This window comes from Paenibacillus sp. J31R98, assembly GCF_056269245.1.
Window position 1 is genome coordinate 979,230 of sequence record NZ_JBWDNO010000002.1, and the last position, 115,343, is coordinate 1,094,572.

Here is a 115,343-nt window from a genome sequence, read left to right on the forward strand (position 1 = left end):
GTGAAATGGCTGCAGCAGCGTCATGGCTCGATCCGCGAGCTGCAAGAGCGCTGGAATATGACGCCTGACGAGCTGCCTTCCTTCGAAGCGGTGAAGCTTCCGGAAGCGGACGAGATCAGCTTCGGAACGACGCAGATTTCGGTGAAGCGCGGTGCTCCTTGGCTCGATTACACCCTGTTCACGATGGACATGCATAACCTATGGGCTTCGCAGCTCGTTGCGACCATTCGCTCCATCCAGCCGAAGCAGCTTGTTACGGTCGGACAAGACGAAGGACTTGGCGCACAACGTCCATCGCCGTTCTTCTATGCCGAAGAGGTCGACTATACAACGGTTCACTCGTGGTGGCTGATGGACGATCTTGTATGGGACGGCGTCTTCGCCAAAGCGCCGGATAAGCCGAACCTGATCCAGGAAACAGGCATTATGCACGTTGAAACGCCGGACGGCCGCTCCAAACGCAGCGAGGAAGAGCTGCGCAACATTCTCGAGCGCAAGTACGCTTATGCGTTCTCGACTGGCGGCGCTGGTGCAGTGCAATGGATCTGGAACATCAACTTCTATATGAATAATATCAATGAATCGCATATCGGCGCGCTTCGCGCAGACGGCACAGAGAAGCCGGAAGCGAACGTATCGTATGATTTTGGCTCCTTCATGGGCCAAATCCGCGACCTGTTCGTAGGACGCAAGCTGGAAGATGTCGCAGTTATCTTCCCTTACTCCAACGACTTCTCGAACCGCAAGCTCGCTTATGCGGCAACGACTCGCGCGATTCGGACACTCTCGTACACCATGAACGTCCATGCCTTCGGCCTTGGCGAGTATCAGCTTGAGGCACTGGCTGAGACGAAGCCGAAGCTTATCATCGTGCCAAGCGCGCATAACTTCAGCAGCGAAGCTCTGGAGCAGCTCACTTCGCATGTGAAGACACATGGCGGAACGCTCCTGTTCACCGGACCGCTGGGTCTCGACGAGTACTGGCGTCCAGTTAGCGGACGTATAGCAGAACTTGGCGAGCATAGCGTGAGCAACCTGCTTCGCGAAGAGCTGCTTGAGCTGGACGGCAAGCTGCTTCCAGTATCGTTCGGCGGCCCACGCATCGCCGACAGCAACAAAGGCATTCTTGCCGCTTCGGGTAACGGCGCTGCGAAACTGACTGAAGTCGCGCTTGGCGCTGGGCGCTTGCTCTGGAGCCCTCTGCCGCTCGAGCTGAACGAGCGACTCACGCCGCTGCAAGCCGTTTATGAACATGCGCTGCAGCAAGCTGGTGTTGAATCCGAGCTGGATTGGCTGCTCGGAGGCGAGCTGCCTGGCGTATACGGTCGCAAGCTTGCTTTTGAATCCGGCGCGCTGTATATCTTCGTCTCCGAATTCGGCTGCGACACTGCAATTGAAGTCCGTGATCCGAAGACGGGCAAACAATACGCGTTCACGCTTCCGCAGGAGCGCACAGTAATGTTCGCTGCTGACGCGAATGGCGAGCTGCTCGCAGTCTACCGTCCACAGGAAGTTGCAATTGAAGTGAAATAATAATGAAGAGGCAAGCATCCGGCACAAGTTGTGCTGATTGCTTGCCTCTTTTTTTTCACGCTTGCTGCAAGTTGCTCAACTCAACTCTACTAAGCGTCGATCCAAGTCGTTTTGCTAGCTGCATCAGACCGCTTGCCTTGCGTCGGTGTCATATCCGGCACGCCAAGGTAGATGAAGCCTAGCATCTTGTCTTGCGGACGAAGGCCGAATGCCTCGTTCATGTACGGATGATAGCAAGGTTCGCCTGTACGCCATACAGCGCCGAGGCCGAGTGCGTGCGTTGTGAGCAGCATGTTTTGAATAGCCGCGTGAACCGCGCCGAATTCTTCAATCTCAATAATATCGTGGCGGTCCGATGGAACTGCAGCTACCGCGATGACGACCGGCGAACGGAGCGCTTTCTTCCGCGCGCCTTCCGCTTTCTCCGCGTGCTCAGGGGCACCTGGATCTTCCACGCCTGCAAGTGCAATACGAGCGAGCGCGTCTCCGAGCTTGATGCGTCCGTCGCCGCTTAGTACGAAGAAACGCCATGGCTCGGTCAGCCGGTGGTTCGGCGCCCATACCGCTGACTCGATAATTTGCTCGATGGTTTCTTTTGCAATCGGCTCCTGCGTTACTTTGCCAATACTTCTTCTTGTGCGAATCGCTTCTTGAATATTCATAATCGTCCTCCAATTGAGAAATGTTATCATAGAATTATAGTAACATATCTTGACCAAAAAAATGATCCGCAATTGGCACAATGAATATTCGTCTAATAAAATCTCGCAAAAAAATCCCGCAGAACCGATTGATTCTAATTCGGCCCTACGGGATTGTCTCTTCCTATGCCAGCCCTGCAGCTGTGTATACTTTATCATAACCGGCTTTGGAGCGCGCAAGCAGCTCTTCCGGTGTACCGACTGGCGGTTCAGACGATAGAATCTCTTGCGTCACCGAGCCTTTGTAGCCGATTCGGTTGAGTGCAGCCAAGAAGCCTGCAAGATCAATTACACCTTCGCCCGGATAGATTCTTCCATTATCAAGCGCCGCTTCGAAAGGCACATCCGGCGCGTCATTAATGTGGACATGTACGACTTGCTCCGGCTTCAGCGCGTCAATGTCTGCGAGTGTATGACCGTTCGTGTACCAGTGGTACGAATCGAACAGTAATCCAACGTTTGGCTCGCCAATCGCAGCGATCCAATCCAGCGTCTCGTCCATGGACCAGAGGAACGGATTCGCCCACAACGTGCGCAGGTGATGCGGTCCAACGAATTCGAGGCCAAGGCGGATGCCATATGCGCCGAGAATTTGCGCGCAAGTACGCAATCTGCGGGTCGCAATGACAGCAAAATGCGCCGCTTTATAATCCGTCGCAGGCAGTACATAGGTGCAGCAGATCGTGCAGCCGAGCGCTGCAGCTGCTGCCGCATCGTCAGCGAGCTTCGCGAGCCCTTCGCGGAACTTCTCTTCCGTATTGCGCCATTCTACAGACAGGCCAATTGCGCCAACGCTTACGCCATTCTTGTTCAGCAGCTCACGCGCGCCTTCCACGCCATTGCGCTCAATTAAACCGCGCGCATCGATATCAACCGTTTGAAATCCGTATTGCTGCGCAAGCGCGATCATCTGCTCGTCGCTACCGATATTCCCTAGCCCTGCACGACTTAGTCCTCTTAACATCTCTTTCGTCGCCTCCAGTAACTAATAATATAGCCGGGTGGCTGGCACCCGAGCTGAATTCCGCTATCCACTTCGCTTGCCACTACTGCATACAAATCTATGATAAAGTAGTAGATAGAAAAATGCCCCACTCATATTTCGATAAACGTCTCATATCTTCGGAGGCCATGAACGAACATGACCTATTTTCCAGATTATTTGAAAACGTATCCAAACATGGATTCCGCTTTTCCTCTGCATATTGGCATTCATAAGCTTGAACGCGGCTTTCGGGCGCATCGTCACGATTTTCTCGAATTCTCGTATGTCATCGAGGGCGAGGGCTGGGAAAGCATCAATAATGTGAAGCATGTGATGCGACCAGGCACATTCACATTCGTGCAGCCATACCAGGTGCATGAGCTGTTCACCGAACCCGGCAGCAAGCTTGTGCTGTACAACTGCATGTTCAGCATGGATTTGCTCATGGAGCATGGAGCCGGTGACAGCCTTGCCGAGCTAATCGAGCCTAGCCATCTGGATGCGGCGTTCACGCAATTCGGCGGCGCTGCGCAGAAACATATCGATGGTCTTATTCGAGAAATGCTGCAAGAATACCAGGGCAGCGAACCGTGGCGATTAACGATGCTCGCCGCTCGATTGAAGGAACTTCTCGTGCGCTTCGACCGCGAGCGGCGCAAGCACGCGACACCGGAGCTGAATGAAACCGGAGCGACTTTGCCTGCAAAAAGAGGCGCTTCCGTCTGGCCGATCATCCGCTATATTCACCGCAGCTATCAGGATAATCTCACCTTATCGGACCTGTCGCAGCGCTTCGGCATGAGCGTCTCGCGAATTAGCGAAGTGATCAAAGAAACGACGGGCCAGACGTTCGTCCATTTCGTTCACGATTTGCGCCTTCGGCATGCGAGCAGCCTGCTCGTCTCCACCGACAACAGCGTCGTCGATGTCGCGCTCGAGGTCGGGTTCGGCTCGTATAAGACGTTTGCGCGGATCTTCCGCGAACGCAAAGGGATGGTGCCGCTCGCTTATCGCAAAGCGAAACGGGCTGGGACAGGCACGGCCAAATAAGCGGCCGCTCAGCGTGGACGCCTGTTAGCTTCTGGAGAAGCGCGGGAACATCCTATCGATTCGGCGCCTATTGGCCTCGAGGGAACATCCTATCGACCACTCGCCTGTTTGCTGCGAGGGAATATCCGATGATTGGTATTATCGTCGGCATACTCCGCCGGCTGTAATGGACTCCAGAGTCGCTATTCGGCCCAATTCGCTCGATTGTGCAGACCTAACGGTTCTCAGCGACGTTATTCCGAGGTCATATGCCACTTTTTGGCGTGGAATCGGTCAATAGAGTCGCTAGAGTCCGTTACATTCTAAGAGAGGCTAGATTCCGCTCAATAAGGTTACTACGTTCCGTTAGCGAAGGCGCATACTCCGACATACCACTTCGTGCTCCCCCAGTAATGGATAAATCTACTCATTTCGCTGAAATTATGCCCTGCCTGCATTCAGCTCCACTAATACAAGAAGCCAAACGCCGCGTTAAACGCGGCACTTGGCTTCTTCAAACATTCCAATTCAATTCCTATACCCGGTGCAGGCTCTTGCCTTTCGCCTCTTTCACTTCCCGCCACATCCGGCGCCATGTCTCGCAATCCGTGAGAACACTCTCCGGCTGCAAACGGCTACGCACGATGAATGAAGGATGAATATCGCGTCCCGATGCCGCGCCTGTCTTATGATAACGGAGATCGACCGACCATCTTACGATGTCCGATCGGTTCGATATGCCGCGGTGCGGCGTATACTTGTTCATAATGACGAGGCTGCCCTTCGGGCATTCGGCAAGAACAGGCGTCACCTGCGGCAGCTTCTCAGGCACAATCATCGTGCCGCCTTCGGAGCGATGATTGATATATCCCTGCTTGAACACATGCGGCATCACTTCCATACAGCCAGTCTCCGCAGTCGCATCGACAAGCGGCAGCCAGAATGTAATGATCTCCGACGCTTCCGAGTCAGGCGAAGTGACGGCGCAGTCCTGATGCCAAGGGACATTTTGAAAATAATCCGGTTCCTCCGAGTCCGCACGCTTAGGCGGCAGCTTTGCCCGAATATGCTGGATCGGGTTGCAGCTCAGCTCGGTGCCGAGGAGGCATTCGACGACATCGAGCAGATTCGTATTCGCAAGGAAGCGGAACATCGCTTCGCCGAGATAACCGTTAATGTCAAAGCCTCTGCCAATCTCCCTGCACTGGGCATGCAGCAGCATATACCGCCGCTCGAACGGTTCATCCTCGTAGAGGTCGGGCAGCTTCCCTTCTGCATGGAGCGCATGCGCACGCGTATCTATTTCCGCTGACAATTCATCGATGACTGGCTGAAGATCCTCGTTCGTGAATACATCCGGTACGATAAGATAACCTTCTGTCTGATAGCTGATGATTTGCTCGATGGATAATCGCATGCTCACGCACCCGCCTTTTCTCCGGCAAATGATTAAATTTTCGCTACTTGCACGCGTCCCGAGAAGAACGTCGCGCCTTTCCCCATATCTGCGACACGGTCCGGCGTCAGCGCATTGACGAGCGCCTTGCCATCCTTGCCGTCCGCCCATAGTCCCTGCATAACGACGACGCCCGATAACACATCATCGCCAACTGCCGCTGTCAGCTCGCAGTCTCCACGATCGTTCCATACTTTGATCGCATCGCCATCTTCAATGCTCAGGTGGACTGCGTCATCACGATTCATGTGCAGCTTCGGCGTCTTCTCCAGCTTCACATGCTTCTCATTGTTCGAGAACGTCGAGTTGAGGAAATTATGGTTCGCGGTCGGAATGAACAGAAACGGGTACGGACCGTCATCGACAAGCGGCGTATAAGTCGGCATCGGCGGGTAGCCTTTGCGTTCCATCTGAGCCGAGTACAGCTCAATCTTGCCGCTCGGCGTACGCAGCTTGCCTGGGAACAACGGCTTCACGTCTGCTTTGATCGAGCCGTGCTCCTTCAGCCCTTCAAGCGTAATCGCCGCGATATTGCGATTGTTCGGATTGTTCAGCGCTTGCTCGATCATCGCTTCATCCGAGTCGCGAAGCGCTTCTTCCTTGTAGCCCATCCCTGCAGCAAGCAGTCGGAATACATCGTTGTTCGACTTGCTCTCGCCGTACGCCGCAGCGACTGGCTGCTGCAAGTGAACATAATGATGCCAATAAGACAGGTACAGATCCATATTCTCAAAAGCAGACGTCGCCGGCAGCACAATGTCCGCGTATGTCGCCGTTTCCGTCAGGAACAGGTCATGCACAACGGTAAACAGATCTTCGCGTGCGAGTCCCTCTCTTACTCTAGTTGCATTCGGCGCTACGACAGCCGGATTCGCGTTATAGACATAGAGTGAGGAAAGCTTCTGCCCCTCTGGCTCCGTCAGCGCGATACCAAGCAGATTCATATTAATCTCTTGCGCTCCGCTCTGCTCACGAAGATTAGGGCGTTCCAATGCCGGCTTATTAATCGTGAGATAGCCGCCGTTGCCTTTAATGGCGCCGCCTCCGCGCTTCAACCACTGGCCGGTGAGTGCCGGCAAGCAAGCAATCGCGCGCGTCGTCATGCCGCCATTGTCATGATGCTGCGGACCGTTGCCGATGCGGATGAACGCAGATTCCGCTTCACCGTACATACGCGCAAGCTTATAGATATCGTCTGCAGGCACGCCTGTAATCGACGATACAAGCTCCGGCGTGTACGATTTCACATGCTCTCGCAGCTGCTCATGGCCGGTCGTGAACGCTGCCATGAATGCCTCGTCCGTGTAGCCTTCCGCGAACAAAATATGCATAACGCCAAGCGCCAGCGCTGCATCCGTGCCAGGCAGTATCGGAATAAACCAATCCGCCCATCTTGCGGTCCGGTTGCGATGCACGTCGATGACGACGACCTTCGCCCCTTGCTTGCGCGCCTTCTCGGAGATTGTCACTTGATGCATATTGGTGCTGACGGCGTTAATGCCCCACATGATGTGAAGCTTCGCATGTACCGTCTCCTCCGGGTCCGTCCCGAAGCTGCCGCCCATCGTGTAACCGTAACCTTCCGTACCTGCTGATTCACAGATGGAATAGATCAGCTTGCTTGCGCCCATACGGTTAAACATGCGCCGGCCCATGCCTTCTGTGCCGATTCGGCCCATGTTGCCGTAGAAGCTATATGGAAGAATCGCTTCCGGTCCTTCCGATTCAATCAACTGCTTCCACTTCTCGGTTATCGTGCTAATCGCTTCGTCCCAAGTGATGCGCTCGAACTGACTGCTTCCCTTAGGTCCTACCCGCTTCAGCGGATATTGCAAGCGGTCTTTATCATATATACGCTCTGTCATATTGCGAACTTTATTGCAAATTGCCCCTTGTGTAACCGGGTGATCCGGGTCACCTTCAATTCGGACGATGCGCCCGTTCTCCTTGTGAACAAGCAGTCCGCACTGATCCGGACAATCGAGTGAACAAACCGATGGAAAAACACCATTCTGCTCTGCAGCATAAGTCATGTTGAGTACGCTCCTTCCAAAAACAAAACCTTCCTCACCTATTATACAAGGGCGCACTCCATTACGCGATGTTTACCGAACCGGGCAGTAATCGTCAACAGGGTAACGGAACCAATTGTCCATTCCGGTCCATATTGTATCCGTAACTGAGTCCGGTAATCTTATAAGAAGCAGGTTGTTTGTTCACATCAATGCCTGCAGACTGAGTTGAAGCCACTGAAAAGTGAACTTCGAAGAATTGGCGAATGTATACTGCCATTGTGTTTCGGACTCACCAAATTCAGTTACTTGTACTTCCTTCATGGTTGCATGCGCCAACATTTCTTTGAGTGCCTTTTCTATGACAGGCTTGTTGGAGATCTGAACCATTTTATACAACTCTATGTATTCGACGCTTGCACCAGTCATTTCAGCAATGGTCCGTACAGGAACATAAGTTGTTCCATCTACAATACGTGCATCGCCTTTAACAAGCTCACCCTCCACATAGACCTTCTTATTGATGTATGCTACATCAGACATCAATGCCTTGCCGACAGCCCGTAGCGGCAGATACGTCGAATGGTTGAAACTTTTTGCTTCCGTTTGAATCTGCTGACCGTCTACATAAATCGTGATATTGGACGCTGCGTCCGTCACATTCGCGAATCCTGTAATGGTAACCGCACCCGCAATAGCTATAGCAATAATCTTTTTCATCATCATCTTTCCCCCTCGACCCCTACATCCATTTTTTCCTTTTGAAATAAACAACCATAACTGCAATGATAAAGATCATCAGAATCCATACATAACCATATCCGAAATACCAAGTAAGCTCAGGGATGACTTTAAAATTCATTCCATAGACACCGACAATAAAGGTTAAAGGCAAGAATAGTGTGCTAATGATCGTAAGGGTCTTCATGATCTCATTCATGCGATCAGCTTTCATATCGATCTGCATCTCCAACAAGCCGGTCAGGGAGTCACGAAACATATCGATGGAATCAATGACTCGTGAAATGTGATCGAAAATATCAGCAAAATAAACGTCTGCGTCCGGTCTGGAATACGGGAAGTTCTGATGACTAATTGTGCCAAGGAGAGTTCTCTCTTCCACGAAAGTTTTCCGAAGATAGTGCGTCACACGTTTCATTTTAAAAATATCTGCGAAGATTTTGGCATACGGATCCTCGTGAAGCGCTTCTTCCCACGAATCAACCTTATCCTCCATATGATCGATAAATTGAACGTACTCTTCTACACAGCTGTGCATGATATGGTACAGGATTTGAGCAGGATAAGTCATTCTGCCTTCGACGTTGATAAAGTCTTCATATAAGGCATCTAGTACAGGGATGTCATCTTTGAAAATGGAAACAACGTAGTTCTTCCCCACCACTAGGGCGATTTCCAGAGGTTCATAATTGCTATTGATAGTAAAGAAAGAAATAAAAATGTTGTTCTTGTACTTATCCATTTTGGGACGTTGGTTTAAATGAATACAATCCTCTACTAAGAGATGATGGCTTTCGAGTAAATCAGCAAGAACATGGTTTGTTTCCTCCGGGCTCGGATTGCGAAGTCGGATCCATGCAATCTCATGATCCTCTGGCTTTCTTACCTTCTCAGTACTCGTTTGAAGAGTTAATGTGTTATAAATCAACACCGTTGATCAATCCTCTCAGCCTTCGCTCTCTTGCCGGTTTCCACTTCGATTCATCCTTAAATGTTCTTATAACTCTCATAGAGATAATAGAAGTATGGGTATGATCAATGGGTCTAAAAGTTAGATTACTAAAATCCTTTAACTCAACTGTTAATCCTTTTTCACTATTAAAAGCTTTGATAAAGTCTCCAATTGTTGGCCGTTCCCCGCTATTGGTAAAGAGCTCAAGCTCCTGATTCGCTTTTCCATAACGGTCTACAATTTCAATCGTTGAGATATATTTATCCATCATTAATAACCTCCCTAGTCCCCTTCGATGCTCGGACATAAAAATACCCTCTAAGCTCACATTAGGTTACCTTGTTAGAGGTCTAATTGAAGTTTAGAGGGGGGAAGGGGTGTCGTAAGAAAAGAATACAATATGTTATTTAAAATGAACTTATTTGCACATTTGTTTTGCGTTAAAATCATTAATCTAGAACTAACAACTAAACTTGCACCGTCGCAGGATCGGATCGTGATAAATTTAGAGGGCTCTCATCCGAAGATATCCACTACAACCGAGTGTTCATCGGATTGATGGTATTTTTGACTTACAACTACCGCAGGGTACTTCAGCTTCATGTACGCAATAACACCCTGGAGCAGCCCCCTCGGTATGATGAGTCTTTCTTGTTCCTCATAGCGTCCGGACAATACTACCCTTTGGATGCCAGGAAAACGTACAAGAAGTTCGTCTAATAAAGATTGCTTCACTGAATTATTCAAGTCTAATCCTCCTCTTACTAATCCACCAACAAACATAAGCACTATGACTATGGAGAGATTGATTGCCAGCCTAGTCAAGCTGACATCTGCTATTTCCAAAGATGTCCATCCTCCTCTTGTATGCAAAACTTTACTATATACAGTTGAAAATCGTCGTTATATGAGTGTTTTTTTGGTGTTAAAATTCGCAATTTAAAATTAACGGATAAAGACTAAAAAAGCCCCTACCGTCGCAGCCGACGATTAGGGGCTTTCACTCTATTAATGCTTCGGCTTCGCAACCGGATAGCCGATCAGCTCTTTGCGCAGCAGCTGCTGCGCTTTCACGGAGAGCTCTTCATACGTCTCCTGAGGAATTTGAATCGTGCCTGCGCGAGGTCCGTTCGCCGAGTAGATCAGCGCGATATTCGGGCGATGTTTGTCCGAATGGTTCGGCGTGCCGCGGTGCCATACTCTGTCATCCCGAATGAGGATGGAGCCTGCCGGCATTAACATCTTGATATAATGCATATGCTCCGCGAGCTTCGGCTTGCTGAACGCATTCGGCGCATACCAGCTGTCCGGATGCAGATGCGTCCCGCCTGGCCACACTTCCATTGGACCATTATTCTCCGTTACATCGACGAGCGGATAGTTGACAACGAGGTTCACAATCGGCAAATTCGCATCATGGCGGTCGCCGTAACGCGAGGAAGTGTCCGCATGAACCGGCTGCTTATTCTTGCCGCCCGGCATGGAAGTATTCGTCGCAAAATACGTCAAATGGCACTCCTTACCGAGAATTTGATCCACGATCTCCGTAACGAGGGGATTGGCAATGACTGCCTCATCGCAGAACGGCTTGATGAATGGCAGATAGAGCCGCACATGGTTCGTGCCGTCGTTAAAGCCGTTGCCCGGATTCAGAATCTCTTCGCGATGCTCCTCGAAGTACGGGTCGAGAATGGATACATAACTGTCAAACAGCTCCTCTACCTTCGCTCTTGGCAGCACTTCCTCAAACAACACATACCCGTTCACTTTGATCAGCTGCACAGCCAGCTCCAGCGTCTCCGGCGATAACCGCCCGCTTGCCAATTCTTCCGCGCTAAGTCTCATCTTCGTTCATCCTCCAATATCGGTTTGATAGCGTTGATATCACTTAAACGTTTAGGCTATATTTACATTCCACTGTGAGCGGGATCTGGCTGCTATTTATCTTAATTTCTTGGTGCTCTCCCGAATGATCAACTCATTGTCCAGCACCACGTTATGATCGACTTCCTTGCCTTCAAGCATCTCGATAAGCAGCTTCGCCGCCGCCCAGCCCATTTCGAATTTGTTCTGATGAACGGTCGTCAGCTTCGGCACGCAATAGGAGGACAGAATAATGTCGTCATAGCCGACAACGGATACGGAATCGGGCACCTTCCTCCCCCGCTTCTCCAGCGCTCGCATTGCGCCAAGCGCCATCAGATCACTGGAACAGAACACCGCCGTAACCCCCGGATGCTCGTCCAGGATCCTCAGCATCACCTGCTCGCCTCCATCTTCGGAGAACTCGCCGTCCCATATTTTGGACTCGTCGTACGCAATTCCGTTGTCCGCAAGCGCTTTCTTAAAACCGTTCAAACGTTGCTCGCTCACATGCGCCGCCGGGTATCCATTAATCATGGCAATGTTCGTATGGCCCCCGTCGATTAAATGCTGAACAGCTTTGCGAACCCCTTCAATATTATCGGTTGTGACGTTGCCCAGATGCTCGTTCGAGAACGGAATATCAATGAGTACGCAAGGAAATTTCGACTTCTGGATGACTTCCTCCAGATACGGATCATCCACTCTAAGCCCGAAGATGATCGCCCCGTCGACGTTGCGCTCCTTGCACAAATTGTAATACGACTTGATCCGCTGTTTGGACGGACTCGTGCTGAAGAGAAGAATATCGTAATTCAGCTCGTTCGCCCGTTCATTGATGCCTATCAAGATGTCAAATGCGAGTGTGTCTTTCCCGCCTGTATATTTTAACTCGGAGAAAATAACGCCGATCGTGTTCGTCTTGCTCGACACGAGGCTTCGTGCTGCCGCATTCGGCCAATAATCGAGCTCGCCCGCAATCATCTGGATCTTCTGCTTCGTTGCCTTGCTTACATCGTCATAGCCGTTCAGCGCTCTGGACACTGTTGTGGTCGATACTCCGGCAATCTTCGCAATATCTTTAATCGTCGCCATACGATTCACCTGCCAAAGTATGTATTGATCTTCCTCTCTCTAGATTAGCCTTTTACGCCGCCGCTGACTACACTTTGTTGGACTTGCTCTTGCGCTAACATATACAGAATAATGCTCGGCAGTGTGACAAGCGTCAATGCCGCGAACAGCTGCGTGTAGTTATAGGAGAATTGCTCCGTGAAGAACTGCAGCGCCACCGGAAGCGTCCGGTTCTCCGCGGAGGATGTCAGCATGAAGCCGTAGAAGAATTCATTCCAGTTGCCAAGGAACATCAAGATGCCCGCCGTCGACAACCCCGCCTTCGCGAGCGGCAAATTGATATAGAAGAACACTTGCCAGAAGCTCGCCGATTCCATATAGGCAGCTTCGTCCAGCTCCCTCGGAATGGATAGAAACGATGCTCGCAGAATGAATAGCGATACCGCAAGGCCTGCCGAGATGTAGACGACAATAAGCGCAAGTCTCGTATCGTACAGACCCGTCAAGTTAATGAACGAGAAGATCGGCTGCGCGGTCGCATGTCCGGGGATGAGGAGCGTCACCGAGAACAGAACGAACAGTAATCTTTTGCCGACAAAATCGAACTTCGCGAACGAGTATGCAGCAAGTGCATAGAACAACAGCGCTACTAGCGTCGACGTTAAGGAGATCAGCACCGAGTTGAACGTATTGCTTAAGAAATTGTTCATCTTGAGCACCGAATAATAGGCATGGAAGTTAATCTCTTCCGGGAGTGCGAACGGCTTGTTTAATATCGCTTTGTTCGACTTGAAGGAGGAAACGACAATCCAGAGAAGAGGCACAAGCGAGATGCAAACCGTGAATAGAAGCACCAAGTAACTGAAAATCTGGGCTATGCCGCGTTTTAAATAATCAGCCCTCATCAGCAGAGTCACCACCCCTCAGTTGTATACGCCTTTGTTCATTCGGAACACTTTCGTCGTAATGGCAAGAACGCCGATGCCGAGTATGATCATGATCGTCGCGACCGCATTGGCATAACCGAATTGATAGTTGATAATGCCGTCATAGAGCATGACCGAGATATTGTAAGTCGAGTTGCCCGGTCCGCCCTTCGTCGTCAGGAAGATCGCTTCGAACATCGTAATCCGCGCGATGATCGATAGAATGACGGAAGTGCCGAGCGAGCCGCGTATGAGCGGAAGGTTGATGCGCCAGTGGATCTGCCCTTCTGTCGCGCCGTCGATCTTCGCCGCTTCATGCAATTCCTTCGGAATCGCCATCAGATCGGACAGGACAAGCAGTGTCACGATGACCGCATAGAACACCCATGTTAAGCTGATCGCCGAGAACGCATACTGCGTATCGAAGAACCAGTTCGTATGGAAGTTCGAGAAGCCGAGCTTCCGGATGAAGTTATTCAACAGCCCCATCTGATCGTTGAAGATAAATCGGTAAATAATCGCCCAAGCCGATACGGCGATGACGTTCGGAATCATAAACACGCCGCGCACAAACCGCCAGCCGACCGGACGCTTGAAGATAATAAACGCCACGAGCGCGCCGAAGGGTACGTGGATGAAAGTAGCAATCATCGACCACTTGAACAGGTTGATCAAGGATACCGTAAGCGAGTTGTCATCCGTGAAGATCATCTTGTAGTTGTCGAACCCGACAAGCTTCGGCGCATTAAATCCGTTCCACTCTGTAAAGCCAGTCGTAAACACCGTTATAATCGGGACAAAGTAGAAGGTCAGAAATACGAGCAATGTCGGAACAATAAACAGGTACACCCATAGTTTATTGTATTTGTACATGACTGAACTCCTTTCCAGACAAGAAGCGCATTAGCGGCTGCTATGCGCTTCTTGCAGATTATTCTGTGCGACCCGGCAGTTATTTCTTATTTCTTATTTCTTATTTCTTATTTCTTATTTCTTATTTCTTGAACTTCTCCGCTGTATCCGTCATCGCTTTACAGAACTGCTCCGGCGTCATATCGTTCGTTGCCAGAAGCGGCAGGTTCTTAGCAAACAGGTCGGCTACCGATTGCGGCACGATGTCATAGACCAAACGGTTCAGCGTCTTCATCTTGGCGCCGACTTCATCGTTAAGCTGTCTCATGATTGGATTCAGCTTCGCCTTGGATTCCTCTGGCATCGGCATCTTCGGTGCGAAGCCGCCTTCTGCGACGAGGAATGCATTCAATTCTTCCGGCGAATAGATGAACTTGAAGTATTCGATCAAGCCGTCGATCTCCTCTTGCGGAGTACCTGTCGGGATCGAGTACCAGTAGCCGTCTGCGGAGCCAAGCGCAACGCCGCCCGGATAGATGGTTGCTCCGACTTTGTCTGCGAAGCCTTCTCCTACTTTATCAATGTTGCTGAAATCGCCGACCATCCACGGGCCGTTCGCAATTGCAGCCGTGTTCTCACTGAAGAATTCATTCGCGGCAATCGAGTACGTCGCGCCAAGAGCGGACTTCGTCGTGTAATCTTGCAGCAGCTTCTGAATCTTCGTGAACGTATTGATCCAGAGCGGCGAATTGAAGTTCGTTACGATATCGCCCTTCGTTAGAATCTGCTGGCCTTCCGGATCGGATGCGATCATTGCGGAAGCAAGCAGCATCGTTGTCCAGCCGTTCTCGCCTGTCATCAAGGAAAGCGGTGTCACGCCGGCAGCTTTCAACTTATCCAAGTCGCTGAAGAAGCCGTCCCATGTATCTGAGAAGCCGCTGAGACCTGCCTTCTGCATCAATTCTTTGTTATAGTACATGCCGATCGGACGCTCGAAAGCGAGCGGAAGCGATACGATCTTGCCATTCTTGTCCGTGTTATATTTAACAGAATCATCAATGAGCACGTCTTTGATTTCTGGGCTGTTGTCGATGTAAGGCTTGAGGTCAACGAAATCACCGTTGTTGATCATGATGTCGGCAAGCTCCTTGTCGACTTCAATGAGTGGAGGAAGTTTCTTCTGCTGGTAGAGAAGCTTGATCTTCTTCGAGTATTCGTCCTGGACGATTTCCTCGATTTCAATCTTGTACTTGCCAGCGAATTTCTTGTTGAAGCGTTCAATCTGAGGAAGGTAGAAGATTGCGCCTACGTTATTGCCTGTTTTGTAGCTTGGGAACTTGATGACGACTTCTTTGCCGCTGGCTGCGTTGCTCGAGCCGCTGTTCGATGAATCCGAGCTGCTGTCATTCGCTGCAGTGCTGTTGTCGCCGCTGTTGCTTGAATTTACACTGCCGCTGCTATTGTTGCCATTGTTGCTGCCGCATGCCGCGAGCGAGAGAACCAGAAGAAGAGCTAAAGTTAAGAAACTCATTTTTTTCACCGTATAAACCTCCCCAATTTGTTAGCCTGCCTCTTCAAGCGTAACCTGAAGTGTGACTGAAACCATGGTAGCGGTTAGCATTTTACCCCTTTTCCCGAAACGTTTAAGTTCGATTGCGACTTCAGTATAGGTTCATCTGGAAGCGATTACAAGGCGTTTTTTGTCAATGATAGAAACTGATTCTTGAGGCCTAACAGCCGACAAAAAGACGCTCCCACAGCGAGGAACGTCTCTTTTTGTTACAATATCACACAAGCTTACACTACTTAAATCATACCGTTCGGAGCCGCAGCAGATAAAAATACTGCACGATGGGATGCTTTGACTTTATCTTCTCTTCCATGTTCAAAACCCGCTTCTTGCCAACGCGTCTGTCAACCAATGCAAGGATATTTAATAGAATATCCCGGCTCTCCATGCTTTCCTCTATAGACTGGGATAGAAATTTAGTTGCTACAACAGTAAAGTTTGATTTGCTTAATGCCGACTGTGCTAACATAAGCTCTTTTGCACATTCTGATAGTTTTCTACCTCTTACCATCACTTTCAGACGATCCTCCGGAACTAACCCCTTGGTTTCCTGTCTGAGCGCTTCGAGCTCTTCATTATAGATAGGAATTTGGATATTGGGATCATTCTTGATTTCCTGCTCCGCTTGATACCATCTGATGAACGTCGTTGCATCATTCATGTTGAATACTTTCTTGTTATCGACGGCCATATAACACTGTCCCGCTTTATCGGGTACATAACGGTAGCTGGTTGCAAGATATTGCACCTTCCCGATTAGCGCAGGACAGAGAAAACTCTCCAGTTGTTGCTTCAATTTGCTCCAGGACATGACTTCCTCCTAAGTTCAATGCGATTCATACCTATTATGGCAGATAGACTGATATTCTGTTATCCATCATACATGAATCGACACATGAAAAAAACCAAACGGCATTCACCGTTTGGTTTACAGACACAATTATTCGCCCCCCTCGCTTTCGCATCTTATCCTGATTATTTCGCGTCGAGGTATGATCAACGTGAAATCAACCGGTTGTTCGCCACTATTATCCACGCCCGTTATTTCAACAAAATCTGCTCCGATTCTAACTAAAGGACCATCGAAATTCCCTTGGTTTCTTGTCTTGATAAAAGCATGAAAAATTGGCTCTCTTGCAGGCAATAAGTCAGGAAAATCATATCGCCCAATATCAGTAAAATTGTGTCTGATCAGCTTTCCATTTTCGGCTTCTACGACAAGAGACGATTCATTCACTTTCCTGATCGGACCATTTTGATTAATAAGCTCTCTCCCGCGATTATCAAACAAAAATACGATAAAACCGTTTAGAAGTTGTGTAAGCCGCTGTTGAAGCGTTATTTTCCTTGTAGCAGGACAAGCAATAATTTTCAATAATACCTCTCCTCTTGCAAAATTCGCTTTTCATTCTGTTTCTTTACATTCCATAAAACCCTCATTCACAATGTTCCGAGGAATTCTAGCCACGTACGCCCGTAAACACAGTTTCATCGAATTGTTGCAAGCTCAACTTTTTTATTTTACCTGTCCTAATGACGGTTATTAACGTATTATCAGCCGGTAACATTTCTTTGTACGTCAACTCCTTCAATTCCGAATGATGCGGTTGTTCGAGTCCGTCTAAGACTTATTGTCAAAACGTTCGATGAATCATCCCTTCAAGATTATTACTCGTCCTTCGGAAAAGACAATTCCCCTCTGTACATGCGCAGCGTGCCTTGAAAGGCACGTTTCATTCGCACTAGCTGTTCCTTCGGAAATTCGTCCGGTTTCCTGATCGCTTCATGCAGCGGCACGATGCGGCACATTGCGGGCTTCCCGTTCTTATTGATACTTACCCAGGTTGGGACACCCTCGATGCCGTTAAGCCGGACCTGGCCGCTCATATTTTTACGCAGCTTAAGTCTAACTATGATACCGGTCAGAGCTTCATCCTTGCCATGCAACCGAGTGGATATAAAGTTGCCAAGTGAGTAGATGGCGAATCGTTTTCTCGTCCGCCCTGAGACGTCCTTCACGGTTTGCGTCACTGCCGGCTGAAGGACATGCGGATGCGAGCCCAGCACCACATCCGCGCCGTTCCGGAATAGGAAGCTGACCCACTGCTTCTGGTGGCTGGCCGGGTTGTGCTCGTACTCTAATCCGCAATGCATGCACACGATAATAAAATCCGCGGCTGCACGCAGCCGTTTCATATCCGTCTTGATTCTTGCATGCACAAGCTTATTAACACCTGCTGGCTGGCCTTTCGGTACGGGCGTGCCATTCGTATCTCGCGTATACGATAAGATGCCAATACGGACGCCTTCGACATTCCGCACACAGAGCGCCTGCGATTCCTTCGCAGTCCGGTACGTTCCGACGTGGTAGAGACCGTTCTTGTCGAGCACATCCAGAGTCCGTTTGAGTCCGCGAACGCCGTAATCCGCGCAATGGTTGTTGGCTGTCGCAACCACATCGAAACCGGCCGCAGACAGAGCCGGCGCAAAAGCATCCGGGCTTTTGAATATCGGATTGCGGTTGTTTGGATTTCGTCTTGTCTTTTTGAAGCCAGCATCCGAGCCGCCGGCGAAGGTAGTTTCCAGATTGCCGATCGTCAAATGCGCATCCTGCAAATAACGGGCAACCGGTTCAAACATCTGATCGAACGCGTAGGTTGTCCCACTTTGAACTTCCGTGCCATTCTGCTGCCCGCTATTCCTTTTACGCAGCAATCGGATGAGTAATGGCTTCATTAGCAAATCGCCGACCGCCGCAATTACAATTTCCTTCGGCATTCCATCTTCCTCCGATTGATTGGGCTTTAATCCGATATGGTACTATATGTCAGCCGAGCGGAATTGGTTTGCGGATGCTTTTTTATTACGAATATACCGCTCGATGTCTATCGTTTGAAACCCCCGGTTGGAAAGGTCTTTGACGAACACACTATTTTTGACCATGTCTGCGACAGAGTGGCTGTCAGAAGAGACAAGTGTTGGGATCCCCTGCTCCGCTGCTATTCGAATGATCGGTTCGTCGACAGAATTGTACCGAACGTTTATCTCAAGGATTTTACCCGACACTCCGATAAGATCAACGAGTTCTTTAATCGGGAGCTGACGGCTCTCAATGCCGAATCCTTTCAGTTCAGATAGGGGATGGGCTATGATGTCTACCAGCGGGTTATCCAGCATTCGGCAGAAGGAGTCGAACCAATGTTCCACAATCTCGTTTCTGGAAATGTGGGCATCGTTGGTTTTGGAGTAAAATCCTTGGGGTTTGGGTATGCGGTGAAATGAACCGAGGACAAGATCAACGAGCGAGAGGAATGACGCGTTTGCGTCGATATCCCCGTCCAAGGATAACACTTTGGCTTCGATGCCTGAATAGACTTGTATTAAACCGCGGAATTTGGTCTTTAGCTGTTCTAGATGTGATGCATAATCCGGGACCCAAGCGCTTGTCGTCCAAACATGGTCAGTGATCGCAACTCCCTCGTATCCCAGTTCGATAGCAGTTTGAATCATTTCTTCAGCGGTATTTTTGCCATCTGAATAGTTAGAGTGTGTATGAAGATCCATCAGCATGATAGAAAACCTCCTTCCAATGCCGAACCATCCGGGTTCCCCATATCACTTTCGACGCCAAATGCATTGGCAGCACTCCTAAAGCCTGCTTAACCCCCAGAACCGGCAGATTGATCCCCGCCGCCGTACAATGAACAATCGTGCCCTGCATTCTAGGGTTGATCTCCACGATTTTAGGCTTACGAGACCGGTCTCTTCTAATTTGAATTCCAATATTACCATGTAATCCCAAGCGACCAATAACCTCGGCAGCATAGTCGATAATATCTTGATCTTTACGAATGAGACTTTGGGTCGAAATCCCACCTATTGTCGCTTCTCGAAGACGAGGGACAGCAATCATGACTCTCCCATTTTCCGCTAATATATCCACGCTGTACTCCTCATAGGGCAAATATTCCATTACAAGCACTTCCGGAAATTCTTTTCTGCCTTGAATAACGCTTAGGAGCTCGGAATGACTGGTATAAACAGACGTTGGCTTATGCCGAAACAGCAGCTCAAAGCGGTCAATTCGATCATCCAGGATGTGGAATCCTCGGCTTCCGTCAGAGATCGTTGGCTTAAAACAGACCGGTTGTTCTGGATACCCCAACGCCGTTAGAGCCATTTCAAACTGCTCGGCAGATGAGGTTACTTGAAACGAGGGAACGGCGATTCCCATCTTTTGCAGTTCGGTGTATAGCACTCCTTTATTAATCACGTTTTGTAATGCAGGGACAGAAGACAGGTTCATGTGCGTACCCCGTTGACTTAATACATCCCGATGCTCCGAAAGCTTGATTAATTCGTCCGTGACAAGTGAGAAGAGCACATCAATCCTTTCATTCCTGCAGACTTGATCGATAAAGGGAATGAATTGTTCGTCCGATGCCTTCGGTCCTATATAATGCAAGTCAGTCATGTGGAATCCGGCCGAATACGGATTGCAATCAACGCCGATAATGTGGAACTTATAGTCCTCGCTATTTCTCAGCGATTGAATTACGCCTGGGGCCGCGGGAGATCCGGCACCGGTTAAGAGAATACGGACGATTGGTTTCATCTATCTCTCACACACCTATTCTTTTTTAACATCAATATAGTCGCTACCCGAATAAGTTGTTTCGGACAGGCACCTAGAAATGCCGCAAAATAGGCTGCAACATAGGAATCGGTCAACCCCTTAGCCATAGACTGTATTTCGAAAGAAAATAAATCATCAAAGAGGTGCCGGCATGTCCAAACTCAGGAAAAATCAAAAGTCTGCTGCGGGTATTACCGTAATCACGAGCACCAATAAACCGCATTTTTTGACACATATGTTTTGGAATTATCGCAGACAAGTTTGGCCGAATAAAGAATGGATCATTGTATTGAATATGGATAATGTCAATATTAAACGATATCAAGCCATGGCATCCAAATTCAAAAATATTCGCGTGTTTCAGCAGCCCAGTCGCCGGTCGTTAGGACAATGCTTAAACTTTGCTTCCGCACGAGCCAAGCATTCCTATATCACCAGGATGGACGATGATGAGTATTATGCGCCTTATTACCTGACCGGCATCATGCGTTCTTTTCGAAAATCAAAGGCGGCTCTCGTTGGCAAACGCGCTTATTTCATCCATTTAAGCGGTAGCAAAATGCTGCTGCAGAGGTTTTATGCGGAGAATCGTTTTGTTACCATTCTGGCCGGCGGAACAATCTCCTATAAGAAAAGCGTATGGAGAAAAGTGAAATTCGCCAACCTCTCGCTCGGAGAAGATGTGAGGTTTTGCCGGGCTTGCCGGCGTAAAGGCTTTAAACTTTACGCAGGGGACAAATATAATTTCTGCGCATTAAGGAGGAAGCAGCACAACTCACACACCTGGAAAGTGAGCGACCGGGAATTTATTAATCATCGGTACACTCGCATTGTTCGAAAGAACTGCACGGCCTACAAAAAATTCGTGGTACGTGATTGAACTCCATCAATTGCCTTCGAGTACGCTCGAAGGCTTTTTGGCGTCCATAATCTGCGGATCTCCGGGTCAACCGACTAATTTGATAAGGAATAGGGCGCAGCATAGGAAACTTCTATTTTTTTTTCATAGAGTATGACAGATCGATATAAATCTAGAAGGAGGTGTCATAATAATGGGCACTTTTCTCTACTCCGGCCAACGCGTGCTTGTTTTAGCCCCTCACGCTGATGATGAAACGCTAGGCTGTGCCGGCGTCATACAGAAATATATAAGTCAAGGCAGTTCGGTTCGAACCGTTATAGCCTCCATAACTTTAAATGACTCCAATCGCTACAGCAAGGAAGAAAGTGGATACGGCATCTATAGTGGAAGGAAGAGATTATCAGAATTCAAAGAAGCGATGCGTCTGCTCGGAGTGGTAGACTATCATATTCTTTACCCGGATAATTCCGGTAAACAGCTTTACGACAGCAAACTCGACCTTATCCCCCGAGCAGAGTTAGTTGCACATATCGAACGCCATATAGAGGAATTTCGTCCAACTATATTATATATCCCCTCCATTACCAAACATCAGGACCACGAGGCTCTTCATCAAGCGGCAATAGCGGCGGTTCGACCGTATTTCTGGAACGGAGCCGTCTTGGTTTATGAGACAGACGGAGAACTTACATTTCAGCCGAATCTCTATATATCGCTTACGAAAGAGGAAATGAACCTCAAAATGAGAGCATTGGAGGCTTACAAAACTCAGATTGGATCCATGCGTCACCCCGTTCATCCTGAAAGTCTCTTTCATAAAGCAAAATTTCGCGGTAATCAGACTTACGTGGAATTTGCAGAAGCATTTGAAATCATCCGTATGCACGGTTAAGCTCCACATCGCATTCTATGAGGATAAGAAATAAAGTCGTGCGATCTTAGGAAGGAGTTCATAATGAATATGCAAACCACCCGCCTAAGCGGGGTCTCGGTCATTACATGCACCAATCGTCCGCTTTTCTTCAATAAACTAATCTATAATTTCAGAAGGCAACGCTACAATGCAAAGGAGCTTATCATCGTTTTAAACAAAGGCAGCATGAACCTGACAGAATATCGTCGGAGAGCCTCTCGATTCCCAAATATCAAGGTCTTTAAAAGGCCTGAATACTTTTCTTTGGGCAGTTGTTTGAACTACGGAATCAATAGAGCCAAATATCCAGTCATCGCCAAGTTTGACGATGATGATTACTATTCACCTAATTATTTATTGGAACAGGTAAGAGCTCTGCGTCGAACTGGAGCCGGCATAGTCGGGAAAGGAGCTCATTTGAAGTTTTTCGAAGGAAGGCGCCTCCTTGTCATTACGACACCTTCTAAAAAAAATAAATTCGTGCAATATGTGGCCGGGGGCACCTTATTGTTCAGGAGGCAATTACACAAACGTATTCGTTTTGCTAAACTGACGCTCGGAGAAGATGTTAATTTTATGCGAAGATGCCGAGCTAAAGGATATAAACTGTTCGCCACTTCGCCTTACAATTTCGTAGGCATTAGAAGAAAAAATAAACAGAGCCATACCTGGAAAGAGAGCGACAAGAATGTGTTGAAAGGAAGTTTATTTGTTGCAAGAACAATTTATTACCGCAAATGGGCGGATCGGCCGGTGAAATAACCAGTCCCTCAAAATAAATATAATCCCAAAATCAAAGAAAGGACGGTAGACATATATGTCTACCGTCACCATATCTTATACCACTGCATTTTTCATAACGCTTATTCAGACATGTTTTTTCTTGAAACGGGAGAACTTTCTCTTGGGACGGAGTAATCGATTCTTGGAACGGCGTAATTTATTCTTGCGCATTCGACGGCGTACTCTGCGCATTCGACGTACTTTCTTCAGGCGGCGCCTATTTGTAGTCCTATTGGCTTCATTTCCCTGAGTATCTGCCCGGTTCAATCGCTCATTTAGCCAAAGCAGTTCACGGTATCCTTCGGCATCAGTAATAAATATCGGCTCTAATGAAGGTGCCCACTTTTCTAAGATCCATCTGATCGTCCATTCGAACATGAGACCGATTTCTTCTTTGTGATTGGTCAAGGTAGTGTTACGACGATGGTTATAGAGATGCTTATCAATCCATCGACATGAATATTTCTCGAAAAGCAAGCATAAGACCCGTTTGTCCAATAAGTATCTCCCGTTAAATGGATCATCCGTTGGCCAACCGCCTATATCCATTAAAGCTGAGGTCCGATAAAAGCGTGGCCAGACCGAGCCTTTTGCAAAAAGGAACTCGATCTTATTCTTAAAATGAGACCCTTTAACCTGAGCTACCGCGTGACTATTCTCAACGAATATTTGGAGATTTCCTCCAATAACGGCTACGTCATCGGTGACTAATTCAGCTTCTCGAAGAAGTACTTCCAGTGCTTTCGCCTCAAGCCAATCATCAGATTCAAGTTGAAGAAAGTAGGGCGTATCCACCATAGAGAGTGCCAAATTCAGGCATTTGGACTTTCCTATATTTTGATCGTTTCTAATAAGCGTAATCCGTTGGTCCGAGAGTAAATGACCCAGGCGTTTCCAGCTGTTGTCAGTAGAAGCATCATCGACTATGATTAATTTCCATTTAGCCGATGTTTGTTTGAACACGCTAGTCACTGCTTGGGTCAAATACTGGGCTGAATTATAGGAAGGAATAACGACTGTTACCATTGGAGTGGAAGTGCTCGGAGACTGCTCGGCGGAGACAAGGTCTTCAAGGTCCTCTTTTCTGAAAGGATCGGAAGACATCGGTATTTTAAGAATGCGATCATAGAAATCATTATATCTTCCTGGGCTGCCTTCCACAGAAAATCCATTCATAATGTTCCTTCTTGCTTTCTGTCCCATATGCTGTCTTGTTTCGCCGTCGCCTATCAGCCTCATCACTTGAAGAGCCATCTCGTATTCTTCCGTATCCGATCGAGGGATCAATATTCCGGTTTCTTGGTTATGGATCAGTTCGTTCCAGCCGCGAACGTCGAAAGCGATAACAGGAACGGAAGAGGACATAGCCTCCAATCCGACAAGAGGGAGCCCTTCGCTGGAGGAAGTGGATACAAGCACATCCGTTATCTGATAGATTCGATCCATAACGTCCCTGTTCCCCAAGTAATGAAACCGGTTCTTGTAGCAGCTTTTGTCGATATGCCGTAAAACGTCTTCTTGCAACTTCCCGGCACCTACGAGCAAGAAATGGACTTGCCCTAACGAATCGAGCTCTCCGATCCTTTCTGCAACCGATAAAAACTTAATCGGATCTTTATCCTCCGCCATTCGCCCAATATAGCTGACGATTTTGCAGTCCGGCGGCAAGGCGAAATGTTTTTTTATTTGCATGACTTCTTCCAATGATACGGGGGTGAACAGGAGTGTTTCTACTTTATTGGAGATTACCGTTATTTTAGAGGATGCTACAGCGAACTCGTTCATCAAGGAGTCCTTGAGAGATGGCTTGATCACGACGTGATGGTCAATCTTATGATCATATTTAGCCGCTTTTCGGACATGATCCCAAGGAAGTTCAGGAACATATGAATGAAGCAGCGTTACTGTAATGACATGCGGAAAATCTTTTTTTAGGACAGACAGCATGTCATAACCGAATTCGCTGTTGCATATATGGACGATATCGATCTCCCGGATCTTTAGAATATGTTTAAAAATGGCTTCCATTTGCATATTATCCGAACAATAATTTGGCAGCATCAGTATGTCGTCTATATAATTTGCAAAACGTTCATACCAAGGATTCGGGCTATAAAGAGTCGTCACTAGGGTGACATCAAATCTTTCTTTCGAGAGCCCCGTAATGATATCGAGCACAACCTTATCGGCGCCCCCGATTTCGAGCCAAGGCAGGACGAACAAGATGTTCGTCTTATTCTTAGGTCTTGGCAAGAATTCATAATCATTATTATTACTGCTCCAAGGCATGACGGTTGGGACTACGGAGTCCGTCCAAGCTTTCTTTATTTCATCTATCTGTTCGTCACCGAAAAGCTTTGGGTGGTTGGAACGAATCGTTTCGATAAGGTGTTCCCGCATTTCATTGTGCTGGGTCAAGGTTGATACCTTGTGTTTACGATAGTAAAACAGCGGCTCGGGAATTTGATAACCTAACCAGCCCTTCTCCGCGATGGAAAGCCAGAAATCCCAGTCTTCATAGCCTTTTATTTTCTCATTGTAGCCTCCCGCCGCTTCCCAGGCCTCCTTGCGAAACAGTGAGGTTCCAATGATTATGTTATCTTGAAGCAGGTTGTAAAGATTGTAAAGCGGCGGGCTATAAACCCAGTCCTGGTTCCCGAAATGCTTGAGCCAAGATGTTACAAACCCAACTTCGGGACGTGTCTCGAGAATCCAATATTCCTTCTCCAGTAAGGTAGGATGAATACGATCATCTGCGTCCAGCGGTAAAATATACTCACCCTTAGATTCCCTAATTCCGAAGTTTCGGGCGGCAGGGAGACCACGATCCTCCATATGGATGACCCTTGTTTTCGGGTATGAAAGTGAATGAAGAAGTTGAAGGGTTTCCGGCTCCGTAGAACCATAATCCACGATAATGATTTCAAAATCCTGAAAGGTTGACGACATGCATGAATCCAAGGCATCCTTAATAAAATGACCATAATTTTTGCACGGAATGATGATCGATATCCGGGACATTTATCTCCCTCACTTCCTTAAAGATGTTTTCGAATCCAAGCTGTTCGACCTCATTTCACCAGTTTACTAGCTGTTTCACCATAATACGCGGAATATTCGGTTACTGACTGGTTATTCGTTTAGTAATTCCGGAGTTTTTAACTGTTTTAGTCAGCAAAGATATCTCCCGTAAATTGAGATCTATTAATAAACTTTTAGGTCTTCTCGAGGACGCGCGCAAAAAATAAACCGACTGAAATGGCTTCAGCCGGTTTTCATCATCAAAGAATGATCTGAATGGTAAAACCATCCCTTTTAGCAGGGAATACATTCAATTCTAGAACTTTCTCTAGTTTTAATTGTCTGTCATCCCTTTGGCAGGGCATTGGTGCCCGGCAGAAACCCGGATCCCTTAAAAACATGCAGTATTCGTTTTACCAACATCGTTTTACGTATCATTCCTTTTCGCCCAGCGCCTTGGATTAGAATGTCAGGATCGCCGATAAGAACCAACTCTTTACGGGCTCTCGTAAGCGCCGTGTACAATGAATTCTTATACCACATCGATTGCCGATGCGGGATTTCAAGGCCAATGTCAGTAAGCGGAATTATGACCCCCTCATACTGACTGCCTTGCGTCTTAGCCGTTGTAATGGCATAGGCAAGCTCCATTTCGCTCATTAACTCCGGCAACGTGTAGAGAACTTCCTTATCCGGCTCGAAATAAATGCAGCTGCTTTGGGATGGATGGAACGATCGAATTACGCCTACTTCACCATTGTCGGCTCTTGATGTATTGGTCATTTGAATGACAGGATCTCCTATCCCCATTCCGTCCGCCATGTTAACCGGGTTGATTCGCTGCTTCATAAATATGTTCAATCGGTCTGTACCAAGACTGTACTGCTCCCTGTACATGGTGATGACCGGGTATTGTTTGGCTTTATCCTGATAAAACCGAAGAATGCTTTCTTTCGTTTCCGCCACGGATTCAGTAGGAATCATCTGAATGCCTGCTGCTTGCAACTGCGAATAGTCGACCTCTCCAAGAAGAACGGCTCGTGCCAGCGAAAGGATCGCGCTGTCGTTCCTATAATTACATTTTAACGTGACTGTCGGGAATCCAAGGGAAATCATGTCCAGGAACGGACGCCCCGGACCTATCGGTTCCAACTGATTCGGGTCGCCGACAAATACCAGCCTGGTCCCCCGCTCCACCGACCATAATAAATCGCGCCATAGATACTCGTTGACCATGCTGGCTTCATCAATAATCAATACGTCCGCGTTCAGCGGATTTCTCTTGTAGTGATACCAAATGCGGCTTGTTTTCTCTCTGCCTTTACCCAGCAGCGAATGAATGGTTTGAGCCGGATAGCCGGTCATCCCCTCCAACTGCCTCGCCGCTTTCCCTGTAGGAGCGGCCAGTTTGACTTGAATACTAGGCAGCAGTGTTTGTAAGACCTTAATCAGATAGGCGATCCAGCTGCTTTTCCCCGTGCCCGCTTCTCCGCGGACCAGAAGAACCGGTTGCTCGAAGAATTGTTCGATCCCCCGCTGTTGATCCTCATCCAGATCAGGAAGCCGACCAGCTCCAATTAAGTTCTGAATCGTGCTGCTCAAGTTTCCCGGTTTCGTTACTGGGCATGATATTAGGTCAGCTAAACGCTGCGCAATTTGGATTTCGGCGAAATATAAGTGCCGGTCAAAGAATAGATTCCCTCTGCAGATAAGCTCATGATCCCGCTCCTGAGCAAACCGCTCGATTTCGAGGCGTATTTTATCCTTAGGCAGCGATTTCCCTAATATGGCATAGACCCTATTCTCGAATTCGGCAGCGCTAATGTAGCTGTTTCCCCCGTTTAAATATTGGATATACACATATTGAACAGCAGCGCCAATCCGATATGGGCTGTTCGCTTCAATTCCTTTTTCCAGCGCAAGCGTATCGGCGACCTGGAAAGGGACGGAAGGGACGCGGTTCAACAAATACGGCTGCTCTTCGATTAAGTCGATGGCAGTAATGCCTAATAGTTCACATATCTCATGAAGCATTTTACGTGAAAGATCGAACCTTTGCAGATAATTAAGCAGATTTGGAACGGTATACTGCTCGATCAGGCTATTTCTCACAAGATCGCTTACCAATTTGTCGCCTGTGGTCAATCGTTCCAGCAGCTCCGGTTGTTCCATCAATGTGTGAATCTGGTTATCGAGATAGGGATGCATGCGTTGAAAGGCTGCGGGATGGCTTGAGGAGAAATGCTCCGGAAGCAGCTTGGAGATTGGCTCGAGGAGGCGGTAGCGATGGATGATGAATGTATGCTCGGTTGTGAACTGACCTTCTATGCTAAGGTTTCGGAAACGAGTCGGAAGCGCCCTTGCACGGATGCGCAGCGGAGAACCTTGTTCAGGCTGAAACCAGCCTGCTTTCTCCTGCCCACTCGACCTGATCTTCGTCAGCCGACCTGAAAAGATAGGGTTATCCTTCATTCTGCGCTCCGTTCATTCCATATATTTCGCAAGCTTTTCTTGTTCTTGAAGGACATAGATCTTATTGGATCTGCATGCGGCTCTCCCTGCTCATTATTGCTGCTACCAACAACGCTTAGCCAGGAGCTTGGGCGCGGCAAGTAACAAACTTCCTTAGATGCGGGATTATAGCCGGGAGGAACCGGCGACGTAACTGCATAGTACCACTGCTGTAATTTATCCTCGTAATATCGGATGGGAATGGCCCTCATCGGTTCATCTTGATAAATCCAGCTCTTATCCTCCGTGATTTCAACAACCTGAATGTTCGCAACCTTCCCGTAGCCTTGCGAGCGCTTCGGTCCTAACGCAGGAATGAAGGCTGCAAGTTCCTGAATCGCGCCAAGTGCTCCCCGGCAGTAAAACGTGACTTCAACCGGGCAAGCAAGCGTATATACATGCTGGTGATACGCCTTGAAATAGCCACCGCTTAAATCAAGGTCATGGGGAAGATCGCCTGAATAACGTTTCGTGTAGAATTGCACATTTCTCCCTGCTGAACGAGTAAACCCGACGCTGGCCATATACAATGAAGATTCTTGATGACGTTCGATCGGCAGATCTGGGGTCTGAAATCTCTCTTCACTCTGTCCCAGCCAGAGGCCCTCCCTTAAGCTTAACGCCTTCATTAAGAGGGCATCAAAGCCAATCGGGTACTCGGGAACGATCATTTCCGAGCATAACGTGAATGTGATCTGGAGGTTCTTACAGCCGATCATAGAACTCTCCTCCCCCCGGATAATGGTCGCGAGTTCTGATCCAGATTCACGCGTCCCATCCCGAAAGAGCATTTCCAGCCGACACCGGAGTAGTGCGAGAAGAGAAGCAGCCGGTTAAGAATTCCCCTCAAGTTGCCGATTTCGTGCACATTTTGAATGACCGCTCTGCCGGAAAAGGTATTCAGAATGATTTGTTTGCGAATCGGATATAACACCGAATGTATGTCATAGGAGGAAATGAACAGACCGGATGCAAGGCGTTTTCTATACTCCGCGGTGGAATCGATCGATTGGGGCGCGACTTCATTCCATTTGTTTACGAGGCTGTTCACGATCTTATCCGGAAGAGGCAATATCACCGTATGGCGCCCGCTGTTGAAAGCCGTATATTGAAAGTTCATCTCTATGCTCTCGGCAATAGGCAGGCTGTTAAAGACATCATAGCTGACGATTCCCGCCTTCGGATGATCGTCCTGGTGCATGACGGTCTCTTCCACCAAATAATAGTGGTGTCCGAGCCTCACTTCCTTTCCCTTCTCAACATGGCGTAAAAATGTCAACATGATCCTCTCATCGAAAAATACAACATGAAGCAGCAACAAGCCATTGCGATCTTGCTCTATCTCTTTAATCGAGAAAGGAGATTTCTGTGCTTCATGATAGTATTGGCCGATCGGAGTATCGCGGATTTCGCTATACACCCATCCATGAATGTAATTCGGATAGACGTGCCGAACCTGGCAACCCTGCCTGTTTCTCAACAGCAAGACCGTATTCGCGATCAAGACAACACATCCTTAGCTGCCGTATAAGCATCTGTATCATCTTAAGGATATGTATTCCGTTTCCAGTTCTTGAACGCCAACACGGTTGCAATACAGCGCATTTCATGTTCGGTGCCCCCGCGTACACCGCAAGTCCACGACCGCAAGTCCACTATCGATTGTCTAAACCGGAAATCAGCCCCAGCCGCTGTGCTTCCGCGATGGCCTCTCCTCGGGAGCTGACATTCAACTTCTCGAATATGCGGGTCAAATGATATTCGATGGTTCGCTGGCTCATGAAGAAAATCTCGGCCAACTCCTTATTGCTTTTTCCACTGCAGACTTCATTCAGGATGCTTTGTTCTTTGGAGCTGATCGATACTCGATCAAGCGACTTCTCTCCTCTGGCATGCAGAACCTGGATGTCGGTCCTTCTAAGCTGCTTGAGAAGTTGAATCGGGACTATCGCTTCCCCGTTCACTGCGCACCGGAGAGATTGGATCATTTGTTCACGCGTTGACAGTTTGCTGATGAAACCGGAAACTCCGTTTTCTACCAACAGATTGAAATGGGGTTCAATATCATAACCGGTATAGATGATAATCCTTACATCCAGATTTAGTTCGCTAATACCGCGAGCTACCTCAAGACCGTTCATGCCAGGCATAATCAAATCAAGAAGTAAGATGTCATAGGTTTCCCTCTGCAGCTTCTCCAGTACTTCCGCACCTGTAGATACGGCAGTAATCGACATATCGCTTTCCCTCTCAAGCATATGAATGGTTCCTTCACGAACCGACGGATGGTCATCTGCAAGCAATATGCTGATCATGAGGCACTCCTTTCATTGATCATTGGCTGATGTTCATTCCCCTATCGAAAGTATCCTTGGAAGCCTGATCCTGACAATCGTCTCTTGGCTTCCGCTGAATTGGATTCTACCTTCAAGACTGTTCACGCGTTCTTTAATGCCGGTAAGTCCGATACGATGGTTCAACTCGCCTTGCTCGGTGGCATTGCCAATGCCTACTCCGTCATCCCTATAAAATAGGGATACTTCATGAGGCATAATAGAAATGTAAACCTTAACTTTGGTGGCGTTGGCATGTTTCCCCGCGTTTCCGAGCAACTCTTGCAATATCCGGTACATCGCAATCGTGTATTCATAGTCCAATTCCGTATCAAATTCATCGTAATCGAAGTCAATTGTAAAATTTTCGCGCAGCTGAATCGTATGGAACAACTGCTTTAACGATTCAACGAGCCCAATCTCCTTTAGTAGAGATGGCCTAAGCTCATTGCAGGTTGAACGAGTTTCATGAATGACATCCAGCAGCCCTTCCCTGATGGCGGTCAACTCCTTCCGCAGGACATCGGACATTTCAAAGTCAGTCGTTGTTTCCCCGATTCTTCTATACCAATACAGTTGATTCTGCAAGACCGAATCATGCAGATCCAGCGCAAACCGGCTTCTTTCATTTTCCTGCAAATTAAAAATGAATCGCATCAGCCAAGGCGGCGTATTCTTCTCCGGCTGTTTCTTTATCGTATCCTTGAACTCATCGGTAAGCCCTTGAATGAGGTATAGATTCTCAAACACGATACTGACGTATCGAGATAAAGTTTGAAGCCATATCATTTCGTCAATGTTCAGCGAGGTGCCATTGGGTTTGTCGCCGATCCATACGACATACCTGTTCTCCCTGCTCTCGCCGGCTGATAGGATGGCACCATTACTTAATACTTTGATCACTCCTGCAGGCAGAGGTTTCTTAAACATGACATCCATTAATAATTCGGTCGGATACTCCTCGTAGCCCATAATGAACCGAATGGAAAATGCCTGCGAGTCGACCTCCAATAATGAAACAGCATGAATGCCCAGCACCTGTTTGATCTCCCGAATGAATCGTTCTTCCAAATCAGTAACCTTCATTACTTTGGATATGTGGGAAGCAAATTGGTCCAATCGATATTGAAAGTCATTTGCCTTCGAGAAGAGCCTAGATCCGAAGCGGAATTCCAACATTTCCTTGAGATACAGCAATAACAAGACAATTATGGGAAAGAAGATCAGCGTCTCTATTTCAAGATCCGGCGAATGACTTAGAACGGAATCCAGGAACCAATGAATAAACGACAGAATAAGAGCTAGTCCGGCATTATAACGAAATCGCCCAATATAGAAGTCAATATCAAGCAGCCGTTTGGCCGTGATTAAATAAATGAACGTTGCAGGGAGCAAGACAAGGAATATCACGGTTTGACCCGCCGATACCCATCCAGTGCCGACAATTAATTTAGGGATCGCATATAAAGCGATAAATGGACCAAACGATAAAAATACGCCGATGAGCATAATTTTTATCTCTGTCTTAAATAGCAGCGATCGATCTCTAAGCCCGGCAATCAATAGAATCAGTAGGCATATCACGCATTCCATAATAAACCAGCCTAGCAGGGAAATCGTCACGATCTCATAGGAAGAACCCACACGCATTAATGTGACAACCGCTTCGAAGACGATAAGCAGTCCATTAACCAAGGTGAGTGATTGCAGAATCAAGGGATGAACGATTCGCATTTTGCCGATCGATTGGATGTAGCTGTTCAAAAAAACCAGTAGAAAGTATGGCGTGAACAAGAAAGATGCGCCGCTGAATAATTCAGGCAAAATATGTCCTTGAGCGGACGCTCCTCCGCATACGCAACACAATCCTACAGAAATAAGAAAGAAAAAAAGTCCGTAAAAGTAAGCATTATCGGTTTTTTTATATACAACAAACGCTGCAACGAAAATGATAATAAGGAAAATAATCCCAGGATAGAGTATAAATAATTTGAACTGATCTTCCGTCAGACCTCTTGGGATCTCGAAAGACAATTCAGTCCCGTTGTGTTCAATCGTTATGCTGTGCACCTGCTCGAGAATACCAAAGGTTTGGACAGTAGTAGCAAGCTCTGGTGTATTCTCATCGACCAGAATGACAGAATCGCCTTCTCGAATGTCTTGCGTATGAGCCCATCCATCCGTATCGATACTGGCTATTTGCCATCCACCGTCATCCATTTCTTGAAGCTTGATGCCGATATAGGGCTTTTGAATGGTCAAGATAAATACGAATGCCACAAAAAAAAGAATCGGTATGACCAAATATTTCATATGAAAACGGACAACCACGGGTATCCCTCTTTTCGGTTCTAGTTCTCCCCGCTGCTCCAATTCGACTGCAGAAACGCGAGTATCTTCGTTTTGTTTTGTTCGATATAGCTGATGTAGGGATCTGCTGAAGAACGGTTGGCCTCCAGTGAATAATGGAATTCGACTTTACCGTGGCCTTGCGCTACTTTACCGCCGACCCTGCCGTACCGGTTCAGCTCCTCCAATAGATGATAGAACAAGGCCGTCTCCACGCTGCTTGCCCCCATTAAAGTGAACGCATGCATGAATGTCATGTTCGGTACGATATATTCGGTTTTATAGATCATTTGATTCCGTTCCGTCTTCGGATCATCGGAATGGTCTTGCCTTGTATAGAATAGCCAGTCGGTAATTTCGGCGGCGCGAATGCCTGGTTTTGGTTGCCCATATAGCTCAGCCACTTCGTCCACGATTGGTACTAAGAAGTCGGTAATCAACTTACCGCTAATCAGCTGCCGCTTGAATGAACAACCCATCAAGGAAGCAAGCGGGATATGCTCGCGGAGATCCTCTATGAATGGCCTATGCGCTTCCTGATTTTCTTCCTGCTTTGCTTTCTGCCGCACTTTCGCCGCACCTGCCTCGAGTGATCCTCCGGAGAATAGCAGATAGCGCAACTTCCGCCCGATCCTGTCCGGATCAAGTTCCAGCATCTCCAAGTAGGATTGTGCGCCTAACCGGCGCATAATGCCGCGGATACTGTTGCCGCTGATCACGGGTATATGTACGGCCTTGCCTTCATACCACACTTTCATTTTCCTGTGGAAACGCTCATTCCCTTGAGAAGCCACGCCTTCATCTGGCATGTCAGCTCCATGAACAATCGGTTGAAGTGATTTTACCGTGCCTTGAATCGTTACAATGGCTGACACGAAGTTCCCCCCCTATCCCTCCAAACTCGCTTGGCTTGAATTCGTTAATTGCAGGACAAGCGATAATAATGGCGATGGTCGAAGTGACGAAAGGATGGATTCGTTGTTTGGAAGATAACCTCGTGCATAGGTGCCTCTTTCAATCTGAACGGCGGAAATGCCTGCTTGCATGAGCAGCCTTACCGACTCATATACGTTTCGGTGCAAATCCGGTATTAGCAGGACGGATTGTTCGCCGAATTGCACGTAGAACTGTGACCGGTCGTAATTCAGCTTTGCGCGAAGCATAATGTGTTTCCGGTAGTCGGATGGAATACTGATTGCAAAAGGTGTGGAAGGGGGCGAATAAAAAAGCGACCGGACGAGCGATTCTCTGTCGCGCGGATCTGCCATTGTCAAGAATTGCACCGCTTGCGCTTCGGCAACGACAGCTTTCCGCCGGAAATCATCCGTTCGCAGAACGGTTATGCATGGCAGACAGAACGATTCGCTTGTTCGGACTTGATGCAGATGCCAATCGGTATAACGTGACAGCTCCAACTGCTTCATCGGCACCATGAAATCAAAACAGTATCCGCAATAAGCGCACACTTCTCCTTCATGAGGAGATGTCAGACGCAGCCGCCGCTCCAAGTCCGTGTTTCTGAAGATGTCAAATACAAGGCGGGATAAGCTAGTTGGAGTGTCCTTAGCCATATGAGAATCCCTCCCGTATAGAATACTCGGAATAAAAACTGAACATGACATGAATTCGCCGTCCTCAATTCAATCTTGAGAACGTTCCGTTTAGAGAATAAAACGACCGGCGACCGAATATAGACCGGTGCCGGCCGAAAGCAGCCTTACATTTCCAAGAGTTTTGTTAATTCGATTTGCGTGGAGAGCCACTCCTCCCCTTCAATTCTGCCGTTGATTAACGTCTCCATGCCCTGGCCGAGATCAAACGCGACTTTCCCTAGCTCTCGCGCTATATAAGGCGCTAGGATGACTGCATTAATACCGGCAGCCAGCAAACACAAGTCAAATTCGCATGCATTTATCTCCTGCTTTACCCGAGGGAGATCCTCATACCGCTCGATCTTTATTGTACCTGTAATTTGGAAATTGAGCATGGCTTTGAGCTGAATGTCCAGCGCTTCTTTAACCTCGTCCGCATAGCTGCAGACGATGATGATTCTTCTGTTAGCCAACATGGCATGAAATTTCTGTTGCTGAGAAATCATAATGACCCGTCTTGTGTAGGCCTCAAATACGAAACTCGGGGCTATACCATAGACATCAAATACATGTCTGGTCAATTCCCCTGACCTTGATACCCGAATATTGATTCCGACGATATCCGTATTTCTCACCGCTTCTAACGCTGCATCCCGAGCTTCTATGTTTGGAAACGTAATCCCGCGATGCCCGTGCCCTCTTCTTGTTACGTTTGGATGATTCGCAACATGTGCTTCCGGATGGTTCATAAATTGTTCCTCCGAATAAACCGCATATTGAGCCAGGACATGCGTTTCGGTAACCCCCACGGATATGACAGAGAGAGGCAATCGAAGGTCAAGCGAGTTCAGGATTCGATCCATGACTTGCCCGGTATTCAGTTCTTGATAAGCCAATGATGTGCCCCCTCACCATGCATATCCTCTAGGATTGTGTGATTGCCAGCGCCAAGCGTCTAGACACATCGCCTCCAAATCCTTCTCAGCCTTCCAACCGAGTTCTTGCTTGGCCTTTCGCGGGTCTGCATAACTGACGGCCACGTCGCCAGGCCGGCGGTCCACCAGCTGATAGGGCACATTGCAGCCTGCAATCTTCTCAAACGTATGCACGAGATCAAGCACGCTATATCCTATACCCGTCCCCAGATTATATGCTGCTATTCCTTCCGTTTGCAGCGAACGTTCTAACGCTTTCAAATGACCCCTTGCAAGATCAACCACATGGATATAATCCCTCACACCCGTACCGTCCGCAGTCGGATAATCGCTGCCGTACACGAGCAGCGTTTGAAGCTTGCCCACCGCAACCTGTGTAAGAAACGGCATGATATTATTAGGCACGCCTTTGGGATCCTCGCCTATACGCCCGCTCGGATGAGCTCCTACCGGATTAAAGTAACGGAGCAAGGAGATGCTCCACGATGGGTCGGCAAAGGTTATATCCCTTAATATGTCCTCAATCATCTGCTTGGTCCGCCCGTAAGGGTTGGTAGCCTTGAGAGACTCTTCCTCTTTGACCGGTACATGAACCGGATACCCGTATACGGTCGCCGAAGAACTGAATACTAATTTCTTTACATTGTACGTCTGCATGATATCCGTAAGAATCAGCGTACCGGTAATATTGTTATGGTAATAGCTCAGAGGATTCCTCATTGATTCTTCCACGGACTTAAATCCGGCAAAATGGATCACGGCTTCAATCGCATGCTCAGCGAACACGCTGCCTAGCCTGTTACGGTCCAGTAGATCGACATTGTAAAACCGCAGCGGTTTTCCTGTGATTTCCATCACGCGGTTTAGAGACTCCGGATTACTGTTGGATAAGTTGTCAACCACAATGACATCGTGGCCTGCATGCAGAAGCTCCACGCAAGTGTGGCTCCCGATAAAGCCTGCTCCCCCGGTCAGAAGGATCGACATGATTTCCCCCCCTCTTTCTCTTTCAACTTCCTGAAGATTTGGGGTGAAGATCGACGATTTTGATCCAACCGCTTTCCTTCACGAACACGGGCTCAAATTCGTCACCCCAGCGCTTCAGGGTATCGCGAATATTCCATTCGGTAATCTCGCGGTAAATATCGACTAAATTCGTTTGATTGTGGTGATGCCGGCGGTGGATGTAAAGCGGTACGTCAATCCAATGGAAATGACTAACCTCGATCAATCGCATCAACACCCGTTTATCTTCCATATACCTGCCTTCATACGGGTCATCCGTTGGCCAGCCGCCAATCGCTCTTAACATCGAAGTCTTGTAAAATCGGGGCCATTGCGACATATTGGATAGCAGAAAGTCGTACTTTTCGCGGAAAGATCGATTCTTCGTTACGATATTAAAAAATAAGCCGCCGCTCGGATTAATCGAGATGGAGTTGATGTTTCCGCTGATCAATCCGACATGCTCAGGCTGGTTATGGGCTTCGGCGAGCAAAACCTCAAGCGTGTACGGAAAGAACCAGTCGTCCGCATCCAGCTGGATGACATATGGCGTTGTGACGGCTGCCAAACCGACATTCATCGTCTTCGATTGACCGATGTTCCGTTCGTTGCACATGTACGTAACGCGGGGATCCCCGAGGTAAGGCTTAGCCAGAACAATGCTTTCATCCGTTGATGCATCATCGACCACAATAAGCTTCCAATGCTCGTAGGTCTGTCTAAATACGGTTAAGATCGCTTCCTTCAAGAAACTTCCCGCATTATACGTAGGAATGATTACCGTCACTTCCGACTCCATCCGCATCACCTCAAGTCCTTGACTAAAGCTTCAAAGTCAAATCCGTCTTGGCCGTCGACAAGCAAATCCAACGCATGGCCGAAATCAATCGCTACCCTGCCGGTATCGCTCGCCAAACGCGGAGCCAGAAGCGTCGCTGGAATGCCTGCCGCGATAAGCGCGATCTGCCACTCCTTGTTGCCTTGCAGCTGCTCATACGCCGTCTCCAACTGTTCGTAGCCTTCCAGGTTCACGGTATCGACAACTCTCACGCCATTGCTTTGAAATACCGGTGCAGCCTCCGCGGCTCTACGCCCAACCAGAATGACACGGTACTGCTGCATCCACTGCCAGAAATAAGGGAGTCTTGTCATATGATGCGTAACCCAGGCCGAGCAAATGGTATAGAAGCCCAGTCCAAGATCCAGAAACGTCCTCTTCGAATATTCCGCACCCGAGGCGTTCTCGCTGGTTGGGAGAATGCCAGCTGTGGTCGCGGAAGTAAAGGCCTTAATCAGCTCCGAGCGAATGTTCTGGCCGGCAAGGCCGTTATACCTGCGATAATAGGTCATGCCATTATAGAAATCGGGAAAAATCCGCAGCTCGGCAATTTCGGCATGACCGAAACGGGCCAGCGAATACGGTTTGCCGTCCTTTACCGCATCATCGATGCAGCCTACTACTTCTTCCGTCGTAAGAAGATAACGTTCGTAGCTGAAATCATTCGAGAAATATCGATTATCCCTGTACTCCATGGCCATCTTCCTTTCATTCAATGACTTCGATCGGAATGCGCGGGAACCCGTTTTGAATATAGGGCAGCAAGTAGTGGCATTGACGCGATCCGAGTAGAAAAATGCGGTCTATCTCACGGGTAACGATTAGTTTGGAGATTAACCTCTCCATGATGTCAAGTTTCAGTTCGATCTTGGGAACGTACAGCGACAGATGAAAAATATCGCTGGTCAACCAGCTAAACTCATCCATATCCGAGTCCCTTAAAAATTCGGTAGCAACCATGGTGACCGAGTAGTAGTCGGCATGCAGCCCATCTATGAAATTCAAGCAGCGGGCGGACATGCGGTCTCTTCGTGTTTGAGGCATGAGCAGCAACCACTTCGGCAGTCTTGTGGTCATCGGCTTGGTCGAATAATGATGCCAGGGGCTTTCCTTCAAGATGCGCGGACTCATTTCCAGCAGCGGCGAGAGCTCCCACTTCCGCTTCAACGCCTCCATATAATCCTCTTGATACAGCACCGGATGACGAGCCTTGATTTGCTCGACCAGCTGTTCATGGTGATCGATCGCTTCATGGACCATGGATCTTCCATGCCTTCGATACAAGAAGAGCCGTTCGAAAATTTGGTAACCGAGCCAACCCTTTTCGCCGAGCGAAATCCAGAAATCCCAGTCCTCGTAACCCATGACCACAAACCCGGACTTATAGCCGCCCGCTTGCATGCAGGCTTCCTTGCGAAACAATGACGTTCCGCACGTGATATTTCGGGACAGCTGGGTATAGAAGTTGTATTGGGGAGCGTCATGGACCCAATTCTCCGTACCGAAAGCTTTCACCCACGGGGATACAAAGCCGATCTTCGGGAAGAGCTCCATAATCCAAAATGCCTTCTCCAAGAACGTCGGGTGAATCAAATCGTCTGAATCAAGCGGCAAAATATAAGCGCTTCTCGCTGCTATAATTCCGCTATTTCTAGCCGCAGCCACTCCTTGATTGCTCTGCTTGATGACACGCGTCTTCGGCTTCTTTAAAGCGGTTAAAATGGCAATCGTCGCCGGATCGGTCGAACCGTCATCGACCACGATGATTTCAACGTCTTGGAACGTCGAATTCAGGACGGAATCAATCGTATCTCCCAAAAATTGTCCGTAGTTATAGCATGGAATGACGACGCTAATGAGCGGAACATCAGGCATGGCAGCATTTCTACCTCCCTTTGGACGGCCGGCTTATGATGGTTTATTTGCTCTCATTCCCCTGGCACCAGCGAATCGTACGCCCCAGCCCCTCTTCCAAGGAGACGAACGACGAGAATCCCAAGATAGAGCCTGAACGTGTTAAATCCGGGATCCGGGCCGGCGTGTCTTCATAGCCCCTTCCATAAGCTTCATCATAGGACATGAATTGAAGCATGGAATCCGAGTCCGTCATTTTAACGATCATGCGTGCTAATCGGAGCACCGTGGTCGGTCGATTCGAACCAATGTTGAAAGCGAGTCCGTCCGCCTGCCGGCTAAGAGCATTTATGGTGCCTCTCACCATATCGTCCACATAGGTAAAGCAGCGGGATTGCGAACCGTCTCCATAGACGAGCAGCGGCTCTCCTCTAAGCGCGGCATGAATGAACCTAGGGATAACCATTCCGTACTGCGAATTCGTTTGCCTTGGGCCATAAGCGTTAAAGTATCGAAGTACGGTGACGGGCAATCCCTTATCGGCGTAAGCAAAGCATAAATGCTCGTCAATGGATTTGGCTGTCGCATAGCACCACCGATGGATGGACGGCGTTCCATACACCCGATCCGAGGTTTCCGAGAACGGGAGACTCGTATTCTTGCCGTATATTTCCGACGTTGAAGCAAAGATGACCTTGATCCCTCTTCGAAAGGCTAACTCCAAGACATGCCTCGTTCCGTCTATATTTCCTTCAATGACCTTCTGGGGGTCTTCTACCGTATTCTTCACGCCAAGAATTGCCGCCAAATGGAACACGGCTTCCACTTGATCCATGCACTGCTTGATCACATGGTGATCCAGAACGGACCCCTGGATGAAAGTATGGTTCTCATGCGAAAGTACTTCCTGCAGAAACGCCTCGTTGCCTGCTGACAGATCATCAAGCGTAATAACCTTGTGTCCTTGCAGCAGCAAAGCCTGCACCAGATGGGATCCTATGAACCCCGCACCTCCGGTTACAAGAATATTCATGGCTGAAAATCCCCTCCCGATTCCGCTCTCAGAGTAAGACGATTCTCGATTTGTCTCTCACGCCTTCCGTCGCATTACGAGTATCTACGATTAACTTGGCGTGCTTGGCGAGCTCATCGTATCGAATGGAAGAATGATCCGTTAGAATCAACAAACAGTCCTTCCGCTTCACATTTCGAGTCGTAAGCGGAGTCCGTGCAAAAGTTGTGCCATCTACATGGAGTTCGGCGATATAAGGATCGTAGTAGCTCATATTTGCCCCCTGCTTCATCAGCAGCTCAAACACTTTCAATGCCATGGATTCGCGCAGGTCGTTGACATCTTTCTTGTACGTTACGCCAACTACCATAATGCTGCACTGGTCCAGTGTAAGCGGGTAAAGACTCTTCGCCGTCCGATCTACGATATAACCGGGCATTTCTTCATTCACTTGATGGCTTAACTCGATGAAAGGCAGAGGGATGTTAAATTGCTTTGCCTTCCAAAGTAAATACATGGGATCGACGGGGATGCAGTGTCCTCCTACCCCTGGGCCAGGGTAATACGGCATATAGCCATAAGGCTTGGTACGCGCTGCTCGAATAACCTCCCATATGCTGATATCCATGGCCTCGCATAACTTAACTAAATCGTTCATAAACGAGATATTCACGAAACGCTGACAGTTTTCTACCAGCTTCGTCATCTCCGCCGTTCTTGCATTAGAAACCGTGACCACTTCATCAAAGACTTTTCCGTAAATCCGCGCCGCGTACTGGGTGCAGGCAACAGTTACACCTCCAACCACTTTGGGAATTGACTGTAATGCTGATCGCTTCTGACCAGGATCGATTCGTTCAGGCGAATAGGCCAGAAACACATCGAATCCGACCCGAAACCCTCGCTGTTCAATGAACGGTTTCAGCTCCTCCTCCGTCGTGCCTGGATAGGTGGAGCTTTCCAGGACCAATAAATGTCCCTGACGCAAATGGGGTACCGCCTGTCTCATGGCTTGAAACACATAGGACAAGTCGGGCATCGCCGCTTCATTGGTCGGAGTCGGCACGCACAGAATGATACAGTCAGCTTCAGCAATGGCTTCGTATGAAACGCCTACATGAAAACGTCCGCCGCCAAACATTTCTTTGAGTTCCTTGCGGGTTAGATCGGATAAGTAGGGCTGCATCATCTGAAGCTGCTTGATTTTACTCTGATCGGTATCAACGCCTATGACGGTATGGCCTTTCTCCAAGAAAAGCCGGGCCAGCGGCAGCCCAACATATCCGAGCCCGATGATGGCGATCTTACAGCGTTCATTAGGCTGCATGATAAGTCCCTCCTAGCTAGAATACTCCTGCCATCATCGTACGCAGCTTGAACTAGCAAAGCGCTAGATAACTGCCTCTCTTTATGAAAATAGGAAATTGTCCCAGGTCTAATATTTTTGAAACCGGGTTTTTGTCCCTTTCGGAAAGCCAAGATGACACATACACATGTAAGGACTTGAGACCAGAAAGGCAGGTTACCTATGCGCATTCTGCTTGCCACCTATTGGGGGCTTCCTTCAGTTGGCGGATTGGAGAAATATGTGATGCAGCTGAAGAGGGGATTGGAAGCACGGGGTCATGTTGTGGATATTTTCTGCAGAATGCCAGATGACTCCGGTTTTCATCTGCTGAACAAGGGCTGGGGGTTGGCTAAAAGCAGCATTCGGCCCATGATTTCAGCCAAAGCGGATACTTACTTCGCGAACCATCTCCCCGGGCTTGATCATGAAGTCAAATCTATGGAAATCGATAAATATTGCTACGAGGCTGCCGCAGCATATTTCAGCCCGGAAATCTATGATGTTATTCATTCGCAGGACGTGATTTCCGCAAGGGCATTCTCTCGGGTCCGCAGCGCCCATACAGCACTCGTTTCTACGATACACGGGTGCCTCTCGACTGAAAGTCTTGCTAGACATCAAGCGGACGGCGTTGCGCATGATGCTTTTCGCAGAACCCCGCTTTGGTATTACTACGGTCTTATCGAGCACATCGGTATTATGCAAAACCATGAAACCATTATGCCGACAGAGTGGCTTAAAGGAATCATGAGCCGGGATTTTCAAGTCCCGGACGATCGGATGACAACGGTCCCAAACGGAATGGACATTGAGGAGTTCTTGGATAAAATGAACAAACCCTCCTCGATGCCCGACGCCGGAGGGAAGAAAATCATTTTATGCACGGCACGCTTCGACCCAGTCAAAGGGCATTTTCATTTGCTTCGGGCGTTATTCCGCTTAAAGCAGGTCAGAAGCGACTGGGTGTGCTGGTTGGCGGGAAATGGGCAATTGGAAGGAAGGATGAGAGAGCAGGCTGCAGTCTACGGACTTCAGAACGAGGTCGTATTCCTTGGAAATCGCGAGGATATTCCGGCTTTGTTAAACAAGTCGGATATTTTCGTGCTTCCGAGTTTGCAGGATAATCACCCTTACGCCATTATGGAAGCACATGTTGCCGGGAAGCCGGTGGTCGTATCCAATGCCGGCGGCATTCCGGAAATGGTGGCGCATGAGAAGACCGGCCTGATCTTTCCCGCAGGGAACGATCAGGATCTTTACGGCAATCTTCTTGCCGTTCTCAGCGAAGACGATCTTAGGCTCCGGCTCGGGGAACAGTCCAGAGCGTTTGGCCTGCAGCACTGGTCTCTTCCGGCGATGACCGAGAGAATCTTGGCGATCTACGAAAGAGCACTCCAAAAGAGATGGAGGTAACCTCATGGCCGTGCGAAAAAAAATTAAACTCGGGATATCGAATAGAAGAGTACCCCGAGGACGAAGACATAAGAGCAAGAGCAGGAAACAGCGGCGTCCCGTGCGTCTTGGAAAGAAGAAGCTGAGGAGGAAACGCCGCTATGTCCACCTCGTCTCCGCTAACAGATATAACCGTTTCTTTCTCCCGCCACACCGAACGATCCGTCTCAAAGTGGAACGCCGGATTTGGGATCGTATCGCTGCCGGACTCCCCCCATCCTACCTGGCGCCTGATATTGATTTCGTGCAGCATATGAAGCAGTTTTCTCCCAGTCTCTAATTCTCCTTGACCGGTCTCGAATGCGACTTCAGCGTGCCATTCGAAGCCGGTCCGTTCTATGGCCAAGCTTGTCCATCTTGCATCATCATCCGCCTGGCGCCCCCTATTAAATAGGGGGTGCTAGATTAGGCGGATTTTCGCAGCCTTCTGCGCGCCTTGAATCTTCGTGCCGGTTTTCCTATGTGAATGTGTTTTCTTTTACGATTCTTTCTACCCTTTTTCTTCCTTTGTCCTTTCCTTATTACTCGGCCCATAGGGGGATAGGATAGATGGTCGTGCCGGATTACCAAACCAACGGGGTATGCGAAGAGACTTTGCTCCGGCACGACAAATACATCGGACAAACGGAATCCGAAATGTCTGAAAGCTTCCGGCGAAGCAAATGGGCGTTTCGTACCCAGCTCCAGCAGGTACGCAGACGGGGTTAGATAGCCACGATATAACCGGCCTGGCTTCAAAGGTCGTATATTGGCGGCAGCTCTTTGCATATCGGCCCTTGCCGACAACAGACTCAGCATGCTCATAAAAGAGGTCAATCTGGCCCGATAGGCCACCATTCCGAAACACCGCGTCACAAGGTCGACATCCACAGCTGCGGGCTGCATAAGAAGCCCTTCCTTTACTTTGGCGGCCAGCCCGCCGATATCTCCCTTATCAACAAGCATACTCTCCTGGCCTGCCGCCGTTAAAACTTCTTCCAACCCTCCCGAACGATAGGCAACCGTCTTCTTCCCGAGTAACAAAGCCTCAAGCGCGATCATGCCGAAGCCTTCATCGATTAAGCTCGGAACGACAACCGCATCCATCAAGGGATACATGCTCTCGATGTCGGTCTGAAAGCCGAGCAACCGGAATCGGTCTCGGTATTCCGACTGTTCTACCATAGACCGGCAGTACCGTTCATAGTCGGCATCGCTGGCAGGACTTGCGATACATAAGAAACAGAGATCCTGCTGCTCCGCGCAAAGCTTCAAGGCCATGAGCAGGAAATGCTCCAGTCCTTTCTCCCTCTGCACGCCTGCCGAAATATAACCGATCAGATGCTTGTGCTCGGGTAATCGGAATCTCTTCTTTAACTCCTCATTTGCTTGCGGCAACGAGCTTGACTCACAAACAGGGGAGGACGGAGGCAGAAGTACGAGCTTCTCTTCCGGCACGATTTCTCGGAACAGGGCGAGTGAATGATTGGAGACACCTACGATAAGGTCAGAATAACGGTTGATCAACTGTGCGGATTGCAGAGCTGCCGCATGCTCATGAATTTTCTCCATGATCATCCAAACGACAGGTATGCCTAGTGACTTGGCCGCCATGGCGGGCAGCGCGTTCACGCAGCTGTTCACAATGACGAAGTCGGGTCTGTGGAGCTGCAGCAATTGAATGAGCATCGCATGCTTTCCTTCGGCTAAGATCGACGCTTCCGCCTGCTCAAGCTCACCATCGGGACGATAGATGGACCATAACAAAGAGAATGGTTCAATTACGGTTCGGATCCCGTTTGCCTCGGCTTCCCGCATCAAGATGCCGTCCTCGGGCACGACCATGGTACATTCCGCGTGAGGAGACATTTCCTTAGCCAGCAAGGACAAGTATTTCTCCGCGCCGGTAATGAATCGCTCGCCGCAGATGTGCGAGAATAGCATAACCTTCAAGCGAGTTGATCCGGCTTCTTGTCCTTGAGGAGCAGGGACCTGGTAACGTTTCTTTTTTGCGAATTTCTTTCTGCGTTTACGCCTCCCGCTCTTATTCGCAGCTGCCGTTTTTCCGCTCATGAGATCCCCTCCCGGTGCCGGCTAGCCGCAAGCGCCATCTCGTAAACCGCATCCATCCTGGACATCATGTCATCCAGCGACCATCGTTCGTTTCCAGCTTGCATTGCCTGAGAAGAGAGATGATGGCGCAGCTGTTCATCGCTTAAGAGCGCACGCAAATATTGGTACAGCTGCTCGTCATTGCCTACCGGAAATACCAACCCTGTTTCTCCGTGAGCAACCATTTCAGGCATGCCTCCTGCATCGGACACGATGACTGCTTTTCCAGCCGCTTGCGCTTCCATAACCGCGTACGGATGATTATCCTGCAAGCTCGGAAGGACAAAGATATCAGATTGCTTGAGCAGAGCCGGCACATCTCTGCGCGTCCCCAGAAACGCGACATCACCCTCGATTCCATGCAGCTTTACGAGCTCGCGCAGATTGAATTCCAGCCCGCCGCTGCCCACTAGCCAGCATATCCAGTCGTCTCTCTCCCGTCTTAATTTGGCAAGCGCCCGTATGAGATACTTGTGACCATTGATTACATCAAAGCGTGCCGGACAGATGATGACCTTCTTCCCTGAAGATGATGGCATATCGCTTCCGCCATGAAGCTGGTCCGTGTATTCTCTAATATCAATACCGTTCGGGACGACCGCTAACTTATCAATGGGAATGGCAAATTCTTGTGCCAGCATCTGTTTCATCCAATGCGTCGGCAAAGTCGCGGCATCTGCGCTGTTCAATCCAAGCTGCTCGCGAAGTACGGCATAGTGCCACAGCAGCTCCTTGCGTGCCGGATTCTCGAGGTCCCCCTGTCTGAGCAAAGAAAGAAACCATTCGCCAGCTAGATGCTCGTGAATCGTGGTAACCAGCGCGGTTAGCGGCTTCTTAATTCGAAACAATGCCCGTGCAGAGATGACATCCTGCGCATGAATGAGGTCATAAGAATCCACGCCCAAATATGCCGCGCCCAGCTCATAGCAATACTGCTCCACCTCGGCATCCTGAATAACCGGATCCAAGCCGGATAGACTCTCCTTGAAATACGATTTTACGTTCGAATCTACTAAGGAATAGATCGATTTTCTCCGCAAATGCCGACGTTTGTTCAGGATCGAATACCCGCTTCCATCAGGATACCGGCACAAAATATCCACCTGGTGGCCGCGCTGTTCAAGTCCCAGCTTCAACTGCCGAATATAGAGATCCACTCCCCCAACATGAGGCAGACCCCAGAAGGTGGCCAAGAGTATTCTCATCGCTATCTTGTCTTCCTTTCCGGTACGGATTCTCTATAAGCCCATCTGTTTGCAAAGGTGCTCAAGGTCAGGGATGGAAACGAATATGTTGTCAAGACCCGCCCAATACCACGGAATCCCCTCATAGCTAGGAGGTTTGGAGCCGATTCCCATATAGGCAATATGGTGCAGCCCTCCGTAATCGCATATTCGTTTAATATCATGGACAATAAAATTTGGAGAAAAGAACTCAAGCACCTTGGTTTGCGAGCTGCAGAAGGTCAGATTCGTGAGCGCGCTTCCGGTAGGAGATATCACGTATGCGGCCTCCGAGAACAGCTTGATCTGTTCTTTCACTGGCAAGTGCTCCGGATAGACGGTCTCAAACCCATACGATTGCAAGACCCGGATGACTTCTTCTTCATTCGTTAAGGTCCTTCCGAGGGAATGCCCGCGGCTTATATACAATCTTCTTGAAGGCCTTGGCTCTTCAGAGAGAAATTCGCTTCTTAAGAAATGATAGACCCATCTCTGTCCGAAGCCGATTGATGGCGCGATCAGCCGCTCAGCCTCGATATGAGATTGCTTATTGCTATAGATCAAACGATCAGCTGAAATGCCCAGCATCCCCAGCGTTTCATACTGAAAGGGTTGCAATTCTTGACTCACGATGTATCTATCTACAGGTATCCTGCTGCAAGAGAGCAAATAGATACGAGGCAGGACATCATACATCCAATGATAGTAGTTGGAGGAGCCGATTTTTGTAAGGACAGCAATATTTCCGGGCATATATTCGACCGGCGGCAACGTCTGAGTGAGATAAATCGGATGTTTGTGGGGATCATTGCTCCAATCATAGGAGACTTCCCAAATCAACACATTATTAGGAGAAATCACGGTTCCGCTGTCACCGTACACCCTGCCATGGGGAATCGTAGCTACGAAGGTTGGGAACTGGGCATTAATGGCGACCTCGCAATATACATCCGATAATGCATAACCCGAGCTGACCGCCCAATCTTTCATCCAATAATAATAATCCGTTGGCCTGTTCATCAAACGGTAATACCCCCTCTTAGATTGGGACAGATCCCGTCCGTTCCATCATGCCGCTATTAGAAACCTGGTAAGTTCCATACCGCTCCGTCGTAATTAACTGTCCGATGTACTCCGCTAAGTCAAACGTATACGCAGGGAAGCCGACTTGATCGTCAACCGTCCTAATCGTCTCCTGACTCTCGGCCAGCGAGCGCACAATGAAATGCCGGGAACAAACCGCCTTCACGAACTGCTCCCCCAGCAGGTTCGATTTGCCATAGATATAGAGATTGGTCCGATCCATTTCGCGATCCAGCGCTCCTTTGGCATCGTCAAACTTATACTCCGTACTGACATGCACCAGCTTTGCACCGGCCGACTCCGCAGCAATTGCCAAATGGCTGACACCGAGCGCATTGAATCTGTAAGCCTCCTCAGCAGCATCCTCGGCCTGATCCACATTGGAGTAGGTCATCGCATTGATTACAACGTCGGGTTTCACATCGCCAACCATCTTCTGTACTGCCCGCAGGTCGCAGATGTCGAGTTCCTGCCAGCTATAAGCCGTACACGCAAACGTTGGCCCGAGAACACGGAGCAGATCCCGCCCGAGATGCCCGCCGGCGCCTGTAATAAAGATGTTCATGTGTCCCCTTCCTCCTTCAATCGGAAGTTGTTCATGGCCTGACTATTTTCTCTCAACGAGGGACAATCTCAGACAATACCATGCTGCTATGATATGCATCCTCATCGGATGACTAGTGGACGATTACCGTCATCGTTCAAAATTGGCTATTGCCCGTACCGAAAACGGAAACACCATTTCCGCATGGACTGAGTAAAGTAAATCATCTGTTTTCAGTGCTGGTAGAGGGAGGAGCATTGTCATGCTTAAAGTCAGCTGTATCTTAACCAGCTATAACCGTCCCGTCATGATAAGGGATGCCATTATGAGCGTCATGAATCAATCCTACCCGTATTGGGAGCTGCTGATCGTGGATGACCATTCGAACCGAGAAACGCAAGAAGTGCTCCACGCTTTCGCAAGCGCGGATGCCAGAATTCAAATCATCCAATCAGGCGTTAGCGAACAAGACAGGCGAAAGACGACACTCTATGCGACCTGCATTAATATTGCCATCCCGCGCATAACAGGCGATTTGGTTACGTACCTGACGGATGACGATATTTATTACCCTGAACGATTCAAGAAGATGGTTGAACGGTTTGAAGTAAATGAGCACATTCATATTGTCTATGGCATGCAATGCTTTGCCGTCATGACAGATGATGGTCAGATCCATAAGAGCGGAATAAGACCTCTGGTAGGCATAACAAGAGAGCCCGTCGAAAAAATAGATCATAATTCAATCATGCACAGAACATCATGCTTTGAGCTTGTGCCTCGTTGGAATGACGACCCTTCGATTTGGGCTTGGGCCGATGCCTTGTTTTTTCAGCAACTGGCTGTTCACTGGGACTTTCATCCCGTAGATTATATATCTGACGAACATCGGTATCATGTCAATTCCGTTCAAGCTAAACACAACCGGCAAGAAAAAGTGTATCTCGGCATAACGGAATTCTCGAAAAATAATTCGATCAAAAGGAATCGCTTTGATGAGCTTATAGATTTGCAGTTTCGTAAAAGGCAGTAAATCCCCATGCCTCTCCATTCTTTGGGAGAGGCTTTAATTCGTTCAAGGTAGTCATCAGAGCTTAGCCCATTCTCTAGTAAATGGGTTTACAACGATAACATCTGATAGATTCGCTACATAGAATATAAAATCCTGATAGAGAGGGGTTGATTGATATGGCAGATTCAAGAGGCAGCAATGGTTCACAAGGCACCAACGGTTCGCGTGGCTCCAATGGTTCCCGTGGCTCCAACGGTTCGCGCGGCTCCAATGGTTCCCGTGGCTCCAATGGTTCGCAAGGCACCAATGGTTCGCGTGGCTCCAATGGTTCGCGCGGCTCCAATGGTTCCCGTGGCTCCAATGGTTCGCGCGGCTCCAATGGTTCGCAAGGCACCAATGGTTCCCGCGGCTCCAACGGTTCGCGTGGTACCAACGGTTCGCGTGGCAACTAATTCTGGTCACCGCTTCATCGAGCACAAGAAAAAGCTGCCGGTTTAACCGGCAGCTTTTTCTCACATCGCTTATTAGCAGATCATCAACATGACTAAACGACAGGTATCCAAGTACCCGTCAAACCTCCACCTATCGAGACGACAGCACCCGATTCAAGCTCGCTGTCAACGCCCTCGCAAGTAAATCTCCATTTGGTGCACTCTGGATAAATCGCCGTCAAATCAACCTCGAAAGAGCGACTCTCCGATCCCAAATTCGTCAGTTTGAAAGCATCTTCTTCGTATTGGTAGCTTAATTGGTAACCGCTTTGTTCAAGAACAACATTGCCATAATTCATTATCCGAGGCGATACTTGCAGATCCGCTTCGAACGTCTGGCGAATGCCTAAGTATTCATGGATTAGGACCCAGGAAAATACGCACGGATACTCGTAATAATGCGCTGCTCCGTGCCAATCTTTATCGTCGATATAATAGACATAATTCATGTCATATCGCTCGCCCATGATGTAGCCTTCTTTGGCAGCTTGCTCCGCCACGCGCATTAACTGGCCTAACAATACCTTCCGATTGTTCTTCCATGTCCAGTACGCAGCATCCCAGCACCAATAACGGCCCGCTGCACACAAATCATATGGACCTCCGTCGCCAATCTCGGCTTCCGTATACTGGTCGATATGAGCGGCAAGGAACGTAGGGAAACGCTGGAATTGATCGATATGCTCTTCGACAAGCGCCGTGATGTGCTCTTCTTGTTCCTTCGAGGCATATCCGAAGAGGACAGGCAGGATATTGGCAAGCAAATGAATATGGTCATGCGCGATGCCGCTCCGGTCGACCCAATCCACGAAACGCTGATTCGTCTCATCCCAATACCCCATCGGGAGAGGCTTAGCCAGACTGCTTCCAAGAAGAGCCGCCATATTGGTGTAGTACTCGTCTTTCTCAGCATGTCCTAAGCGGCGCTCAAGCTCAGCCAGCAATTTAAGTGAATGCGCGGCCAGCGCTGTAGCGAACGTTTCCCGTCCATCCTTGATGACTTGATCCTCGTAATAGACATCGGACCAAAGCCTGCCGTGCCGATCCACTTGATCGATGATGCAAGAAGCGGCGCCTTCCAGTCCGTCAATATGAAGACGCAGCCAATCGAAATCTTTCGTCGCCGCGCAGTAGAGCCACGCCGATTCTAACACTTCTACATTGCCAGTAATCAGGAACATGATCGCATTTGTCGAGCCGTCGAGACTGCTTCGACGAACATGGTACTCCCTGTCCCCATTCGGTTGAATGGCGCAAGGATTACGCCACAAGCCTTCAGGATCTTCTTTCATCAGTTTCATCTGCAGTTCCATCATTCGGCGGACGACGTCATAATCGAGGTCATTTCCCCAACTTAGACGCCCTTTAATTTGGAATTCGTGATCCACGTCAGGATATGTACCGCTGTACTTGGAATGCAGCGTGCTAAGAACATATCCATCTGATATCGGATATTCCTTCGCACGAGTGCGTTCGATAATCGATGGAAGCATCGTTCCCCAGTAAAGAGAAGCGAAGGTATGTGCGAGCTTCTCTCCATGTTCGAACTCTAAACGAAAACGCTTGCCAAAGCTATCTGCTTGGGGCCGGCTTTCGTATGCAATTAACTCGCAAGATTCAGCATATATGAAGACGCTAATGCTCTCATTGACGACTGTTAGACGGATCTCTCCATCTGCTTTTATTAACCAGGAGCTGTCTGAGGAGTCAGGATCAATTGGAAGTATCCATGCAAAATCTCTGCCCGCAATAGACTGATTCTCTGAGTCCATCGGCAGCACGAACCATTCTTTATTTCGATCGAGTGCGAATGAAGGCCCTTGCTTTACCTCCAATTCGATCGGGCTTTTATCACGAGCTTCAAGTCGCCACGACCCCTCGTTTATTCTCGTGCTAATTGCTTGCACGCGTTGTATAATACCACTTTCTAAAGTCATCTCCGCCACGTTGTGACACCTTCCTTTATCCGGAATTTCTGGTTTCTCATTTCAAAAAGGATCTCTGTAATCGTCGTGTTCGTGTTGTCCTCCCTCAATGAAACCGATTTAATGCAACAGTCTACAAGCCTAATATTTACGTGTCAATAGTCATCATACCGGTGATTCAAATATGTCGAAAAAAGATAGTCGACGTCGAAATTGAGCAGTAGAACGGATTTCCGTCGTAATGGTATATTCGACAAGCAAGTTATTTCACTACTCTGGGGGAACAAAAATGAAGAAGCAAAAATCACTCGTAGTTGGTTTGTCGGTCTTGTCATCACTATCCCTAATACTTGCAGCATGCGGAGCGACAAGTAACGGCGATGAAGAATCTGCTAAAACAAACAATACGACTGCAGCCGCTACTAATAACGCAACGAATGCAGCAAGTTCGGCAACCGGTAAATATGATCCAGCCATTACGGTGCATGCCGTAAGACCGGTTGAATCTAACGTAACATTCGACAGTGGCGATTCCATTAGTAAAAACATATGGACCGATGAATTCACGAATTCGCTCGGAATCAATATGGTTTATGATTGGACGACCGTCAAGAACGACGATTATGTCAATAAACTCAATGTGTCCATCGCCTCTGGCGAGAAGCTGGCCGACATCTATCAAGTAAACGCTTCACAGCTTCAACTTCTTGCAGACGGAGGTCAACTTGCGGATCTGACCGATGCGTTCAACAAATATGCTAGTCCGCTGACCAAGAAGCTCATGAACGGAGACGGCGGCAAAGGCATTAACTCTGCAACCTTTGACGGCAAGCTTCTCGCAATTCCGCAAATCGGGGGCACGATCACCAGCAACGACGTCCTCTGGATCCGGACAGATTGGCTGAAGAACGTTGGTCTATCCGAGCCGAAAACAATCGATGATCTCGTGAAAATTGCCGATGCATTCACGAACCAAGACCCGGATAAGGACGGTAAAAAAGATACGGTCGGGCTTGGCATCACGCAAGGTCCTGGGCTGACCAATGGCGGAGTAGCTGATCTTGGCGGCTGGTTTGCTGGATTCAAAGCTTATCCGGACCGGTGGATCAAGGACCAATCGGGCCAAGCTGTATTTGGAAGTGTGCAGCCTGAAGTCAAGCAAGCTCTCGGCAAGCTGCAAGAGATGTACAAGAGCGGTCTGATTGACAAGGAGTGGGCAGTCAAGGATTCTGACAAATTCGGTGAAGACGTGCTTACGAACAAAGTCGGTATGTGGTTCGGCGCGAACTGGAACTCCATGTATCCAATTGACATTACGAAGAATAAAGATCTGCTTCAAGTCAAGCCGTTCTCAATCGCATCTGTTGATGGACAGCAGCCTGTCGTGCAGGTCGTAGATCCATCGGTCAATAATTATTTCGTCGTCAACAAAGATTTCGAACATCCAGAAGCCATCGTCAAATTGCTAAACGATTTCCAAGAGAAACTGTGGGGCGAGACTTCCGACTTTGAGAAGTACGGCACGAATGCAAGTCAATCCGTATCGTATTTCAAATACCCGCTCGTGCAGTCCTGGCCAACAACAAAAGACATTCCAGATAACCTTGATGCAGTTCGCGGCGCGCTCTCTTCTTCCGATACTTCCAAATTAAACTCGGAACAAAACGGTATCTATGCCTCGATTAAAGCATTCAATGACGGCGATATCGCGAAAGGTTATGCGACAGCGCGCCAATATGACGCTTTCGATGTCATTAAGCGAGATAATCTGAGCAACCAACAATTCTCCGTATTCTATGGTGCTCCGACACCAACGATGGTAGAGAAGAAACAAGCTCTGGACAAGATGGAGCAAGAAGTGTTCACCAAGATTATCATGGGTGCTGCGCCTGTTACCGAATTCGATAACTTCGTAGCCGATTGGAAGAAACTTGGCGGGGATCAAATCACTCAAGAAGTGAATGATTGGATTTCGGCTCACCATTAATACGAACGGGACTTTTGGGGCCAGCGCTTGCTGGCTCCCCTTCTTATACAGATCCAAGATTAGGAGTCGAAATCTGATGCGAGTCTTAAACAGTTTTAAACGAGATTACATGCTTCATCTCATGCTGCTTCCTGCACTACTGTTAGTTTTGGTCTACAGCTATTATCCCATGTTCGGCGTTATCATTGCTTTTGAGAAGTTTTCGGCATTTAAAGGATTTCTCCATTCCCCATGGGTCGGTTTCGATAATTTTCGTTATATCTTTGATACGCCAGACTTCCCTATCGCTCTGCGGAATACAGTCGTTATCGCGATTCTAAAAATCGTTGGAAACTTAATCGTTCCAATCGTCATAGCTCTATTATTGAACGAAGTACGTCAGGTCTTCATTAAACGCGGCGTACAAATCCTCGTGTATTTACCCCACTTTCTCTCTTGGGTCATTCTCGCAGGAATTTTAAAGGATATCCTCTCGCCCTCTGGCGGGATCGTGAACGAATTGATTACTTGGATGGGATTTAAACCAATCTTCTTTCTAGGGGATAACCACTGGTTTCGTTTCACTCTCATCACTAGCGACATCTGGAAGGAATTCGGATTCAATACCATTGTATATTCGGCCGCACTTACAAGTATTAATCCGTCGTTATATGAAGCTGCTACCGTGGACGGTGCTTCCCGCCTGAAACAAACCTGGTATATTACGCTTCCCGGCATCGTGCCCGTTATCATCTTGCTCGCGACCATCAGCCTCGGGAATGTGCTGAACGCAGGCTTCGATCAAGTATTCAACCTATACAGCCCTGTTACTTATTCGACAGGCGATATCTTGGATACCTTGCTTTATCGAATCGGGGTTGTCAGTGCTCAATATAGCGTCTCGACAGCTATTGGATTGTTTAAATCCGCCATTTCTTTTGTTCTTATTTGCGTCTCGTACGGATTAGCCTATCGGCTGGCCAATTATCGGATCTTCTAGAGAGGAACTAGCCGAACAATGATAAAACAATCGTTATCCCGACAAATTTTTATGGTGTGCAATTTCGTCTTTTTAATCGCACTTTCCCTATTGTGCGTGCTACCCATTCTGAACGTGCTCGCAGTCTCTTTCAGCTCTGCAGGTGCGGCAGCAGCAGGCGAAGTTAAATTCTGGCCGGTTGACTTCAATATCAAAGCCTATGAAGTGGTCATGAAGGAAGGCAAGTTTTTCAACGCTTTGGGCATATCCACCGAGCGCCTTATTCTAGGCACGGTCATCAATATGATCCTGTGTGTCATTACGGCCTATCCATTATCGAAGGAGAGCAGTCGGTTCCCGCTTCGAACTACCTACGCTTGGGTGTTTGTCTTTACGATCTTGTTTAGCGGCGGATTGATTCCATGGTACTTGGCAGTCAAACAAACGCATCTGCTAGATACCATCTGGGCGCTGCTTCTCCCTGGCGCTGTGAATGTATTTAACATCATTCTGATGTTGAATTTCTTCCGGGGCTTGCCCAAAGAGTTAGAGGAGTCCTCTTTAATGGATGGAGCCGGCCATCTGACAACGCTCTTCCGTATTTACATTCCGATTTCCTTGCCCTCATTAGCGACGGTCACCTTGTTTACGATGGTTGGGCACTGGAACTCCTGGTTCGATGGGCTCATGTTAATGAAAAATCCGGATCACTATCCGCTCGCCACCTACCTGCAGGCGAATGAGATTGATCTGAATACGCTAAGGCAGCTTAATCTCACGGATCCTTCTGCTGCGCAGATGGTATCCAACCGTACCGGACGCGCTGCGCAGATCTTTATGACGGCGCTCCCCATCCTGCTGGTTTATCCCTTCTTACAGAAATACTTTGTCACGGGACTGGTCTTGGGCAGTGTAAAGGAATAACTTGGCTAGCAGATTTTCACATGTGTCAATTGTCTATCAAACAACTATAATAGTTTCGGATGCACCAATGCATGCGATGAGTCCGATCAAGGGCAGAAGGATGGATTTTCCATGACTTCTGTCTTTTTCCCTTTATTTGCATGCATGACTGGCGCTATTACTGACACTACATGTGACTCATCTTAGAAGGAGCGCTTAACTTGCTGACATCGCTGAAGAGGCTTATCTATCGTCTGAATATGTTTTCTAAACTTCTCCTTTCCTTTATGATTGTCATTATTCCAATTGCAGTCCTCAGTCTGAAAATGAATCAGTCAGGCGAAAATATCGTCCACAACGAGCTTGTTCAGTCTAATGCTGCCAATGTGCATTTCTATCTCTCTTCTCTCGAAACCGAGATGAACCGAATCATTCGTGTCGAAAGAGAGTTCACGAGCAGAGATGACGATTTCAGAAAATTCGCTGTCATTCCAGAATCATTGGATGATTACGAACGTGCACAGACCATACTCAGAATTGAAAATAAACTATCGATTCTAAAAAGCTCAAGCCCCTATATAGAAACCGTTAAAATATACTTTCCCAAATTGGGACACAGCTTGCTATCTGGTAGCTTCGGAGAGCCGATACCTGCCGATGAACTAGAGGCGATTTCCAGTAATATGAAGCGCTCTGGCTCGCCATTTGTCTACTGGCACAATCGTTTGTTCCTTGGGATGGTGTATCCAGCTACCGGACCGACGATGTCATTCGCGATTGAAGTCGAACTCTCTCTTCCATTGCTAAGAGAAGCACTCGCCCAAATGTCCCAGCAAGCGTCCTCCAGCACCATATTAATTAATGATCGCGAAGGTTGGACAGTCAGTGACAAAAAGTTGAACCCGCTGATCGCCAATCAACTGCAATTAATCTCGAAAACTTCGATGGTTGGAAAGAACGTCGACCAGAGACAAGTCTCACTGAACAAGGAACAATACTTAATGTATTATGAGCATTCCGCTAATCTTGGGCTTACGCTCGTTCATTTTGTACCTGAGCAGCAGGCGATGGGTGTGCTGAAGCAGTACCGAACCTGGTATTGGACGCTCATCTTGTTCTGCATCATCGTCGTGATTATCTTTTCTTATTGGATGTACCTCTTGATTCAGAAACCGATGAAAGGTCTCATCAAAGGGTTGCGACAAGTAGGAAAAGGAAATCTCTCCATTCGTTTGGAACATCCCTATCAAGATGAATTCCAAGACATATACAACCAATTCAATACAATGGCTGACCGCATTCAAACTTTAATAGATGAAGTGCTCGAACAGACCAAGCGCTCTCAGCATGCTGAACTGAAACAGCTACAATCGCAAATCAACCCACACTTCTTGTACAACAGCATGTTCATTCTGCAGACGATGATTAGACAAGAAAATTTGAGCCATGCAGAACAATTGATCAAACACATAGGGAATTATTTCCGTTCGATTACACGCAACGGTGAGGACGAAATTACGCTTGAGAATGAAATTCTTCATGTTCAAGCTTATGTGAACATACAATCTGTCCGGTTTCCCACTATGGAAATCAATTGGGGCGACTTCCCTTCTGCTGTATTGCATATGAAAGTGCCCCGTTTAATCCTGCAGCCCATTGTCGAAAATGCGTTTGTACATGGGATCGAACATATTGAAGGACCTGGCAGATTGAGCATTGAAGCCACGCAAGGCGATGGTTTCTTGGCTATCCGTATCGAAGATAATGGCGACAAAATAGACGATTCAATGATTCAGAAGTTAACCGAACGATTGTTATCGGATGCGAAGTCAAAGGAAACGACAGGCGTTATTAACGTTCATCGGAGGTTGCAGCTAAAATACGGGAACTCGTACGGGCTCGGGCTTAGCCGCGGGAAGTTCGGTGGGATGCAAGTAACGATTACTCTTCCTTTCATCGAGGAAACTGGAATGATAGAAACTCTCCCTGACAAAAGCAATTAAGCAAATGGAGGACTTGCATGTACACTTTACTAATCGTCGATAACGAGACTCTTATCGTTGATGGACTGGTTGCCCACTTCACTGATCTTCAGGAAAGTTTGAATGTAGATGTCTATGGAGCTTATTCTGGGAAAGAAGCCATTCAGCTTCTGGAGAAAACCAAAATCGATATCGTGCTGTCAGATATACAAATGCCGGGCATGAGTGGATTAGAGTTACAGGAGGTAACGACACGTCGTTGGCCAAGGTGTAAGTTCATCTTTCTTTCCGGTCATGACGATTTCTCCTATGTGCAGCAAGCCGTTCGTGGCGGTGCCAGCAATTATATTCTCAAAACAGAAGGTTACGATGTTATCACTCAAGCCGTGTATCGCGTAGCGGAAGAACTTAGAGAAACTGTTCAACACGATCGGCTCTTAACAAATGCGAAGAATCAGTTGCAGCAATCGTTGCAAGTCATGCAAAAAGAAGCGATGGAAGAGCTGCTGCTCGGAGAACCACTCGCGTTAACGAACCTACAGAGCAACTTCGAACAATTGGACATTAAACTGAGTTCCTATGCCCCTCTCCTCCTCGTTGTTGGCCGGATTGATGAATGGAGGGGAATTACAGCTCCTTCTGAGCGAGCATTGATTAAATTTGCGATACAAAATATTGCAGAAGAGTTCCTGTCGCCGTTCCTGCATGTCCATTCATTCGCGTACGAGCCCTCACGATTGATTTGGTTGCTGCAAGTCAAGGAGGATGCCAATTTGAACGAAGTGGACTGCCGAGCGCATGCACTGCGATTCGTTCATCAGACACTTGGTGATATCCAACTGACCTGTAAAGAACTATTGAAAGTGACGCTGTCTTTTGCCGCAGCTGGTTCGTTCGTAAACTGGGAGAGCCTATCGGAGCAGTTCGAATCTTTGAAATCGGCCTTCCAATTTGGATTAGGCATACAAAAAGAAACCATCTTCCTGGATAACCCTAACTCGGACATAACGCCTGATGAACCCGTACAGAAACAGATCATGTTGACGGTAAACAACCACATTCGCAAACTACAGAAACTGCTGGAGAATGGTGAAGGCGAAGACTTTATTCTGCATTTGACGGAGCTATTGAATGAAGCGGATGAAATACTCCCTGTTCAAGAGGCAATCCGACTCGAAATCGCGTTATCCCTTTCAGGTATGCTAATGTCGGCTATTAACAGCTGGGGGCTGCAGAAGGAGATTAGTCAGACGATCGATCTTAGGAAGCTGATCCAATTGGACGTTCACGCCTGGAAAGCTTGCTCGGCATTCTATGGTCAACTTGCTAAAGCGATATTTGAAAGTAAATCAAACCAGAAGAATAATCAGGAACAAAACATCGTTTCGCAGATCCAATCTTACATCGATGAGCATCTGACCAATAATCTCTCGCTAACCAAGATCGGTGAAGCTTTCGGCCATAATCCGTATTATCTATCACGTTTATATAAGCAGATTACCACAGTCGGATTAGCTGAATATATCTCTGAAGTCCGGCTAATGAGAGCTAAACAACTGCTCAAAGAAAGTGATCGCAAGGTGAACGATATTGCCAAAGATATCGGCTTCATCTCGGAAGCCTACTTCTACCGATTTTTTAAGAAATCGATTGGTATTACCCCACAGGAATATCGCGACTCGTAAGGAGATTGTGGAACGTTCATTGCGCCACAACAAAGGCTGCCATTAGGCAGCCTTTTGGCTGTCGAGAAAGTCTCGACAGTCTGAGAGTGTTGAATCTGTTCTCTCAGACACAGATTATCGGTTAGTTTGTTCATCTTCGGCGCTGAGAGCACGTATGTGTTCTCTCAGTTTCTTTATTCCGAGGTTTGCGAAGCGGATCGCCCGCTGGTGCTAAGTGATCATACTCGATCTCACCGCATCTTTTTTTAACCTACTGCTCGCGCTCGCTCCTCCGCTGAGAGAGGCATTTCCCTCTCTCAGCACCTGTTTTCGCTATTTTCGCTCTCCGAGAGCGGGTATTTCCTCTCTCGGCACAAAAAATCAGAGCGCGGAGCGGTTTTCTCCTGCTGAGAAAGGCTTTTTCCTCTCTCAGCACCTGTTTTCGCTATTTTCGCTCTTCGAGAGCGGGTATTTCCTCTCTCGGCGCTGAAAATCAGAGCGCGGAGACTACGCTTTCATCAGATCATCGCAGAATGCCGCTACGTCACTGCCTGTAACTTCAAGCACTTCTTTCCCTGAGGCTGCGCCTTCTTGGAATAGATCAACAATTCCCGAGAGCAAATCTATCCCGGAGGCTTGCTCAACAATGCTTACCTTAAAAAGGTATTTCTGAACCTCTTTATAAACGATCTGATAATCCTTCGGGAGCGCTTTGACGCGCGCCACGTGCGCTCGCCATTCTTTTTTGCCTTCGATGATATCTCGTATGCTCATGGTTAGCCTCCTATTTGCCTAGTTTTTTGGCGATATTATGGTTGAGCTGCTCCCGCCACTTATCTCGATAGGACTTAGCTCCTTTTTCGCCGGCCAGCGCAGAACAGAAGCCTTGGATATCATCTCCCAGAGCTTCTTTGACACTCTGACCATCCGCCGCCGTTTCTTCGAGCAGGCCAAGCACATCGTCAAGAATGGGCATGAGGTTGCGACCGCTGAAATTCGAGTGCGGCCAAAGATGAGCGTAAATTTGTCCCCATGCGGCTTGATAATCAGCCGGCAGCTTCTTGATTCGTGATTCAAATTTCTTAAAATCTTTCCTCATGTCATTTCCAGTCATTTTGTCCCACAAGTTCATCGTTTCCTCTCCTTTAACTCGCTCATCTTTGATGATACGAACTCCCATTTCTCCCAGAACCTCTGCAGCTCTTCGCGCCCTGCGTCATTTATTGAGAAAAATTTTCGCGGCGGTCCGATATCGGATGGCTTCTTGGTAATCTCCACCAGTTTATTTCGTTCAAGCCGGATTAGAATCGTATACACCGTTCCCTCCACAACATCCGTGAAGCCGAGGTCATTCAGACGCCGGGTAATTTCGTATCCGTAGGTTTCTTTGCGGCTTATAATTTCAAGGACACTGCCTTCAAGCACGCCTTTGAGCATTTCCGTTAAATTTTCCAATATAATCACCCCATGCTATTCTGTATGACAGGTATGCAGTACTACTTATTACCACTATAAAGTATCACTCAGTAGCGTAGATGTCAATAAACGCATTGAAGCCGCCGAACAGGTCCTCCTATAGACTAAAGATAAAAAAGAGCAGATTCGCTGTTTAGCAACCTGCTCTTAAAGTTTACGCTTATTGCTCCATAGGTCACGTACAATCGGATTTCGCCGGCTGCTCGATTTTTGCTTGATGTGGGATTAATAGGCATAAGCCGCCTCTGAAGGTTGACCGAGTGGTCATGCTAAACGTTTCTTTTCAGAAGCTTCGTCCTCGCTGTTATTCGCCGCTACCGATTACCCCGTACTCCACACTTCTTCCGTTTACTTCAATCAAGCACCCGGCTTCGCTAATCGCATCGACGACGCAGCCATCTTGCAGCCGAAGACCGAGCAATACGCCATTCGTAACCGTGATCGCATTGCCTCTGAAGGTGAAGCTGCAATTGATCTGCGCATCCCATCTGCCTGTAAGCGTCAAGACGGAAGTATCTCTATCATTGAATACTTTGCTGATCACATTGTCAGGCAAATCCAGCTCGTGGGCAGCCTCCAAACTAGCGAGCAGCTGGTCTGAATGGGCAGTAAGCGGCATTTCAAAAGCGTAATAGTCGACATTACCTTTGCTGACACCAAGCGTATCGCCTTCATGCACAAGCCGTACTTCACCGTCCAGCACGTGAAGCGGATACGCGTTCATTTCGATTTTGGATTTCGCGAACCACAAATCCCACTCGACGTATTCGTACTCGCCGTTATAGACGGCACCCGAGCAAGCATCCCCAGCACTTGCGCCGGTCAACAGTTCGAATTCCGCTCGTATATCGCGTCCATCTGTCGTACACTGCGCCGGAGGTCCGATGAAGATCAGTCTTTTTCCGGTCGCCGCATAGGCAGTGATGGATTGCCATGCGGACTCCGGCAGCATGGTCGGCCACAGCACAATCAATGCTTCGTAACGGTCCAACTCCGACTCGTTAGTCGGAATGACGTCGATCTCCAGGTGCTGCTGCATCATTTTATCGAGAAGGGCTTTCATGCTTAATCGATGATAGTGCATATACTCGTTGTTGAAGAACGCGACAGACTCCCACACATACATCATTGCGAGCTTCGGCTTGTTTACAGCCCTGCCTATGAACTGCTGGATGGTTTTCTGCCGCGTTAGGCATTGCCTCGTATCTTCCCATGTCACATGATCGGGATAGCCCGGCCCGAAAGGTCCCACATACCCATAGGCGTGACCGACCCACCTGACGTTGCGTACGGCCAACAGCCGCTGGTAATAGTCCAACTTCTCCTTTGTCGTGTTTCGATCCCAGCACATGTTGTAGGCATTTCCGCTTTCGGAATATTTGGCAAGCGATTCGGCGAGCATCGTTAATGACACCATCGTGCGCTCCGCATCGAACTGCGCGTCCACGAAGCCGCCGCTTAAATTGTCCGTTAGCCTGAAGTAGTCAATGTTACCCGCCCATAAATCACCCGAGTTGCCTTCTCCCCACCATGTGCTGTGAAAGCCGCCGAACAATTCTGACCCGGTTCCATTCCTCTCGATATATCGGTCTTTCACATACTTTTGCAGGTTATAAGTAAGATCGATCGTAAGCTGGTAGTAGTCGTATCTCGCTTTGCCCGCGCTAGCCGCTGTAGTTTCATTCTTCATCAAGTAAAGATTATCGGCAAAGTCATAGCCATATTTATCCCGAAACATCTGCAAGAAATGTCCGCCGACGAAATAAACGTCCTCGCTCGACCTGCTGCCCGCACCGAATTCGTCTATCGCGTATCCGTCCAGAGGCAAGCCCTCATATTGCTCCAAGAAAGAGTCGACTGAGCGATGCATGCCATCGAACGCAAAATCCATATAATCGGTTTCATACTGCACATAAACGAGAATTTCGCCTTCCACCTCGCAGGTGCCTGACAGCGTTGTTTCAATGTTCATGTCGATAGCAAATGTGATGCGGTCCGTGATGTCGATGGCTTGCGCTATGCGAGCGCCATCCCTCACGATATGGAAGGCTTTCGCGATTCCGCGGACTCTCGGCGAGGTACTTACAAATCCAACATTATGCACTTGTTTGACCGCGATCGAGTACCGGTTATTCGCCACGGTGGCCGCATGCTCAACCGCCCAAGCTTGGCGTGCTTCCGGATAATCCTTCACAATATTGGGCCCGAGCATCGGCATGATCATCAGAAACTTTATGCCGAGCCTCCGTGCTTCCTCCGAGACGATCTTCATCGCTTCTTTCCCCTGCGGATCGTATTCATCGTATATATTATTGCGAAACTCGATGCATACCGTATCGAAGCCTTTCGCGTGAATATCGGACACCGCTTCACGAAGGCGAGCGTGATCGATAGTGATGCTTGTGTCGAGCAACAGCATAATCGGTGCTGAGAACATGTTTCTTGCTCCTTCCTTATTGAATAATGAGCAGCGCATCCTGTCCGAATGGGGACTCTGCCGCGAATCGTTCCCCGCTGATCGTACCTGCTTCAAGCCGTGACCCATCTGCTGGATTCCACCAAAACGCGGTCATAACTGCTTCACTTCGAGCACTGACATTCAATTCAATCTCGCCCTTCTCCGGTAAGTAGACGAGCATAAGACTGCCATCCGGCGTTTGGGCGACGGACACCATGCAGGATAAGCTGCTGCTGAGCAGCTGCTCCGGTGCCGGCTCAAGGTTATACCAAGGAAGCTCCATCAGCAGCTGCTTCATGCGCACCGCGTCGTAAGCTCCCGGCAGTTCAAGCGCATTCCGCCAGGAGAAGCGCGACGGCTCTGCATGAAGAGGCGCTTCTCCTGCTCGTGCCCAGTTCCAAATCCAATAAGCACCGTACGTTACGCCTGTCAGCGAGCCGTCCAGCACGCTCCGCCAGCAAGCGCGTCTCACACCGTACCGATCAAACCGCCGTTCTCTGCCGCTCTCGGGATGATGCTCGTAACAAGGCTCCGCGTTAAGCACCGGCTTAGGCGGCTTCTTATCCCACTCTTCACGAATTATCGCCAAGCTTCTCTCCTGATTGATGCTGTGGCCGCTCTGAACCATATTGAAATCGAGCCAATTCGCCTCATGGTAGGTATCGCCGGACTTGTGAACCGGATGCGTCGTCATCAGTCGGCCGTACCGATCTGCTGCTTTCATGGCCATGGCGACCTCGTGATAGAACGCCTTGACGCCTTCGCCCCTGAATTCGTCATCGCCGCTTATGACCCAAACGACGTTCGACTCTTCCAGCTTCTCCACCAAATACGTGCCGTATCGGACCGCTTGCTGCGCGGTCATTCCCGGATGGACGGGGATGACATCAAGGCGGGAATTCGGCACATGCTCGAACCAAAGCACAATCAGGGCGACAATCATGCCCTTGCCGTTGGCGTAAGCAATCATCTGCTTGAGATGGTCAAAATAATCTTCATGAATGACATCATAATTCCATTCGAATATACGTCCGTCCGCACTTCTCGTATCTTTGAGCTCGAAGGGTAGCCGTCCCTCCAGAAAAATCGGCTGAAATGCATCGTGCTGTGGCAATGCGTTCAATTGAATCGCATTGAAGCCCTGTGCAGCTCTCGTATCCACATACTCCGCCCATTCCGACCAGGTAGCGCGACCTGAACACGCCCAAGCCGTATCCCCGAGCCAGAAGACCGGTTCACCTTCTCCGTTTACGAAGCTTCTCTTATTGGGACTAATGGTCAAACCCGGTTTCATTGAATCGCAATCTCCTCTCCGCATCCCGCGCTCAAGACCAACTCCACCGTCGCCCTCCCATTGGCAGCATCATACTGAACGTCAACGCTTCGCCCGCCGATGGTTACGACGGGATGATGCTTCGCGATCAGCTTCAGCCTGCTCGTGCCCGAGCCTTGCACCGTAGCCCGAATGACTCCATCCGAATAGCGGTACGACGACAGCTCAATGCCGAAGCCTTTCTCGATGACGACCGGATACGGATTCTCCATCGTCCGCCAAACGGTTACGGCAACGGATGGATTGTCGCCTGCCACGTCAACCGGCAGCTTATTCGTCGCTTCCAGCCGTCTTCCGTTTACTTCTATCGCGTGAACATAAGGACCGGAGCCCTTCATCTCGATATTGAATAGGCGATTCAGGGCATGCAACCCCTCCAGGCTCATCTCTTCCCCGGCATAAGGATGGAACGTCAAGCCGCCCGCTTCCATCGAGACGCCGACTACGCCGTGGATTGCAGCCTGATACCAGCCGCGCATCGAATAGGCATGCCAGCTTCCCTGCTCCGTATTCCAGCGGTCCAAGTCCGGTTCAGCCGTATCGATGTAGCAGGAAATCCCCTCCGGACAGGTAAGCTTCCCGGTCCAATAGCTAATCCATCCGATCCACTGCTCAATAAGGTCGGCACGATTGCCGCCGTTGATTAGCTGCATATAATACTCGCCCGTGACCGGCCACCAGCAATGAAGTTGGTTCGCATCCTGATCGAACGCATCCGACCAGACCGGAATCTCCCGCAAGCCGGCACGACAGACGATGTTGTTCTCGAAGAATTGCAGCGCTTCCGCTTGAACCGGCTCCATCAGATCACTGAGATAATGGCTTTCCCATTTGATCGAGTTAGAGTTGTACGAATTCCGCTTCTGCAGCGTCTTGGAGTCAATGGAGCTGACAACGAACTGCTTCTCCTGATCGAAGAACAAGGGCAAGAAGTTTCTCTCGATGCTGGCGAAGACCTTTCCCGCTCTCTCCTTCATCTCCAGATCGCCCACGAGCTCCGCCAAGTATTCCATCGAGCGCGCAGCACAGTAGAAGATCGTATTGTTCAAGCTGCTAATGTCGCTCGTTCCGGTCTCGTGCATGAAGGCCGGGAAATCCGGGAATAGCGAAGCCCCTTCGCAGAAGCCTGTACCTTGCACCTCGCGCGTCAGGATCAAGTTAAAGATTCTCTTCGCAAAAGGGTACCTCTCCAGCACTTCCTGCTTGTTCCCCGTCGAAGCAAGATACTGCTGAAGCAGCGAAATATACATGCTCTGCGCAGGCAGCGCGCTGACGCTATTAAGCGACATGTCGTGCCGATAGCTGTGCGCGATCCCGAATTCCGCGTCCGCGGTTTCCTCGTAGAAACGCAGCATGTCACCGATGAACGCCTGATCCCCCCAATACAGGGAAGCGTAATTGCTCGTTATACCATCCCAGCCCCACACCCAGTACTGTTTGTTCTTCGCTTTAATGGCGCCCGGAACATCCGTTACTTTGCAGGATTCATGATACATCGGAATAAGGCTCATGAAATCATTAAGCGCCGGATACGGGCTGCGCAAGACCGGCACGGTCTTCCGGATGCGCTCGTATCTCGCAAACTGTTTGGCGACGGCATCATCTATGCTGTCCGACAAGGTTTCCAGCTTCGCATCCAGAACCGCCTCATCCGGATGGAAAGATATGATGAAGCTGTACGTCCGGTTCGGCTCCAGCCTCTCGCTGCTGCTCAAGATAAACTTGGCGTTAAGCGGTCTTCTAACATAGGTCATTGCAAAATTCGCAGCAATCCCGATATGGAGCGGAACAGGCTCTTCGCTCTCCTTCTTGCTTACGTCCGGGTTGTTGATGTTAATGTCGCCCTCTTGGTGCGCAGACGCAGATGGTTCCAGGTCTCGCGTCTCCATGAAGGAGCCTCGAAGCTGGCTACGCTTCTCATCAAAGCCCCATTCTGCCCACTTGCGGTCCATACCGCCGGCGCTGAAGCGGAAATCCTGTGCATCCGCCGGAATCAAGCCGAAATCCTTGTAGAACTCCAGCTTATAATGGAACGATGCTGGCAGCTCGGCAGGCGTAATCAGCTGAAGCACGATTGATTCATCAACAGCAAGTAACCTGTGCCGAAGCGTCACTCCGTTCACGATACACGCCGAGTCTATGCCGAACGGCCACAGCTGCGAGTTTGTATAGTCCAGTTTCAACGTTATGCCGTCCTGCTCGGCGAAGTGGCGAAATCCGTCCCACAGCCGCTGCAGAAATACGGTATTGCAGCCCCGCACCGCAAGCGGATTATGGTAATTAACCTGGGTAATCGCACTCTCGTTGATTTCAAAATTCAGCCTGCTGTCAGAAAACCATCTTGGCACTTCCGGAACGCCCTTGCCGCATTCTACTACGCCTCTGTTCACCTGGTACGTCATCATGAATTCCTCTCCCTCGCACGCGTTCTAAACAAACACAATACCCCATTCACTTGCTTTTCTTCATTCTATTGGAAGCGCTACCTTCGGTAATAGTGAATATTCGGAAGATTTATGCCACTATGTGAAGAAAAAATGCAGCCAACCGATTGGATCGGCTGGCTGCATCTCGCGCGGCTTCCTATGTTGTAATAAGCACTCGGTCAGCTACGACCCAAGTGTAGGATGAGCTGGCATTCTTCGTTCCGGTTACGCGGATCTTGATGGTATGGCTTCCGCTCGACAATGTAGGGCTTGTGTAGATGAGCGTATTCTTCAACATGCTTGCGTTGTACAGATCGATCATCGTTTCGGCACCGCCATCGATGGAGATTGCCGCAATGCCGGACGACGTATATTTCTGGCCGTACACTTCGATCTTCGTTCCCGTGAAGTCGACCTGATAGTAATCATTCGTCGTGCCGGAGTAGTGCTCATCGTCCAGATAAGCCCCTGTGCTCGCGCCGGAACCCCAGCCACCTACAAACTCGAACTGGTTCTGTCCGGTCCCGGTTACGGAATCGTTAACCGTCGTCGTAATGGTATACGCGGAGCTGGCAACTGCAGAATCGGTCATCCCGGATTTGATGGCGATCGCCTTCAACGTCAATGACGAGGATACCGAAACCGGACCGGTATACAGCGTCGATGATGCGGTCGGCGTGCTGCCGTTCGTCGTATAACGGATGTCCGCGCCGGAAGTCGTAGTCGAGATCGTCACTGATTGCGTGGCGTTGTACGTACCTGCCGCCGGACTGAACGTTGGCGTTGCAACTGCAGCCGTTCCAGCCGTTACGACGATCCGATCCGCAACGAGCCAATAGCTTGATGAGCTGGCATTCTTCGTTCCCGTTACGCGCAGCTTCACTGTATGCGTCCCGCTCGTTAACGTCGGACTCGTGTAAATCAGCGTATTGAGATTCAGCGTCGGATTGTAGAGGTCAATCATCGTCTCGGCTCCACCGTCGATGGAAACGGCAGCGATACCCGATGACGAATATTTCTGAGCGTATACCTCTACTTTCGTGCCTGTGAAATCAAATTGATAGTAGTCATTCGTGTTCGCCGAATAATGCTCGTCATTCTGATAGGCTCCCGTACTCGCACCGGAACCCCATGAACCGACGTATTCGAACTGATTTTGCCCAGTGCCTGTGACCGTATCGTTAACCGTTGTCGTACCCGACAAGTTAATCGTATAGGCTGCAGTCGCTACAGCGGAGTTCGTCATTCCTGATTTAAGAGCGATTGCCTTCAGCGTCACGGACGATGATACGTTAATTGCCCCGGTGTAGAGCGTCGACGATACCGTCGGCGTGCTGCCGTCGGTGGTGTATCGGATATCTGCCCCGGATGTACTTGTCGATAACGTTACCGACTGCGCGGAAGTATAAGTGCCTGCTGACGGGCTGAAGGTCGGCGTTGCCGCGACGGCAACCGGCGCTACATAACCCGGAACCCAATCCGTGCCGCCATACTCATATGCGCCAATATCCGGTGCGGTCCCAACATAACCGTCGGTCACGCCTGTGATAACAGCGCCCGCATCCTTAGCCGGCGACGTTGATGAAATCCGGTATTGCAAGCCACCCGTGCCGCTGCCGACAAACAGCGGGTTCGTCGTTTGGAAGAGCGACGTCGTGGATGGATTGTAGTTGATGACGTCATCGCGGAAAATATTATTTTTCATATTATCCAGCGCAGTGTTCTGGTAGGTGACATAAGAGGCATAGCCCGATGTCGCAAAGGTGTTGTTGAATATCTTCTGGATATCCACAGACGAAGTATGCTCCACATAATAGTCGGCGACGACGTTATTCCAGAGCACATTGTGATCGGATTGCGACAAGCCGGAGCCTTGGTCGAAATAGATGCCGACTTGGATGCCTTCGCCCGTCGACAACGCGGATGAATCATGGATCCAGTTGTGATGGATGCGTAAGCCGTCCGTCACGAAGCCTCTGGAAGAGTAGATCGCGCCCATATCCATGTTCAGCATGCCAAAGTTGTACATATCGTTATAGCCGATATTGATATTCTTGCTGTTCATGAGATCAATGCTAGAGCGCCCGGTGCGATAGATCGTATTGTTCGTGATCGTCTGGCCATCTGTGCCGTCGATCGGCATGACCGCGCTTGCATATGTGCCTTCATAGTCGATATCGTGAATCAGGTTGTTGTTCGCTGTAGCGCTACCGCCGAGCGCGACGCCGACGCTTGAGCTGAACGACACTTCGCTGTTCTGGATGATGCTGTTCGCGCCTTCCAGACGAATGCCCGTACCCACGCCTGTCACGACTTGGCCTGTATGCGTATAGGTGAGGTCCGAATCCGTGATTGTTACGCCGTGGTTGATGTACTTGGCGTTCAAGCCGTCGAGCGTAATGTTCGTGCTGCTCGAATTCGAGGTAATGGATGCTGCGAAGATATTCATATTCCGAATCGTAATGTAGGATTTGCCGCTGAGATCAAAGGCATAATTCCGTTTCTTCACTTCGACGTTCGTCGGGCTGCCTCCGCCCGGTGCCCAAAGGTACAGCGTCGTGCCGTCATAGAAGAACTCTTTTGCCGTGTCGAGCGCGCCAAGCTTGCCGGTCAAATAGTAATACTTGCGCAGTCGGTCATCGGCGCCGATAATGCCGCCCGACAACGTAAGCTGCGTGCCTGTCTGCGCGGTAACCGAACGCGTCTGAGAGATGAACCAGCCGTTCACCCACATCGTCGCGCCGACCCAGCCGCCGCTGATGCTCGGAATGCCGGAGTCGCCCACCGTCTGCGAGCCGGATGTCGACCAGGTACCGAGTGTTCCGTCGCGGAAGTCGCTGCGGCTGAATAAATTGGTTGAATCCGCCACATTCGGCCAACGAGCCTCAATCATCATTTGACCGTTCACGAACACCTGGTTCGCAAGCAGCGTCGTATTGTTGGTCATATTGGCGTTGTAGCCGTTAGTCATGGAGATCGTTTTCTTGTAGATATTACCGCTATGCACCGTCCAGCCGCCGTCGGCGGTGTCCGCACCGCTCACCGTTACGGTTGCGCCGTTATCCGACTCGTAAATAATGGGATTGCCGGAGCTGCCGGAGTTCGTTGGCGTAATCGTTTCGCGGTACGTGCCCGTACGGATCTTGACCGTATCGCCCGCCGTAGCAACAGTTGATGCCTTCTGAATAGTTGCAAACGGCTGCGAGGACGAGCCCGGATTGCTGTCAGACGCCCCGGAGCCGCCGACATAATAGGTTGCTCCTGCGGCTGCCGCGCGGTCAATCGGAGCGATAAACGGAATGCCAAGTGTGGCTGTCATTGCGAGAAGAACCATTTTGCGAAGAAAGCCGCTGCTTTTCAAGGAAATGTTCATATCACAATCCTCCTAATATCGTTAGGTTCGCTGGACTTACCTCTTCTCCGTAAATCAATCACTGTATTGCATTGTCGTCTCTAGTTCATTATCCGCCTCCTTGTACGGGGAGAAATAATAGAACGGGAGGGCATAAGCCCTGATTAAGTGACCTTTGCCCTCCCGGTGATACACCTTGAATCCTAAATAGTTATTCGTTCTGTACGTAAATCGAAGGCTCCGACAACGGGGTGCCATCTTCGCTTGTCACGTACACTTTAACGGTATAATGCTGCCCATTCTCGTTGAAAGTAGCGGAAATCCGCTGCTCCGTTGTGATATCGTTCGTTACCGTTTTGATTGTTTTCTTGCCATTCTTCTTCGTTAGTTCAAATACGACCACTTCATTGCCAGGATGCTGTCCAAGCGGCTTGACGGTCACGGCTGCCGTGAACCCCTTCTTCCCAGTCAAGCTTCCATCGCTCAGAGCAAAGAATGGGAAAGTTGGCTCCGGCTCCACAACCTCATCGCCTTCAACACTGATGTAGTCGATGTTAATTCGTCCCGTATCGCCCTCATCCTTCTTGATGGCAATCGTATTCTCGCCAGCGACCAGAGACAGCTTCACGATTCGGTTGCCCCACGTATCCCAGCTTCCGGTTCCGGAGAAATAGACTTGCTTGATTTTCTTCCCGTTCACGTAAACTGACATCGTTCTCTCGTCATCGCCGTCACCGTAACGGATCGCGACATCCTTATTACCCGCGGAATCAGCATTCACCGTAAAGGTTAACGATGGAGATCCGTCCCCGATACCGTCAACGAAGCCGTCGCCGGAGTAGCCGATATGATCCGTATTCGGTTTCGCGCCGCCTTCCAGTACGGCGGACTCCGCTTCATACTTCACACCGTTCGCGTGCGGGTGGTCCGCGTCGAACGGAATGCTGATATTGTCGATATTGACGGCGCCCGTATCGCCTGCATCCCTTACATAGGAGATCGTGTTATCGCCAGCCTCCAGCACCAATTGCTCGGTTCTGTAGCCCCAGCCATCCCAGCCGCCGGTACCGATCAATTTGGTTTGCGTCACCTTCTCGCCATTCAGATAAACGCTGAGCGAACGGACATCGGAATCGCCATTGGAATAACGAAGCGTAACCGCCTTCGTTACTGTAGCGAGCGTATGAACCGTGAAGGTTGCCGCAGCTCCCTGACCGTTGAAGCTATCCACGAATCCAGTTCCGGTAAAGTCTACGTGGTTGGTTGCTACGGCAGCCCCTCCTTCAAGCGTTGCATTCTCGGCTTCATAGATATTGCCTGGATCATGCAGCGTCTCTGCGACCGGATCCGGATCAGTCGGTTCGCCCGGCTCTTCCGGTTCGCCGGAAGCTGGGATCGTCGATGGTGTCGGTTCGTCAATCGCCCCGCTCGTCGTAACGACGATGCGGTCGGCCGTCGTGAAAGTACCGCCGGATGCCTCATTCTTCTGATCGGTCACGCGAACCTTCACCGCATGGCTGCCATCCGGCAATCCTGGGCTCGTGTACAGCAGCGTATTCGCGGATTGAGTCGCGCTGTACAGGTCAACCAATGTCTCTGGACCGTTGTCAATGGATACCGCGATAATGCCGAACGAGCTGTTCTTCTCGCCGTATACCTTCACCTGCGTACCCGTAAACTTCACTTGATAGCTGTCATTCGCGACATTGCTATAATGATCGGTAGAATGATAGGCTGTTCCATTCGTCGTGCCCGATCCCCAGCTGCCCGTAAATTCATATTGAAGTGCATCCGTTCCGACTGTTGCGTCATCCACCGTCACGGTTTCGGCCGGCGGCAGCTCGGTTGCCGTAATGACAACGCGATCGGCTGTAGTGAAAGTTCCGCCTGAGCTGCTGTTCTTCAGCGCCGTAATTCTGACCTTCAGCGTATGCCCGCCAAGCGGCAGCGCATGGCTTGTGTACAGCAATGTATTCGGCGTCTTCTCCGCGCTGTAGAGATCGACCAACACTTCCGGTCCGCCGTCAATGGACACGGCTACGATACCGAAGCTGCTATTCTTCTCGCCATACAGCTGGATTTGCGTTCCCGTAAAACGAACCTGATAATAGTCGTCAGCCTTGTTATTGAAGTGATCCGTCTGCATATAGGCTTGCTCGGAAGGACTTCTGTTCCAGCCGCCGACAAACTCGTATGCATTCTCGTCAATGCCCGTGTCGTCATCATCGACAGTCAACGTGTCCGGCAGCGTATTGCCCAGCTTGACGATGACCTTATCCGCTGTCGTATAGTTATGGCCCGAAGCAACGTTCTTATCGCCTGTAATCCTTACCTTCACGACATGGCTGCCCTGCGCCAGTTCAGGACTGGAATAGAGGAGCGTATCCGGAACTTTCGTCTCGCTGTACAAGTCGACGAGCGCTTCTTCGCCACCATCGATGGATACAGCTACGATGCCGAACGAAGCGTTCTTCTCGCCGTATACGTCAATCCCCGTACCGTTAAACTTGACTTCGTAATAATCGCCCGCTTTATCGTTGAAGTGATCGGTATGCATATAAGCCGTTTCGCTAGGGCTCTTGTTCCATGAACCTGCGAAATTGTACTGCAGCTCACCAGTGCCTGTTACATCATCATCTACGACTGCAAGACCGTTCGTCACGACTACACGATCGGCGGTTGTAAAGTAGCCATCCGCTAGTTGATTCTTCGTGCCGGTCAATCTCACCTTCACGGTATGACTGCCGCTCGGCAGCACGAGACTGGAGTAAAGCAGCGTATTCGCCATTCGCTCTGGCTTGTATAAATCCACTAAGGTTTCAGGACCGCCATCCACCGATACGGCGATGATACCGAACGATTTATTTCGTTCCCCGTACACCTTCACTTGCGTACCTGTAAATTTCACTTCATAGTAGTCGCCTGCGGTACCGCTGAAATGGTCGGTTTCCATGTATGCCTGCTCGTTAGGACTCGCATTCCATGCTCCGAAATAATGATACTGAAGCTCATTCGTACCCACCTCGCTATCATCTACCGTTACCGTTCCCAGCGAAGATGACGATGATGGAGCTGTCGGAGTAGGTTCAAGTGGCTGCTCGGTGGCGTAATACGACGGCACGTAACCATCTGCCGTATAGCCCGGCACCCATTCTTCGCCGCCCAGCTCATACGCCCCAATGTCCGGAGAATCGCCAACGAATCCATCGGTTACGCCTTCAATAACCGCGCCTGCGTCAACACCCGGAGAGTTAGCCTGCAGTCGATATTTCAACCCGCCATGGCCATCATTCACGAATTTCGGATCCGTCTTTTGTTTGATCGCGTTCGTTGCGTTATCCACGCTTAGAATCGCATCGCGGTGAATGTTGTTCTGGTTGACGTCGATCGCCGGATTCGTATACGTCAGATAGGATGCCGTATTCATTGATCCGAACGTATTGTTGTACGTCGTGAATACTTTGACCGGCTTGCCGTCGCCGGATTCATGCTGATTGTAATAGTCGATCATGTTGTTCCAGATTACGTTATGGTCGACCTGAGCAGGACCCGACCCTTGGTCGAGGTAAACGCCGACTTGAATGCCTTCGCCGTCCGATGGCGCTTTATTGTCATGAATCCAGTTATGGTGGATGCGCGTTCCCGTCAGATCAGACGATCTGGACGAGTAAACCGCGCCTAGGTCGATATTGGACAAGCCGTATTCGTATAGATCGTTATAGCCGATCTCGACATTCTTGTTATTGTACATGTCGATGCTGGAGCGGCCGGTTCGGTAAATCGTATTGTGCGTGATCGTCTGATTGTTCGTGAAAGGCTTCGGCACAATGCCACTCGCGTATGTGCCGTCGTAGGCAATGTCGTGCACCAGATTGTTCGTGGCGCTGTTGCCTTCGCCGAGCACGATCCCCGAGCCGGAGCTGTATTCGATAACGCTGTTCTGAATATGGCTGTTCGGTCCAATCAGCCTGATACCGGTTTCGTCCGAATGGGAGTATGTCAAATCCGGTCCTGGAAGTGTGACGCTATGATTGATATATTTGGCCTTCAGTCCATCAATCGTGATGTTCGAGCTGTTCACGTTGGTAATAAGGGAAGCCGCTTCTACGTGGATGTTGTTGATGGTGATATTGGATTTATCGCCTAGATCGAATGCATAGTTGCGCTTCTTCACTTCCACGTTCGTCGGGCTGTTGCCGTTCGGCGCCCATAGATAGAGCTTCGTCCCGTCGTAAAACCATTCTTTCGCACTGTCGAGCGCGCCAAGCTTGCCCGTCAGATAGTAATGCTCGCGGAACGCTTCAGCCGTATTCTTGGATAGCGTCAGCTGCGTGCCGCTTTGCGCCGTAATTTGCGCGGTCGACGGAATAAACCAGCCTGTCATCCACATTTGACCGCCGACCCAGCCGCCTTCAATAGCAGGAATACCGGCATCGTTCACGGTCATACCTGCTCCAGCCGAAGCCCAAGTACCACTCGCGGCGCTTCTCCAATCCGCACGATTCATCAGGTCATCCGAATTCGATACGTTCGGCCAGCGCGCTTCGATCATCATTTTGCCGTCGACGAACACTTGATTTGCCATCAGCGTATCGTTATTGGTCATATGGTCGTTATAGCCGGTTACCGGCAGCGAGATCGTCTTCTGATAGATGCTGCCTTGATACACCGACCAGCCGCCGTCCGCACTGTCTGCGCCGCTGATCGTAACAACGGCATCGCCATCCGGCTGGTAAACGATCGGACTGCCTTCTGTACCGGAATTAGCAGGGGTAACGGTTTCCCGGTAGATACCGCTTCGGATCAGTACGGTGCCGCCGGCTTCAGCGACGCTAGCCGCTTTCTGGATCGTAGCGAACGGCTCGGCCGACGTTCCCGGATTATCGTCCGAGGCGTTGTCTCCGCCGACGTAATAGTCGCCGGACTCTGCTGCATCTGCATGCTGTATAGGCGCCACATAAGGGATGATAATCGTCATTGCTAGCAGCGTCGAGCTTACGGCTCGCAGCAGCTTCTTGCGATTGATCTGCAATGCGGACATGAACAAACCTCCTAAATATTGTAATCGCTTTCAAGCATTCACTCACAAAAAAGGCATAATAATTCCCCGGCCCCACATGATGAACGTTACATTCATATGGAACCAGGGAAGGTCTATCTCAGAAGCTATTCATTAGGGAAGCATGCCTTCATTGCCTTTGAGGAAGTAATCATTGATGTCTTTCAGCGTTTGATCGTTGGCGCCGTTCTTCGTTGCGATATCGCTGAATGTTTTCCACAGATCCTCGAATTGCGCATCGTCCTTCGCTGCCAATGTTTTTGTCAGCGCTTTCTCGAATGCGTCTCTGCCTTTCCAGAACTTATCCGCGCTCGCAACAGGACTGAAGAAATTCCAAATCGCAGGGTCAACATTAACCGTTGTCGTAATTGTCGCGGTTGAATTGTTAGGCAGGTTGCCTGGGTTGAAGAAGTTCAGACCATCTACAGGAGCTATCACTTTATCGTATGCGTAGCTTGGTGTCACCGTGGAACCGCCCCACATGTAAGTCGGATAATGCGGGAATTGTTTGGACGAGGAACCAAGTCTGTTGTTAAGCAGGTTATACTTGTTGTTCGCACCGTTGTCTTTGTTGTACACCATCGCTTCTTCCAGCGCTTTGTCCTTGAATACGCGCTTGCCGTCTTTCTCGTCGAACAAGCCTGCGCTTCTTGGACCCCAAGTGTACATTTTCTCGCCGACCTCGGATACCATGTAATCGAGGTAGCGAACGATTTGCGGCAAATCCTCTTCCTTCACTTTATCTTTGAAGATCATGATCGCTTGGTTGTTCCCGCTTGGGCTGTTTGGCGAAATGAATTGGTCGGTATTGACCGGCGAATCCATGAACAGCTTTCTGTAACGGAACGTCTTGCCAGCAGCTTTCAATACGCTCTCATCCGGAGTATCCCACAGATAAGCAACCGCATATTGTCCATTGTTGATCTTCTCCGAATGCGTAGCTTGATTCTCAAGCAACGATTTAGGATCCATGACTTTGTCGCGAACAAGCTTGTTAAACTCCAGAAGCGTTTGCTTGAACCAATCCTGCTGGAACATGAACTCGATTTGTTTGGTCTTCTTGTCATAGTACGTGAAGTAGTTGTTGTTGGCAGGCACGCGGTTCAGGTACGTTTGCAGCATCGTCAGCGTGCTCCAGTTATCACCGCCGCCGAAAGCGTAAGACGTTTCGACAGGCTTGCCGTTCTCTTTGATGTTGTCCTTCTTGATCAGCGCTTGCATGTCATAGAGGAACTTATAGAAGTCTTCTTTTGTTTTGACAGGTACATCATAGAGCTCTTCCTTCGTAAACTTGCCGCCGTTCTTCACATACAGCGCATCAATCTCATCCTGTGTTTTAGCCGATGGGTACAGCTTCTTCAGCAAGTCGTCGCGCACCCAGATTGAGCCCATTCCATCCGGAGCTTGCTGGGAGTTTGGCGTTTCGAACGATGAATCAAGCACTTTCAAGGTTTTGTCCGGATCGCCAAGCTCCAGCGGGAAGCCGTAAATCTTGCCGTCCAAATTCTTGACCGTAATGTTATCCAAGACTTTAGGCAGCTTGTCAAAAGGAGTTCTCTTCGCCAGATTCGGCGCGTACTGCTTGATGACGTCGGTTAAATCATAGACTTTGCCTGCTTTGATGAGGTCGGACAACGTGCTCATGTCGGAGCTCATTACGATGTCCGGCCAATCGTTAGCCGCATTCAGCATGCCCATCTTCACATTCAAATCCTGGCCGCCGTTATCGAAGGAGTTCTCCTGGTCAATCTCAACGCCGGTAACCCGCTTCGCCTCAGGCGTTACAACATCCTGCTCAGCCGTATGGTGCTCAGGCTCGCCGGTGCCGTGGGAATACCACATTTTTAGCTTCAGCTGTTTTCCTGTCCAATCCGGGAAATCCGAGCTGTCGGTAACTGTATCGTACATGTCATAATACAATTTCTCCGCAGGCGCGGTATTCGTCGTTGTGTCCGTCGTATTTGCAGCATTCGTCGTGTTCTTCGTATTCGTCGTATCTTTCGTATTGGCAGCATTGCCGGTTTCGTTCTTCGCAGGTTCATTATTATTGGAGCAGCCGGCGAGCATGGCTACAGTCAATGCGGCCGTCAGCGATAAGCGCAATCCCGTTGATAGTGGCTTCTTCATTTACGATCCTCCCTAGTGAAAATATGTGTGGTATGGACTTGTAAAGGTATGTGATAATAGAAGTGTTACAGCTCGAGAGAACATGTTCATGAGCACGGCCGGCTAGTAGGTTTGGCGACAGATTAGCCCGCAACTCTCATTGATATGTTCTTTTTTGATCTGTTCTTTTTTCATGGCTTGCGGTTATGATCCCCTCATCCTTCTCCCACTCTATCACAGTCCGGATGGCCCCACCTCCTTAAGTTACTAGCGTTTATGCTAGCTTCGAACGATCCCTTATTCTTTGACCGCTCCTAGCGTAATGCCCTGTACGAAATACTTCTGTAGGAATGGATACACAATGACGATTGGAATTGTTGTAATAATAATGTTGGCAGCCCGGATCGCAGCAGGCGTCATTTGCCTCGGCGTACCTGTCGCGCCCATCGTCCCCATTCGAATCGCTTCCTCCATCAGCTTGGAAACCCGCTCGCCTTCCCGCAAGATTTGCATCAGAATATATTGCAAGGTGTACAAATGCTTGTCGGTTATGAAATACAGCGTTGTGGTCCAATCGTTCCAGTGGCCAACCGCGCTCCACAGAGCAAGAACGGCGATGATGGGCATCGAAAGCGGAACGTAAATGCGGAACATAATGATGAATTCGTTGGCTCCGTCGATGCGTGCCGATTCAGCTAAGCTGCTAGGGATGCTGTACAAGTACGACCGGATAATGACCATATTGTATAAGCTGAAGGAAACCGGCAGCACGTATACCATGAACGTGTTGAGCATGTGCATCTTCGAGAAGAGCAAGTATTGGGGAATCAATCCGCCGTTGAAGTACATCGGAATCATAAGAAACATCAGAACGACCGCTTTGCCTTTGAAGTCCTTGATCGTAAACGCATAAGCGCACATATATTGCACGATTAGCGCGATGATCGTTCCCACGATAACCCTCAGCACCGATATCCCCGTAGCGGTAATGATATCTTTGTTCTCTACCAGAACCCGAAAGTTATCGACGGTGAAGACCCTCGGCCAGAAGGTGATGCCGCCGAGCTGTGAATCGAGCGGATCGTTGAAGGCGATTGCGAGCACGTTCACATAAGGGAAGATCATGGCGACGACCAGAATGAATAGAAGGCTGATGTTCCCATATTTAAATACTTTGTATGTGCCGGATTCGTGGTTCATGGAAAGCCTCCTACCATATCGATACCCCAGAGAATTTCTTGGATATCTTGTTTGCGACAATGATGAGCAGCAAGGCAACCAATCCTTGCACGAATCCAACGGCTGTTGCCAGAGAATAGCTTCCCTGTTGGATACCCGATGAGAAAATGACAGTGGCGATAACGTCGAAGTTGATAAAAGCGTTCTGCATGCCGTAGACAAGCTCGAAATTGCTGGCGAACAGCGTACCCAGCGTAAACAGCAGCAGCAGAATCGTCGTTTGCTTCAGACCCGGCAGCGTAATGTGCAGATGCTGCTTGAACCGATTCGCGCCGTCCATCTTGGCCGCTTCATAGAGATGCGGATCAATGGATGTGATCGTGGCGAGATATACGATCGTCCCCCAGCCTACTTCTTTCCACACGCTTAGCAGCAGGAGCAGCGGCAGGAACAGTCCCTGCTTGGATAAGTACATCTCCCGCTCCGTATTCGGTCCGAACATCGCAACCCGCAGATCGTTCAGTGGACCGTAGGAATCGAAGAACGAGTAGCACAGACCGACTACGGCAATCCAGGACAGAAAGTGAGGCAGATACGTCAATGTCTGTACGCTTCGCTTGTATAAGCCGTTCTTCAACTCGTTTATCATAAGCGCCAGCACAATCGGCGCCGGGAATCCGACTAGAATGGTGAGAACGCTCAGCTTCAGCGTATTGACAATCGATCCCCAGAGCAGAGGGATTTGGAAGATCTCCTTGATATGCGCAATCCCGACCCAATCGCTCTTCCACAATCCCGCGAACATGTTGTAATCCTGGAAGGCTGCCAGCAGTCCCGGCATCGGCATGTAAGAAAAGATGAAGGTCAGCGCGATGGACGGAAGCATAAGCAGGTAGCCGAATAAATTCGCCTTGATATTCCTCCGGAGCCTATAGCCTATGGACCTCTTCAATGGCACTTCACTTGCAATCGTTTTCAACTTGTTTCCTCCTCTCTTGTCACTAGCACTTCTCTTGTATATTTCAAATTATAGAACGCTTTCATAAACTGAAATAGTAAATATACGGCTATGAAATACCGCAATCCGGATATGATGTATATCGAAAAAAAGACCTTATTCCGCATACCCTTTCGGAATAAGGTCTTACTATCAGCCTGCAGCAGGCGGCTGTATTGGGATTCGTTCGACAGCTGCACCCTCGGGAATCGAGAGCGTAACCTTCGTTCCCCGCTTAGGCACGCTTTCAACTTCAAACGAATAACCGTCCCTGTAGTAAATTTCCATCCGATTCCGTACGTTCTTCATTCCGTAGCCGCTGTATTTGCTTTCATCGTGTCCTTCGACGATTTGCTTGATTTTCTCCGGTCCCATGCCCCGACCATTATCGACGATTTCGAACCGAATCGATTGCTGCTGCCTGTAGACGCGAATCATGATGTGCCCGCCGCGCTCAAGTCCGTTAATGCCGTGCAGGAACGCATTCTCCACAATCGGCTGAAGCAGGTTCTTCAGCACGGGATGCTCCCCGGTGCCATCCTCGATCTGAATGTCATACTCGAAATCATTGCCATATGCGAACATTTGCAAGCGGAGGTATTCCCGGATCATCTCCGTCTCCTGCTCAATCGTAATGATGCTGCTGCCTTTATTGAGCGCGATCCGGTAGTATTTCACCATGGAATCCACGACCTCATGCACCTTAGGATCATTATAGATCCATCTGAACGTGGAGAGCGTATTGTACAGAAAATGCGGATTAAACCGCTCCTGCAGCAGCTTCGTCTCAAGCTCCGTCTTCTCAAGCTCGTAGTCGGCAACCTTGCGATAATACTCCTTGATCCGCATCGTCAGCTCATAGAACACATGCCCCATTTTGCCGAACTCGTCGTTCGTCTGCTCGAACGGCAGGAAGCTGTCGCTGCTGATCAGGCTTTCCACATTGGTGTTCATTTTGCGGAACAGAGTCTCGAGCTTCTTCGTCAGGAAGTAGGACACCATCTCCACGGTCACGAAGAGAATGACGATGATCAATATAAAAATAGCTAGGACAGAGATAAGATAGCCCCTTAATTCATGCGGCACCATACTCTTCGGGACGAGCATCGAGATTTCACCAATACCTGGCTTCAGCTCTTTATGTATGCTGTAATAAGAGTCTTGATTCAAGTCCTCAGGTATGGCATCCAAGCCGCCGCCTTTCATCAGATGCTGCTGGCCGTCCACGTCATAGACGATGAAGCTCCCCTTCGGAATGTCATACCTGAAATGGGTGAGCAGCTGTTTGATTGGTATTTGCAGCTCGATGATCGCGAGCGTCTCGCCAATCGACATCATTTTCTTGTAACCGTACAGGTAACTGCTCTCTTGTCCATTCTTCGCAACAATTGTACGGTATTTCCAGTAGATCTTCGAGCCGTCGGTATTCATAATTTCGTCTTTGAGGCTGACTTTGTCTTGATCCTTCACTTTCTCCAAGTTCTGTATGCTGCGCAAGTAGTCTCCGTCATATTCCGTATCCCTAAGGGCATAGATCAGGAAATCCACGCTTGGATTATCGGACTTCATCGCGTTGACGACGCTTTGCAAATAATCGCTGAAATTCATCACGCCGACGAGATTCTGATCCGACCTTGTATCCAAATAATTGTAAATGTAGAAATTGTTATTGAGCGCCATCAATTTATCGATGTTGGAGGATAGCAGACTGTTAATCCCGTTGACGCTGCTCGTGAGCTGAATATCGTTCTTCGTAATAATATCCTGCACCTTCGCGTTCCAAGTGCTTCGAATCATGATCGAACCGAGGACAATCATCGGCAGCAACGCGAAGACGAAGATGATCACGGCGATTTTGTGCCTATACGTGAGTCTTCCGATCATAAAGCGGCCTTGCTTTTGTATTCCGCGGGCGTCATGCCGACATTCTTCTTGAAGGCCAGGCAGAAGTAGGATGTATTCATGTAGCCGACCTCTTCGGCAACTGTCGCCACCCGGCTCTCCTTCACCTTCAGCAGCTTCTTCGCCGCATCAATCCTGACGTCAATGACATAGTCGAAGATCGTCTTGCCGACTTCCTTCTTGAACAACGCATTCGCATATCTGGCGCTCAAGTAGACGGACTTGGAGATGTCCTCAATGGTGATTGGCTCGTTGTAATTGGTCCGGATCATGTCCTTAATCGTTTCCACGACTTTGCTATTCTTGTTCGTCGACTTCTCGTGAATCCGTTCGATGATGCCGAGCAGCCACTTGCAGATGTTATCGCCTACATTCGTCCTCGTATCTGACTGACTAGGCGGCTTCCACAGGTTCACATCGTCCTCTGCCAGATCTCGCAGCGACTGGTTCGCTTCCTGCAGAATGATCCGCGTCATATTGACTACCATAAACGCGAAGCTTCTCACATAGCTGCCGTCCCGCTTCCTGGCGCGTTCGCCAATATACTTATCGACGAACTCCCGAACGTCCGTCTCGGTGCTGTATACCAGAATTGTTTTCAAATCCTGATACACGGCTTCCAGATTCGGCAGCTCTTCGAATGGAACATCCGTGCGATCTTCGACCTCCGCGAACGTAATGATCGGGTTGCTTCCGCTGTAGAACCGGGTATTTACCGCGCGCTGGGACTGCTTGTATAAGTCCGAAATGTCCGCAATCCTGCTTGCGGCTTTGCTGATGCCCGCGGTAGCCGTAAGCTCCGTCCTTCTGCCGATCTCCATGCTGATTTCAACAGCCGTGTCCATAATGCTGCCGGTCGCAGTGACCTCCTCGTCGACAACAATCGCTGCATATTCCCTGGACGAGAATTGCACCGGATAGACGGTACGGGTGTCGCTGCTCAATGATGCAATGCTGCGTTTAATCGAATAGGAAACGAAATAGGTGTCGGCTATAGCCTGATCCGCCGGCTGCTCGCCTTGCTCTTGGAGTTGAATGGAGAGGATATGAATGCGGGCATGCGGCCGAACGGCGATCTTCAGGAACGCCATACGGTTCATGATGTCATCTTGGTTGTGGAAGTTGCCAAGCAGAAGCTCCTTGAAGAACTGCTCCTGGACGAGAGGGAGCATCATCTCCAGCTGCTGAAGCATTTGCTCCTTCTCTTGCGATTCGGAATGCTTGATGTCGATATCGTGGACCAGCTTCTTCACGGCCAAGACCAGCTCGTTCGAGACGATCGGCTTGAGCACGTAGCCGTATATGCCGAGGTCGACGGCAGACTTGGCGAACTCGAAATCGCTGTGGCAGCTGATGAAGATAATCTTGATGTCGGGGTACCGCTGGTAGATGTGTTCGGACAGCTGGACGCCGTTCATGATCGGCATCGCGATATCGGTCACGATCAAATGCGGTTGAAGTTCATCAATCTGCTCGAGCGCCTCTTCGCCATTCGAGAACGTCCCTACGACCTCGATGCCGAGAGCTGCCCAGTCAATTTGGTTCTTGAGGCCGTTTCGCTCGTATTTATTGTCATCGACGATGAACATACGATACATACTAATCCCCCTTGGTTATAGCCGCTTGCTTCTCATCTACAAAATATAATGAAAGCGTTTTATTAGCAAGGGAATTTTCTTAAGCTGCAACAAACAGCCACCGCCAGGTGAGTCACTCGGCTCGAATATGGTCGGTTCGAATCAGCGTCTCTATGAATAAGAACCATACATACGGGGAATCTTCCAGCAATATAAAAGGAGGTTATCTTATGGGACGTTTTATAGATAATCTCTTTCCCTTAAGAACGAGATTAAATGCTCGGCAGCTTGCGGATTGGCAGCCCAAGCGATATGCGCACGAGAAACTCGGCTGCGTGGTTCTGTCGGATCAGAAAATCGCGGTTCCCGGGGGAGATACGCTCTCGGCGGATGTATATTTGCCCAAGCAAGAGGGGCGATATCCAGCGATCGTCATGATCGGCGCCTACAATAAAGAACTGCATTCCTCCGGTGCACCAACGGCGACGAATGAAGTTGGCGCGCCTGCCGTATTCACTAACTACGGTTATGCACATGTCATATCCAGCAGACGTGGCGTCGGCCGTTCGACGGGAAGCTCTGGCCTCTATTTTGACGAACAGGAAATGGACGATTTCGTTCAGGCGATCGCTTGGGCCGCGTCTCAGCCATGGTGCAGCGGAGAAGTAATGATGTACGGACATTCGTATTATGGAATGATCCAGCCCTTGATTGCCGCGCGTAAGCCTCCGGCTCTTAAAGCGTTCTTCGCAAGCGAGTTTTGCACCGATTTTTACAGGCATACGACGAACTACGGCGGAACGAATAACATCGGCTTTTTTAATGTCTGGATGGGAGCTAATTTCAAGGAATCCGATCATCGCCGCCGAGTAGCGCCATGGGTACGGGGTTTGCTGGGGCAAATCATTAATCGTGATTATTTCTGGAGAAGAGTCATTCATCCGAACATAAATAAGCTTTTTCATTATTTCGAGACTCTTGAGCCTTCCCTGCAGACACTTGAACATTACCGCGATTTCGGACTTCATCGGAAGCGTCGGAATCGATATAAATTCAATCCCGGTTCCTATCTCGAATTAAATCAGATTACGATTCCTTTCGTCGCGATTCAAAATCCAGCCATGTGGAATATTCACCAATTCGGAGCTAACGACTTGTTTGAGCATGCGGGTACACCGAAGCACCTGCGCTGGCTGATTCAAAGCAAGCACGAGTACGAGCTGCCGGTTACGAATTGGCAACTCGAAGCCATCGCTTTCTTCGATGCCGTAGTAAAAGGGATCGATAACGGATATCTTGATCAAGCGCGCTACCGCTACTATGTGGACGGAGATCGGAAATTCCATTCGGCTTCGGACTTCCCGGTTCCCCATAGCAGGAGGGAAAGACTTTATTTGGCTACGGAAAGCACGTTAGCAGAGACGCCGCCGCAACAAGGATGCACGCATTGGACGGCGATTCCATATGGCTTTAAGGTGCTTAAAGGTACCGATAAAATCGTGGATCAAGTCATCTCCTTCCGTTATGCCGTCCATCAAAAATTAACGTTTGCCGGACCGCTCACCGTCAGTCTGAATTTCAGTTGCAACGAAATCGACAGTTATATCATCGCGAGGCTTTCTCGGGTGGATCAACAAGGCAACATACATGATCTCGCTATCGGCGCGGTCTCTCCTGCAAGGAGCCGGGAAGTCAGCGAGCTCGGCTCTTCGGCTGAGATCGTCAATGACGCTGAGAATCCTATCCCGCTCATCCCCAACGTACCCGTATCCTTCCGATTTAGCTTGACGCCCTCCGCTTCCAGCTTGCAGCCAGGCGAGTCACTTGTTGTGCAGATCGGCAGTCGGTCAGACCTCTTGGCATCCGCTCCAAGCAAGGGATTCGCGCATTTCCCGATGGCCGTGCCGCCATATTTTTCGAGAAACACGATTCACTTCGGCCCGGAAACATACTTGGAATTTGATCGGATCACTACATAATCGAACAATAGAAGCTGCCAGCTAATCGCCGGCAGCTTCTACTCGTTTAGGAAACTATTCTATCTTTACTTTAGTACACCCGAACCTCAACGATCTCCGCACGCTCGCCCCCGTTCGTCTCGCGGACAACGACGCGAACGCGGTCGGTGCGAGCCGGCGTCTCTATCCGGTGGATGCGTTTGCGCTTGCGATTGTTTTCCTCGGTCGCAATCGTCTTCCATCCGCCATCGACGCGGGCTTGAACCTCATAACGCTTCACGACTTCCGGTATAACTGGGAACGGCGTTTCGTGATGATGCAGGTTGATCAAATCTTCATTGACGTCGTCGTTGAACGTCAAATGCACTTCCCTCACATCGGCTGTCTCGACGAAGGCGACCTCTAGCCACTCTTCACCGCTATCCGCAAGCAGCCCGGATACCCACGCATGCGGTCCGCCGTATGGACGAACATAACCGTCCAATGCCTTCAAAGCCTTGTACGCGTTCGTGTCAGCCGCGAAGCAGAACGGCTGTCGGTTCATCCGTTTCATCGTCCATTCAACGACCGGCTGGTCCGGCTGATGGTCTTCCAGATCGGTGCTCACGAGCGGCTTCAGTCCCCGTTCGAAAGCAAGAACGCCCGTCATTGGAACGGCCGACTTGAACAAGCTTACGTTCTCGTTCATACGCACGATGATAAACGCGTTGCATGGCTCGTCTCCCAAGCTTACGTTCGTTGGCACGTCGATCCACTGCCGTACCCCGGCTTCGACCGGGACGATGACAACGTCTTCGCGGACAGCCGGCACGTAATTCTCCGCGAGCCCTGTTCCCCATACTTCCACCGCCAACGTCGTCGCTTCCGTCGCCGAGACTAGCAGCTTCAACCCGCCGAGCGGTCCGTCGACCGGATACAGGAAGCCGACGTCTCTTACGAGCGGATAGGCATCGGCTGCCCGATCCAATCGGATACCGGTCACCTCGCTTGAAGCGCGCGCCGTTCCTTGGCGCGCCAGATCGGCTTCATCCTTGTTGCGCACGCCGATAACCGAAGCGTCGCCGCGCAGCAGCGTCTGCTGCAGCTCGGCCAGATGCGACTCGTGCAGCTCCCGCGGCGTTACGCCTTTCTTGGAAGCGAGTGCGGCGCCGACACCGGCCGCTTCGCCCATGACCGCGCACGTCGCCATGACGCGGGTCGTCCCGAACGCGACGTGCGTCGCGCTGATGTTGCGTCCCGCGAACAGCAGGTTGCTTACGCTCCGCGAATAGAGCGATCCGAACGGGATATGGTAAATCCCGTCGGCATGCAAATGCTTCGAGCCGCTCTCCTGTGCGTACATCCCCTGCGGCGGATGCAGATCGATCGACCAGCCGCCGAACGCGACGCGATCCTCGAACTGGCGCTGTTCCAAGACGTCATTCTGCGTAAGTACCGTGTTTCCGAGGAATCTCCGGTATTCACGCTTGCCTGGCACCGAGCCGACCCATTCCAGCGTCATCGTTTCCGAATCGAACTTGCCGGAATTCTTGATATAGTCCCAGATACCGTAGATGACCGACCACAATTCATCGCGAATGCGCTCGTTCTCATGCACTGTGTCGAGCTCTCCGCCCCACTCAATCCACCAGTAATGGCAGCCCGAGTCGCCGCTGCGGATGACTCGCTTGATCGGAATTGAAGTCGATGCGATATCTTTGGCAAACGAAGGCGCGACGTAGCGAACCGGCTTGCCGACATCCTTCGTGTAGAACAGCAGCGTGCTGCCGAGCGTAATCTCGTCGGCGACTTCTGGAGCCCAATCCTCCTTGTACTCATGGCGCGCTTCGCGGCCGAGCCGGAACGCGGCTCCAGCCAGGAAGCCGACCAATCCGTCGCCCGTGCAATCGAGGAACATATCGCTTTCGAAACGGATAAGCCGCTCCGAGCCCATCATCCAGCCCGTCGCGCTGCGAATGATGCGGTGATTCTCATCTCCGTCCGCCTCCACCTCGCGCACGTCCGTATTCAAGAACAGGCTGATGTTCGGCTCGGCTTTGACCGCCTCCAGCACCGTTAAATCCCACAGATACGGATTGCCTTCCGGATTGCGATATTGGTTCTCGGCGAACAGCTCGCCCATGATGCCTGTTTCGCGGGCATAACGATTGACGCCATGCCCCGTCGCTCCGCAGACCCACACGCGCACTTCGGAGCTGGAATTTCCCCCAAGCACGGGGCGGTTCTGGACGAGAGCTACCTTGCGCCCGAGTCTTGCCGCTGCAATAGCCGCGCATACGCCTGCCAATCCGCCGCCGACGACCGTGACATCCGATTTTACCGTTTCATGTCTCATTCGATTATTCCCTCCCGGTTAGTTAGCCTTTGACGGCCGAACTGGAAATCCCTTGGATAATATATTTTTGGCCGACGAGGAAAATGATGATCATCGGGACGATCGCCGCCGCCGAAGCTGCCATCATGCCATTGTAGTCGACGTTGTTCTCGAGGATGAAATTTTGCAAGCCGAGCGGAATCGTGTACAGCTTCGGACTTTGCAAGAAGACGAGCGCGTTCTCGTAGTCATTCCATTGCCAAGAAAAATCAATGATCGCGAACGTTGCGATCGCCGGCTTCGCCAGCGGAAGAACCAGATTTACGAAAATCCGGAAATGGCCGGCTCCGTCCAAGAACGCCGATTCCGTTATTTCCTTCGGAATTCCCATGAAGAACTGCCTAAGCATGAAGACGCCGAATATCGAGAACATAGCCGGCAATATGAGTGCCCAATGCGTGTTGTAGATATGCAGCCAGTTGAACAGGATGAACTTCGGCACGAATACGACCTGCGGCGGAATCATCATCATCGACAGGTAGATCACAAACAGCGAGTCTCTGCCTCTGAACTCCGTGCGGGCGAAGCCGTAAGCCGCTAGCGCAGACATGAATATCGCGCCTGCCGTACCAATAACCGCGATTTTAATCGAGTTCCAGTAGTAAGGGGCAAAGTTGTAATCCCCCGTCCAAATCCGCTTGTGGCTGCTCCAATCGAGCTTGGAGGGAAGCCACCTCGTGAACACCTCGCTCGGGGTTTGGAACGACGTGCTGATCATCCACAGGAAAGGAAGGATCATGAACGCACCGGCGATCAGCATGACGACGGTCGTCGGCAGTTTGGTTCTCATCGTAGTTTCCATTGCGGCATGCTCCTTTCTCAGTAGTGAACCCAGCGCTTTTGGCCGACCCACTGAATTATCGTAATAACGAGAATGACGGCGAACAAGAACCAGGAAATCGCCGATGCGTAACCCATTTCGTAATAGCTGAACGCCGTTTTGTAGACGTACAGGGAAAGAATCGTCGTGCTTCCGCTCGGTCCGCCTCCCGTGATCGCTTGGATTAAGGAGAACGATTTGATTGTCATGATGAGACCCGTAATCAGCAGCAAGAATGTCGTCGGACTCACCAGCGGCCAGATAATTCTCCAAGTGATCGTCTGCTTGCCCGCTCCGTCGATACGCGCCGCTTCAAGCTGCTCGGTCGAAATTTCTTGCAATGCGGCCAAATAGATGATCATGTTGTAGCCGAGCATGAACCAGATTTGCACAATATCGATCGCGTACATCGCGGAGTCAGTATCGGCGAACCAGCCCGGGGGCGATGCGATTCCGATCCATCGAAGCACTTCGTTAATCGGTCCGTGCGACGGCTGGAACAGCAGCATCCAGACGAACGCGACGGCAACGCCGCTCGAAATGTACGGCAAGAAGAACATCCCTCGGATTAAGCCCTTCAGGTATACACTCCGGTTCAGCAAGAGTGCCACGACGAATGCGATCAAGAGCGAGACGGGCACCGAGAGCAGGAAGATGCCCGTATGCTTGACGGCATTATAGAATTGATCGTCCCCGAACATCCGCTTCAAGTTGTCGAGTCCAGTGAAATGCCAGTTCGGATTGGAAAATTGATAATCGGTAAACACAAGACCCAAGGAGAACAACGCCGGCAAAATGAAGAAAGCGAGAATGCCCAGCATGTTCGGCAAGATGAATGCGTATCCGACCCATCCTTGCTTATGAATCCAACTGCTCCTTTTCATGGGAACGCCTCCTTTCGTATATCACTTATTGAAAGCAGCAAAGAGAAGAAGGAAGCGCACGTCCTTCTTCTCTTTGGAGGGTAAAGCTATTTATTCGTTCTCGAAACTCGAATTATTTGATGAATTCCTGATGGCGCTTGGCCATATTCGCTAACGTCGTATTCAGGTCCTGCTCGTTCAGGAAGTACTTCTCGTACTCTTCCTTACGTGCATCAAGCGCTTGCTGCGGCACGTTCAGCTGGAATGAAGGGAATTGTCCGAATACGATTTTGTTCATCGAATCCGTGTCGTACTTATCTTCTACGCCTTTGAGCAGCAGATCCATCGCTTCTTTCTTCTCCACGCTCTTCGAGGACGGGATGCGTCCGCCGCTCGCCATCGGCAGCATGCCGCCGTCGGCGTACCATTTCGCGAACTTCCATGCCGCTTCCTGGTGCTTGGATTTCGCATTGACGGACAGGACGTCGCCTACGCCGCCAGCGTATTTGAAGTCAGGTTGATCCTTCGTCACTTTCGGAATCGTAGCGAAAGCAATTTGGAAGTCATGCGGGTAGTCCTTCAGATTGTTCGCGTTGCGGAAGATGAATTCGCCGGCGCTCAGCATTGCAGCTTCACCTTTGAGGAACATCGTGTCGACAGGCATCTTGCTTGTAATTTGCTCGCCAAGCTCCGGCGTCGACTTGTCTACATACATCATGTCATGCAGCGTTTGGAACTGTTTCTTCCACAGGTCGTTGTTAAAGTTGGACGTTCCGTCCGCTTTCGTAACGCCGAGACCGGCAATCGTGCCATCTATCGTTGCCGTGAATGATGCGTCGTGCTGGAGCAATCCGTATACGCCGTCTTTCGTCAATTTCTTCGCGTAATCACGCAGATCGTCCCATGTCCAATCCGCTGGTGGAATCGGCAAGCCTGCATCGTCGAGCATCTTCTTGTTCAACCAGATGAACGCCATATTCTTCTTCGTCGGAATGCCGTAATATTTATCATTGATTTTCCATTGTGCGGCGTCAGCACCCATTTGACCGTCGATGTCATAGTCTGTCTTCGCGCTCAAGTCGAGCGCGACACCAGCGTCGATACGCTTCTGCAACCGAGTAATCGTATAGTTGATATAAAGGTCGGAATCCTGTCCGGTCATAAGCGCCGTGTCTAGCTTCAAGTTGCCTGGATCGTCGTTGACGTAGCGTACATATTCGACTTGGATGTCCGGATTATTCTTGTTCCAATCATCAAGGACTGCCTGCGGACCCGCTTCGGCAGGAACCGCTCCCCACAGGGTAAGCTTCACTTTCTCCGCAGAGTCGCTCGGAGCAGCCGCGCTTTCATCGCTCGACTTGGCTTCACTGTTACCGTTGCCCGCAGTGCTCGCGTTGTTGGCGTTACCGCCATTCGCACCGCATGCGGAGAGCATAGTCGCAGCCAATATTACGCTTGCTGTTGCCGTAAACAACTTTTTCTTTTTCTTCATTCTGTTTCCCCCTCGGAAGGATGAGATGATGTTCTCTACGTCTTTAACTTTATCACTGGCACGAATATTGGGGGATGAACGGCGTTTGGACATTCATAGAACGGATTTTGGTTGTTTACGGTATTCAGTAGGGGTCATATCGCCGCACCATCGTTTGAAAATCTTAATGAAGTAATTGTCGTTCTCGAAACCGACCTGCCTGCCGATGTCGCTGATCGTCCGGTCCGTCTCGGACAATAGCATCTTCGCCGCCTCAACACGGCGGTTCTGAATGTAATGCGTCAGTGTTTGCCCCGTCTTCTTCTTGAACAAGTCACTCACATAGCTCGCGTCCATTCGAATCAGCTCCGCTAATCCTTTCAGCGTGATTTCCTCTGGATAATGGTCTTCGATGTAAGCGATCAGCTTATTCATCTCCGGGTGGTCAGTTGGCTCCGTGGACGACTTCTTCGGGAACCACTTGTCTGCCTTCCGCGCCTTCTCCATCCGTTCGAGCTCGACAGCAACTTTGCCCATCGCTTGTTTGATGCCTTGAAGGTCGAGCGACAGCTTCAGGAGATAGCCCGATGCTCCGTATTCGACCGCTTGGCGGGCATATTCGAACTCGCTAATTGCCGTTAGCATGATGAAGCGGCATTCGAAGCCTTCCTCCCGGGATGCCTGCAGCATCTTCACGCCGTCCATGATGGGCATGTCGATATCGGAGACAACGACGTCCGGATGCAGCTCTCGGATGAGGCGCAGCCCCTCTTCCCCGTTTACGGCTTCTCCGATGATTTCGAACGGAATGCCGGCTTTGCCGAACAGCTTGCGGATGCTTGCCCGAGCAGGCTGTTCATCCTCTACAATTAACGTCCGCCACATCATCAACTCTCCCCCTTCTCGTATGGTTTCGCTAGCAATAATGGCAAATGCATGACGACCCGCGTACCGACTTCGGACGACTCAATCGCAAGTCCCGTGCTCTGATGCTTGAACATGAGCTCCAAGCTTTCACGGATATTCTGAATGCCGATGCTCTTTCTCTTGCGGGAGACGACGCTCTTCTTCGCCTGCTCGACGCCGACTCCGTTATCTATGACTTCCAAGATCAGATGACCATCTCGCGAGGTCGCATGAATTTCGATTTGGCCTTCCGCAAGCGATCTGCCGAAACCATGCAGCAGCGAATTTTCCACGAGCGGCTGCAAACAAAATTTCGGAATGAGCGCGAATCGCAAATCTTCCTTGATATCGTGCTTCAGAAGTATGCCATGTCCGAACCGCCTGCGCTGAATGTCCATATAGGATTCAATGAGTTCGAGCTCCTCCTTAAGCAGGATGAGATCGACATCGGTATTCAATGTCGTTTCCAATATTTTTCCCAACGCCACGCATATTTCAAAGATCTCGTCTTCATCTTTATCAAGCGCGATGCTTTTGATCGTATTCAGCGTATTAAGCAAAAAATGCGGGTTCATCTGCGCGAGCAGCACCTGGAACCGGACGATCTGCTTCTGCCGTTCCTCAAGGCGCAGCTTCTCCACGAGCCCGTTCAAATCGTCAATCATCGCGTTGAAGCTGCGTGTCAGGGACAACACTTCGCCTCGGCCTTCTTCGGGAAGCTTCTCCTTCAGGTTCGATTTGACGGTAATGTCCATCTTCTTCTGAACGAGCTTTAGCCGCCTTGTAATCTTGGAGGAAATGAAATACGTAAGCGCTACGAACAGCAGCAAGATGGCGCTGTATGCGGCGAAGAACAGTTCTCTTTGCTTGTCCACTTCCTTGAACAACAACGCTAGCGGCACTTTCTTGACCAAGTAACCGTTCAGTTCTTGAATCCGGTCATACGTATACAGCGTTTTGCCCTTCTTGTCGACGATGGAGTAAGACTTCCCCGAATCATCCCGGGATGTCGTTATACTATGCACGATCCCGCTTGGCAACCGTTCGCTGTCGCTCGAATGAAGAATCGTCCGTCCATTCGAATCTAGCAGATAGTAAGTTTCCTGCTGCTGCCTGTTGTTCTTCGTCGTCTGCTCGAACCACTCCTGGTAGTCGATGCTTAAGCGGGCGTAAGCGTAAGGACGGAGGGCATCGTCGCGAAGCACCTCATATAGACTAAGCATCATGCGCCTCTCCTCGACCTCGCGAACGGCGACATTGCGGTCATTCGGATTCCAGAGATATCGTTCTCCCCCTTCGCTTCTAAGAGCTTGCACCCAGGGCTCGTCCATCAGCTCATCGTAATTCAATGCGTCCTTCGGGGTATACGAGGTATAGGCATTGCCATGTAAATCAATGACCGTGTAATACACCGTTGCTCCGGTGAGGAAAAATGTATTCTCAATCGCGCTGAACTTGTTTTCCACCGTTCTTTTGCGTTCAATCGGATCTTGGAGCTTCGGATTTCGCATCAGCTGGCGAATCGTCGAATCCTGCTCCAGCAGCAAGCCCGTCTTCATGACGAGACTCATGAGATCGACAAGCCCGGTCTTAAGCCCGTCCAGCTGCTCGATGTTTTTCGTTGAAGCTTCCCGTTGGAGCAGCCGTTCCGTTTCTTTGAAGTTGTACAAAGCAAGGAGTGCGATTGGCGTTAATAGAAATAGCAAAAAAGAGATCAAAATCCGGTTTTTCAACGTTTCAGGCGTCAGCGCGCGAATAAATCTACTCAGCATCGTGTTATTCCTGCATAACTATGCTTCCTTTGATCGGTCATTGTGATCTCCCCTATTGTTGAAGTTACTAGTTGAAGTTACTAATCGAATAATGTTATTGATTACATATTAGAACAGCAAGTCTAGCCTTGCAAAGCGTTTCGTCAATAAAATTCGAGCCCGTTCGACAGTGATGCTGTCTAACGGGCTCGGTGGTTATAAACAAAAAAAGCCGACTGATTAAAGTCGGCTTCTAGAGTGTAGAGATGGCCTCTTTTTCAAACGGCCGATATTTGATGTTTGGCAGCGCTGAGAGTTCATTATTCGCGCTCTCAGCATGAAAATGGGCCGTTTGATGCTCTGAGAGTGCAATTTTCGTACTCTCAGCATGAAAATCCACCATTTGCAGCGCTGAGAGTTCATTATTCGCACTTTCATGCTGTCGAGACTTCCCCGACAGCATGAAAGCCGACTGATTAAAGTCGGCTTCCTTCGCATCTATTCAAATTGCTTCATATTAATTTAAGATTGCTTTTTACTGCCGGAGGAACTTTGTTCAAACCGTTGACGGTCAGTCCGTTCGATCTGGACGATCGTTCCGTTATGTACGGTAATGTGTACAGAACCGTATTCCAATCCGTTTACTTGCTCCAGAATCCGTCTAACCCAAATCTCATCCACTACCGTTTTAGCCATAACAATCCCTCCTTATTTTTAGTACTGCTGTTAAGCTTTGGCTGAAGCTGTTTCACGAAGCGTCTTAATAATCTCAAAATCACCCTGCGTGACCGCGTCGATTTCCGCAAGCTCTTCGGCAGTCAGCTTCTCTGCTACTTTTGCAATCGATTCGGTTATATTATGCGGTTTGGATGCCCCAAGTATGGCGGACGTGACATGCGGCTGGCTGACGACCCATGTCAGCGCCAGCTGCGCCAGCGTCCAGCCTTTCCTAGCCGCAATCGGCTTCAATGCTTCAACGATATGGAAGTTTCTTTCGTTTTCCAGCAGCGGCTTAATTCTCGCTTCGCCCGCCGCCCCGCGCGATCCAGCCGGAGGCGCTTGATTGAACTCGTACTTGCCGGTCAACAAGCCGCGGCCTAGCGGGCTATACACGACTACCCCTACCTTCTCGGAGGCTGCGAACGGCAGCAGTTCCTGTTCGATTCCCCGTGCAATAAGGCTGTACTCCGGCTGGATGCTCTCATACCGGTGCAAACCAAGCTGTGCCGATATGCCATGCGCTTTCGCCAGCTGCCAAGCGGCAAAGTTGGAGGCGCCGATGTAACGGACTTTGCCTTGGCGGACAAGGTCGTCAAGCGCTCGCAGCGACTCCTCAAGTGGCGTTTCGTGATCAAAGCGATGTACTTGATACAGATCGATATAGTCGGTTTTCAGGCGGCGCAGGCTGTTTTCAACCGCACGAATGATATGATACCTGCTCTGTCCCTGGTCGTTCGGCTCGTTTCCGACGCGGCCATGCACCTTGGTCGCCAGAATAATCCGGTTCCGGCGGGAGCCCAGCAGATTGCCGAGAATCGTCTCCGATTGACCGCTCTCCTGCGGGTTGCTTAGGTCGGTGCCTTTGCCGTAGACATCGGCTGTATCGATAAAGTTAATTCCGGCATCCAGTGCCGTATCCAGTACCTCCGCCGACTTCGTCTCATCGATCCAACGCCCGAAGGCCATCGTACCGAGTGCAATCTCAGATACCTTTAATCCCGTTCTTCCGAACTTGTTCAATGCAATGCTCATTACTAGCACACTCCTCTAAAATTAGATTTGAATAAAGAACCAAACAACCCACATCAAGCAGCCAGTTCAACCGTACTGTCCAAAAAAGACAGAAAACCGGAGAGTCGCAAAAAGTCTGGCGTCTCTCCGGTTGGCCGGTCGATTAACTAGTAATCCTATGAATATACTGTGCTTTAAAATATAGCATCGCCTCCCACGCATGTCAACTTGTGGAAAAACATTTTTTCACATCGTTGACGAGGCTCACGCATGATGATACGATATAACTGATTATTCCGCTAGGTTTAGTATAAATAGTTGACCAGCCCCCTGGAGACACAAGGATCAATTTGTGTCTCCTTTTTGTTTATTCAATACCGGAATCATCAGATTATAAGGAGGAGTACGATGGGCAAACCCAGCAAACAAGTGCATTTGAACGTTTTCCTTCGGCAGGCAGGCCATCATGCCGCCGCCTGGCGCCATCCCAAAACGACGCCGGAGCTCACCTTCGATTTCGCCTATTACAAAGACCTAGCACAAACCGCGGAACGCGGGCTGTTCGATTCAGTCTTCATGGCGGACGGCTATGTCGGAACCGGACGGCGCCTTGAGCCGTTCACGCTTCTATCTGCCCTCTCGGTCGTTACCCAACACCTCGGATTAATCGGCACTGTCGGCACAACGTACAATGAACCATATCACGTCGCGCGCAAGTTCGCTTCGCTTGATCACATCAGCGGCGGACGCTCGGGCTGGAACATCGTGACCGGGCATACAGATGCGACTGCATACAATTTCGGCAAAGAGTCGCATCTGGAGCATTCGGAACGTTACAAATGGGCCGAAGAATTCGTCGAGGTCACGAAGCAGCTCTGGGACAGTTGGGAAGAAGATGCGCTTGTATTCGATAAGGAAGCAGGCATTCAATTCGACGAGAATAAGCTGCATGAAATCAATTACTCGGGCAGTATCTATCAGGTGAAGGGACCGCTCAACATTCCAAGGCCGCCTCAAGGCTTTCCCGTGCTCGTGCAGGCTGGCTCCTCCGAGTCAGGACGCGAATTAGCCGCGCGCACCGCAGAGGTCATCTTCACGGCGCAACCAACGCTGGGAGAAGGCCAAGCGTTCTATGCCGATGTCAAAAGCAGGCTGGCAAAGTACGGCAGAGCGCCTAACGAGCTGATCATCCTGCCAGGCTTCAGCCCGATTATCGGCGATACGAGAGCCGAGGCTCAAGAGCTCGAGGATGAACTGAACGCTTTTCACGATATCCATGAAGCGGTGGCACGGTTATCCGAACGGTTCGGCGTCGACTTGACCGGCCTTCCGCTTGACGAGCCGGTCCCTCAGTTGTCAGACACGAAAGGGATCGATTCGGTCAATGGAAGCAAGAGCCGGCATCAACTCATTCTCGATATGCTTCACAGCGATGCCAGCCTAACGCTCCGCCAGGTCGTGAACCGGCTCGCTGGCGCACGCGGCCATCTCATCCATACCGGCACGCCGACCGAGATCGCGGACGTCATTCAGCAATGGATTGAGAACGATGCGGCTGACGGCTTTAATCTGATGCCCCCTATCTACCCGCACGGTCTAGATATCTTCGTCGACAAGGTGGTGCCCGAGCTGCAGAACCGTGGCATCTTCCGCACAGCATACGAAGGCTCGACTCTTCGGGAGCACTACGGTCTGGCTCGTCCGGCGAATCGGTTCGGCTCCGGCGCCGCAACTTCGCTTCCTAACTAATCCGAGATTAAAGGAGTGTCCGCAAATGACAAAGATCGCCACCAACCTCACCCAGCTGATCGGCAACACGCCCCTGCTGGAGCTAAGAAATTTCAATGCCAAGCACAACCTTGGCGCCGTTCTGATCGCCAAGCTGGAATATTTCAATCCCGCCGGCAGCGTCAAGGACCGGATCGGGTTCGCCATGATCAAGGACGCAGAAGAACGCGGTGTCATCAACAAAGACTCGGTCATTATTGAACCGACGAGCGGTAACACAGGGATCGCTCTTGCGTTCGCGGCGGCCGCGCTCGGCTATAAGTTGATCATTACGCTTCCCGAGACGTTCAGCATCGAGCGAAGAAAGATGCTGCTTGCCCTGGGAGCTGAGCTGGTGTTAACGCCCGGCGCGACGGGCATGGCCGGCGCGATCAAGAAAGCCGAAGAGCTCGCGGCGTCCATCCCGAATTCGTTTATTCCGCAGCAGTTCCGCAATCCGGCCAATCCGGCCATTCACCGCACAACGACTGCCGAAGAAATTTGGCGGGATACGGAAGGCACGGTCGATATATTCATTGGCGGCGTCGGAACCGGCGGCACGATATCCGGCGTCGGCGATGTGCTTAAACAGCGCAAACCGTCAGTCCAAATCATTGCTGTCGAACCGGCCAGCTCGCCCGTTCTCTCCGGTGGGGAGAAAGGCCCGCACAAAATCCAAGGAATCGGGCCGGGCTTCGTACCGGACAACTTCCATAGGCACATTGCGGACGAAATTCTCACCGTCACGAACGAAGATGCGCTAGAAACAGCGCGCTCGCTGGCCAGGACCGAAGGGCTGGTCGTCGGCATCTCCTCCGGTGCCGCCGTCTTCGCGGCGAGCCGAGTCGCGAACCGACCGGAGAATGCCGGCAAAACCATCGTCGTGCTGCTGCCGGATACTGGCGAACGTTATTTGTCCACCGAGCTGTTCCCGGTCGAAATCATCTAGCGTTCCTCCTCTCCGATAAATGCGATGACAGCTTCCGCGAATCCCCTTGTGGAAGCTGTCCCGCCCATATCGGTCGTACGGACGCCGGCGGCTACCGCAGCCTCGACGCCGCGCACGATTCGTTCCGACACGCTCCTCAGCCGATTATCGCCATGGCGGGCAACGAGCCAATCCAGAAGCATGGCCGAGGATATCAGCATCCCGATTGGATTGGCGATCCCCCTTCCGGCAATATCCGGCGCCGAACCATGCGCCGCTTGAGCCATCGCATAATTGTCTCCCGCATTCAACGCCCCTGCCATGCCAAGACTTCCAACCAGCTCGCCCGCAAGATCCGATAAGATGTCGCCGAACATGTTTGTCGTCAGAATGACATCGAACTCTGCGGCGCGACGCACCAGACGAGCGCAAGCGGCATCAATGTGGTAATCATCCACCTGCACGTCCGGATACTGCGCGGCGACTTCCCGACATACGGCGAGAAATAAACCGTATCCCAGCTTGATGACATTTGCTTTATGTACGATCGAAACCCGCTTCCTGCGCAGCCTTGCAGCCCGGAATGCCGCGTGGGCAATCCGTTCGGCCGCTCGCCGCGTAAACACGCCGGATGAAATGACGAGATCAGGCGTCACCTGCCACTCCCCCGTTCCGGATGCCATATTCCTGTCGGCGTAGAAGCCTTCTGTATTCTCGCGGTAAATAATTAGATCTGCGCTCTTCGCCACGCTCGCGATGCCGGTCATCGTCCGGTTCGGGCGGATATTGGCGAACAGATCGAAGGCATGACGCAGCTCCCCGCTCGGATTCCGAGCGGCACGATGTTCCGCTGGATACGAGACGGAATCATGCGGTCCCATCAACCAGCCGCTGCAGTCCATCAACGCCTTCTTCGTCAGCTCTGGCAGCGGGTCACCATACTCCCGAATTGCCTGCAGCCCCATTGGCAGAGGCACCCAATTCAGTGCCGTAACCCCGCTCTTCTGCTCCGCCGCCTCGATGACCTTCCGTGCAGCCGCCACGATTTCCGGTCCAATTCCATCTCCATCCATAACGCCAATCCGATACACGTTCCTCATACCAGTACACCTCGCGCGTTCAAATACAGCCTAGAGTAATAACCATTCTGTTCCATTAATCTGTCATGATCGCCTTCCTCCACGATTTGGCCTTGATCCAGAACGATAATCCGGTCAGATCGGCGGATCGTGGACAGCCGGTGCGCAATGACCAGCGTCGTCCTGCCCTCGGAAACGACTCGAAGCGCGGACTGAAGCAGCTGCTCCGTATGCGAGTCCAGATTGGCAGTCGCCTCGTCGAGAATCAAGATGTTCGGCTGGAAGACGATAATGCGGGCAAACGAAATCAACTGCTTCTCCCCGGACGAGAGCCCGGTACCGTTCTCGGACAGCCGGGTTGCGTAGCCATCCTTCATCCGCCGCACCAGCTGGTCGACGCCGACTCGCTCGCATGCGCGGATCACCTTATCTTCCGGAATCGATTCATCGAACAGCCTGATGTTATCCAGCACGCTTCCCGAGTATAGAAAAGGCTCCTGCTGCACAAGCCCGACAATTCGCTGCAGCTTCTTTTGCTTCAGCTTGCGAATATCGAAGCCGTCGATCCGAATGCTGCCCTCCAAGACGTCGTAAAACCGGCACAATAAGCTGATCAAGGAGCTTTTGCCCGCTCCGGTAGCGCCTACGATGCCCAGCATTTCGCCCGGCCTTATGTTCAGATTCACTTTATTCAGTACATGCCTGTCTTCCTTGTAGCCGAATGTGACGCCTTCGAATTCCACTTTACCCGCAATCGCTGCCCTCTTAACCGGAGAGGCTTCCTCCGGATCGCGGACATCGGGCGCCGTCTTGAACACGCTCCAAATCCGGTTCACCGATACGATGGTCGATTGGACCGTATTCCACTGCTGCGTAATCGAGTTGATGGGCTGGAAGAACTGGCGGATATACGTGATGAACGCATAGAGCACGCCGAACTCGATCTGTTCGCCTAACACCGCGCGTCCTCCCATCCACACGACGAACGCAACGGACAAGTTGCCTAGGATGTCGAAGATCCGGTTGAACACCACCATCGTTCGAATTTCGCGCAAATTGGTGCGGTAGAATGCGTCATTGCGTTCTGTAAACTGCCGCTGCTGTTCCTTCTCCTGATGGAATACCTGGATGAGGTTCATGCCGGACAAGTTCTCCGCGGCGAAAGCGATCATCCGCGACAACGCGGTTCGAACGAGCTGGTAAGTCGCCCGCATATAGGCTCGGAAGCCATACGCGATTAGCGCAATCACGGGAATGATCAGCAAGCTGAACAGCGTCATCTGGACATCCAGCCTGAACATCAGCACGACAATAAATATCAAGGTCAACCCATCCCGAAGCAGGCTCGCCAATACTTGATTGAAGAATCGGTTCAACCCTTCCGTATCACTTGACACATGCGCAATGAGACTGCCGGTCGATACGCGGTCAAAGTAGGAAACGGACAGCTTCAGCAAGTGCCTGAACATCCCGCTGCGGATGCCGGCTACGATACTCTGCCCGATCCGCTGCAGCAAATTGTTCTGCAGATAAGTGAACACGAAGCCGGCAACCGCCAGCAGGAAGTAGATGCCGCATAGAAGCAGCAGCGACCTATAATTCGCATGGTCTGCAATCAGCACGTCATCGATCGCAATCTTGACCAGATAAGGCTGCAGCAGATCCGCCGAGATCGATAACAGAATAAAGAATAACAGCAGAACAAACGACAGGCGGTGCGGCTTGGCGTACGTATACAACGCTTTTATGGCTGAGCCGTAATCGAGCGCCGCATCCGTATCCTGCTGGATGCCCGTGCGCTGATCCTGCTGCCAATTATTCATAATGGCTTTAGACATCCGTATCCCCTTCCTCCTGAATGGCGTAGAGACGCGCATAGACGCCATCCTCCGCAACGAGCTGCTCATGCGTGCCCCGCTGCACGATCCGTCCTCCGTCCATGGCAATAATCAGGTCAGCATGCTTGAGCGCGCTGATCCGATGGGATACGATGATGGTCGTCTTGCCCTTGCGTTCGGCGCGCAGAGAGTCGATAATCGCTTTCTCGGTCAGCGAATCAATCGCGCTTACGCTATCGTCCAGAATCATGATCGGCGCCTGCTTGAACAAACCACGGGCGAGGCTCGCCCGCTGTCTTTGACCGCCGGACAGCGATAATCCCCGTTCTCCGAGCCTCGTCTCGAACCCATCGGGTAACGCATGCACCTCTTGGTGAATATGGGCTTGCAGCGCGGCCTTCTCGATCTCCTCCAGCTCCGCTTCTCGGTTACTGAAAGCAATATTTTCACGAATCGAGGTACTGAACAGGAAGCCGTCCTGCGGGACGTAGCCTATGCTGCTTCGGAGACTTTCCAAAGTCAGACTCCGGATATCCCGACCATCGGCAAATATCGTATCGGCCGGCGGATCGTAGACGCGGAGAAGCAGCTTCATTAACGTCGTCTTGCCGCTTCCCGTCTTGCCGATGATGCCAACCGTCGCGCCAGGCGGCACCGTGAGATCAATCTCAGATAAGACCGGCGAGGAACCATCCGGATACGAGAACGACAGCTTTCGAATGTCGATAGCTGCATGTTCCGGGTTCGCGAGCTTTAACGTGCCTGTATCGGGAACGTCCGGCTCTACGCCGAGCAGATCGTTCAACCGTTCGAGGGAAGCCCGGGCACGCTGCATCGCATTGATGACGTCCCCGATCCGTTGAAGCGGATTGATCAGCATGCCGATGTACAGCACAAGCGTTACGAAATCACCGAGCGTGATCGTCTGATTGGCTGTCAAATACCCGACGAGCGCGATCGAGGTAATCATCGACAACGCACCGAGGAACGGAATGACCGCCTGCAATAACGATGAGACGCGCACCAGCTGAAGCTGGTTGTCGCGAATTTGGGCGACCGTCGCATCGAAGCGATCGGTCATGATGGCTTCAGCAGCGAATTTCTTCGTGACCCGAATCCCGCTGAATTGCTCGGCTGCCGTCTCCGTCATTTTGCCTAGCGATTCTTGCACTTGGACAGAACGCTTGCGGATTAACGGTCCTAGCCATGCGACGAACCACGGGATAAAGAGCAGCGGGATCAAGCTGACCAGAATCGCGTAAGCCGGAATCGAGCTGAGCAACATCGAGATGATTACAGATATGAGCAGAATGGAAGAGTTCGTAATATGATTGATCCCCATCGATATCGATTCCCTGACGGCGGTCACATCGTTGATCAGATAGTTGAGCAGCTTGCCAACCCCGTACCGGGCATAATTGCTCAGGCTGAGGTGCGTGAATTGGACGAACAGCTTGCCCCTGGTCAACCGCTCGAACAATCGTCCCAGATACATGATCAGAAACTGTCCGCTGCCGCCAAGAAGACCGTATCCGAGCGCGATCGACGCGACCAGCAAGCTGTATGGCGCAATATCAGCCTCTGTCAGCGTTCCCTTGTGAAGCTCATCCGTAAAATTGCCAATCGTGCGCGGCATACGCGCCAATATCACGTTAGCTGTGCCGATGGCGCAGACGGCGATCAGATAGAGATACCATTTGGACTTCATATACTCGCTTAAGAGTTTCGGCTTTTTCAACAAGCATTCACTTCCTATATCATTCTTTGAAACCAAGGTGGAAAGGGTTCAGTCAACAAAAGCCGGGGCCTTATCAGCCCCGGACTTTCGTCTCTATTATGGCGTGCCGACCGTCGTCTTGAGCGTCTCGACATCCTTGTTGATCGCTTCCTCGGTTTTTCGGATCGTGGAGTTAACATCCAGTCCGCCGATCGCCAAATCTTCAGCCGCCTCTGTCAGGCGTTTGGCGATATCTAGCTCATACGGGTGAACGTAGTGCTCTTGCAGCGGTTCGCCGATGAACACGTTCTGTACCGACTTGCCCTGCAGCACCGGAATATCAAGTCCGTACTCTTTTTTCAGATCATCATTGATAATAGCAGGCACCCTGCCGTTACGTGCCAGGATCCGCTGCCCTTCGTCCGACAGAATCTCCTGGATGACTTGGAACGCTTCGTCTTTATGCTCGCTCTTGCTGTTTACGGACAACGAGTGAATTTGGGCTTCTCTCGTCTTGCCGAGCTGGTCCGCGAAGTTCGGCGCAGGCGCGATGTCCCAGTTGAACTCGACCCCCTGTTGTCGCAGCTCCTCAAGCGGTCCCACCATGTTGGCCAGCCAAGTGACGCGGATCGCCACATTCTGGTCCTTCATAAACTGGTCGCGCCCGTAATTCCAGAATTTATCCGGTCCGATGTAGCCGGGAATCTCGAATATTTTCTTCTGCAGTTCGAATACTCTGCGCCATTCCGGCGTATCAAGCGCCGCCTGGCCTGTTTCCTTATTCAAGTATGGCAGGCCAAGGCTCTTCGCCAGACCGGTCAAGTTATCGACGGAAAGGCCGACATAATGCTTGCCGCCTTCCGTGCGGGTCAGCTTCTTGGCCAACTCCAGCACTTCATCCCAAGTCAGCTGCTTCTCAGTCGGGTAAGGAACGCCGAATTTATCGAAGATATCCTTGTTGTAGTACAAGACGTGCTGGTTGGCGTTGAACGGAATCGCGTAAATCTGGTCTCCCTTGCCAGCCGTAATTTCCGTAATATAGTTCCACAGAATCGGTTTGATGCGCGAAGTATCGAAATTATGGCGTTTGATCAACTCGCGTAGATCTTCATAAGCCCCTGTGCGGATGATCTGCTGGTGCGAGGACGAAGACGAATAGATGATGTCCGGCGTATACGTCGATAATACTTCCTCATTGGTCGTTTCCGCCGCCGGCGTGATCCGCTCGATCGTCACGTTCGGATATTTCTTCTTGATCGGTTCGGCGATCAGCGTGTTGAATTCGACGTCCGGGAACGTGCCGCTGGTGTTGTAGAATGTGAGCTTCAGCGGTTCGTCGCCAAGCTTCTTGTAATCCGCGGACTCGTCTTTCTGGTTTCCGGCATTTGCGTTGCCCGCTGTTGTGGCCGCATTGTCAGCTTTGTTGCCCGCTGGCTCATTCGCGCTGGCCGCCGTGCCCTCGTTCTTGCCTCCTCCGCTGCTGCAAGCGGCTAACATCGTAGCCGCCAGCAATAAATTGACCATTGTAAGTTTCTTCTTCATCTCATGACACCGCCTATAATTATATTTGTCGTAATGCAAGCGTTTCGTCGCTCTGCCAAACAGGAGAGCTGTTACGGGTTATCCATAAACATTCCGCAGCGTTGTGGACGACACATGCCGATCACCTCCTTAAAACTTAAGGCCAGCCCTGGCCGCATTCGCCGGTGCCATTATTCCACCAGCCCCGTTCGTTCGACGCCTTCGATAAACCAGCGCTGCGCGAAGAAATAGACGATGAGCAGCGGGAACACAATCAGGAACGAGGCCGCCATCTTAATCGACTCCTCGTAAACCGACATCTCGCCCGCACCTGCAGCCCGGGCCATCTCCGCAGCCATTCTCGCCAGCGTTATGGACAGCGGCACGTTCTCGGCCGTGAACATGAAGATCGATGGCAAATAAAAGTCATTCCAATTCCAGACGAAGGAGAACAAGACGACAACGACGATGGCAGATTTGGAAAGCGGGAACATGACGCGGAAGAACAGCCTGAACGCGTTAGCCCCGTCCATTCTTGCCGCCTCGTCCAGCTCCTTCGGCAACGTGGAATAGAAGGAACGGTAAATGATAACGAACAAGGCTCCCTTCAAACCATGGCCGAAAATAGCGGGAATGATCATCGGCAGCACGGTATCCAGCCAACCGAAGCTCTTGAACATGATGATCGTCGGCAGAATGACTACTTGCGGCGGCATGATGAACGTGAACAGCAGCATCGCCATCCAGAACTTCTTGAACGGAAAGTCGAGCCGGGCAAAGGCATAGCCAGCTACCGCGCAGGAGAAGACCTGCAATACCGAAACCGCGCCGGCGAGCGATACGCTGATCGCCAAGCTCTTCGTATAGTCGAGCAGGCGCATCGCTTCCCGAATATGACCAAGGAAGATACTCTTCGGCACCCAGATAACCGTCGGGTCGAGAATGTTACGGGCATCCTTCACCATCGTCGTGACCATGTAGAGAATCGGCTTAATATAGATGAAAGCAACGTTGATCAAGATGATGTACATGACGGTCTTGAATAGAAGGCCTTTATCGATCTCGCCTCCAATCACCCGGAACCGGATGAAATCCGTGATTCGGTCAATCGCCGCGGATGGAGCGCGCCTTACTCGGTCGATCATGATTTTGGCCATTGACGAATCGCCTCCTTATTATTGATGAGCACTGCCTGAGAGCGCCTTATCCACCCGGCTGTACAGCAGCAGCGTCAAGCCGACGAACAGCAATATAATGGTGAAATAAATCCAAGCCAGCGCGCTGGAGCTGCCATAATTGGCCGTATTGACCTTGCTGACGATGGGGTTGGACGGGAACGTGAACAAGTCGACGACCGTGTACATCAGATTCAAGAAAATGTAGGGAACGAGTCCTGGCAGCGTGATTTTCCAGAAGGTGTTCCATGGTCCGGAGCCGTCAATCCTGGAAGCCTCGTACATCGACGGCGGCAGCGTCTGTCGCCCTGCAAGGAAGATCAGAATCTGGACGCCCGAGTACCAGAGCACGAGCACGAATGAACTCATGACGGTCTGAATCGGATCCGCCCATGATGCGGGCACGTATTCTCTCAGGTACTCTTCGATATGCAGCGACTGCAGGACGCTCAGCGAGCCCTCCCCTTGATTGATAAATTCCTGGACGATCTGTCCGGACGAGAAAATGACGGGAAGAAAGAAAATGACGCGAAACAGCGTGCGACCCGGGAATTTCAAGTTGAGCAGAATCGCGACCAGCAGCGAGAAGACGAGAATGATCGGTATCATCATGATCGACTCGCGCAGGAACGGAATCAGATCCTCGTAAAGCAAGCTCCCGTTCGAAACGAGTATTTCTTTGTAATTCCGGAAACCGAGAAAGGTGTAGACAGCCGAATCGACGGTAATCCGAACCTGGTGGAAGCTCATGTACAAGGAATAGCCGAGCGGAAAAGCGACGAATGCGAGAAATCCGAGTATCCAGGGGGCGATAAAAATCGAGCCTTCGATTTTACGGATCGTCGATGCGTGCAGTCTAGCCTTTCGGATCATTGGTCCGCCCCTCCCTTGATTACGGTAAAGTCCTGCGCAGCCACGCGAAGGTCGCCTTGCGCGTACGCGCTCGTTCCATAGTTGACGATCACGCGTTGCCCGCCTTCGTAAGTCGTTTCCTTCACGTTCTCCGCGAGAGAGCGATGACCAATGATTCGCTTATCCTGCACGTCGCGCAGCGCTTCGCTTGCCTTCGCGTATTCCTCCGACAGATTGTCCAGCCAATCCCGGTAATTCAGGCTGTAATACCAGATTGAATAAGCATGCCGCAGCTTGTCGGACGGTGAGGCAGTGAAGACGTACGTCGGATACGCCCCGTATTCGATGCTTCGCAGAAACTCGGTCCGCGATTCCCGTCGCACGTTCGCCCATTCGGACGTATAAGTGACGGCCCCATGGAGCACGATCTGCGCAAAAGGAACCGCCTCATCGACAAACACGTCGTATGAATAATCATCCGCGAGCCGAGGAATATGCTTCAGCCCTTCCCATACATAGGCATTAGCGTTAACAGCCGTGACGGAACCGAGTATTTCCTTCGCTTGCTTGAAAATATCGCGCTGAATGCCGATCTCGTCAGCACGGCTTGCCTCATAGCGGCCGTTGAAATCAGTATTCAGCTGATATCCGATCCCGCTGCCATCGAACACGATGCCGTCCGCGCCTAGCTTCTTGTACTCGCTCAGGTCCGAGTCGATGACCTTGCGGTAAAACCGCGGGCTCACGAGCCAATTATCTTCTCCCGCGGACAATGTGTTGCCCGAGAGATCGCGCTGGCCATCCCTTCTGTACCAGAAGCCGTCGTCCCCGTTATTGTTGATCGTATAGTTAGCCGTTAAGTAAACGGGAATGTCTAGCGTATGAGCATAATCGATAAATGCTTTCATGCCTTTATTGCCGCCGAGCTTCGACTCCACGGGAAAGTAGCCGCCATGCGTGCTGTAACCATCTTGCTGCCACCCGTTATATTGCACGACTAAATCATGAATGCCTCGGTCATAGATGCTGGAGACCAACTTCTTCGCTTCATTCGTCGTTGTAGCCGTCAAGTAGGAGTCGAAGAGCAAGCCTTGTTCGATGTCGCCGCCGACGATATCCACGTAGAGCGGAATGTCCTTCTTCGGCTCTACCGGATGAAGCGCGCCGCCCGCAGTCAAGTAATCGCGGTATTTGGCGGCCATGCCCACGTAATCGCTTTGATCCGGCGGCAGCAAGTAATAGCGTACTGTCCGCCGGGGAGCGTCGAACCGCTTCTCGCTGTAAGTGAAGAAGCCCGCGTCCGTGCTTTTGCTGACGCTTTGAAAGAATCGCTTGCGATACTGCCACTCGGTCGTCACCCAGTTCGACAAGCCGATCGAACCGGAAGGCGCCGCGAACACGTTGGCGTATTCTGCCCCTTCGGTAATGACCGCCGCGAATGCCTGGTCGCCAGACTTCAGGCCGAATACGGGGATCGACAGACGCTGGCGGTCCGGCTGATCGAAGTAGAAAGAACCGTCGTAGCCGTAAACCGGTTGATTGTACGTGAGCTGCGGGAGAACGCGGCCTTCCTTGAACCGAATCAGCGCCCCGGAGCCGTCCGGAACGAAGATATAGCCGTCCTGGCCCTGGGTAGTCTCTCCCCCGAACAGCGGGTAGAGCTTGGCGTTCAGGAGGCTGAACTTACCGGCTTCCACGATCTGCTCATCGCGGATAGTCGTCTCGACGCTGTCTTCCTTCAGCGCAACCTCGACCGGAATCTTCAAAGAGGCTTTAGGCAGTACGAACGTGACGGCAAAGCCATTCTCCGTCGTTCTGAAATCCTCCGCGAAACCGCCTTCGTCGACTAAACCGACTGTTCTGGACGCCGACTTGTAGTTGGACAAATCCATGTATTCCACAATGATGGGCGAAAGCAGATTGTTCTTCCAAGCACCGCCAATCGTTTCCTTAGGCCACTGCGCGGGATTGGGGTAAGAGTACCAAACCTTGCCGGTTTGTTTGCTCACGACCTGGAAGTGCCCTGTGTCCTTGTCGGCTGACAGCAACAAGCTCGCATTCTCAGCAATCAGCTGGAATCTGCCATCAGCTGGCAGCACTGGCTTGAATGGGGCTGTACCCGCCTTAGGCTTGAAGGAGGCCGTCGCAACGACGTTTCCAGTCCCGGCGGCGGACGCCTTTCCCACTGAAACGGCGTCATCCCGTGTGTGGAATTGAACGGCCAGCCCTGTCAGGACGGCAACGATCACGATGCCCGTAATAATTAAGGATAGCCGCAGCTTGCTGCCGGTCATCGGATGATCACCTCCTGATAGATGGAATAAATGAAGTTGATCAATTCCCCGCTCAAACTAAAGAAGATAAAGATCAACGTCGCGATGATGGCCAGCGCCAGCAGCGTAAACACGATGTTAAGAATCGCTTCGCCGACGCTGTAGTTGTGGATCCCTTGCACCATCCAGAAGAATTGCAGGAACGTCCACGCATACATCGCCAATTCAAGAAAATCGAAGATCGACGCTTCGCTTAAAGTGAAACCATGGGAGATTATTGTTAAGGGTATACCGATAGAAATAATCGGAAATAAAGCATAGGCACTCCCATAGAACACGTCGCGCAGCCGTCCTTCTCCTCGCATCAAGGAGCTAACCAAGTAATTCGCTATCACCCATCCTAGCCAAATCGCGGCAAACTGCACCAAGATCGGACCCAGCTTGACGCCTAGGTAAATTTTCGGATTAAAGGTGAAGCTTGTTTGGGAACTAATGACGCCAACGGAGAAGATCGCGAGCGCAAGCAAGAGCAAGCTGCTTACAGGCCCTGCGCCGTTCTGATATCGGATCGCATGGTAGCCGTCAATCGGATGTTTCACGAGCGTGTTCACATGCCGAAGTTGACTATAGAGCCTGCTCTGCGGGCGAAGCCTCCCAGCCCCTGCTGCGGCCCAACCATATCTTCGAGATAGCTTCAGGACAGCGAAACAGAGAATCCCCGAAGCTGCAACGACATTCATCAAGAACCCGAAGTGGTCCTGGAACCAGAAGAGACGGTTCTGCCAGAAGGAGTCCGAATAGCCCTTGTTCACGCCTGCTTTCAGGAACAGGTCTTCCGCCAGCTCGAATTGCTCTTTCTTATAGGCAGCCTTGGCAAGCCCGATCAACGCCGGGGTGTAGTAGGCGTTCTGACGGTATACTTCCGTCCAGAGCGGCTCGCTTTCTTCGTACTTTCCATCTTGGGTAAGCCTGTTCGCTTGATGAACAAGCGATCCGTACTCGGTGAGCTGAAGCCGCTGGATGAGGCTGTTGACGCTGTCCAGCACCAATAGATCCCCCGCCCGGGTCGTTGCGATCGAGGCTGGCGTCTTTACGAGCCCGAGCTTCGTCGCTCCCTCGCCGTTATCTCCGCCCCAGAAGAAGAGCAGATTGCCGTCGGCGTCATACTGGCTAATCGTGTTAAACAGCGAATCGATAACCGTAAAGTTGCCATCCGCATCGATGCTGATATCCTGCAGCTGCGGCTCTGCTTTCCTAGGCGCCCACCAGGCATTCTCGCCGAACGCCTTGTTTCCGGATGCGGGCGTAAACTCGCCGCCGCCTTCCAGCTGGTCCAATCCGGCGATATTGAATTTCTTCACTTGCTCGTTGTCGATTTCCTTCGTCACCGTGTAGACGAAGCCGCCCTGATCAATCGCCGTGTTCACGATCGCTCCAGGCAGCTTGCTTAGCTCCCTGCTATACATTTCTCTCGTATAGAACGCCCGTTTGAAAGAATCGAACAGCGAGAACTTCACTTTGTTGGAACCGAAGAAGCTCTGATAACGCCCTTCCGGGTCGAGCTGAAGCAAGCCCTGAAACGCGCCTAGCGTCGTGATATAGAGGAATCCGCGTTTGTCGACGACCAGCTTCGTAGGTTCATATTTGAATGAATCCGGCAAGTAAGGCGAGTCCGGCCGTTTGTATTCCCGCAGCAGTTTGCCTTCCCCATTCAGCCGGACGACCCGCTGGTTGCCCGTATCTGCCACGTAAATGTCGCCGTTCTTATCCACGAACAGACCGTTCGGACTGCTTAATGGACTATCTTTAACTTCAATAGAGCGGACGAATCGTCCCTGTTCATCCAGTTGCACGATCCGGTTATTGCCCGTATCGGCGATATAGATCTGATCCTTGCCGTCGACGTACAGATCCTGCGGCTGATTAAGCGTGCCGATCGGAGCATTGTCGGCTGCAGCCGTTTGGACGGTCCCTTTCTGAGGAGCCGTCTTGTCTGGACCGATATCCGGTCCTAGCAATTCTCCTGGCTGATAGGCGTTCTGAATTTGTACGAGCTGACCGTACCCGTCCTTGTAGAACGTTTGGTACGGGGAATATGCGCTTACCGCGGGCAGCAACAGCGACACCGCCAGAAGCGCGACAAACAGAATCATCGTTGTTGTACGAAGCCACCATCGCCTGCTCAATGATGCGCCCTCCCTCCTTATTTGATTCCAGAATGCGCCATCGTATCGATGACCTTCCGCTGCAGAATGATGAAGAACACCAGGTTAGGCAGCAGAATAATCAATGCCGCAACCGCGGCCGCACCCTGCCGTGCGACGTTGTTCGCCAGATTGTTCGTCAGCGTGGACAGGAAGAACGGGAACGTCTTCATGTCGTCGTCCTGCATGAAGAAAGTCGATGTCTCGAGGTTGCTCCATGAGTTCTGAAACGACAGAATGGCGACTGTAGCGACGGCCGGCATGCAGACCGGAATTACGATCTTCAGGAACAGGCCGAACTCCGTCGACCCGTCAATGCGCGCAGCTTCCAGAAGCGCCGACGGAATCTGGTCCATGAACTGTTTAAGCAGAAAGACCCCGACCGGCAGCGCCACCATCGGCAGCACATGCCCGAGATATGTATTCATCAGCCCTAGCTGGCTGACCACCAAGTAGCGCGGGATCTGGACGACTTCTGGCGCGAACATGAGCATGAGGACGATGGACGAGAACACCAGTCTTTTGCCTGGAAATTCATGCTTGGCAAGCGCATAGGCGCACAAGGAGCTGACGACCGTCACCGCCACGATGCTCACAGCCGTGATCAAGAAGCTGTTGAATAAGTAGCGGGAAAGCGGGATGACCGAATTCGACGTGACCCACATCAACTCGATGAAGTTCTGAACCGTCGGTTCCTTGACGAAGAAGTTCGGCGGATAAACGAACAGCTCGTGATACGGCTTGAACGCATGATTGAAAATGTAAATAATTGGCAGCAGCATGAACGCCGCGAAGGCAGCCATGGCCAGATGAAGCGAGATTCTCGATATGGAGAACGATTTCAGCATGATTACTCCTCCTTGCTTCCGAACAATCCCCAAGCGAGCTTATTCGATCCGTACATCAGCAGCAGGAGAAAGACCGAAATCGCCGCCGCATAGCCCATCTCGAAACGGATAAAGCCGAAATCCTGAATATGGTTGACGATCAGATGCCCCGCGTATTCAGGCGTCGGATTCTTGCCCGATAGCTCCGGGCCGATCGCTCCCGTCTTGAAGGTCGTGACGATCGCCATGACGGCGCCGAACAACATCTGAGGCTTCATCGAAGGAATCGTGATGTACCAGATCTCCTGCAGCCTGCTCCGGATGCCGTCAATCCGTCCTGCTTCATACAGAATCGGATCAATGTTCAGAATGCCGGCCAGCATAGCCAGGAAACCGACGCCCATACTCGACCATAATGACACTGCAATCATGGATTTCATCAGCAGCGCGGGGTCGGTCACCCACAGCTTCGGCACGTCGATCAGACCCTGCCCAAGCAGAAAGCTGTTCAGATAGCCGATCCGGTCCCCGGACAGCAGCGGCAGCCAAATGACTGTCAACGCGATGCCGACCGTGAGCGAGGGCGTGTAGACCGCTAAAGCAATCCACTTGCGGATGTTCTTGCCCAGCAGAGAGATTAGCCATGCCACGATGAAGCCCGCAATGTAACCGCCAGGTCCCACGATGATCGCGAATTTGAACGTATTCGGAAGGGCGTATTTCAAGAACAGCAGATCCTGCGAGATCAAATATTGAAAGTTGCTCCATCCGATAAAACGAGGCCGCTCGACCGCGTTGTAATACGTAAAGCTAAGTCCAATGGCAATGACGACCGGAACGACGATGAATGCGCCGAATATGAGCATGAACGGAGCAATGAACAAATACGACGTCCGGCAGGACCACAGCTTGCTCAGGATGACGTTCGTCTCCCTCTCACGGCTAGCCGTTACCCCGTACGCCGTCCGAATAGACAATAATCTACTTAACATAGCGGTCGATCCCTTCCCATGGTTTGTCGACATTCGGCAGCTTGAACGGCTTCAGCCGCTTGCCGTCGGCATCGATGAAGCCGAATTCCTCCTGCTTCCTGCGGAGCTCCCGGTTAATGTCGCGTACCGCTTGTTCGAGCGAAGCCCGATAGTTCATCTTGCCGATAACCGACCGGTTCCAGGCGTTGTTCGCTTCCCGCTCCAGGTAATAGCCACCGGGAACGTTCGGGATATCCTTGTACCATCTCCATTGCTCCAAGATCACTTCCGCGTCCTCCCGCTTCCAAGGTAGGCGGCTGAACGCCTGGACATTCGACGTATTCCAGCGGAACGCGACGCCGTTAATGGCTTCAAGATCAGCACCATATTGCTGCTGGACATCGGAGGACAGCCACCACTGCAGAAACTTCCACGCCTGCTCCTTCTTCGGCGACCGTTTGAAGATGACGTCGGTCCGCTGCCCGCCTCCCGCCCAGCGCGAGATCGTGCCATCGGCCTGCTTGACGCCCGGTATTTCAGCGATCTTCCAGCGGTCGTTCAGTTCGGGCGCTGCCGCCGCCAGCTGTACGTACATGTTGTAATCCGATATGCCGATCGGCATCGTACCGTCGCGGAAATGCTGATAGAAGCTCGGCACTTCCTTCTCGATCGCATACGTGTTGAACAGATCCGTCCATTGCTTGAACGCCTTGAACGCGTCCGGATTGTCGAGAGCAGTCTTCAAACCGTCCGGCTCGTAGAAATCGATGCCGTTCTGATAGAAATATTGCGAGAATTGCGTCGGATTGATATAAAAGTTCATGTAATTCTGCTGCAAAGTCGGCAGGATATCGTAGACATCCTCCCACGTCTGCGGAACCTGGATGCCTAGCTTCTTCAGAATATCCTCCCGGTAGAACAGCACTTGGAACGACTGCGTTTCCGGCGTGCCGTATAGACTGCCGTTGTAGTTGAGCGGAAGCCAAGAGCCGGGACTGAACTGCTCATAGAGCTTATCGAACCCGTCGAACTCGGATAGGTTCGCAAGACTTCCCCGAATCGCGAGATCGACCGGCAAATCCTGCGTTAGTCCGAGCGCAAGATCAGGCTGAACGTCGGCGGCATTGGACATAAGCAGCAGCTCGGGATTCGCGAGCAGATTGACCTTCACCTCGATGCCGGTCTCCGGCGTGAACGATTCGTCGGCCAGCTGCTGAAGCTGATCAACGTAGTCTCGACCGCGCTGGACCCAGATGTTCAGCTTATTCTCATCGAGCTTCGTGATGCTGTCTCTGCTGTCGAATGAGTAGCTGAAATTTTGAATGCCTCCCCAAATTCGGCTCCAAAGCTTCGCCTCCATGTCGGGAAAGTCAGATCCGCTCGGAGCCACGTACAGTTCGTCGAGCTGGAGCGTCTGCTTCAGCAGCGTTTCGATGAACAGGTTCAGCTTCTCCCGAATGGACGCGATTTCCTCGACGTTATATGGAATCTCCTCCGGCTTCTTCAGCAGCGAACGAATGTCTTTGGCTGCCGTGCCCATTCCCTGGCTTACGGAATCTTTGGTTCCGTTAATCAGCACGTTCTTCTGCGACAGAAGCTCCAAACGATCCGCGATGCGCTGCAGCTTAGTCGGCATATCCGGATAATCCCGCTCCACGATCCAAGTCCGGTTACGATCCACGACCGCTCCCGTCAAAGCCCGCAAATCCCAATCGACCGCATCGAGCTCTTCAGAGACCGATTTGATTTCGGCAATGATGGGTTCTACCGGAGCATGAGTGACCGCAAGCGAGAGCGTGTGCTTCCCTTTCTCCAGATAGACTTCATAGGGGCTGCCTGCATCGTCTTCAAGCACCAGTCCTTGCCAGCTTGGCGAATAAGGAATGGCGAAGGCTTGGAACTCTCGGAACGGAACCTTGCCGTCGATGCGAACGGTCCGAAACGATGTCTTCTGCGAAGTCACGTTCTGAATCTCGCGGAGAGCGAATTTATACCGTCCGCTCTCCGGAACCTCGAAAGCCCATGTGATTTCCTGATTCTGGTCGACCCACCTTGCGCCTCCGACCGTATTGTACGTAATCCGACCTTTTGCCCTCGGCACGGTACGAGGATTGCGATCCGAGAACAATTTAATGGCGGTATCGTTCTTATAGGCAAAATCTTCAGCTTGAATCGTAATCGGACTCTCGCCTGCCGCGTCGCCGCCAGCAGGATAGCCGGCGGATACATCCGCATAGCTGCCCGGCGTTTCACTTGGCGCCAGCTCGATCCTCTCCAATGCAATCGGCTCATAGCCCGAGAATCGGATCGTATGGCTGCCCTTCGTGAAATACCATTGGAGCGGACCAGCGTAAGCGCCTGCCGAATCGACCAGAGGCTCGACGCTCCACTCGGATACATCCTTCGATCTCGGACGGATTTGATCGCCGTCGCCGTTCTTCAAGATGGGCCGCACATCTTGCCACGTGCGGTAAAGCGCAACGGACGACGCTTCTGCGAACGGACGCTTACCATCGATATTCACTTCCCATAGGATCGGAGCCGTTCTGCCGTCGTCCGTTACCGGCTTGTAAGAAAGGCGAATTTCGTACAGCCCCGCCTCTGGGACGACCGCCTTGAATTCAGCCCATTCTTTGTCCGGTGAATTCCAGTTTAGGACGCCGGATTTGACGCCATATTCGCCGGTTGAGAGCCGGTCTGCATCCGACACCGCCTGCGGGCTGCCAGCGCCCACCGCGACGACAGCCTTGGCGCTTTGGATTCCTTTGCTTTTCCATTCGCTCAAAGCTTGGGCATACGTGAGCTCTCCCTCTTCGGTGCCGGCAGGCGGCGACGTATTCGAGGCATCGTCCGCGTTGACCGAAGCCCCTGCCGCTGCCGCAACCGAAGCCTGGTCGTTTCGACCGCCGGAATGCTGTAGCGCAGCCTGCACGGAGAATACGAGCAAGCCGGCTGCCAGCACGGCTCCGACCGCCTTCCCCCATAAACGTGTTTTCACAAAGCTCTCTCCTTCCGGCGTGGTTTAGGACGAAAACCGCTCGCCGGTTTCCTGATGAAAGAACAGCATCTTCAACGTGTCGAGCCCTAATCTCACCGTTTCGTTCGATTCGAAATGCACCGACGGACTGACTCGGGCGATGAGCAAATTGTCCTGACCGATATCGAGATAGAGATAGCGGTCGGCTCCCATCAGCTCGCCGAACTTGTACGAGCCCGTGATGACGGCCTCCGAGAACAGCGCTTCGAGGCTGATGTTCTCGGGCCTTATGCCGAGTATGACTTGTTTGTCGATCTGCTTGTGCTTCCGAAGCGCAGCCGCGTTATCGCCATGAATCGGAAGCTTGAACCGCGAGGTATGAAATTCAAGGACGCCAAGCGCATTCTCTTCGATCTTGCCTCGGATGAAATTGATTTGCGGCGATCCGATAAAGCCGGCGACGAACGTATTGGC

The 115,343-nt window shown here is 50.6% G+C and carries 87 protein-coding genes (2 of these 87 cut by a window edge); 16 read left to right on the top strand and 71 right to left on the bottom strand.

The features are described 5' to 3' along the window. On the top strand, positions 1-1,533 hold the 3' end of the coding sequence (locus AC0YNX_RS13160; RefSeq protein WP_475816106.1) for a beta-galactosidase. It extends 1,617 nt beyond the left edge of the window; only the last 1,533 of its 3,150 coding nucleotides appear in the window; its start codon lies beyond the left edge, outside the window; its stop codon occupies positions 1,531-1,533. Positions 1,534-1,622: 89 nt separating this feature from the next. Here the strand turns inward: AC0YNX_RS13160 and AC0YNX_RS13165 are convergent, their stop codons facing one another. Together AC0YNX_RS13165 and AC0YNX_RS13170 are read right to left on the bottom strand one after the other, a co-directional pair. Continuing rightward, the gene (locus AC0YNX_RS13165) at positions 1,623-2,195 is read right to left on the bottom strand and encodes a nitroreductase family protein (RefSeq protein ID WP_475816107.1); all 573 of its coding nucleotides are present in this window, start codon (positions 2,193-2,195) and stop codon (positions 1,623-1,625) included. A gap of 163 nt (positions 2,196-2,358) precedes the next feature. After that, on the bottom strand, positions 2,359-3,198 hold the full coding sequence (locus AC0YNX_RS13170; RefSeq protein WP_475816108.1) for a sugar phosphate isomerase/epimerase family protein: 840 nt from the start codon (positions 3,196-3,198) through the stop codon (positions 2,359-2,361). A gap of 177 nt (positions 3,199-3,375) precedes the next feature. Here AC0YNX_RS13170 and AC0YNX_RS13175 point away from each other — a divergent pair, with 177 nt between their 5' ends. Further along, the gene (locus AC0YNX_RS13175) at positions 3,376-4,269 is read left to right on the top strand and encodes an AraC family transcriptional regulator (protein ID WP_475816109.1); all 894 of its coding nucleotides are present in this window, start codon (positions 3,376-3,378) and stop codon (positions 4,267-4,269) included. 514 nt (positions 4,270-4,783) lie between these two features. Here AC0YNX_RS13175 and AC0YNX_RS13180 read toward each other — a convergent pair. The 16 genes from AC0YNX_RS13180 to AC0YNX_RS13255 form a co-directional block, all read right to left on the bottom strand. Next, positions 4,784-5,665 (bottom strand): phytanoyl-CoA dioxygenase family protein, encoded by an 882-nt coding sequence (locus AC0YNX_RS13180; RefSeq protein ID WP_475816110.1) that lies wholly within the window; start codon positions 5,663-5,665, stop codon positions 4,784-4,786. A gap of 32 nt (positions 5,666-5,697) precedes the next feature. Continuing rightward, entirely contained in the window at positions 5,698-7,737 is a 2,040-nt protein-coding gene (locus AC0YNX_RS13185) for a molybdopterin-containing oxidoreductase family protein (protein WP_475816111.1), read from the bottom strand. Between the two features lie 183 nt (positions 7,738-7,920). Then, the gene (locus AC0YNX_RS13190) at positions 7,921-8,442 is read right to left on the bottom strand and encodes a stalk domain-containing protein (RefSeq protein WP_475816112.1); all 522 of its coding nucleotides are present in this window, start codon (positions 8,440-8,442) and stop codon (positions 7,921-7,923) included. Positions 8,443-8,458: 16 nt separating this feature from the next. Next, complete coding sequence (gene corA / locus AC0YNX_RS13195) at positions 8,459-9,388, bottom strand: magnesium/cobalt transporter CorA (RefSeq protein ID WP_475816113.1); 930 nt, start codon at positions 9,386-9,388, stop codon at positions 8,459-8,461. Then, positions 9,375-9,680 carry a hypothetical protein gene (locus AC0YNX_RS13200; protein WP_475816114.1) on the bottom strand — a complete coding sequence of 102 codons (306 nt, stop codon included), beginning with the start codon at positions 9,678-9,680 and terminating at the stop codon, positions 9,375-9,377. Before AC0YNX_RS13200 ends, corA begins: the two co-directional genes overlap by 14 nt. A 245-nt stretch (positions 9,681-9,925) precedes the next feature. Next, entirely contained in the window at positions 9,926-10,255 is a 330-nt protein-coding gene (locus AC0YNX_RS13205; RefSeq protein ID WP_475816115.1) for a hypothetical protein, read from the bottom strand. Positions 10,256-10,417: 162 nt separating this feature from the next. Then, entirely contained in the window at positions 10,418-11,254 is an 837-nt protein-coding gene (locus AC0YNX_RS13210; RefSeq protein ID WP_475816116.1) for a phytanoyl-CoA dioxygenase family protein, read from the bottom strand. Between the two features lie 96 nt (positions 11,255-11,350). Further along, positions 11,351-12,388 carry a LacI family DNA-binding transcriptional regulator gene (locus AC0YNX_RS13215; RefSeq protein ID WP_475816249.1) on the bottom strand — a complete coding sequence of 346 codons (1,038 nt, stop codon included), beginning with the start codon at positions 12,386-12,388 and terminating at the stop codon, positions 11,351-11,353. 23 nt (positions 12,389-12,411) lie between these two features. Continuing rightward, a complete protein-coding gene (locus tag AC0YNX_RS13220) occupies positions 12,412-13,251 on the bottom strand; it encodes a carbohydrate ABC transporter permease (protein ID WP_475816117.1) in 840 nt (279 codons plus the stop codon). A gap of 18 nt (positions 13,252-13,269) precedes the next feature. After that, entirely contained in the window at positions 13,270-14,145 is an 876-nt protein-coding gene (locus AC0YNX_RS13225) for a carbohydrate ABC transporter permease (protein WP_475816118.1), read from the bottom strand. A 121-nt stretch (positions 14,146-14,266) separates the two neighbouring features. Then, on the bottom strand, positions 14,267-15,655 hold the full coding sequence (locus AC0YNX_RS13230) for an ABC transporter substrate-binding protein (protein WP_475816250.1): 1,389 nt from the start codon (positions 15,653-15,655) through the stop codon (positions 14,267-14,269). A 280-nt stretch (positions 15,656-15,935) separates the two neighbouring features. Next, entirely contained in the window at positions 15,936-16,505 is a 570-nt protein-coding gene (locus tag AC0YNX_RS13235; protein WP_475816119.1) for an SF0329 family protein, read from the bottom strand. A 129-nt stretch (positions 16,506-16,634) separates the two neighbouring features. Beyond that, positions 16,635-17,069 carry a hypothetical protein gene (locus AC0YNX_RS13240; protein WP_475816120.1) on the bottom strand — a complete coding sequence of 145 codons (435 nt, stop codon included), beginning with the start codon at positions 17,067-17,069 and terminating at the stop codon, positions 16,635-16,637. Positions 17,070-17,362: 293 nt separating this feature from the next. Then, on the bottom strand, positions 17,363-18,472 hold the full coding sequence (locus AC0YNX_RS13245) for a CapA family protein (protein WP_475816121.1): 1,110 nt from the start codon (positions 18,470-18,472) through the stop codon (positions 17,363-17,365). Between the two features lie 42 nt (positions 18,473-18,514). Beyond that, entirely contained in the window at positions 18,515-19,264 is a 750-nt protein-coding gene (locus AC0YNX_RS13250) for a PHP domain-containing protein (RefSeq protein WP_475816122.1), read from the bottom strand. Further along, positions 19,236-20,309, bottom strand: coding sequence for an ATP-grasp domain-containing protein (locus tag AC0YNX_RS13255; protein WP_475816123.1), 1,074 nt, complete (start codon positions 20,307-20,309; stop codon positions 19,236-19,238). Before AC0YNX_RS13255 ends, AC0YNX_RS13250 begins: the two co-directional genes overlap by 29 nt. A 172-nt stretch (positions 20,310-20,481) precedes the next feature. Between AC0YNX_RS13255 and AC0YNX_RS13260 the strand changes: the two genes are divergently transcribed. The 3 genes from AC0YNX_RS13260 to AC0YNX_RS13270 all read left to right on the top strand — a co-directional run bounded on the left by AC0YNX_RS13260 (position 20,482) and on the right by AC0YNX_RS13270 (position 22,867). Then, positions 20,482-21,210 (top strand): glycosyltransferase family 2 protein, encoded by a 729-nt coding sequence (locus tag AC0YNX_RS13260; RefSeq protein WP_475816124.1) that lies wholly within the window; start codon positions 20,482-20,484, stop codon positions 21,208-21,210. A gap of 172 nt (positions 21,211-21,382) precedes the next feature. After that, on the top strand, positions 21,383-22,084 hold the full coding sequence (locus AC0YNX_RS13265) for a PIG-L deacetylase family protein (RefSeq protein WP_475816125.1): 702 nt from the start codon (positions 21,383-21,385) through the stop codon (positions 22,082-22,084). A 63-nt stretch (positions 22,085-22,147) separates the two neighbouring features. After that, complete coding sequence (locus AC0YNX_RS13270; protein ID WP_475816126.1) at positions 22,148-22,867, top strand: glycosyltransferase family 2 protein; 720 nt, start codon at positions 22,148-22,150, stop codon at positions 22,865-22,867. 105 nt (positions 22,868-22,972) lie between these two features. On the opposite strand, the gene AC0YNX_RS13275 is transcribed toward AC0YNX_RS13270, so the two are convergent. From AC0YNX_RS13275 to AC0YNX_RS13345, 15 genes are all read right to left on the bottom strand, one after another. Beyond that, positions 22,973-25,909 (bottom strand): glycosyltransferase, encoded by a 2,937-nt coding sequence (locus AC0YNX_RS13275; protein WP_475816127.1) that lies wholly within the window; start codon positions 25,907-25,909, stop codon positions 22,973-22,975. Between the two features lie 345 nt (positions 25,910-26,254). Then, positions 26,255-28,381, bottom strand: coding sequence for an AAA family ATPase (locus AC0YNX_RS13280; RefSeq protein WP_475816128.1), 2,127 nt, complete (start codon positions 28,379-28,381; stop codon positions 26,255-26,257). Continuing rightward, complete coding sequence (locus AC0YNX_RS13285) at positions 28,378-29,139, bottom strand: hypothetical protein (protein ID WP_475816129.1); 762 nt, start codon at positions 29,137-29,139, stop codon at positions 28,378-28,380. Before AC0YNX_RS13285 ends, AC0YNX_RS13280 begins: the two co-directional genes overlap by 4 nt. Then, positions 29,136-29,900: a CRISPR system precrRNA processing endoribonuclease RAMP protein Cas6 gene (cas6, locus tag AC0YNX_RS13290; protein WP_475816130.1), complete on the bottom strand. Its 765-nt coding sequence runs from the start codon at positions 29,898-29,900 to the stop codon at positions 29,136-29,138. The genes AC0YNX_RS13285 and cas6 overlap by 4 nt, the downstream gene beginning before the upstream one ends. A 175-nt stretch (positions 29,901-30,075) precedes the next feature. Then, a complete protein-coding gene (locus AC0YNX_RS13295; protein ID WP_475816131.1) occupies positions 30,076-30,735 on the bottom strand; it encodes a response regulator in 660 nt (219 codons plus the stop codon). 33 nt (positions 30,736-30,768) lie between these two features. Then, on the bottom strand, positions 30,769-33,084 hold the full coding sequence (locus tag AC0YNX_RS13300) for a sensor histidine kinase (RefSeq protein WP_475816132.1): 2,316 nt from the start codon (positions 33,082-33,084) through the stop codon (positions 30,769-30,771). A 20-nt stretch (positions 33,085-33,104) separates the two neighbouring features. Next, positions 33,105-33,977 carry a hypothetical protein gene (locus AC0YNX_RS13305; protein ID WP_475816133.1) on the bottom strand — a complete coding sequence of 291 codons (873 nt, stop codon included), beginning with the start codon at positions 33,975-33,977 and terminating at the stop codon, positions 33,105-33,107. A 12-nt stretch (positions 33,978-33,989) separates the two neighbouring features. Beyond that, complete coding sequence (locus AC0YNX_RS13310) at positions 33,990-34,673, bottom strand: hypothetical protein (RefSeq protein WP_475816134.1); 684 nt, start codon at positions 34,671-34,673, stop codon at positions 33,990-33,992. 146 nt (positions 34,674-34,819) lie between these two features. After that, positions 34,820-35,590, bottom strand: coding sequence for a GT-D fold domain-containing glycosyltransferase (locus AC0YNX_RS13315; protein WP_475816135.1), 771 nt, complete (start codon positions 35,588-35,590; stop codon positions 34,820-34,822). A 12-nt stretch (positions 35,591-35,602) separates the two neighbouring features. Next, positions 35,603-36,616 (bottom strand): UDP-glucose 4-epimerase GalE, encoded by a 1,014-nt coding sequence (galE, locus tag AC0YNX_RS13320; protein WP_475816136.1) that lies wholly within the window; start codon positions 36,614-36,616, stop codon positions 35,603-35,605. 22 nt (positions 36,617-36,638) lie between these two features. Continuing rightward, a complete protein-coding gene (locus AC0YNX_RS13325) occupies positions 36,639-37,433 on the bottom strand; it encodes a glycosyltransferase family 2 protein (protein WP_475816137.1) in 795 nt (264 codons plus the stop codon). Between the two features lie 5 nt (positions 37,434-37,438). After that, positions 37,439-38,167, bottom strand: coding sequence for a GT-D fold domain-containing protein (locus tag AC0YNX_RS13330; protein ID WP_475816138.1), 729 nt, complete (start codon positions 38,165-38,167; stop codon positions 37,439-37,441). A 13-nt stretch (positions 38,168-38,180) separates the two neighbouring features. After that, the gene (locus tag AC0YNX_RS13335) at positions 38,181-39,347 is read right to left on the bottom strand and encodes a glycosyltransferase family 2 protein (protein WP_475816139.1); all 1,167 of its coding nucleotides are present in this window, start codon (positions 39,345-39,347) and stop codon (positions 38,181-38,183) included. 43 nt (positions 39,348-39,390) lie between these two features. Then, positions 39,391-40,359, bottom strand: a complete 969-nt coding sequence (locus AC0YNX_RS13340) for an NAD-dependent epimerase/dehydratase family protein (protein WP_475816140.1) — start codon at positions 40,357-40,359, stop codon at positions 39,391-39,393. Positions 40,360-40,387: 28 nt separating this feature from the next. Next, positions 40,388-41,665 (bottom strand): nucleotide sugar dehydrogenase, encoded by a 1,278-nt coding sequence (locus AC0YNX_RS13345; RefSeq protein ID WP_475816141.1) that lies wholly within the window; start codon positions 41,663-41,665, stop codon positions 40,388-40,390. A 201-nt stretch (positions 41,666-41,866) separates the two neighbouring features. On the opposite strand from AC0YNX_RS13345, the gene AC0YNX_RS13350 reads away from it, so the two are divergent. Further along, on the top strand, positions 41,867-43,099 hold the full coding sequence (locus AC0YNX_RS13350; protein ID WP_475816142.1) for a glycosyltransferase family 4 protein: 1,233 nt from the start codon (positions 41,867-41,869) through the stop codon (positions 43,097-43,099). A gap of 444 nt (positions 43,100-43,543) precedes the next feature. Here the strand turns inward: AC0YNX_RS13350 and AC0YNX_RS13355 are convergent, their stop codons facing one another. From AC0YNX_RS13355 to AC0YNX_RS13370, 4 genes are read right to left on the bottom strand one after another with little or no spacing between them, the layout of a single operon-like run. Next, the gene (locus AC0YNX_RS13355) at positions 43,544-45,190 is read right to left on the bottom strand and encodes a glycosyltransferase (protein ID WP_475816143.1); all 1,647 of its coding nucleotides are present in this window, start codon (positions 45,188-45,190) and stop codon (positions 43,544-43,546) included. After that, positions 45,187-46,434 carry a glycosyltransferase family 4 protein gene (locus tag AC0YNX_RS13360; protein WP_475816144.1) on the bottom strand — a complete coding sequence of 416 codons (1,248 nt, stop codon included), beginning with the start codon at positions 46,432-46,434 and terminating at the stop codon, positions 45,187-45,189. The genes AC0YNX_RS13355 and AC0YNX_RS13360 overlap by 4 nt, the downstream gene beginning before the upstream one ends. Positions 46,435-46,467: 33 nt before the next feature. Beyond that, on the bottom strand, positions 46,468-47,472 hold the full coding sequence (locus tag AC0YNX_RS13365; RefSeq protein WP_475816145.1) for a glycosyltransferase family 61 protein: 1,005 nt from the start codon (positions 47,470-47,472) through the stop codon (positions 46,468-46,470). Positions 47,473-47,491: 19 nt separating this feature from the next. Beyond that, complete coding sequence (locus AC0YNX_RS13370; protein ID WP_475816146.1) at positions 47,492-48,100, bottom strand: SDR family oxidoreductase; 609 nt, start codon at positions 48,098-48,100, stop codon at positions 47,492-47,494. 241 nt (positions 48,101-48,341) lie between these two features. Here AC0YNX_RS13370 and AC0YNX_RS13375 point away from each other — a divergent pair, with 241 nt between their 5' ends. Together AC0YNX_RS13375 and AC0YNX_RS13380 are read left to right on the top strand one after the other, a co-directional pair. Further along, positions 48,342-49,112, top strand: a complete 771-nt coding sequence (locus tag AC0YNX_RS13375) for a glycosyltransferase family A protein (protein WP_475816147.1) — start codon at positions 48,342-48,344, stop codon at positions 49,110-49,112. Between the two features lie 177 nt (positions 49,113-49,289). Next, positions 49,290-49,589 (top strand): hypothetical protein, encoded by a 300-nt coding sequence (locus AC0YNX_RS13380; RefSeq protein WP_475816148.1) that lies wholly within the window; start codon positions 49,290-49,292, stop codon positions 49,587-49,589. Positions 49,590-49,635: 46 nt separating this feature from the next. On the opposite strand, the gene AC0YNX_RS13385 is transcribed toward AC0YNX_RS13380, so the two are convergent. Continuing rightward, complete coding sequence (locus tag AC0YNX_RS13385) at positions 49,636-51,417, bottom strand: glucosidase family protein (RefSeq protein WP_475816149.1); 1,782 nt, start codon at positions 51,415-51,417, stop codon at positions 49,636-49,638. 379 nt (positions 51,418-51,796) lie between these two features. On the opposite strand from AC0YNX_RS13385, the gene AC0YNX_RS13390 reads away from it, so the two are divergent. The 5 genes from AC0YNX_RS13390 (at position 51,797) to AC0YNX_RS13410 (ending at position 59,022) form a co-directional block, all read left to right on the top strand. Further along, the gene (locus tag AC0YNX_RS13390) at positions 51,797-53,494 is read left to right on the top strand and encodes an extracellular solute-binding protein (protein ID WP_475816150.1); all 1,698 of its coding nucleotides are present in this window, start codon (positions 51,797-51,799) and stop codon (positions 53,492-53,494) included. Between the two features lie 76 nt (positions 53,495-53,570). Continuing rightward, positions 53,571-54,473, top strand: coding sequence for an ABC transporter permease (locus tag AC0YNX_RS13395; protein ID WP_475816151.1), 903 nt, complete (start codon positions 53,571-53,573; stop codon positions 54,471-54,473). Positions 54,474-54,491: 18 nt separating this feature from the next. After that, a complete protein-coding gene (locus AC0YNX_RS13400; RefSeq protein ID WP_475816152.1) occupies positions 54,492-55,376 on the top strand; it encodes a carbohydrate ABC transporter permease in 885 nt (294 codons plus the stop codon). Positions 55,377-55,576: 200 nt separating this feature from the next. Further along, positions 55,577-57,358 carry a sensor histidine kinase gene (locus AC0YNX_RS13405; RefSeq protein WP_475816153.1) on the top strand — a complete coding sequence of 594 codons (1,782 nt, stop codon included), beginning with the start codon at positions 55,577-55,579 and terminating at the stop codon, positions 57,356-57,358. 17 nt (positions 57,359-57,375) lie between these two features. Continuing rightward, entirely contained in the window at positions 57,376-59,022 is a 1,647-nt protein-coding gene (locus AC0YNX_RS13410) for a response regulator transcription factor (protein ID WP_475816154.1), read from the top strand. 486 nt (positions 59,023-59,508) lie between these two features. On the opposite strand, the gene AC0YNX_RS13415 is transcribed toward AC0YNX_RS13410, so the two are convergent. The 13 genes from AC0YNX_RS13415 to AC0YNX_RS13475 all read right to left on the bottom strand — a co-directional run bounded on the left by AC0YNX_RS13415 (position 59,509) and on the right by AC0YNX_RS13475 (position 82,887). Continuing rightward, on the bottom strand, positions 59,509-59,775 hold the full coding sequence (locus AC0YNX_RS13415) for a DUF1048 domain-containing protein (RefSeq protein ID WP_475816155.1): 267 nt from the start codon (positions 59,773-59,775) through the stop codon (positions 59,509-59,511). A 10-nt stretch (positions 59,776-59,785) separates the two neighbouring features. Next, positions 59,786-60,133 (bottom strand): DUF1048 domain-containing protein, encoded by a 348-nt coding sequence (locus tag AC0YNX_RS13420; RefSeq protein WP_475816156.1) that lies wholly within the window; start codon positions 60,131-60,133, stop codon positions 59,786-59,788. Further along, positions 60,130-60,438 carry a PadR family transcriptional regulator gene (locus tag AC0YNX_RS13425; protein WP_475816251.1) on the bottom strand — a complete coding sequence of 103 codons (309 nt, stop codon included), beginning with the start codon at positions 60,436-60,438 and terminating at the stop codon, positions 60,130-60,132. The genes AC0YNX_RS13420 and AC0YNX_RS13425 overlap by 4 nt, the downstream gene beginning before the upstream one ends. A 343-nt stretch (positions 60,439-60,781) precedes the next feature. Then, positions 60,782-62,914, bottom strand: a complete 2,133-nt coding sequence (locus AC0YNX_RS13430; RefSeq protein WP_475816157.1) for a hypothetical protein — start codon at positions 62,912-62,914, stop codon at positions 60,782-60,784. Positions 62,915-62,930: 16 nt separating this feature from the next. Beyond that, positions 62,931-64,229, bottom strand: coding sequence for a glycoside hydrolase family 140 protein (locus AC0YNX_RS13435; RefSeq protein ID WP_475816158.1), 1,299 nt, complete (start codon positions 64,227-64,229; stop codon positions 62,931-62,933). Continuing rightward, positions 64,226-66,673: a glucosidase family protein gene (locus AC0YNX_RS13440; RefSeq protein ID WP_475816159.1), complete on the bottom strand. Its 2,448-nt coding sequence runs from the start codon at positions 66,671-66,673 to the stop codon at positions 64,226-64,228. Before AC0YNX_RS13440 ends, AC0YNX_RS13435 begins: the two co-directional genes overlap by 4 nt. Before the next feature lie 178 nt (positions 66,674-66,851). Next, entirely contained in the window at positions 66,852-70,067 is a 3,216-nt protein-coding gene (locus AC0YNX_RS13445; RefSeq protein ID WP_475816160.1) for a chitobiase/beta-hexosaminidase C-terminal domain-containing protein, read from the bottom strand. Between the two features lie 190 nt (positions 70,068-70,257). Further along, positions 70,258-75,087: a CBM35 domain-containing protein gene (locus tag AC0YNX_RS13450; RefSeq protein WP_475816161.1), complete on the bottom strand. Its 4,830-nt coding sequence runs from the start codon at positions 75,085-75,087 to the stop codon at positions 70,258-70,260. Between the two features lie 132 nt (positions 75,088-75,219). Continuing rightward, positions 75,220-77,232, bottom strand: a complete 2,013-nt coding sequence (locus tag AC0YNX_RS13455) for a type 2 periplasmic-binding domain-containing protein (protein ID WP_475816162.1) — start codon at positions 77,230-77,232, stop codon at positions 75,220-75,222. A 276-nt stretch (positions 77,233-77,508) separates the two neighbouring features. Beyond that, a complete protein-coding gene (locus AC0YNX_RS13460) occupies positions 77,509-78,411 on the bottom strand; it encodes a carbohydrate ABC transporter permease (RefSeq protein ID WP_475816163.1) in 903 nt (300 codons plus the stop codon). Positions 78,412-78,421: 10 nt separating this feature from the next. Next, positions 78,422-79,369, bottom strand: a complete 948-nt coding sequence (locus AC0YNX_RS13465) for an ABC transporter permease (protein ID WP_475816164.1) — start codon at positions 79,367-79,369, stop codon at positions 78,422-78,424. A gap of 171 nt (positions 79,370-79,540) precedes the next feature. Further along, entirely contained in the window at positions 79,541-81,271 is a 1,731-nt protein-coding gene (locus AC0YNX_RS13470; RefSeq protein ID WP_475816165.1) for a sensor histidine kinase, read from the bottom strand. After that, positions 81,268-82,887 (bottom strand): response regulator transcription factor, encoded by a 1,620-nt coding sequence (locus AC0YNX_RS13475; RefSeq protein WP_475816166.1) that lies wholly within the window; start codon positions 82,885-82,887, stop codon positions 81,268-81,270. The genes AC0YNX_RS13470 and AC0YNX_RS13475 overlap by 4 nt, the downstream gene beginning before the upstream one ends. Positions 82,888-83,096: 209 nt before the next feature. Here AC0YNX_RS13475 and AC0YNX_RS13480 point away from each other — a divergent pair, with 209 nt between their 5' ends. Beyond that, positions 83,097-84,845: a CocE/NonD family hydrolase gene (locus tag AC0YNX_RS13480; protein WP_475816167.1), complete on the top strand. Its 1,749-nt coding sequence runs from the start codon at positions 83,097-83,099 to the stop codon at positions 84,843-84,845. 70 nt (positions 84,846-84,915) lie between these two features. On the opposite strand, the gene AC0YNX_RS13485 is transcribed toward AC0YNX_RS13480, so the two are convergent. The 8 genes from AC0YNX_RS13485 to AC0YNX_RS13520 all read right to left on the bottom strand — a co-directional run bounded on the left by AC0YNX_RS13485 (position 84,916) and on the right by AC0YNX_RS13520 (position 94,761). After that, entirely contained in the window at positions 84,916-87,159 is a 2,244-nt protein-coding gene (locus AC0YNX_RS13485; RefSeq protein WP_475816168.1) for an FAD-dependent oxidoreductase, read from the bottom strand. A 22-nt stretch (positions 87,160-87,181) separates the two neighbouring features. Next, positions 87,182-88,000: a carbohydrate ABC transporter permease gene (locus tag AC0YNX_RS13490; protein WP_475816169.1), complete on the bottom strand. Its 819-nt coding sequence runs from the start codon at positions 87,998-88,000 to the stop codon at positions 87,182-87,184. 17 nt (positions 88,001-88,017) lie between these two features. Continuing rightward, entirely contained in the window at positions 88,018-88,902 is an 885-nt protein-coding gene (locus AC0YNX_RS13495) for a carbohydrate ABC transporter permease (protein ID WP_475816170.1), read from the bottom strand. A 112-nt stretch (positions 88,903-89,014) separates the two neighbouring features. Next, entirely contained in the window at positions 89,015-90,373 is a 1,359-nt protein-coding gene (locus AC0YNX_RS13500; RefSeq protein ID WP_475816171.1) for an ABC transporter substrate-binding protein, read from the bottom strand. A 93-nt stretch (positions 90,374-90,466) separates the two neighbouring features. After that, complete coding sequence (locus AC0YNX_RS13505; RefSeq protein ID WP_475816172.1) at positions 90,467-91,240, bottom strand: response regulator transcription factor; 774 nt, start codon at positions 91,238-91,240, stop codon at positions 90,467-90,469. After that, entirely contained in the window at positions 91,240-93,030 is a 1,791-nt protein-coding gene (locus AC0YNX_RS13510) for a sensor histidine kinase (protein ID WP_475816173.1), read from the bottom strand. Before AC0YNX_RS13510 ends, AC0YNX_RS13505 begins: the two co-directional genes overlap by 1 nt. A gap of 501 nt (positions 93,031-93,531) precedes the next feature. Next, entirely contained in the window at positions 93,532-93,705 is a 174-nt protein-coding gene (locus AC0YNX_RS13515) for a YezD family protein (RefSeq protein ID WP_475816174.1), read from the bottom strand. Positions 93,706-93,735: 30 nt separating this feature from the next. After that, positions 93,736-94,761 carry an aldo/keto reductase gene (locus AC0YNX_RS13520; RefSeq protein ID WP_475816175.1) on the bottom strand — a complete coding sequence of 342 codons (1,026 nt, stop codon included), beginning with the start codon at positions 94,759-94,761 and terminating at the stop codon, positions 93,736-93,738. Between the two features lie 387 nt (positions 94,762-95,148). Between AC0YNX_RS13520 and AC0YNX_RS13525 the strand changes: the two genes are divergently transcribed. Then, entirely contained in the window at positions 95,149-96,489 is a 1,341-nt protein-coding gene (locus AC0YNX_RS13525; protein ID WP_475816176.1) for an LLM class flavin-dependent oxidoreductase, read from the top strand. A 25-nt stretch (positions 96,490-96,514) separates the two neighbouring features. Further along, complete coding sequence (cysK, locus tag AC0YNX_RS13530) at positions 96,515-97,456, top strand: cysteine synthase A (RefSeq protein ID WP_475816252.1); 942 nt, start codon at positions 96,515-96,517, stop codon at positions 97,454-97,456. On the opposite strand, the gene AC0YNX_RS13535 is transcribed toward cysK, so the two are convergent. From AC0YNX_RS13535 to AC0YNX_RS13590, 12 genes are all read right to left on the bottom strand, one after another. Continuing rightward, positions 97,453-98,535, bottom strand: a complete 1,083-nt coding sequence (locus tag AC0YNX_RS13535; RefSeq protein ID WP_475816177.1) for an isocitrate/isopropylmalate dehydrogenase family protein — start codon at positions 98,533-98,535, stop codon at positions 97,453-97,455. The two genes, cysK and AC0YNX_RS13535, sit on opposite strands and share 4 nt — an antisense overlap. Beyond that, on the bottom strand, positions 98,532-100,352 hold the full coding sequence (locus tag AC0YNX_RS13540) for an ABC transporter ATP-binding protein (RefSeq protein WP_475816178.1): 1,821 nt from the start codon (positions 100,350-100,352) through the stop codon (positions 98,532-98,534). Before AC0YNX_RS13540 ends, AC0YNX_RS13535 begins: the two co-directional genes overlap by 4 nt. Beyond that, the gene (locus AC0YNX_RS13545; RefSeq protein WP_475816179.1) at positions 100,345-102,090 is read right to left on the bottom strand and encodes an ABC transporter ATP-binding protein; all 1,746 of its coding nucleotides are present in this window, start codon (positions 102,088-102,090) and stop codon (positions 100,345-100,347) included. The genes AC0YNX_RS13540 and AC0YNX_RS13545 overlap by 8 nt, the downstream gene beginning before the upstream one ends. 96 nt (positions 102,091-102,186) lie before the next feature. Beyond that, entirely contained in the window at positions 102,187-103,611 is a 1,425-nt protein-coding gene (locus AC0YNX_RS13550) for an ABC transporter substrate-binding protein (protein ID WP_475816180.1), read from the bottom strand. A 170-nt stretch (positions 103,612-103,781) separates the two neighbouring features. Further along, complete coding sequence (locus AC0YNX_RS13555; RefSeq protein WP_475816181.1) at positions 103,782-104,747, bottom strand: carbohydrate ABC transporter permease; 966 nt, start codon at positions 104,745-104,747, stop codon at positions 103,782-103,784. Between the two features lie 18 nt (positions 104,748-104,765). Next, a complete protein-coding gene (locus tag AC0YNX_RS13560) occupies positions 104,766-105,638 on the bottom strand; it encodes a carbohydrate ABC transporter permease (RefSeq protein ID WP_475816182.1) in 873 nt (290 codons plus the stop codon). Further along, the gene (locus AC0YNX_RS13565; RefSeq protein ID WP_475816183.1) at positions 105,635-107,911 is read right to left on the bottom strand and encodes a DUF5696 domain-containing protein; all 2,277 of its coding nucleotides are present in this window, start codon (positions 107,909-107,911) and stop codon (positions 105,635-105,637) included. Before AC0YNX_RS13565 ends, AC0YNX_RS13560 begins: the two co-directional genes overlap by 4 nt. Continuing rightward, a complete protein-coding gene (locus AC0YNX_RS13570; protein WP_475816184.1) occupies positions 107,908-110,076 on the bottom strand; it encodes an SMP-30/gluconolactonase/LRE family protein in 2,169 nt (722 codons plus the stop codon). The genes AC0YNX_RS13565 and AC0YNX_RS13570 overlap by 4 nt, the downstream gene beginning before the upstream one ends. A gap of 17 nt (positions 110,077-110,093) precedes the next feature. Then, complete coding sequence (locus AC0YNX_RS13575; protein WP_475816185.1) at positions 110,094-110,942, bottom strand: carbohydrate ABC transporter permease; 849 nt, start codon at positions 110,940-110,942, stop codon at positions 110,094-110,096. A 2-nt stretch (positions 110,943-110,944) separates the two neighbouring features. Beyond that, on the bottom strand, positions 110,945-111,787 hold the full coding sequence (locus tag AC0YNX_RS13580) for a carbohydrate ABC transporter permease (RefSeq protein ID WP_475816253.1): 843 nt from the start codon (positions 111,785-111,787) through the stop codon (positions 110,945-110,947). A gap of 115 nt (positions 111,788-111,902) precedes the next feature. After that, positions 111,903-114,890 (bottom strand): extracellular solute-binding protein, encoded by a 2,988-nt coding sequence (locus AC0YNX_RS13585; RefSeq protein ID WP_475816186.1) that lies wholly within the window; start codon positions 114,888-114,890, stop codon positions 111,903-111,905. A gap of 24 nt (positions 114,891-114,914) precedes the next feature. Next, positions 114,915-115,343, bottom strand: partial view of an ABC transporter ATP-binding protein gene (locus AC0YNX_RS13590; RefSeq protein WP_475816187.1) — the 3' portion only. 681 nt of this gene lie beyond the right edge of the window; the window shows 429 of its 1,110 coding nt (coding positions 682-1,110); its start codon lies off the right edge, out of view; the stop codon is at positions 114,915-114,917.

Coding starts and splice junctions, on each gene's coding strand:
- AC0YNX_RS13450 (WP_475816161.1), bottom strand. CDS start 75,087: ATGTCCGCATTGCAGATCAATCGCAAGAAGCTGCTGCGAGCCGTAAGC.
- AC0YNX_RS13330 (WP_475816138.1), bottom strand. CDS start 38,167: ATGGAGTACAGGGATAATCGATATTTCTCGAATGATTTCAGCTACGAA.
- AC0YNX_RS13400 (WP_475816152.1), top strand. CDS start 54,492: ATGATAAAACAATCGTTATCCCGACAAATTTTTATGGTGTGCAATTTC.
- AC0YNX_RS13270 (WP_475816126.1), top strand. CDS start 22,148: ATGAATATGCAAACCACCCGCCTAAGCGGGGTCTCGGTCATTACATGC.
- AC0YNX_RS13455 (WP_475816162.1), bottom strand. CDS start 77,232: ATGAAGAAGCCACTATCAACGGGATTGCGCTTATCGCTGACGGCCGCA.
- AC0YNX_RS13220 (WP_475816117.1), bottom strand. CDS start 13,251: ATGAGGGCTGATTATTTAAAACGCGGCATAGCCCAGATTTTCAGTTAC.
- AC0YNX_RS13510 (WP_475816173.1), bottom strand. CDS start 93,030: ATGCTGAGTAGATTTATTCGCGCGCTGACGCCTGAAACGTTGAAAAAC.
- AC0YNX_RS13225 (WP_475816118.1), bottom strand. CDS start 14,145: ATGTACAAATACAATAAACTATGGGTGTACCTGTTTATTGTTCCGACA.
- AC0YNX_RS13175 (WP_475816109.1), top strand. CDS start 3,376: ATGACCTATTTTCCAGATTATTTGAAAACGTATCCAAACATGGATTCC.
- AC0YNX_RS13230 (WP_475816250.1), bottom strand. CDS start 15,655: ATGAGTTTCTTAACTTTAGCTCTTCTTCTGGTTCTCTCGCTCGCGGCA.
- galE (WP_475816136.1), bottom strand. CDS start 36,616: ATGTCGATCCTTCTGACCGGGGGAGCAGGCTTTATCGGGAGCCACACT.
- AC0YNX_RS13500 (WP_475816171.1), bottom strand. CDS start 90,373: ATGAAGAAAAAGAAAAAGTTGTTTACGGCAACAGCAAGCGTAATATTG.
- AC0YNX_RS13165 (WP_475816107.1), bottom strand. CDS start 2,195: ATGAATATTCAAGAAGCGATTCGCACAAGAAGAAGTATTGGCAAAGTA.
- AC0YNX_RS13345 (WP_475816141.1), bottom strand. CDS start 41,665: ATGCAGCCTAATGAACGCTGTAAGATCGCCATCATCGGGCTCGGATAT.
- AC0YNX_RS13370 (WP_475816146.1), bottom strand. CDS start 48,100: ATGAACATCTTTATTACAGGCGCCGGCGGGCATCTCGGGCGGGATCTG.
- AC0YNX_RS13540 (WP_475816178.1), bottom strand. CDS start 100,352: ATGTCTAAAGCCATTATGAATAATTGGCAGCAGGATCAGCGCACGGGC.
- AC0YNX_RS13250 (WP_475816122.1), bottom strand. CDS start 19,264: ATGCTGATGGATCTTCATACACACTCTAACTATTCAGATGGCAAAAAT.
- AC0YNX_RS13430 (WP_475816157.1), bottom strand. CDS start 62,914: ATGTTCTCAGCACCGATTATGCTGTTGCTCGACACAAGCATCACTATC.
- AC0YNX_RS13380 (WP_475816148.1), top strand. CDS start 49,290: ATGGTTCACAAGGCACCAACGGTTCGCGTGGCTCCAATGGTTCCCGTG.
- cysK (WP_475816252.1), top strand. CDS start 96,515: ATGACAAAGATCGCCACCAACCTCACCCAGCTGATCGGCAACACGCCC.
- AC0YNX_RS13480 (WP_475816167.1), top strand. CDS start 83,097: ATGGGACGTTTTATAGATAATCTCTTTCCCTTAAGAACGAGATTAAAT.
- AC0YNX_RS13180 (WP_475816110.1), bottom strand. CDS start 5,665: ATGCGATTATCCATCGAGCAAATCATCAGCTATCAGACAGAAGGTTAT.
- AC0YNX_RS13395 (WP_475816151.1), top strand. CDS start 53,571: ATGCGAGTCTTAAACAGTTTTAAACGAGATTACATGCTTCATCTCATG.
- AC0YNX_RS13520 (WP_475816175.1), bottom strand. CDS start 94,761: ATGAGCATTGCATTGAACAAGTTCGGAAGAACGGGATTAAAGGTATCT.
- AC0YNX_RS13460 (WP_475816163.1), bottom strand. CDS start 78,411: ATGAACCACGAATCCGGCACATACAAAGTATTTAAATATGGGAACATC.
- AC0YNX_RS13565 (WP_475816183.1), bottom strand. CDS start 107,911: ATGACCGGCAGCAAGCTGCGGCTATCCTTAATTATTACGGGCATCGTG.
- AC0YNX_RS13420 (WP_475816156.1), bottom strand. CDS start 60,133: ATGAACTTGTGGGACAAAATGACTGGAAATGACATGAGGAAAGATTTT.
- AC0YNX_RS13495 (WP_475816170.1), bottom strand. CDS start 88,902: ATGAAAAGGAGCAGTTGGATTCATAAGCAAGGATGGGTCGGATACGCA.
- AC0YNX_RS13535 (WP_475816177.1), bottom strand. CDS start 98,535: ATGAGGAACGTGTATCGGATTGGCGTTATGGATGGAGATGGAATTGGA.
- AC0YNX_RS13265 (WP_475816125.1), top strand. CDS start 21,383: ATGGGCACTTTTCTCTACTCCGGCCAACGCGTGCTTGTTTTAGCCCCT.
- AC0YNX_RS13580 (WP_475816253.1), bottom strand. CDS start 111,787: ATGCTCATATTCGGCGCATTCATCGTCGTTCCGGTCGTCATTGCCATT.
- AC0YNX_RS13410 (WP_475816154.1), top strand. CDS start 57,376: ATGTACACTTTACTAATCGTCGATAACGAGACTCTTATCGTTGATGGA.
- AC0YNX_RS13390 (WP_475816150.1), top strand. CDS start 51,797: ATGAAGAAGCAAAAATCACTCGTAGTTGGTTTGTCGGTCTTGTCATCA.
- AC0YNX_RS13245 (WP_475816121.1), bottom strand. CDS start 18,472: ATGCCGAAGGAAATTGTAATTGCGGCGGTCGGCGATTTGCTAATGAAG.
- AC0YNX_RS13275 (WP_475816127.1), bottom strand. CDS start 25,909: ATGTCCCGGATATCGATCATCATTCCGTGCAAAAATTATGGTCATTTT.
- AC0YNX_RS13260 (WP_475816124.1), top strand. CDS start 20,482: ATGTCCAAACTCAGGAAAAATCAAAAGTCTGCTGCGGGTATTACCGTA.
- AC0YNX_RS13190 (WP_475816112.1), bottom strand. CDS start 8,442: ATGATGATGAAAAAGATTATTGCTATAGCTATTGCGGGTGCGGTTACC.
- AC0YNX_RS13425 (WP_475816251.1), bottom strand. CDS start 60,438: ATGCTCAAAGGCGTGCTTGAAGGCAGTGTCCTTGAAATTATAAGCCGC.
- AC0YNX_RS13185 (WP_475816111.1), bottom strand. CDS start 7,737: ATGACTTATGCTGCAGAGCAGAATGGTGTTTTTCCATCGGTTTGTTCA.
- AC0YNX_RS13435 (WP_475816158.1), bottom strand. CDS start 64,229: ATGAAACCGGGTTTGACCATTAGTCCCAATAAGAGAAGCTTCGTAAAC.
- AC0YNX_RS13440 (WP_475816159.1), bottom strand. CDS start 66,673: ATGATGACGTACCAGGTGAACAGAGGCGTAGTAGAATGCGGCAAGGGC.
- AC0YNX_RS13490 (WP_475816169.1), bottom strand. CDS start 88,000: ATGGAAACTACGATGAGAACCAAACTGCCGACGACCGTCGTCATGCTG.
- AC0YNX_RS13515 (WP_475816174.1), bottom strand. CDS start 93,705: ATGGCTAAAACGGTAGTGGATGAGATTTGGGTTAGACGGATTCTGGAG.
- AC0YNX_RS13475 (WP_475816166.1), bottom strand. CDS start 82,887: ATGTATCGTATGTTCATCGTCGATGACAATAAATACGAGCGAAACGGC.
- AC0YNX_RS13360 (WP_475816144.1), bottom strand. CDS start 46,434: ATGAGAATACTCTTGGCCACCTTCTGGGGTCTGCCTCATGTTGGGGGA.
- AC0YNX_RS13335 (WP_475816139.1), bottom strand. CDS start 39,347: ATGCCTGATGTTCCGCTCATTAGCGTCGTCATTCCATGCTATAACTAC.
- AC0YNX_RS13285 (WP_475816129.1), bottom strand. CDS start 29,139: ATGATCGGCTGTAAGAACCTCCAGATCACATTCACGTTATGCTCGGAA.
- AC0YNX_RS13210 (WP_475816116.1), bottom strand. CDS start 11,254: ATGAGACTTAGCGCGGAAGAATTGGCAAGCGGGCGGTTATCGCCGGAG.
- AC0YNX_RS13415 (WP_475816155.1), bottom strand. CDS start 59,775: ATGAGCATACGAGATATCATCGAAGGCAAAAAAGAATGGCGAGCGCAC.
- AC0YNX_RS13295 (WP_475816131.1), bottom strand. CDS start 30,735: ATGATCAGCATATTGCTTGCAGATGACCATCCGTCGGTTCGTGAAGGA.
- AC0YNX_RS13505 (WP_475816172.1), bottom strand. CDS start 91,240: ATGATGTGGCGGACGTTAATTGTAGAGGATGAACAGCCTGCTCGGGCA.
- AC0YNX_RS13575 (WP_475816185.1), bottom strand. CDS start 110,942: ATGCTGAAATCGTTCTCCATATCGAGAATCTCGCTTCATCTGGCCATG.
- AC0YNX_RS13350 (WP_475816142.1), top strand. CDS start 41,867: ATGCGCATTCTGCTTGCCACCTATTGGGGGCTTCCTTCAGTTGGCGGA.
- AC0YNX_RS13375 (WP_475816147.1), top strand. CDS start 48,342: ATGCTTAAAGTCAGCTGTATCTTAACCAGCTATAACCGTCCCGTCATG.
- AC0YNX_RS13170 (WP_475816108.1), bottom strand. CDS start 3,198: ATGTTAAGAGGACTAAGTCGTGCAGGGCTAGGGAATATCGGTAGCGAC.
- AC0YNX_RS13280 (WP_475816128.1), bottom strand. CDS start 28,381: ATGAAGGATAACCCTATCTTTTCAGGTCGGCTGACGAAGATCAGGTCG.
- AC0YNX_RS13200 (WP_475816114.1), bottom strand. CDS start 9,680: ATGATGGATAAATATATCTCAACGATTGAAATTGTAGACCGTTATGGA.
- AC0YNX_RS13550 (WP_475816180.1), bottom strand. CDS start 103,611: ATGAAGAAGAAACTTACAATGGTCAATTTATTGCTGGCGGCTACGATG.
- AC0YNX_RS13365 (WP_475816145.1), bottom strand. CDS start 47,472: ATGAACAGGCCAACGGATTATTATTATTGGATGAAAGATTGGGCGGTC.
- AC0YNX_RS13470 (WP_475816165.1), bottom strand. CDS start 81,271: ATGATCGGAAGACTCACGTATAGGCACAAAATCGCCGTGATCATCTTC.
- AC0YNX_RS13355 (WP_475816143.1), bottom strand. CDS start 45,190: ATGAGCGGAAAAACGGCAGCTGCGAATAAGAGCGGGAGGCGTAAACGC.
- AC0YNX_RS13525 (WP_475816176.1), top strand. CDS start 95,149: ATGGGCAAACCCAGCAAACAAGTGCATTTGAACGTTTTCCTTCGGCAG.
- AC0YNX_RS13255 (WP_475816123.1), bottom strand. CDS start 20,309: ATGAAACCAATCGTCCGTATTCTCTTAACCGGTGCCGGATCTCCCGCG.
- AC0YNX_RS13560 (WP_475816182.1), bottom strand. CDS start 105,638: ATGATCCGAAAGGCTAGACTGCACGCATCGACGATCCGTAAAATCGAA.
- AC0YNX_RS13310 (WP_475816134.1), bottom strand. CDS start 34,673: ATGGCTAAGGACACTCCAACTAGCTTATCCCGCCTTGTATTTGACATC.
- AC0YNX_RS13340 (WP_475816140.1), bottom strand. CDS start 40,359: ATGAATATTCTTGTAACCGGAGGTGCGGGGTTCATAGGATCCCATCTG.
- AC0YNX_RS13325 (WP_475816137.1), bottom strand. CDS start 37,433: ATGGAGTCGGAAGTGACGGTAATCATTCCTACGTATAATGCGGGAAGT.
- AC0YNX_RS13485 (WP_475816168.1), bottom strand. CDS start 87,159: ATGAGACATGAAACGGTAAAATCGGATGTCACGGTCGTCGGCGGCGGA.
- AC0YNX_RS13445 (WP_475816160.1), bottom strand. CDS start 70,067: ATGAACATTTCCTTGAAAAGCAGCGGCTTTCTTCGCAAAATGGTTCTT.
- AC0YNX_RS13555 (WP_475816181.1), bottom strand. CDS start 104,747: ATGGCCAAAATCATGATCGACCGAGTAAGGCGCGCTCCATCCGCGGCG.
- AC0YNX_RS13235 (WP_475816119.1), bottom strand. CDS start 16,505: ATGTCCTGGAGCAAATTGAAGCAACAACTGGAGAGTTTTCTCTGTCCT.